The 115,343-nt window shown below is 54.7% G+C and carries 101 protein-coding genes, 1 tRNA gene and 1 riboswitch (2 of these 103 cut by a window edge); of the genes, 51 read left to right on the forward strand and 51 right to left on the reverse strand.

Annotated elements, in window-relative coordinates; genetic code table 11:
- A protein-coding gene (gene ddlA / locus C1N60_RS02460; RefSeq protein WP_104188233.1) for a D-alanine--D-alanine ligase crosses the window boundary here: on the reverse strand, nucleotides 1–492 show its start. Its footprint begins 603 nt before the window's first position; only the first 492 of its 1,095 coding nucleotides appear in the window; it begins with the start codon at nucleotides 490–492; the stop codon falls past the left edge of the window.
- 269 nt (nucleotides 493–761) lie between these two features.
- Between ddlA and C1N60_RS02465 the strand changes: the two genes are divergently transcribed.
- The 3 genes from C1N60_RS02465 to C1N60_RS02475 are packed head-to-tail and all read left to right on the forward strand — an operon-like array spanning nucleotide 762 to nucleotide 6,159.
- On the forward strand, nucleotides 762–3,074 hold the full coding sequence (locus tag C1N60_RS02465; RefSeq protein WP_021509682.1) for a type I secretion system permease/ATPase: 2,313 nt from the start codon (nucleotides 762–764) through the stop codon (nucleotides 3,072–3,074).
- Nucleotides 3,071–4,312 carry an HlyD family type I secretion periplasmic adaptor subunit gene (locus tag C1N60_RS02470; RefSeq protein WP_021509681.1) on the forward strand — a complete coding sequence of 414 codons (1,242 nt, stop codon included), beginning with the start codon at nucleotides 3,071–3,073 and terminating at the stop codon, nucleotides 4,310–4,312. The genes C1N60_RS02465 and C1N60_RS02470 overlap by 4 nt, the downstream gene beginning before the upstream one ends.
- 5 nt (nucleotides 4,313–4,317) lie before the next feature.
- Complete coding sequence (locus C1N60_RS02475) at nucleotides 4,318–6,159, forward strand: TolC family protein (protein WP_394521329.1); 1,842 nt, start codon at nucleotides 4,318–4,320, stop codon at nucleotides 6,157–6,159.
- Here C1N60_RS02475 and C1N60_RS02480 read toward each other — a convergent pair.
- From C1N60_RS02480 to yjjJ, 3 genes are all read right to left on the reverse strand, one after another.
- A complete protein-coding gene (locus C1N60_RS02480) occupies nucleotides 6,156–7,301 on the reverse strand; it encodes an MFS transporter (protein WP_394521330.1) in 1,146 nt (381 codons plus the stop codon). The two genes, C1N60_RS02475 and C1N60_RS02480, sit on opposite strands and share 4 nt — an antisense overlap.
- Nucleotides 7,298–7,831 (reverse strand): TetR/AcrR family transcriptional regulator, encoded by a 534-nt coding sequence (locus C1N60_RS02485; RefSeq protein ID WP_394521331.1) that lies wholly within the window; start codon nucleotides 7,829–7,831, stop codon nucleotides 7,298–7,300. Before C1N60_RS02485 ends, C1N60_RS02480 begins: the two co-directional genes overlap by 4 nt.
- Nucleotides 7,832–7,958: 127 nt before the next feature.
- The gene (gene yjjJ, locus C1N60_RS02490; protein WP_394521332.1) at nucleotides 7,959–9,263 is read right to left on the reverse strand and encodes a type II toxin-antitoxin system HipA family toxin YjjJ; all 1,305 of its coding nucleotides are present in this window, start codon (nucleotides 9,261–9,263) and stop codon (nucleotides 7,959–7,961) included.
- 616 nt (nucleotides 9,264–9,879) lie between these two features.
- On the opposite strand from yjjJ, the gene C1N60_RS02495 reads away from it, so the two are divergent.
- The 3 genes from C1N60_RS02495 (at nucleotide 9,880) to C1N60_RS02505 (ending at nucleotide 12,249) form a co-directional block, all read left to right on the forward strand.
- The gene (locus C1N60_RS02495) at nucleotides 9,880–11,301 is read left to right on the forward strand and encodes an integrase arm-type DNA-binding domain-containing protein (RefSeq protein ID WP_394521333.1); all 1,422 of its coding nucleotides are present in this window, start codon (nucleotides 9,880–9,882) and stop codon (nucleotides 11,299–11,301) included.
- A complete protein-coding gene (locus C1N60_RS02500) occupies nucleotides 11,298–11,918 on the forward strand; it encodes a hypothetical protein (protein WP_394521334.1) in 621 nt (206 codons plus the stop codon). Before C1N60_RS02495 ends, C1N60_RS02500 begins: the two co-directional genes overlap by 4 nt.
- 121 nt (nucleotides 11,919–12,039) lie before the next feature.
- On the forward strand, nucleotides 12,040–12,249 hold the full coding sequence (locus C1N60_RS02505; RefSeq protein WP_136548013.1) for a helix-turn-helix domain-containing protein: 210 nt from the start codon (nucleotides 12,040–12,042) through the stop codon (nucleotides 12,247–12,249).
- Nucleotides 12,250–12,349: 100 nt separating this feature from the next.
- Here C1N60_RS02505 and C1N60_RS02510 read toward each other — a convergent pair whose 3' ends face one another.
- Both C1N60_RS02510 and C1N60_RS02515 read right to left on the reverse strand, forming a co-directional pair.
- Nucleotides 12,350–12,532 carry a YlcI/YnfO family protein gene (locus C1N60_RS02510; RefSeq protein ID WP_136548011.1) on the reverse strand — a complete coding sequence of 61 codons (183 nt, stop codon included), beginning with the start codon at nucleotides 12,530–12,532 and terminating at the stop codon, nucleotides 12,350–12,352.
- Between the two features lie 6 nt (nucleotides 12,533–12,538).
- Nucleotides 12,539–12,712: a hypothetical protein gene (locus C1N60_RS02515; protein WP_168926293.1), complete on the reverse strand. Its 174-nt coding sequence runs from the start codon at nucleotides 12,710–12,712 to the stop codon at nucleotides 12,539–12,541.
- Between the two features lie 311 nt (nucleotides 12,713–13,023).
- On the opposite strand from C1N60_RS02515, the gene C1N60_RS02520 reads away from it, so the two are divergent.
- From C1N60_RS02520 to C1N60_RS02530, 3 genes are read left to right on the forward strand one after another with little or no spacing between them, the layout of a single operon-like run.
- Nucleotides 13,024–13,218, forward strand: coding sequence for a hypothetical protein (locus C1N60_RS02520; protein WP_021509672.1), 195 nt, complete (start codon nucleotides 13,024–13,026; stop codon nucleotides 13,216–13,218).
- Nucleotides 13,208–13,576 carry a hypothetical protein gene (locus C1N60_RS02525; protein ID WP_058759818.1) on the forward strand — a complete coding sequence of 123 codons (369 nt, stop codon included), beginning with the start codon at nucleotides 13,208–13,210 and terminating at the stop codon, nucleotides 13,574–13,576. Before C1N60_RS02520 ends, C1N60_RS02525 begins: the two co-directional genes overlap by 11 nt.
- Complete coding sequence (locus C1N60_RS02530) at nucleotides 13,573–15,312, forward strand: DNA primase family protein (protein ID WP_394521335.1); 1,740 nt, start codon at nucleotides 13,573–13,575, stop codon at nucleotides 15,310–15,312. Before C1N60_RS02525 ends, C1N60_RS02530 begins: the two co-directional genes overlap by 4 nt.
- Before the next feature lie 663 nt (nucleotides 15,313–15,975).
- Here the strand turns inward: C1N60_RS02530 and C1N60_RS02535 are convergent.
- The 7 genes from C1N60_RS02535 to C1N60_RS02565 all read right to left on the reverse strand — a co-directional run bounded on the left by C1N60_RS02535 (nucleotide 15,976) and on the right by C1N60_RS02565 (nucleotide 22,595).
- Complete coding sequence (locus C1N60_RS02535; RefSeq protein ID WP_394521336.1) at nucleotides 15,976–16,605, reverse strand: LuxR C-terminal-related transcriptional regulator; 630 nt, start codon at nucleotides 16,603–16,605, stop codon at nucleotides 15,976–15,978.
- Nucleotides 16,606–16,867: 262 nt separating this feature from the next.
- Complete coding sequence (locus C1N60_RS02540) at nucleotides 16,868–17,809, reverse strand: fimbrial protein (RefSeq protein WP_394521337.1); 942 nt, start codon at nucleotides 17,807–17,809, stop codon at nucleotides 16,868–16,870.
- 194 nt (nucleotides 17,810–18,003) lie between these two features.
- Complete coding sequence (locus tag C1N60_RS02545) at nucleotides 18,004–18,279, reverse strand: FimD/PapC C-terminal domain-containing protein (protein WP_394521338.1); 276 nt, start codon at nucleotides 18,277–18,279, stop codon at nucleotides 18,004–18,006.
- Entirely contained in the window at nucleotides 18,279–20,528 is a 2,250-nt protein-coding gene (locus C1N60_RS02550) for a fimbria/pilus outer membrane usher protein (protein WP_394521339.1), read from the reverse strand. The genes C1N60_RS02545 and C1N60_RS02550 overlap by 1 nt, the downstream gene beginning before the upstream one ends.
- Nucleotides 20,529–20,592: 64 nt before the next feature.
- Nucleotides 20,593–21,228 (reverse strand): fimbrial biogenesis chaperone, encoded by a 636-nt coding sequence (locus tag C1N60_RS02555; protein WP_394521340.1) that lies wholly within the window; start codon nucleotides 21,226–21,228, stop codon nucleotides 20,593–20,595.
- Between the two features lie 51 nt (nucleotides 21,229–21,279).
- Nucleotides 21,280–21,798, reverse strand: a complete 519-nt coding sequence (locus C1N60_RS02560; RefSeq protein ID WP_394521341.1) for a fimbrial protein — start codon at nucleotides 21,796–21,798, stop codon at nucleotides 21,280–21,282.
- A 293-nt stretch (nucleotides 21,799–22,091) separates the two neighbouring features.
- Nucleotides 22,092–22,595, reverse strand: a complete 504-nt coding sequence (locus C1N60_RS02565) for a fimbrial protein (protein WP_394521342.1) — start codon at nucleotides 22,593–22,595, stop codon at nucleotides 22,092–22,094.
- Nucleotides 22,596–22,981: 386 nt separating this feature from the next.
- On the opposite strand from C1N60_RS02565, the gene C1N60_RS02570 reads away from it, so the two are divergent.
- The 3 genes from C1N60_RS02570 to C1N60_RS02580 all read left to right on the forward strand — a co-directional run bounded on the left by C1N60_RS02570 (nucleotide 22,982) and on the right by C1N60_RS02580 (nucleotide 25,099).
- On the forward strand, nucleotides 22,982–23,839 hold the full coding sequence (locus tag C1N60_RS02570) for a winged helix-turn-helix domain-containing protein (protein WP_394521343.1): 858 nt from the start codon (nucleotides 22,982–22,984) through the stop codon (nucleotides 23,837–23,839).
- Nucleotides 23,811–24,320 (forward strand): hypothetical protein, encoded by a 510-nt coding sequence (locus C1N60_RS02575; protein ID WP_394521344.1) that lies wholly within the window; start codon nucleotides 23,811–23,813, stop codon nucleotides 24,318–24,320. The genes C1N60_RS02570 and C1N60_RS02575 overlap by 29 nt, the downstream gene beginning before the upstream one ends.
- A gap of 437 nt (nucleotides 24,321–24,757) precedes the next feature.
- The gene (locus C1N60_RS02580) at nucleotides 24,758–25,099 is read left to right on the forward strand and encodes an integrase core domain-containing protein (protein ID WP_394521727.1); all 342 of its coding nucleotides are present in this window, start codon (nucleotides 24,758–24,760) and stop codon (nucleotides 25,097–25,099) included.
- Nucleotides 25,100–26,855: 1,756 nt separating this feature from the next.
- On the opposite strand, the gene C1N60_RS02585 is transcribed toward C1N60_RS02580, so the two are convergent.
- Complete coding sequence (locus C1N60_RS02585; protein WP_325924670.1) at nucleotides 26,856–27,449, reverse strand: TetR/AcrR family transcriptional regulator; 594 nt, start codon at nucleotides 27,447–27,449, stop codon at nucleotides 26,856–26,858.
- 102 nt (nucleotides 27,450–27,551) lie between these two features.
- On the opposite strand from C1N60_RS02585, the gene C1N60_RS02590 reads away from it, so the two are divergent.
- The 6 genes from C1N60_RS02590 to C1N60_RS02615 all read left to right on the forward strand — a co-directional run bounded on the left by C1N60_RS02590 (nucleotide 27,552) and on the right by C1N60_RS02615 (nucleotide 33,417).
- Nucleotides 27,552–27,851: a putative quinol monooxygenase gene (locus C1N60_RS02590; protein WP_394521345.1), complete on the forward strand. Its 300-nt coding sequence runs from the start codon at nucleotides 27,552–27,554 to the stop codon at nucleotides 27,849–27,851.
- Complete coding sequence (gene grxB, locus C1N60_RS02595; RefSeq protein WP_394521346.1) at nucleotides 27,848–28,480, forward strand: glutaredoxin 2; 633 nt, start codon at nucleotides 27,848–27,850, stop codon at nucleotides 28,478–28,480. Before C1N60_RS02590 ends, grxB begins: the two co-directional genes overlap by 4 nt.
- Nucleotides 28,481–28,491: 11 nt before the next feature.
- Nucleotides 28,492–28,911: a cupin domain-containing protein gene (locus tag C1N60_RS02600; protein WP_325924673.1), complete on the forward strand. Its 420-nt coding sequence runs from the start codon at nucleotides 28,492–28,494 to the stop codon at nucleotides 28,909–28,911.
- Nucleotides 28,912–29,872: 961 nt separating this feature from the next.
- Nucleotides 29,873–31,543 carry an outer membrane protein assembly factor BamB family protein gene (locus C1N60_RS02605; RefSeq protein ID WP_394521347.1) on the forward strand — a complete coding sequence of 557 codons (1,671 nt, stop codon included), beginning with the start codon at nucleotides 29,873–29,875 and terminating at the stop codon, nucleotides 31,541–31,543.
- Nucleotides 31,525–32,322, forward strand: a complete 798-nt coding sequence (locus tag C1N60_RS02610) for an outer membrane protein assembly factor BamB family protein (RefSeq protein WP_394521348.1) — start codon at nucleotides 31,525–31,527, stop codon at nucleotides 32,320–32,322. The genes C1N60_RS02605 and C1N60_RS02610 overlap by 19 nt, the downstream gene beginning before the upstream one ends.
- A gap of 390 nt (nucleotides 32,323–32,712) precedes the next feature.
- Nucleotides 32,713–33,417: a FadR/GntR family transcriptional regulator gene (locus C1N60_RS02615; RefSeq protein WP_394517442.1), complete on the forward strand. Its 705-nt coding sequence runs from the start codon at nucleotides 32,713–32,715 to the stop codon at nucleotides 33,415–33,417.
- 36 nt (nucleotides 33,418–33,453) lie between these two features.
- On the opposite strand, the gene C1N60_RS02620 is transcribed toward C1N60_RS02615, so the two are convergent.
- The 3 genes from C1N60_RS02620 to C1N60_RS02630 all read right to left on the reverse strand — a co-directional run bounded on the left by C1N60_RS02620 (nucleotide 33,454) and on the right by C1N60_RS02630 (nucleotide 36,740).
- On the reverse strand, nucleotides 33,454–34,791 hold the full coding sequence (locus tag C1N60_RS02620; RefSeq protein ID WP_325924675.1) for an MFS transporter: 1,338 nt from the start codon (nucleotides 34,789–34,791) through the stop codon (nucleotides 33,454–33,456).
- 91 nt (nucleotides 34,792–34,882) lie between these two features.
- Entirely contained in the window at nucleotides 34,883–35,875 is a 993-nt protein-coding gene (locus tag C1N60_RS02625) for a transketolase family protein (RefSeq protein WP_325924676.1), read from the reverse strand.
- A gap of 28 nt (nucleotides 35,876–35,903) precedes the next feature.
- A complete protein-coding gene (locus C1N60_RS02630; RefSeq protein ID WP_325924677.1) occupies nucleotides 35,904–36,740 on the reverse strand; it encodes a transketolase in 837 nt (278 codons plus the stop codon).
- Nucleotides 36,741–36,931: 191 nt separating this feature from the next.
- On the opposite strand from C1N60_RS02630, the gene C1N60_RS02635 reads away from it, so the two are divergent.
- A complete protein-coding gene (locus C1N60_RS02635) occupies nucleotides 36,932–37,852 on the forward strand; it encodes a LysR substrate-binding domain-containing protein (protein ID WP_325924971.1) in 921 nt (306 codons plus the stop codon).
- Nucleotides 37,853–39,203: 1,351 nt separating this feature from the next.
- Here the strand turns inward: C1N60_RS02635 and C1N60_RS02640 are convergent.
- Entirely contained in the window at nucleotides 39,204–39,473 is a 270-nt protein-coding gene (locus tag C1N60_RS02640) for a DUF3658 domain-containing protein (protein WP_394521349.1), read from the reverse strand.
- An 809-nt stretch (nucleotides 39,474–40,282) separates the two neighbouring features.
- On the opposite strand from C1N60_RS02640, the gene C1N60_RS02645 reads away from it, so the two are divergent.
- On the forward strand, nucleotides 40,283–40,603 hold the full coding sequence (locus C1N60_RS02645; RefSeq protein ID WP_394521350.1) for a hypothetical protein: 321 nt from the start codon (nucleotides 40,283–40,285) through the stop codon (nucleotides 40,601–40,603).
- Nucleotides 40,604–41,150: 547 nt separating this feature from the next.
- Entirely contained in the window at nucleotides 41,151–41,897 is a 747-nt protein-coding gene (locus tag C1N60_RS02650; RefSeq protein ID WP_394521351.1) for a hypothetical protein, read from the forward strand.
- Nucleotides 41,898–42,954: 1,057 nt separating this feature from the next.
- On the opposite strand, the gene C1N60_RS02655 is transcribed toward C1N60_RS02650, so the two are convergent.
- Together C1N60_RS02655 and C1N60_RS02660 are read right to left on the reverse strand one after the other, a co-directional pair.
- On the reverse strand, nucleotides 42,955–43,227 hold the full coding sequence (locus C1N60_RS02655) for a DUF3658 domain-containing protein (RefSeq protein ID WP_159377965.1): 273 nt from the start codon (nucleotides 43,225–43,227) through the stop codon (nucleotides 42,955–42,957).
- A gap of 1,340 nt (nucleotides 43,228–44,567) precedes the next feature.
- A complete protein-coding gene (locus C1N60_RS02660; protein WP_159377964.1) occupies nucleotides 44,568–45,356 on the reverse strand; it encodes a sulfite exporter TauE/SafE family protein in 789 nt (262 codons plus the stop codon).
- Nucleotides 45,357–45,463: 107 nt separating this feature from the next.
- Here C1N60_RS02660 and C1N60_RS02665 point away from each other — a divergent pair, with 107 nt between their 5' ends.
- A complete protein-coding gene (locus tag C1N60_RS02665) occupies nucleotides 45,464–46,231 on the forward strand; it encodes an AraC family transcriptional regulator (RefSeq protein WP_394521352.1) in 768 nt (255 codons plus the stop codon).
- A 199-nt stretch (nucleotides 46,232–46,430) separates the two neighbouring features.
- Here the strand turns inward: C1N60_RS02665 and C1N60_RS02670 are convergent, their stop codons facing one another.
- On the reverse strand, nucleotides 46,431–47,327 hold the full coding sequence (locus C1N60_RS02670; RefSeq protein ID WP_394521353.1) for a LysR family transcriptional regulator: 897 nt from the start codon (nucleotides 47,325–47,327) through the stop codon (nucleotides 46,431–46,433).
- 109 nt (nucleotides 47,328–47,436) lie between these two features.
- Between C1N60_RS02670 and C1N60_RS02675 the strand changes: the two genes are divergently transcribed.
- The gene (locus C1N60_RS02675; protein WP_021508981.1) at nucleotides 47,437–48,600 is read left to right on the forward strand and encodes an alpha/beta fold hydrolase; all 1,164 of its coding nucleotides are present in this window, start codon (nucleotides 47,437–47,439) and stop codon (nucleotides 48,598–48,600) included.
- Nucleotides 48,601–48,826: 226 nt separating this feature from the next.
- Here C1N60_RS02675 and C1N60_RS02680 read toward each other — a convergent pair.
- Nucleotides 48,827–48,902 (reverse strand) — tRNA-Ile (locus C1N60_RS02680).
- 199 nt (nucleotides 48,903–49,101) lie between these two features.
- On the reverse strand, nucleotides 49,102–49,884 hold the full coding sequence (locus tag C1N60_RS02685) for an SDR family NAD(P)-dependent oxidoreductase (RefSeq protein WP_394521354.1): 783 nt from the start codon (nucleotides 49,882–49,884) through the stop codon (nucleotides 49,102–49,104).
- A 136-nt stretch (nucleotides 49,885–50,020) separates the two neighbouring features.
- On the opposite strand from C1N60_RS02685, the gene C1N60_RS02690 reads away from it, so the two are divergent.
- The 3 genes from C1N60_RS02690 (at nucleotide 50,021) to C1N60_RS02700 (ending at nucleotide 51,970) form a co-directional block, all read left to right on the forward strand.
- Nucleotides 50,021–50,608, forward strand: coding sequence for a TetR/AcrR family transcriptional regulator (locus C1N60_RS02690; RefSeq protein ID WP_394521355.1), 588 nt, complete (start codon nucleotides 50,021–50,023; stop codon nucleotides 50,606–50,608).
- On the forward strand, nucleotides 50,605–51,120 hold the full coding sequence (mug, locus tag C1N60_RS02695; protein ID WP_394521356.1) for a G/U mismatch-specific DNA glycosylase: 516 nt from the start codon (nucleotides 50,605–50,607) through the stop codon (nucleotides 51,118–51,120). Before C1N60_RS02690 ends, mug begins: the two co-directional genes overlap by 4 nt.
- A gap of 88 nt (nucleotides 51,121–51,208) precedes the next feature.
- Complete coding sequence (locus C1N60_RS02700; protein WP_394521357.1) at nucleotides 51,209–51,970, forward strand: substrate-binding domain-containing protein; 762 nt, start codon at nucleotides 51,209–51,211, stop codon at nucleotides 51,968–51,970.
- Nucleotides 51,971–52,018: 48 nt separating this feature from the next.
- On the opposite strand, the gene rpoD is transcribed toward C1N60_RS02700, so the two are convergent.
- The 3 genes from rpoD to rpsU form a co-directional block, all read right to left on the reverse strand.
- Nucleotides 52,019–53,863, reverse strand: coding sequence for an RNA polymerase sigma factor RpoD (rpoD, locus tag C1N60_RS02705; RefSeq protein ID WP_058759769.1), 1,845 nt, complete (start codon nucleotides 53,861–53,863; stop codon nucleotides 52,019–52,021).
- A 378-nt stretch (nucleotides 53,864–54,241) separates the two neighbouring features.
- Nucleotides 54,242–55,987: a DNA primase gene (gene dnaG / locus C1N60_RS02710; protein WP_021509629.1), complete on the reverse strand. Its 1,746-nt coding sequence runs from the start codon at nucleotides 55,985–55,987 to the stop codon at nucleotides 54,242–54,244.
- A gap of 119 nt (nucleotides 55,988–56,106) precedes the next feature.
- Nucleotides 56,107–56,322, reverse strand: a complete 216-nt coding sequence (gene rpsU / locus C1N60_RS02715; RefSeq protein WP_001144069.1) for a 30S ribosomal protein S21 — start codon at nucleotides 56,320–56,322, stop codon at nucleotides 56,107–56,109.
- A 281-nt stretch (nucleotides 56,323–56,603) separates the two neighbouring features.
- Between rpsU and tsaD the strand changes: the two genes are divergently transcribed.
- The gene (gene tsaD, locus C1N60_RS02720) at nucleotides 56,604–57,617 is read left to right on the forward strand and encodes a tRNA (adenosine(37)-N6)-threonylcarbamoyltransferase complex transferase subunit TsaD (RefSeq protein WP_031280133.1); all 1,014 of its coding nucleotides are present in this window, start codon (nucleotides 56,604–56,606) and stop codon (nucleotides 57,615–57,617) included.
- 30 nt (nucleotides 57,618–57,647) lie between these two features.
- On the opposite strand, the gene plsY is transcribed toward tsaD, so the two are convergent.
- Complete coding sequence (gene plsY / locus C1N60_RS02725; RefSeq protein WP_021509626.1) at nucleotides 57,648–58,247, reverse strand: glycerol-3-phosphate 1-O-acyltransferase PlsY; 600 nt, start codon at nucleotides 58,245–58,247, stop codon at nucleotides 57,648–57,650.
- 107 nt (nucleotides 58,248–58,354) lie between these two features.
- On the opposite strand from plsY, the gene folB reads away from it, so the two are divergent.
- The gene (gene folB, locus C1N60_RS02730) at nucleotides 58,355–58,714 is read left to right on the forward strand and encodes a bifunctional dihydroneopterin aldolase/7,8-dihydroneopterin epimerase (RefSeq protein WP_394521358.1); all 360 of its coding nucleotides are present in this window, start codon (nucleotides 58,355–58,357) and stop codon (nucleotides 58,712–58,714) included.
- A gap of 191 nt (nucleotides 58,715–58,905) precedes the next feature.
- Complete coding sequence (gene bacA, locus C1N60_RS02735) at nucleotides 58,906–59,724, forward strand: undecaprenyl-diphosphate phosphatase (RefSeq protein ID WP_031280132.1); 819 nt, start codon at nucleotides 58,906–58,908, stop codon at nucleotides 59,722–59,724.
- 18 nt (nucleotides 59,725–59,742) lie between these two features.
- On the opposite strand, the gene C1N60_RS02740 is transcribed toward bacA, so the two are convergent.
- On the reverse strand, nucleotides 59,743–60,975 hold the full coding sequence (locus C1N60_RS02740; protein ID WP_021509623.1) for a multifunctional CCA addition/repair protein: 1,233 nt from the start codon (nucleotides 60,973–60,975) through the stop codon (nucleotides 59,743–59,745).
- A 141-nt stretch (nucleotides 60,976–61,116) separates the two neighbouring features.
- On the reverse strand, nucleotides 61,117–61,740 hold the full coding sequence (locus C1N60_RS02745) for a TIGR04211 family SH3 domain-containing protein (RefSeq protein WP_010618709.1): 624 nt from the start codon (nucleotides 61,738–61,740) through the stop codon (nucleotides 61,117–61,119).
- A 205-nt stretch (nucleotides 61,741–61,945) separates the two neighbouring features.
- Here C1N60_RS02745 and C1N60_RS02750 point away from each other — a divergent pair, with 205 nt between their 5' ends.
- From C1N60_RS02750 to hldE, 3 genes are all read left to right on the forward strand, one after another.
- Nucleotides 61,946–63,256, forward strand: a complete 1,311-nt coding sequence (locus C1N60_RS02750; RefSeq protein WP_058759772.1) for a CYTH domain-containing protein — start codon at nucleotides 61,946–61,948, stop codon at nucleotides 63,254–63,256.
- Between the two features lie 33 nt (nucleotides 63,257–63,289).
- Nucleotides 63,290–66,148, forward strand: a complete 2,859-nt coding sequence (gene glnE, locus C1N60_RS02755; protein WP_394521359.1) for a bifunctional [glutamate--ammonia ligase]-adenylyl-L-tyrosine phosphorylase/[glutamate--ammonia-ligase] adenylyltransferase — start codon at nucleotides 63,290–63,292, stop codon at nucleotides 66,146–66,148.
- Between the two features lie 67 nt (nucleotides 66,149–66,215).
- The gene (gene hldE, locus C1N60_RS02760; RefSeq protein ID WP_021509620.1) at nucleotides 66,216–67,640 is read left to right on the forward strand and encodes a bifunctional D-glycero-beta-D-manno-heptose-7-phosphate kinase/D-glycero-beta-D-manno-heptose 1-phosphate adenylyltransferase HldE; all 1,425 of its coding nucleotides are present in this window, start codon (nucleotides 66,216–66,218) and stop codon (nucleotides 67,638–67,640) included.
- Nucleotides 67,641–67,679: 39 nt separating this feature from the next.
- Here the strand turns inward: hldE and C1N60_RS02765 are convergent, their stop codons facing one another.
- Nucleotides 67,680–67,985 carry a ubiquinone biosynthesis accessory factor UbiK gene (locus C1N60_RS02765; protein ID WP_010618705.1) on the reverse strand — a complete coding sequence of 102 codons (306 nt, stop codon included), beginning with the start codon at nucleotides 67,983–67,985 and terminating at the stop codon, nucleotides 67,680–67,682.
- Between the two features lie 171 nt (nucleotides 67,986–68,156).
- A riboswitch (FMN riboswitch) is annotated at nucleotides 68,157–68,306 on the forward strand.
- A 109-nt stretch (nucleotides 68,307–68,415) separates the two neighbouring features.
- Between C1N60_RS02765 and ribB the strand changes: the two genes are divergently transcribed.
- The gene (ribB, locus tag C1N60_RS02770) at nucleotides 68,416–69,072 is read left to right on the forward strand and encodes a 3,4-dihydroxy-2-butanone-4-phosphate synthase (protein WP_010618704.1); all 657 of its coding nucleotides are present in this window, start codon (nucleotides 68,416–68,418) and stop codon (nucleotides 69,070–69,072) included.
- A 52-nt stretch (nucleotides 69,073–69,124) separates the two neighbouring features.
- Here the strand turns inward: ribB and C1N60_RS02775 are convergent, their stop codons facing one another.
- Nucleotides 69,125–69,508, reverse strand: a complete 384-nt coding sequence (locus C1N60_RS02775) for a cell wall hydrolase (protein ID WP_021509619.1) — start codon at nucleotides 69,506–69,508, stop codon at nucleotides 69,125–69,127.
- 144 nt (nucleotides 69,509–69,652) lie between these two features.
- Nucleotides 69,653–70,420 (reverse strand): zinc transporter ZupT, encoded by a 768-nt coding sequence (gene zupT, locus C1N60_RS02780; RefSeq protein ID WP_021509618.1) that lies wholly within the window; start codon nucleotides 70,418–70,420, stop codon nucleotides 69,653–69,655.
- 210 nt (nucleotides 70,421–70,630) lie between these two features.
- On the opposite strand from zupT, the gene ygiD reads away from it, so the two are divergent.
- Entirely contained in the window at nucleotides 70,631–71,401 is a 771-nt protein-coding gene (gene ygiD / locus C1N60_RS02785) for a 4,5-DOPA-extradiol-dioxygenase (RefSeq protein WP_394521728.1), read from the forward strand.
- 35 nt (nucleotides 71,402–71,436) lie between these two features.
- Here ygiD and C1N60_RS02790 read toward each other — a convergent pair whose 3' ends face one another.
- From C1N60_RS02790 to tolC, 3 genes are all read right to left on the reverse strand, one after another.
- A complete protein-coding gene (locus C1N60_RS02790) occupies nucleotides 71,437–72,600 on the reverse strand; it encodes a glutathionylspermidine synthase family protein (protein WP_394521360.1) in 1,164 nt (387 codons plus the stop codon).
- A gap of 8 nt (nucleotides 72,601–72,608) precedes the next feature.
- Nucleotides 72,609–73,283, reverse strand: a complete 675-nt coding sequence (locus tag C1N60_RS02795; protein ID WP_058771367.1) for a DUF1190 family protein — start codon at nucleotides 73,281–73,283, stop codon at nucleotides 72,609–72,611.
- A 140-nt stretch (nucleotides 73,284–73,423) separates the two neighbouring features.
- Nucleotides 73,424–74,896 carry an outer membrane channel protein TolC gene (tolC, locus tag C1N60_RS02800; protein ID WP_021509613.1) on the reverse strand — a complete coding sequence of 491 codons (1,473 nt, stop codon included), beginning with the start codon at nucleotides 74,894–74,896 and terminating at the stop codon, nucleotides 73,424–73,426.
- A 213-nt stretch (nucleotides 74,897–75,109) separates the two neighbouring features.
- Between tolC and nudF the strand changes: the two genes are divergently transcribed.
- From nudF to C1N60_RS02845, 9 genes are all read left to right on the forward strand, one after another.
- Nucleotides 75,110–75,745, forward strand: coding sequence for an ADP-ribose diphosphatase (gene nudF / locus C1N60_RS02805; RefSeq protein ID WP_058776538.1), 636 nt, complete (start codon nucleotides 75,110–75,112; stop codon nucleotides 75,743–75,745).
- Entirely contained in the window at nucleotides 75,742–76,167 is a 426-nt protein-coding gene (locus C1N60_RS02810; RefSeq protein ID WP_021509611.1) for a DUF1249 family protein, read from the forward strand. Before nudF ends, C1N60_RS02810 begins: the two co-directional genes overlap by 4 nt.
- Nucleotides 76,168–76,231: 64 nt before the next feature.
- Nucleotides 76,232–77,059: a 3',5'-cyclic-AMP phosphodiesterase gene (gene cpdA / locus C1N60_RS02815; protein WP_031280131.1), complete on the forward strand. Its 828-nt coding sequence runs from the start codon at nucleotides 76,232–76,234 to the stop codon at nucleotides 77,057–77,059.
- 3 nt (nucleotides 77,060–77,062) lie between these two features.
- Nucleotides 77,063–77,644, forward strand: a complete 582-nt coding sequence (gene yqiA, locus C1N60_RS02820) for an esterase YqiA (protein ID WP_058771368.1) — start codon at nucleotides 77,063–77,065, stop codon at nucleotides 77,642–77,644.
- A 46-nt stretch (nucleotides 77,645–77,690) separates the two neighbouring features.
- The gene (gene parE, locus C1N60_RS02825; protein WP_021509608.1) at nucleotides 77,691–79,586 is read left to right on the forward strand and encodes a DNA topoisomerase IV subunit B; all 1,896 of its coding nucleotides are present in this window, start codon (nucleotides 77,691–77,693) and stop codon (nucleotides 79,584–79,586) included.
- A gap of 271 nt (nucleotides 79,587–79,857) precedes the next feature.
- Entirely contained in the window at nucleotides 79,858–80,757 is a 900-nt protein-coding gene (locus C1N60_RS02830; RefSeq protein ID WP_058776526.1) for a LysR substrate-binding domain-containing protein, read from the forward strand.
- A gap of 258 nt (nucleotides 80,758–81,015) precedes the next feature.
- Nucleotides 81,016–83,139 carry an Ig-like domain-containing protein gene (locus C1N60_RS02835; RefSeq protein WP_394521361.1) on the forward strand — a complete coding sequence of 708 codons (2,124 nt, stop codon included), beginning with the start codon at nucleotides 81,016–81,018 and terminating at the stop codon, nucleotides 83,137–83,139.
- Between the two features lie 47 nt (nucleotides 83,140–83,186).
- Entirely contained in the window at nucleotides 83,187–84,065 is an 879-nt protein-coding gene (locus C1N60_RS02840; RefSeq protein ID WP_394521362.1) for an OmpA family protein, read from the forward strand.
- Between the two features lie 205 nt (nucleotides 84,066–84,270).
- Complete coding sequence (locus C1N60_RS02845; protein ID WP_394521363.1) at nucleotides 84,271–87,399, forward strand: Ig-like domain-containing protein; 3,129 nt, start codon at nucleotides 84,271–84,273, stop codon at nucleotides 87,397–87,399.
- Nucleotides 87,400–87,470: 71 nt separating this feature from the next.
- Here the strand turns inward: C1N60_RS02845 and C1N60_RS02850 are convergent, their stop codons facing one another.
- Nucleotides 87,471–87,779, reverse strand: coding sequence for a putative quinol monooxygenase (locus C1N60_RS02850; protein ID WP_021509602.1), 309 nt, complete (start codon nucleotides 87,777–87,779; stop codon nucleotides 87,471–87,473).
- Nucleotides 87,780–87,815: 36 nt separating this feature from the next.
- Nucleotides 87,816–88,397, reverse strand: a complete 582-nt coding sequence (locus tag C1N60_RS02855) for an NAD(P)H-dependent oxidoreductase (protein ID WP_125310314.1) — start codon at nucleotides 88,395–88,397, stop codon at nucleotides 87,816–87,818.
- A gap of 162 nt (nucleotides 88,398–88,559) precedes the next feature.
- Here C1N60_RS02855 and C1N60_RS02860 point away from each other — a divergent pair, with 162 nt between their 5' ends.
- Complete coding sequence (locus C1N60_RS02860; RefSeq protein ID WP_394521364.1) at nucleotides 88,560–89,324, forward strand: transporter substrate-binding domain-containing protein; 765 nt, start codon at nucleotides 88,560–88,562, stop codon at nucleotides 89,322–89,324.
- A 169-nt stretch (nucleotides 89,325–89,493) separates the two neighbouring features.
- Here C1N60_RS02860 and C1N60_RS02865 read toward each other — a convergent pair whose 3' ends face one another.
- The 6 genes from C1N60_RS02865 to C1N60_RS02890 form a co-directional block, all read right to left on the reverse strand.
- Nucleotides 89,494–90,357, reverse strand: coding sequence for a ketose-bisphosphate aldolase (locus C1N60_RS02865; RefSeq protein WP_021509600.1), 864 nt, complete (start codon nucleotides 90,355–90,357; stop codon nucleotides 89,494–89,496).
- A gap of 103 nt (nucleotides 90,358–90,460) precedes the next feature.
- A complete protein-coding gene (locus C1N60_RS02870; RefSeq protein ID WP_394521365.1) occupies nucleotides 90,461–91,312 on the reverse strand; it encodes a class II fructose-bisphosphate aldolase in 852 nt (283 codons plus the stop codon).
- A 9-nt stretch (nucleotides 91,313–91,321) separates the two neighbouring features.
- On the reverse strand, nucleotides 91,322–92,413 hold the full coding sequence (locus tag C1N60_RS02875; protein ID WP_394521366.1) for a PTS fructose transporter subunit IIC: 1,092 nt from the start codon (nucleotides 92,411–92,413) through the stop codon (nucleotides 91,322–91,324).
- Nucleotides 92,414–92,424: 11 nt separating this feature from the next.
- A complete protein-coding gene (locus tag C1N60_RS02880) occupies nucleotides 92,425–92,739 on the reverse strand; it encodes a PTS fructose transporter subunit IIB (RefSeq protein WP_021313325.1) in 315 nt (104 codons plus the stop codon).
- 23 nt (nucleotides 92,740–92,762) lie between these two features.
- A complete protein-coding gene (locus tag C1N60_RS02885; protein WP_010618474.1) occupies nucleotides 92,763–93,233 on the reverse strand; it encodes a PTS sugar transporter subunit IIA in 471 nt (156 codons plus the stop codon).
- Between the two features lie 17 nt (nucleotides 93,234–93,250).
- Complete coding sequence (locus C1N60_RS02890; protein WP_058776535.1) at nucleotides 93,251–94,810, reverse strand: BglG family transcription antiterminator; 1,560 nt, start codon at nucleotides 94,808–94,810, stop codon at nucleotides 93,251–93,253.
- 408 nt (nucleotides 94,811–95,218) lie between these two features.
- On the opposite strand from C1N60_RS02890, the gene parC reads away from it, so the two are divergent.
- From parC to ftsP, 3 genes are all read left to right on the forward strand, one after another.
- Nucleotides 95,219–97,492, forward strand: coding sequence for a DNA topoisomerase IV subunit A (gene parC / locus C1N60_RS02895; protein WP_021509596.1), 2,274 nt, complete (start codon nucleotides 95,219–95,221; stop codon nucleotides 97,490–97,492).
- A 38-nt stretch (nucleotides 97,493–97,530) separates the two neighbouring features.
- Nucleotides 97,531–98,268, forward strand: a complete 738-nt coding sequence (locus tag C1N60_RS02900) for a 1-acylglycerol-3-phosphate O-acyltransferase (protein ID WP_021509595.1) — start codon at nucleotides 97,531–97,533, stop codon at nucleotides 98,266–98,268.
- 229 nt (nucleotides 98,269–98,497) lie between these two features.
- Nucleotides 98,498–99,925 carry a cell division protein FtsP gene (gene ftsP / locus C1N60_RS02905; RefSeq protein WP_394521367.1) on the forward strand — a complete coding sequence of 476 codons (1,428 nt, stop codon included), beginning with the start codon at nucleotides 98,498–98,500 and terminating at the stop codon, nucleotides 99,923–99,925.
- A 183-nt stretch (nucleotides 99,926–100,108) separates the two neighbouring features.
- On the opposite strand, the gene dkgA is transcribed toward ftsP, so the two are convergent.
- A complete protein-coding gene (dkgA, locus tag C1N60_RS02910; protein ID WP_141496431.1) occupies nucleotides 100,109–100,936 on the reverse strand; it encodes a 2,5-didehydrogluconate reductase DkgA in 828 nt (275 codons plus the stop codon).
- A 205-nt stretch (nucleotides 100,937–101,141) separates the two neighbouring features.
- On the opposite strand from dkgA, the gene C1N60_RS02915 reads away from it, so the two are divergent.
- Nucleotides 101,142–102,059 (forward strand): AraC family transcriptional regulator, encoded by a 918-nt coding sequence (locus tag C1N60_RS02915; protein WP_058759789.1) that lies wholly within the window; start codon nucleotides 101,142–101,144, stop codon nucleotides 102,057–102,059.
- A 21-nt stretch (nucleotides 102,060–102,080) separates the two neighbouring features.
- Here C1N60_RS02915 and C1N60_RS02920 read toward each other — a convergent pair whose 3' ends face one another.
- Both C1N60_RS02920 and metC read right to left on the reverse strand, forming a co-directional pair.
- A complete protein-coding gene (locus tag C1N60_RS02920; RefSeq protein WP_021509591.1) occupies nucleotides 102,081–102,740 on the reverse strand; it encodes a DedA family protein in 660 nt (219 codons plus the stop codon).
- 105 nt (nucleotides 102,741–102,845) lie between these two features.
- Entirely contained in the window at nucleotides 102,846–104,036 is a 1,191-nt protein-coding gene (metC, locus tag C1N60_RS02925) for a cystathionine beta-lyase (protein ID WP_021509590.1), read from the reverse strand.
- A gap of 117 nt (nucleotides 104,037–104,153) precedes the next feature.
- Between metC and C1N60_RS02930 the strand changes: the two genes are divergently transcribed.
- The 3 genes from C1N60_RS02930 to exbD all read left to right on the forward strand — a co-directional run bounded on the left by C1N60_RS02930 (nucleotide 104,154) and on the right by exbD (nucleotide 105,659).
- Entirely contained in the window at nucleotides 104,154–104,396 is a 243-nt protein-coding gene (locus C1N60_RS02930) for a hypothetical protein (protein WP_394521368.1), read from the forward strand.
- A gap of 106 nt (nucleotides 104,397–104,502) precedes the next feature.
- Nucleotides 104,503–105,231, forward strand: a complete 729-nt coding sequence (gene exbB, locus C1N60_RS02935) for a tol-pal system-associated acyl-CoA thioesterase (RefSeq protein WP_031280126.1) — start codon at nucleotides 104,503–104,505, stop codon at nucleotides 105,229–105,231.
- Between the two features lie 5 nt (nucleotides 105,232–105,236).
- Nucleotides 105,237–105,659, forward strand: a complete 423-nt coding sequence (exbD, locus tag C1N60_RS02940; RefSeq protein WP_021509588.1) for a TonB system transport protein ExbD — start codon at nucleotides 105,237–105,239, stop codon at nucleotides 105,657–105,659.
- A 110-nt stretch (nucleotides 105,660–105,769) separates the two neighbouring features.
- Here the strand turns inward: exbD and C1N60_RS02945 are convergent, their stop codons facing one another.
- From C1N60_RS02945 to C1N60_RS02965, 5 genes are all read right to left on the reverse strand, one after another.
- On the reverse strand, nucleotides 105,770–108,127 hold the full coding sequence (locus C1N60_RS02945) for an Ig-like domain-containing protein (protein ID WP_394521369.1): 2,358 nt from the start codon (nucleotides 108,125–108,127) through the stop codon (nucleotides 105,770–105,772).
- Between the two features lie 196 nt (nucleotides 108,128–108,323).
- Nucleotides 108,324–110,129, reverse strand: coding sequence for an Ig-like domain-containing protein (locus C1N60_RS02950; RefSeq protein ID WP_394521370.1), 1,806 nt, complete (start codon nucleotides 110,127–110,129; stop codon nucleotides 108,324–108,326).
- A 12-nt stretch (nucleotides 110,130–110,141) separates the two neighbouring features.
- Nucleotides 110,142–112,499, reverse strand: a complete 2,358-nt coding sequence (locus C1N60_RS02955) for an Ig-like domain-containing protein (RefSeq protein ID WP_394521371.1) — start codon at nucleotides 112,497–112,499, stop codon at nucleotides 110,142–110,144.
- 196 nt (nucleotides 112,500–112,695) lie between these two features.
- Nucleotides 112,696–114,501 carry an Ig-like domain-containing protein gene (locus tag C1N60_RS02960; RefSeq protein ID WP_394521372.1) on the reverse strand — a complete coding sequence of 602 codons (1,806 nt, stop codon included), beginning with the start codon at nucleotides 114,499–114,501 and terminating at the stop codon, nucleotides 112,696–112,698.
- 12 nt (nucleotides 114,502–114,513) lie between these two features.
- A protein-coding gene (locus C1N60_RS02965; RefSeq protein WP_394521373.1) for an Ig-like domain-containing protein crosses the window boundary here: on the reverse strand, nucleotides 114,514–115,343 show its 3' portion. The gene runs 2,590 nt beyond the window's last position; the window shows 830 of its 3,420 coding nt (coding positions 2,591–3,420); the start codon falls outside the window, past its right edge; it ends in the stop codon at nucleotides 114,514–114,516.

The following is a 115,343-nucleotide window of genomic DNA, read 5'->3' on the forward strand; positions in this document are numbered from 1 at the left end:
CGTCTGGGTGACGCTCAGCCACGGCGCCACTTTCAGGCCGGCATCGCGCAGCAGGCGTTTGGTGAAATCTTTGTCCATGCTGACCGCGGAACCCAGCACATCCGACCCGACAAACGGCAGATTGGCCATGCGCAGCAGTCCCTGCAGCGAGCCATCTTCGCCCAGCGTGCCGTGCACAATCGGGAAGATGACATCCAGCTGCGACAGCGGCTGCGCCTGCTGCCGCGTAATCAGCTGTTCCGCGCGGCTGCCGGGCACCAGCGCCACGTTTTCACCGGAGCGGTTCAGGGCAATCAGCGCCGGATTGTCGGCGTTGAGCAGAAAGCCTGAAGCGTCATTCAGATGCCACTCGCCCTGTTTGTCGATCCCCAGCAGCACCACGTCGTATTTGTTTTTATCGATCGCCTCAAGAATATTTTTGGCCGACTGTAACGACACTTCATGTTCGGCCGACTTGCCGCCAAATACGATACCTACCCGCTGTTTTGCCATTGCTCTTTGTCCGGTTGCAGTAAAGCGAGCAGCTAAGATAACACGCCCAGGACAGCGCTCAACAGCGCCGCGATTATTCTGCAGTTGATCGGTCGCCAGACCGCATTCAATCGGGCTTTGCCCACTTTATTCATAAATATTCTCCACCGTTTGAGACAAGTCTTGGACGGCCTGAAAGCTGCCTTCTGTCAGAATTTTCCCAATTCAAAGAAAAGTCTGCGGTGGACGATGCGTCCACCGTTTTTTGTCAGGTTTACAGGAGTCGGGAAATGATGGACCAGAAGCAGAATGCCGTGGAGCAGGATGCGCGTTCTGTTGCTCGTATCGAAACCACCGTGGATGACACGCTGTTAAAAAGCGTGGCGTGGATTTGCAAACACTACAAACGCGAGAAGAGTGAAGAGGCGCTGGTCGCCGGCCTGCCGAAAGCGACGCTGCTGTCGCCGTCGCAGGCGATGACCGCTCTGGAGAACGCTGGCATTACCGGCGGCATGGTTGAACGCCGCCTGCAGGATCTGCCGGAGCAGCTGATGCCGATGATACTGCTGCGGCAGAACGGCGGCGGCTGCATTGTGCTGTCGCGGCGCATTCACACCAATGAGGAGAATCAACGCGAGCTGCGTTTCCAGCTGATCATGCCGGAGGTGAGTGATAAAGCGGTGGAGATGAGCCTGGCGGAGCTCAACGAGATTTACGCCGGCTTTGCGGTGATGGCGAAACCGGCGGCGGTACTGGATGAGCGCGCCAGCGAAATGCTGCCGGAGGTCAAAGGCCACTGGCTGTTCAGCACCCTGTGGCGCTACCGCCGTTACTACCGCAGCGCCGCCATCGCCGCCGTGCTGATCAACGTACTGGCACTTTCCAGCATCTTCTTCACCATGAACGTCTACGATCGCGTGGTGCCGAACCAGGCGTTTGTTACGCTGTGGTCGCTGGCGATTGGCGTCACCATCGCCATGATCTTCGAAGCTATTACCCGCTTTGTGCGGGCACATCTGCTGGACATGGCGGGCAAAAAGGCCGACCTGGTGCTGGGCAGCATGCTGTTCCGTCAGGCGCTGTCGATCCAGATGGAGCACAAACCGGCCTCATCAGGCACTTTCGCCAACCAGATCCGTGAATACGAATCGGTGCGCGATTTTGTTGCCTCGGCGACGCTGGCGGCGATTTCGGATCTGCCGTTTATCCTGATGTTCGTCGGCGTGATCTTCTTTATCAGCGGTCCGCTGGCGATTATTCCGTTGATGATGATCCCGCTGATCATCATCGTCAGCGCCGCGATCCAGTGGCCGCTGGCGCGCATCATGAAGGAGAACCTGCGCGATGCGTCGCTGAAACAGGGCGTGCTGATCGAGTCGGTTGAAGGCATGGAAACGCTGAAAGCCGTGGGCGGTGAAGCGCATATGCAGCGCCGCTGGGAGAACTTCAGCGCGCTGCAGTCGGCTAACTCAATGAAGTCAAAACGCTATTCGACGCTGGCAACCGGCGTGGTGACCTTTCTGCAGCAGTTTCAGACCGTGATGCTGGTGGTGGCCGGGGTTTATCTGATCAACGCCGGCACCTTCACCATGGGTGCGATGATAGCCACCGTGATGCTGGCCAGCCGCGCCACCGGCCCGCTGGGTCAGGTGATTGGTCTGGCGGTGCGTTATCAGCAGGCCAAAGCGGCGCTGACCTCGCTGAATAAGCTGATGGAGATGCCGGTCGATCGCGACAGCAGCAAAACTTATCTGACCGATCCGCCGCTGACCGGCGAGATCTCGCTGAGCAACGTCAGCTTCTCTTATCCGGCACCGCCGATGAAGCCCAATCCGGAAATCCTCAAAGACATTTCGCTGACCATCAAGGCCGGTGAGCGCGTGGCGATTCTTGGCCGCATCGGCAGCGGTAAATCGACGCTGTTACGCGTGATGGCGCGTCTGTATCAGCCGGTGAAAGGGCAGATCTCCGCCGACGGACTCGATGTTAACCAGATCGATCCGGCCGACTGGCGCAAAGCAGTGGGCTTCGTCAGCCAGGATGCGCGCCTGTTCTACGGCACGCTGCGCGAGAACGTGATGATTGGCCGGCCGGATGCCACCGCGAATGAACTGCTGCGTGTGCTGAATCTGACCGGTCTCGATCACGTGGCGGCGCGCCATCCGAGCGGCATCAACCTGTCGGTCGGTGAGGGCGGTGAAGGGCTGTCGGGCGGTCAGCGTCAGTTAGTGTCGCTGGCGCGAACCCTGCTGACGCGGCCCAAAGTGCTGCTGATGGATGAACCGACCAGCGCCATGGACAGCATGACCGAAAGCCAGTTCCTTGCGCATCTGCGTCGCGCCAGCGAAGGCCACACGCTGATCGTCGTGACGCATCGTCCGTCAATTCTGGCGCTGGTCGACCGCATCATCGTGGTTGAGGAAGGAAAAATTGTCGCGGATGGCCCGAAAGAGCAGGTGCTGGCCGCGCTGGAAGGTAAAGGTAAAACCCGCCAGCCGCCGCGTCAGGCGGTAGAGCAGGCGGCGCGCGCACCCGCGCCGGCTAACGATGCTTCGGCAACGTCAGAGCCCGCCGTCGCCGCGGCAGAGGAGGCCGCAGTATGATCAAGTTAATGCCATGGCGCAGCCGCAGCAAAAATCTCTCAGCTGCGGATGCCGAATTCATGAATGACGTGCAGGCGTCCCTGCTGTCGCAAACCACGCCGGGATCGAAACTGGTGATGTGGATCATTATCGCGGTGATTGGCATCGGTCTCACCTGGGCAAACTATGCGCGGGTAGAGGAGATCACCAAAGGCGACGGAAAAGTGATTTCCCGCAGCCGCGAGCAGGTGATTCAGAGTCTGGAAGGTGGCATTCTCGCCGAAATGAACGTGCGTGAAGGCACGGTGGTCAACCGGGGCGACGTCCTGCTGAAAATCGATCCGACGCGTGCGCAATCAAGCTATCGTGAGGCGCTGAGCAAGGTGATTGGCCTGAAGGGCAGCATTGCGCGTCTGCGTGCCGAAGCCTACGCGCAGCCGCTGACGTTTGACGAGCAAGTGCAGAGCGATCCCGCCGTGGTTGCGCAGGAGACCAAAGCCTATGAATCACGCAAGCGCGCGCTGAACGACAGCATTAACTCACTGCAGCGCAGCTATGCCCTGTCGATGCGTGAAATTCGCCTGGCGGAGCCGCTGGCGGCGAAAGGATTGCTGTCTGAGGTCGAGCTGCTGCGTATGCAGCGCCAGGCGAACGACATCCAGGCGCAGATTGTTGAGCGGCGTAACCGTTACCAGTCTGATGCCAACACCGAACTGGCGCGGCTGGAGCTGGAACTCAGCCAGGTAAGCGAAAACCTGATTGGCCGCGCGGACGTGGTCGAGCGCACCACCATTACCGCACCGGTGCGCGGCACGGTGAAAAACGTGCGCGTTAATACCATCGGCGGCGTGATTCAGCCCGGTGAGCACATCCTGGAAATCGTGCCGCTGGAAGAGCAACTGCTGGTGGAGGGCAAAATCCGTCCTTCTGATGTCGCCTTCCTGCGTCCGGGGCTGCCGGCCAAAGTGAAAATCACCGCCTACGACTTCGCCATCTACGGTGGACTGGATGGCCATGTGGAATACATCAGTCCGGATACGCTGAAAGACGATCAGAAAGCCGCTTCCGGCCGACCGGATGACACCTATTACCGCGTGTTGATCCTCACCGATAAAAGTACGCTGCACGCAGGCAACAAAGATCTGCCGATCATTCCCGGCATGGTGGCCACGGTGGAAATCCGCACCGGCGAGAAAACCATCCTTGATTACCTGCTGAAGCCGGTACTTAAGGCGAAAGAAGCCTTCCGCGAGCGTTAATAACCATGAAAAATAATAATATGCACCGTCGCGCAGCGGCGCGGCGCCTCTCTTTGCTTGCCGGTTGCATTACGGTCATGATGGCTCCGGCCATCAGCGTAATGGCCGATTCGACCAGTGAACTGATGATGTTTGCCGAGATGAGCGGACATCGCCCGGCCGCCCCCGCTGCGGCACCGGTACGCAGCGTGCCGGTACAGCGCGTGCCCGTTGCGCCGGCCCAGCGCTTTGCAACCGCGCCGGCACCGCAAGCGATGTTTACGCAACCTCAGGTCGCGCCGGTTGCGCCACCGGTGGCCACGCCACGCGCTCAGCCGGCACCTACACCGACACCTTCACCGGCAGCGCCAATTGCACCACCGCCAGTGCAGCCGGTACAGGGCGGCGGTTTTCTGACGGAGGAGCAGCGCCAGCCGGAACCCAGGCAGACGAATCCGCTGCTGAAATCGGTACGCACTTTCAACCCGCAGCAGCCTGCGCCGGTGCCGGTGAATGAAGCAGAAGTAAAAGCACAGAGCGAGTTCAGCTATGTCAGTCCGCCGGTAGCGGAAACCCGAACCACTGCCGCCGATGCCGCCGTGGCGCGTTCACCGGTCAGCCTGAGCGGCGCGGTGGATGAAACCGTGGCTGAATCCGAGCTGCGGCAGAAATTCCTCTCGGCCGCGCGCATCACCTGGCGCATCAGCCCGGCGCTGAAATCATCCGTGGCGCAGACCGATGCCGCCGCTGCCAGCGTGGATGAGGCGAAAGGGCAGCGCTGGCCACAGCTGGATGTCAGCGCCAGTTCGGCGACCAAAGAGTTTGGTGGCGGGGTAAAAAGCGACGGTAGTCAGAGCAACGTGCCGGCGCTCGGCGTGTCGATGGCGACCAACCTGATTGATTTCGGTCAGACCAGCCGCACCATCGAGAGCCGCGAAGAGCGCGTGACCTCGGCGCAGCAGGCGGCGCAGGCGCAGCGTGAAGAGCTGGCGATGCAGGTCAGCAACGCGCTGATTGAGTGGAACAAGCAGCAGCGGATCATTGCCATCAGCCAGCAGTACGTGGCGCGCATGACCGAACTGACCACCATGCTGAGCGGCATTGTGCAGTCAGATACCGGTCGTCGCAGCGAGCTGACGCAGGCCAAAGGCCGATTGCTGCAGGCGCAGAGTTATCTGGAGAATGCCGAGTCGCGCGCGCGCGATGTCGAAATCACGCTAAACCGCCTGATGGGCAATAGTCGCGTGACGCTGCCAGCCAGCGATCGCTGGGCGATGAATTTTGGCGATCTCAATCGTCAGCTGGCCAGCCTGGATTATCATCCGCTGATCCTGCGCGCCAATGCGGAAACGCGAGCGGGGTTTAAAGAAGCGGAGGCGATTAAAGCTTCCGGCCTGCCAAAACTCAACTGGACGGTAACCAAAAGCACGCGTGAGGATCAGCTCGGTCGCCAGCAGGCGTGGCAAACCGGAATCAACGTTAGCTGGGGCCTGTTCCGCGGTGGTTCAACCAACGCGCAGGAGATTGCGGCGATTAAACGCGCCGAAGCCAGCCGTCAGCAGGTACAGGAGCAGCGACGTGATCTGGAAAATCGCGTGCGCGCTGCCAGCCAGGATGCACACTCCATGGCCGATCGCGCCGCGCTGTATAAGAGTCTGATCGTCGAGTCTGACCGCATCCGCAAAGACTTTTTCGATCAGTGGTATCACCTCGGACGCCGCTCGCTGCTGGATGTCCTGAGCGCCGAGAGCGATCTGTATAACAACCAGGTGAGCGAAGTGAGCAATCGCTTTGACAGCTACGCGGCGATCATTCGCGGCTACTCCAGTGCCGGCATCCTCAGCCGCTGGCTCACCACCGGACGTTAAGCGTCAGCGCACTGTGGCGGGTTAGCCGGTATCAGAAACAGCAGCGCAACCGGGATGGCAGCGAACGGCAGCAGGGCTGTGGCGGCGCTGCTGCTGTAGATCTGCGCAAAGAGTATCGCCCCGACAATTTGCCCAATCGCCAGCGTCAGAAACGCCGCCGCCACGCCAGAGGCCGCATTCTGTGGCGTGGCGGCGGCACCTGCAACCAGCAGAATACCCGACAGCGTGACGTATCCCGCGCCGCACAGTGCCGCCGCCGGTACCAGCCAGTAGCTAAAGTGGGTGAGCGCCGCCAGCAACAGCAGTGGTGCGGCCATCGCCAGCTGCGCCAGCCAGTACACCTGACGCATACCGATGCAGCGTGCCAGCGGGCCGGTCAGCGCGCCGAGAATGCCGGCCGCGCCGCTAACCAGCCACAGCATACTGGCGTGGCCCTCGTTCAGGTGGCTGTGCTGGCGTAACACATCCGGTCCAAAACACCACCACGCCGCGCTGGCGACACCGCTAAGGAAAGCGATGATGATCACCCGCTGCAGCGCGCAGTTGTGCAACCGATCGCGCCAGCCAACCGGCGATCCCGATGGATCGGCGCGCCCGGCGGGCAGGCAATAGCGTGCCAGCAGCAGGCTGATTAACGCCAGCGCGGCAAAACAGCAGCAGGCCGCGCGCCAGCCGCCGGGCATCAGCATAAAAATGGGCACTGACACAATAATGCCCGCGCCGGTGCCGGCGTTAATGAACGTGTTAGCGGCGGTTTGCCGCGACGCGTCAATTTGCCGGCTCACGGCACTGGCGAGCGCCGGGGAAGCCAGTCCGGCACCGAGACCGGCGATAAACAGCCCACCGGCAATCAGCCATGCGCTGCCGGCAGCGGCCAGCAGCAGTAAGCCGAGCATGGCCGTCAGTGCTGCCAGCATGGCGGTGCTGCGCACGCCCCAGCGCGCCAGCAGCAGTGTGGCGCCGGGCGTGGCCAGGCAGTAAGCCAGATAGCTGCAGGCGGCCAGCATGCCCGATGCGCGCGGGCTGAAGCTGATCTGTTGCGCCACCTGCGGCATCATCATTCCCCAGGCAAAACGCGCCAGTCCGTAGGTCACGGCGATCAGCATAAAGCCGCTTAGCGTCAGGCGGAGTGACGTTTTCATGACGCACTCGCCATCAGTTGCTCAGCCGCCAGACGTGCATTGACCGCGGCCTGCGGACCGTCAATCAAGCCGGCCATAATCGCCCCTTCAAACAGTATCCAGATGGCATCGGCCAGCGCTGACGGCGAAGTCCTGTGCGAGTGCGCCACGCAGGCACGGATGTAGCCGCGCTGCCAGTAGCGATAATCCAGCGCCTGCGCCGCCAGCTCAGCATCCTGTTCCGCGTACTCGCCGTACGCTTTGGCAAAAAAGCAGCCGAGCGATCCTTCCGCCTGCATCCACTGTTCCAGCACCGAAAACAGCTGGCTGATGGCCGCTGGATCGTCTGGCTGTGACAATAAATCGGCAAAGCGCTGCCGGCGCGCGGTCATCACCGCGGCGGTTAACCGCTCGCGCGACGGAAAGTGCTGATAGAGCGTACGCGTGGAGACCTTCGCCTCACGGCAAATGTAATCGGTGCTGGTGGCATGAAAACCGTTGTTGTAGAACAGCCGCTCGGCAGCGTTCAGGATGTGTTGTTTTTTACGCATACCTTAAAAAGTAAACCGATCGTTTTACTTTTGCAAAGTTGCGGGAGCGAAAAACGGGTGCGAGGCGGTTAATCACCGCCTGTTTCGAGGATGCAGCTTTGAAGAAATTATCAATCAGGAAACGCGCTTAGCCCAGTCGGGCGATGCGCGATCGGGCCTCATCCAGATGCTGTTGTAACGCGGCTAGGCAGGGCACAAAATGATCGGAGAAGCCATCGCAACTGTTCGCCAGAGACAAAAATTCCTCCGCCAAAGCCAGCGCTTCCCGCCATGTATCGCTGCTGACCACTTCCGGCAGGGACGCAGGCCGCAGCGTATTCACGATGGCGCCGCCCGCTCTGGGCGCAAAGCCCATCGGCAGAATGTCATAAGCCGGCGCGAGGTGGTATGGACGGCCATGGCGACTGATGAATGACAGGTTACCGGCGTGCATGTCGGTATTGCCGATCAGCATGCCGAATGCCCAAAGCCTTGCCGTGCTATTAGCGGCCTCAGAATGGACACACTTTTCCGCCACAAGCTGGTTGACGAGGACCGGCCAGCTTGCGCTGGCATTGCCGACGAACTCCGCATCAAGCGCCCGCAGCGAAAACACGCCGATACGGCCCATTTTGCCCACCCGATCAAAGCGGGGGATTTCGAGGAAGCGCTGCCCTGCAATATCAAACACGTCGGTCTCAACATCCAGTACTTTCAGGGCCAGATGTTCAGCCATCAGCAGATCGCGCCAGCGTTCGCTGACTGGGTTGTCATCTGCTGCGGTGAATTTCACCAGCACATGACCGCGTTCGGTATAGGTGCAGAATTTTGGCTGCTCGCCACCCGCAGATGAGCCCGGCACCTCACCAGCGCCCGCGGCCCGCGCCAGCTCGGGATACGCCGTCTCGCGCTCCACGGGAGTCGGTTCGGGCATTTCCAGGAAACGGCTGCGCGCCTGCTCGCCGATCAGCAGGTTGCCGATCGCATCATGACCTTGCGCCAGCAGCGCTCTGACCACCTCTGCGTCCGCCCATTGTTCGGGATTCGCCGGCAGACCGAGCCCGCTGGCATAAGTTGAGGCATACGCTCTGCCGAGATAGCCCTGTGGTCGCATGTCAAACAGCCACCACGGCAGCCCGTCACTGTGAAAGCTTTTGTGGTCCGCCTGCACCATCACAAATCCTTCCGGACGAACCGGAATCAGCTCACCAAGAGGTTTAATTTGCCCCTCATCGGTAACACGGTAAATCGGGGCCGAGCGGAATCCGCGAAACGTATCCCGCAGGGCATATTGAATAGATGGACCCGCCCCGATTTTGACGATGTCATTACCCAGTTCTCTAATCGCACGGGAAAGCGTAGGCTGGCTTATACCCATTTTTTCAATGAGTTGCCTTCCTGTCATCGGCCCGCTATGGAGAAGCTGACGTAGGGTTTCCGGATGCGTGGACATGGTGCTGAATCACTTTATAAATAGATAGGTGAATGGGTTTTTGAATAGATAATCTAGCAGGTAAGCGGCTGGCAGTCACTGGGATGTGCTGTGACTGGTGTGCAAAATGTGTGGTTCTGTGGGGTGTTGAGGCTGTATGCGGGCTTAACGGGGTAGATTCTCGCGTCGTTGTTTGTAAGAGGCGGTTGTTAACACAATTACAGCGTGAGGCAGTATGAGCCGGAAAGGCTGGCAAGACAGGTGATTTCAGGTTGAAAACGGGAAGGGGGCTGAGCATTGGAGTTTTAACTGTATCAGCAAAAAACGCAGGCCTTGCAACGCTATTGTTCAAATCTAAATAACAAAGCTATCTGTTTAAGGGTGGCTTAAGTAAATCAGATGAACAAGTGATTGGCGGCCCTCGCTAAGTTCGAACAACCGATCAAGCGATTATGAGTGTAAAATCAATAACTTACGTCAATATCCCCCTCTATACTTTTCAATACCTTCCCAATATAATAACCGCTGTATAAATAACCAGAAGTCATCCCAAATACGCGCTTGGGGAATCCTATAGGTATCCTGGCTGGACCATGCGATTCGCAGGATACCCTGATCGTGTGGTCGAGGAGGTTGGATGGAAACGTTCAAATTCACGAAAACCAGGCTGGAAGAGCTGCCTCCTGCTGCCAGGGGACAGGTGGAATATGGCGACACGGTCGTAAACGGGCTACGGATCCGTGTCGGCGTCAGCGGCACGAAAAGTTTCTGTGTATCCCGCAAGAAAAACGGCAAGTTTTTCCGGGCTACGCTGGGGCGTTTTCCTGCGCTTTCGGTGGAGAATGCCCGGGCGAAAGCCCTGGAGGTCATGGGCAGCATGGCTCTCAGCGGTCAGAACCCCAATATTCAGAAGCGCACGCACGAACGGGCAGCCGTCACCCTGCAGGATGCCCTGAACACCTATATTCTCAGCCGCGAGCATCGCCTGAAGCCGGCCACCGCAAAACAATACCGGAGCATTCTGGGCAACTATTCAGGGGACTGGCTCTCACAGCCTCTGGCTTATATCACCCGCGATCGCGTTGAAGCCCGTCATAAAGCCATCACGCATGGCACGGTCTGGTATGGTGCGGATAAGCGTTCCCTGCGACGGGGTACAGGGCAGGGTAGCCACGCCCAGGCGGATTTATGGGCCCGCGCACTGAGGGCGGTTTACCGTTTCGCACACGATCACTACCGGGATGAGGAAGGGCGAACCCTGCTTCCCGATCCACCCACACTGGTGCTCAGCACTAAGCGGAAATGGCATGGCACGGTCAGGAAAAGCGACCGCATCCGCACCCATGATCTTGGCCGCTGGTTATCTGCGATAGAGACGGTGAGGGAGCAGGCGGAGCGTGAACGTGATGATTTCGCAGCGACTGTGTGTGATGCCGTGGAGATGGCCACGTTCACGGGCCTGCGGAAGTCCGAAATATTCGGTCTCGCCTGGTCCTGCGTTAACCTGGGAGGCCGCTACTTCTGGATAGATACGACAAAAAACGGCGACCCGCTTGAACTGCCCATCACCCGTACCTTGCTGTTGTTGTTCCGCCGACGCGCTGCGGCGCGGCGCGGAGATCATCCTCTGGTCTTCCCAGGCATAAAGACCACCATCAAAGAATACCGCCACGTCACCGGGCGCATAAGCCGGTCAACGGTTCCTGAACCCAATCCGGACAATCTGCAGCCCATCCCGTTCAAGTGGCATGACGCGAGGCGAACTTACGGTACCGTGGCGGAGCTGGCCGGGGTAGGAAGCTATATCCTTAAGCGGCTGATGAATCACAGAACGCTGCGCAGTGCCGATGTGACCCAGGGGTATCTGCACTTTGGTGCAGATGAACTGCAGGCACCGGCAGCAAAAATTGAGCATGCCATCCTGGGCTACAGCGGGAGAGCGGATAAGCCCGAAGGCCTGGATGCCCGGCTGAAAGAAGCGCTGGAGCACCTCAGTGATGATGAGAAACGAAGACTGCTTTTTTCACTCTCGGAAAAGGTCAATGAGGTCAGAAAATGATTGATGAAATCAAAGCGGAAATGACAAAAAAGCTGGAAGAGCTGGCTATGGCAGAGCCGGTGACAGGTTATATCAATATATTTTACCAGGCGTTGTCCTTCAATGATGCAGACCGCAGGACGTTTATCACCGAAATTTCAGATCCGCTCTGGTGTATGGACCTCGCGAAAGGCAGCTATGACCGTGCCCGGCTGGCCCTGCTTAAATCCTATCTGCTGCTTCTGCTTGAACAGCACTACCACACAGCCATTTCACTCCTTCCTGTTCTGAAGTCTTTCGACATCCTGGGACAGACCGATACCGCAACGTTTATTGATGTCGCCATGAATAAGCTGCGTCAGTCTGAAGAATTCCGTCGGGAAGTGTATAGCGGCCATAACAGCAGGAATGCGTCAGGACGGCGTAATAAACATGCAGATGAAGTGATCGCGATAATGTCTGAAACCTGGCGCCAATATCCGCACACCCCTAAAAATGCCATGATCAAAAAAGTATATGGCCATTTGAAAGGACAGGTCAGTGAAGAAACGCTGGCACGCTGGATTAAAGAGGAGAAACTCGGGCCAGCTTCCAAAGTTCGCCCGTATCCGCCTTTTCGGCTGGTCATACCCTCATAGCGCGTTATGATCCCCTTATAGCGCGTTGTGATCCGATCACAGCGCGTTCTGAGACTACAAACAGTATCTCCGGCGATAGATATTCACCATCAGTCTATAACTGATATTGATGGTGATACTCATGCAATTCCCTCTCAGCCTGAAAACACCCCGCCGTCTGACCCGGTCAGAGGCAGCGCACTATCTGGGGGTTACGCCCCAGACCCTGGCTAACTGGGCCAGCACCGGTAAGGTGCAAATTCCGCATTACAAAGTCGGTCGCAAGGTTATTTATTTTCAGTCAGATTTGGACGCGTATCTGGTGTCCACGCGTCGTACGCAGACCATGTGAGGCTACCCATGCTGACTCAGCGAACCTTCACATGCTTCTGGCGGGATGAGTTTGATATGGCATCCGGAATTTATGCACTTGCTGATGTTCTGTATGGTGATCAGCCTTTGGGTTCGATTTCCTGGCGCTCTAGTTTTTCTCGGCATGCTTCTTTAACCCAGGAGCTGAACTTACCAGATCCTGCGGCAGTATCGATTTGCTCCAAAAGCTCATCTTCGAACCGAATGTTTTTAGCAGTGCTATTCAAACGATCAAAATTGCGCTTAGTTCTTTTCTCTTGCATCAATAGTCAGCCTTTAGGTTCGATGCCTCTGGACTGGAGTTCTTTGCGAAGTACCCGCTTAATCCAGGTCGCAAGCGTATTATCACCATCTTGTTTAGCAACTTCTTCTAATTGTTGCCTGAAGTCCTCATGCAAACGCATTTGGTATTGGGGAGAACGCTTCTCACTTTGTGTTGACATGGTAATTACCATTTCCTATATTTTATTACATGGTAACGACCATGTTAGTTTTCGTTTCCATACAAAGCAACGCCCCGCAGTGCTCGCAACACATACGGGGCGTCTTACCAAACCGTTAGTTGAGGTAACAGTTATGGCTGTGAACAAGCATACCCAAACTCGCCCTAAATATCAGTATCGCTTCCTAGCCGTTTCGCGTCAGGACCGGTCTGTACCCCCGCTCCGTCTCTGCACCGGCGCCGGCTCAGAGCAGGCTGTCCGCTGCCTTGCCCTCTCTCCCGCGGACCCGCTGCCCGTTCAGGAGGTCCAAAATGCGTGAGCCCATGGATTTAGATCAGGCTGAATTCCAGGCCGAGATGGCCACCTCGCTGTTTGAGGTGATTATGGACAAGGCCTGCCAGGAGTGTTCCCCCCAGCTGCGGCACCTCATCAGCCTGGCCTGCGACATCAACTTTGAGATCTACCGCGCGCTCAGGGCTGACGGAGGAAAGCACCATGATCAGTAACGTGAAGTTTAACGAGCTGGCCAGCCGGGTAGAGGCGCTCACTGCGCGCGTCGGGGACCTGGAGGCCAGCCTGAACGCGCTGGTGGATTCACAGGGCGGTACCATTCCGCCCGGCATGGCGCCGGTCAGCACGCTGGCGGCGGAGTTTGGCATCTCGACCAAAAAGGCGGAGGAGCTGGCAAAAAACGCCGGCGTGATGCTGGTGCGGCACAGGGCCGGAGGCTATCTGGTGCCGGACGAAAAATTCCGTGAGGCGGCCCGTCTGGTGCTGCGTGCGGCCAAACGGAAGTACGGCTCGGCGTACTGGTACCACCCGCTGATTGGCAAATTCCAGATGAGCGGAGGGATACCGAAATGAGCGTGACGGAAACGGAGACGGAAACCCTGTCTGACGCGCTGTTCACCTGCATCTACCTGTGGGTGAATGGTCATCCCGTTGATAAAAAAGCGGCCCGTGAGGCCGCTTCACGGCACCGCGATAAACATTCCTGCTACGGCCGGCTGGCACAGAAAATGAAGGACTTTGTGCCGGGCAGCGGCATGAGCTATGAAGCCCTGTGTGAGGCAGGCTTCTGCCAGACAGACGCAAAGAAGCAGCGCCAGACGCGGATGAACCTGATTGCCGGTTACACGGGCGGGGAGGCCGTTAAGGCGCTGCTGTGTGATGCAGAACGTATCAACCGCCTTTTTCCCGCCGGTAAAGAGCAGCCGGCAGCTCCCCGCCAGGCGGGGCTGTCCCTTTCCCAGATGGGGCCCAGCCAGCGCGGCGGGGTGCTTCTTGAGCATTACAGCGGGCAGCTGGCGCTGGATGCTGATTCAGACGTGGTGCATCACTATAACGGCATCGTCTGGCAGCCGCTGAGCGACCGGGCGCTGGCGCGCCAGATGGCGGCCATTTTTATTGACAGCGAAACGGCCTACTCCATGCCCGCCATGAAGAATGCCGTCGACGCCATGAAGCTGAGCCTGCCGGTGATGGGCGTGACGTCCCGCCATCTTGTCGGTTTCCGTAACGGGGTGTTCGACACCCGGCAGGGGATTTTCCGTCCGCACGACCCCGGTGACTGGCTGCTTATCGCCAGCGACGTCACCTTCACGGCGGCGGTGCAGAACGAGACGCTGGCCGGGCACGCGCCTGTTTTTCAGCAGTGGCTGAACGGGTGCGCCGGGCATCATCCGCGCAAGGCCGACCGGATACTGGCCGCCCTCTATATGGTGATGGCCAACCGCTACGACTGGCAGCTGTTCCTTGAGGTCACGGGGGCGGGAGGAAGCGGGAAAAGCGTGATGGCCGAAATCTGCACCATGCTGGCGGGTAAGGGCAACACCGTCTCAGCCAGCATGGCCGCGCTGGAGAACCCGCGCGAGCGCGCGCTCATCGTGGGGTACTCGCTCATCATCATGCCGGACATGACCCGCTATGCCGGTGACGGTGCCGGCATCAAGGCCATTACCGGCGGGGACAAGGTGGCGATCGATCCCAAGCATAAGCCACCGTACTCCACGCGCATCCCGGCCGTCATTCTGGCCGTCAACAATAACGCCATGACCTTCAGCGATCGCAGCGGGGGCATATCGCGGCGCCGGGTCATTTTTAACTTTTCACGGGTCATCCCGGAAGACGAACGCGATCCGCTGATGACGGCAAAGATAGAGGCTGAGCTGCCGGTCATTATCCGCCACCTTCTTACCCGCTTTACGGACCAGCAGGAGGCGCGTCAGCTGCTGTCTGAACAGCAGACGTCTGAGGAGGCCCTGACCATCAAGCGCGAGTGCGATTCGCTGGTGGATTTCTGCGGTTACCTGACGGCTTCACCGCAGTGTGACGGCATGTTTATCGGCAACGCAGAAATTGTTCCGTTCAGCCCGCGTCGCTATCTCTATCACGCCTACATGGCTTACATGCGGGCGAACGGACTGAGCAAGCCGGTATCGCTGACGCGCTTCGGTACGGACATGCCCGGGGCCATGGCTGAGTATGGTAAAGCGTATCTTCGCAGGAAAAGTACCAGGGGCCATATGCGCTCTAACCTCACGCTCAGCCAGGATGCTGAAGCGTGGTTGCCTTTTGCTGCCGGAGAACAGGAAAAATAAATAAATTAAAAAAGTGTCCACTACTCTCCACTTTGGTTAATTTTTATTTTTATAACAATAAGTTAATGGGTGGACAGTTAATTATTAACTCTCCACCCATTATTTATATATTTATTTTAAAACAAAGGGTTAATGGGTGGAGAGTCAGAGTGGATAGTATCCACCTTCCATCTAAAATGCAGAAAGAACAGGTGGAGAGTCTGAGGAATGGGTGGATAGTAGTGGACACTTGAATATCAACTCTCCACCCATTAACATTATGAAAATAAAGTAAAAAACGCAAAAAGTGGAGAGGTGGAGAGTTAAAGTACTATTCTTTTTTTTCGTGCGTTCAAAACAGAATTACTGTTCTTTTTAAGTTCGAAAATAAACAGGGTTAGCAAATCGCCCTGATACTGACCTGCACGAAAATGAAGGATGCTAAGGAGCCGAAGCGCCGGGCGTACATGCGGTTTGGCACAGACACGCCCGGAGCCATGGCAGAGTGTGGTAAAGTCTATCTGCATAGGGAAAATAGCAAGGGCCATATTCGCTCTAACCTCACCCTCACCCTGGATGCTGAAACGTGGTTACCTTTCGCTGCTGAAGAACAGGAAAAATAAATTAAAAAAGTGTCCACTACTTTCCACTGAAAGACTATGTTAGCTGCCTGAACTCAGAAAACTAAATGTCCTGCAGGTTAAGGCCGTAAATTTCCTTTTCGTGAGTTATACCGAGCTTACGCATTGCATTGCGCTTTTGTGAGCTGACCGTTTTCACGCTCCGGTGAGTTCGCTGTGCCGTCTGAGTTACGCTGAAGCCGGCCTGTAAGTATTCGATTATTTTTTTCTCCTTACATGATAAATTCTGATGCGCACAGCTTTTTTGGGTTATCCCTGCTGATGCGCCATAAATCTTACCTGAATTTCCATCATTCACTTTTCGGCAGGCGGCTTTAAGGACTTTTAAATATACCCGCGGTGGAAGTGATTTGCAGAGATAGGTATACAGTAATTGTTTCACCTGTGCTGCCGACTGCCTGTGCGGTAAACTCTCACCCACGGCAATCAATAAAATATGCGGATAATGTTCATGCAGCTCATTTATAAGACTTATAATCTGCATATCATCACTGGGGCGTGAGAAGTCAATCAGCGCAATATCTGCAGGATTCAGGCTCAATGAAAGAAGCATTTCACTCGCGCTGATGCAGGTATCAGTAATAATGATATCCGGATCCTCACTGATGAGGTGCCTCAGTCCGGACAGAAAGACAGGATGATCGTCAAGAATTATAACTTTGAATTTTCGCACAAGTAAGTCCTTCTGCAGAGTTACAGAGCCAGTCTCAGGCATGTGACAATGCAATCTGAGTATAAGCTAAAAAATAAATGATGAGATGGATGCGGATGCCTGTTATTAATTAACGTACAATATAAAATTGACATCCCCCGAAATAAATCAACCAGTTCAAGAGTTATGCCGGTTTTGATGATCCAAAAAAACATTAACAACCTTATTAAAGATGCGACTTCTTCCGGGCATGGCATATTTTTCATGCCCGGATGCTATTATTCTAGTGATAGGTCAGCGTAAAAGTCGCGTTACTGTCAGCCTTACCAGCGGTAACTTTTTCACCAATCTGGAGATAACGCGCCTTGAAAGGGATACCATTATTTCCGACGACCACTGAGCCGGCATCAAAAGCCTTTCCAAGCTCAACCGGCTTACCGTCATAGAGAACCTGAATACCAACGCCGCTGGCAACACCTTCACCTCCTGAGTCCTGTAGCGCCAGAATGCCCTGCGAGGGATCTATTGCGCCTGCAGAGCCAGTTTCGATGTTAACGCTAACCGCATTCTCGGTAGCGCAGTTTAATTGAACATCAAAAGCAGACTCGGAGGAAGCTGAACCCTGGCCGCGAAAATCGCCCGTATTAGTTGCCGGCATCGCAACGTTGATATTCTTGTTGGTCACCTCGCAAGTGCTTACAATATTAACTTCGTTGATCAGATTAACAAAAAATGCCGTATGCGCGCCCTCATATCCATAAGACGCAAGCGTTCCGGGAGTAATTTTTCCGCTAGTTATGCTGTCCGCTTGTGTCGCAAAGTTTATCTCAATATGTTCTGAAGGTATGAATATATCAGTAGCTGAACTCTTGCCATAAGACGGAGTGAGTAGTCTTATGTATCGTTTAATGAACCACACACTCATACGTACCCCCTCCGCAGGTGTATTCATCCAACTTTCATTCACTCGCCATGGACGAGTGTAATTAACCACAGGCCTGGTTTCAGGTGAACATTCAACCAGATTCTCTTCGACACTCACTATCGAAAATTCACCATGGTAAAGATTACCTTTCTGCCCTGGCGTAACAGTAATTACATCAGGAAGTCTTACATTGATATTTTTATTAACCCAATCATTAAGTGGCGTGCACGCTGCTAAAGCATGACTGACGCCAGATAAAATAAGACACACAAACAGCATGTACGGTATGAATTTTCTCATATTATAACCCCCTCAATGCCAGGTGAATCTTTTTCTGGTATTGAAATTATTAATAACCGATGGGATGAGTTGCAATTTTAATGAAATTATTGATTCCAGTGTTTTCTCGCAACTATTCCGGTAGATAGTAAAAAATTATATGTTTTACTTAAGATTACTTTTTTAGTGACAGAGTTAAGGAAGAGTAAGGCAGCTTATCTGCATCTCACTTCTGCTACGTTCAGGCCATGCTCAATATTTTTGAGGTCATATGAAGCTCTGCACTGTCGATCAGCCGTTTTTCCCCAGCTGACTGATAATGTACCTTTGAGGGACAGGCCCGACAGAAATACTTCGCCACTGTCGCCGACAATGGCGCTGTGTTTATCTTCCGTGGTCACCGAGGCGCCAAAAGGCACTGGACGTCCGTCGGCACGGATCAGGGTGATGAAGGCGCGTTGTCCAACCCGCGTTTTGTACTCCGCTCGCACTATCGCCCCCGGGTTGGCACAACGCCAGTGATAGCCTTTTCTACCTCGACGTCATCGGCAAATGAGCCGGTATCCAGCGCTAGCGAATTGTTCCGATATGGCGAAGTGTAGGGCACCACAGCATAGCCTCTCCAGTCGGTGCGGACGCCGTTGTAGTTCTGTAACAGCGCGCCGGCGGCGCCCGGCGCCTTGATCAGTCCCGCGGTCTCACTGGTTTTCTGGCCAAAGGTCACGCCATCCTCGTGAATAACCAGAGCGCCTTCAGCACCTGCGCTGATGCTTTGAGCTGCCGGGGTATAGCTGAGCGCTCCGTTCACTTCACCATAGGTCCCGCGATAACTGGCGCGTCCGGCACCTGAAGCCTCCTGCCCGCGGCTTCTGTACCCCTGCGAGACGCTCCAGTTTAACGCGTTGCCTTCAAGCGCCGTGCCGCTGAGGGTTGCCGTATGCATTGTCGAATCGTTAATGCGGGAGCTCATATTATAGCCAGCCCAGGTATTACTGCCGCGTAAGGGGACACTCAGGTTAAGCGACACTATCTGATCGCCGCTGGCCGTTTTCCCGCTGAAGCCAGAAGTGTTGCGGTTATAGGCGTAATTGAGCCCGTAGCTGACGCCTTTAAAACTGTTACTGTATCCGAGAGACCAGGAATTCAAACGACGCCCGCTTCCCCAGTAATCCTCCCGCAGCGCTGTAGCTGATAGGTAGCCGAAGTCGTCGCCGAGACGCTGCGTAAGCGTAATCTCCGCACGGTTACGGCGCCGCTCCGTCGACCTATAGGCACTATAGGGAGCGTAGCTGTTGAGCACTTCATGCAGGGTATAGAAGCCGCTGGTTGAATAACGGTAGCCGGCAATGGACACGTTAGTACCGGTCGTTGCCAGGCTTTTACTGTAGCGCAGCCGTACCGATTGACCGGACGTGGGATCAGCGCCCTCTGACTGCCCTGATGAATGGGTAACATCTGCAGATATAGCGCCAAGCCCCGCCATGTTTTTACCCAATCCGGCCGCGATCGCCTTGAAATGATCCGCAGCCTGAAAGCCAGCATAGCCGGTAAGCCCAAGGCCAAAACCGTAAATAGCTGTTGCCTGAGCTATCCGGGCATCATCCACACCGCGCCAGCCCGGCCGGTATTCTCCGAGCGTAATGCTATACCGAAGACGACCTTCACGCTGCATGACCGGGAGGGCAGCGAAGGGAACAAGCTGTCGCTGTACGCTGCCGTCAGTTTCGGTGATAGTCACTTCCAGGTCGCCGCTACCGCCCGTTGCATACAAATCACTGATTTCGAAGGGGCCGGCGGGCACGGAGCTCTGGTAGATAACGAAACCGTTCTGGCGAATCGTCACCTCGGCGTTGGCACCGCGGGCGATGCCGCGCACGACAGGTGCGTAACCACGCTGGCTCTCGGGCAGCATTTCATCATCGGAGGCCAGTTGCATGCCACGAAATGGCACGCTGTCAAAAATATCCGATGGTGATGCACTGTCGCCCAGCGTGAGCTGGCCTTCAAGCGCATTAATACCGCGCTGTGCATAGGTATAAGCGCTTTCCCAGCGGCCCTCGCCAGCCCGGCTACGCTGCCAGGTGCTATAATTTCTGAAACGCCATGCGCCCAGGTTCACCCCGGGGCGGAGGTTAATATACTGGCTCTGGCTGTTTCTTCCCTGACCGGTTCGGTCAAAGTTGTTTGTTGTACTAAGACTGTAATTGATGATTGCAGCGGTCAACCCGTCATCCCATTTATCAGGAGAAACGTAGCTCCTTACACCTGAAGAGACCGCCGCCTGCGGCAGGCTTAGCTTGAGGTTCTGATTTGTGAAATCAAAATCAGCGAGTGCCTGCGGAACAGCGCTCAGATCTGCGCATGAAGCGTCCCCGGCCTGAAGTTGAGGGTAACGATCTGTTCTGACACCCCATTCTTTGAGATCGGATACGCTCAGGCAGGGCTGCAATTTAGGTCCCTCAGCCGTCTCTGCGAGCCGGAAGTCCACCATACGACTATCCACTTCGATACCGTTCAGTAACACGGTAACCTGATAGGTCCCGGGAGGTTGATGCCCGTTTCCGAACGCCGTCAGGTCGGGCGTGTCAGTCTCTTTACTGTCGAGCTTTTCCAGCAGCGCCGGATTGAATGTCTCTCCGGCGGCCTGACCCATAGTCATCACCGGAATAAGCATCGCGCACAGCAGCGCCAGCGGCGTGGGGCGCAACACGAAGGGTAGAGTTTTCTCTGGAAGTCTCATAAATACTGACGGCCCGAATGTTAAAGTGAAATCTGATGTGCTTTATCCGGTGCGCCGTAATCGTTTAGCACCTTCCATTCAATCTGACTGCCCCGTGTACCCGCAGGCAGGGTAATACTGAGCTCTCCGCGCGGGTAACAAAACCGGGGTGTTCAACGGTTTTTCCATCCACACTGACGGAATAAAAATTCATGTAATACGGCGTAGGGTTTGACACGCGGACCTGATTACCGTTGCGCTGCCAGGTGAGCTTGCCGGCCTGCTGCGTGGCTGAGCTCTCTTTCAGAGGCGCGGGGCGATAAATCAGCTTCAGTCGCGTCTTAACCGCCAGCTGCAGCGTGTTTTTACCCTTATCGGGTGTTCCTGACGGTATGGCCTTAATGTTCAGCCAGTAGAGACTTTCACGATCCTGGGGTAGCGCCTGACCATTGTGAATAACGCGTAAGGTATTACTCTGCTTGCCATCCAGACGGAACAGCGGCGGCGTTACAACAAAGGTTTTGTCCTTCTGTTCGGTGGTAGTTTCAACCCACGACTGGATCAGATAAGGACTGGTTTCATTATTTTGTACCTGAATGGATGATTCTTTTTTTGCTGCGTCGTAAATTAAGCGGGTCCCTCCCACGGTGACGCCAGAAAAAGCCTGTGCAGAATAAATCGCAACGCCTGTCAATACAAACGAAGCCAGCAGCGCTTTCATATATTTCTCCGGGAATAAAGGGCTGCGCTGAATTAACAGCGCAGCAAAAAATCAGTTATAAACAATATCGAAGGAGGCAGTTGCGTTCGCATCACCCGCTGTGATGTCTTCTGCATCTGCCGTTGAAATATATACCGCACGGAACTTGGCATCAGCCGCACCACTGGTAATAGGAACGGCTTTTGAGTTGCTCAGCAGCTTGATTGGCGTACCGTCAACTTCCTGGATCTGCAGGCCAATTCCCGTTGCGGCATTAGCACCGGAAGTCAGGTCGATAATGCTATTATCGCCTGCGTTGGCGGTGCCATCGAATTTAACTGAAACCGAAGGTACGCCCGGGCATGATTTGAGACTGATCGAAAACTCGGTTGGCAGTGCGGTATCGCCTTTTGCTTTAAACTGATCTGCGCCAATGTTGCCCATAGTTACGGCGATTGGAGCACCGGTGCCTGCATCAATGTCACAGGTTTGATCGGTAATTTTACCTGTAAAGTTGATGGTGCCATCCGCCGCCTGAACACCAGTTGAAATAAGTGCAAAAAGAGACAGTGCAATAATATTACGTTTCATTTTTCTACCTTTAAATGACAGTGGTTGATCTATAAATTAACAGCAAAAAATAAACTAGTTGATGAGACGAGTTATCTTTGTTTGTTTTGCATGATTACTAAGCGAGAGTATTATTAAAAAAGATGAATGAACACCGCAACCCGCCATGGTTAACTTTAATTTATTTTTATATTCATTAAGCATTTAATTTATTAAAAGCCAATAAAATCAATAAATTAAAAATTATTATTCAATATAAACTTTATTAAGAAAGACTGAGGGAAATAGTCTCGCCGGCCGGTTTAGCGAAGAAGTCAGTTATAGAAGACGTTAAATGTTGCCGTCGCGTTGGCATTGCCTGGCCCTACAGAGTCTGCTGTAGAAATATATACAGCGTCAAACGTCGCTTCGGCAGCATTTGAAGTTACAGTTACCGGCTTGGAGTCTGACAGGAGCGGAATAGGAGTACCGTCCTTTTCACGGATCTGTACGCCTACACCTGTTGCAGTTTCGCCACTCGTGGTAAGCGCAATAATACTGTTATCGCCATCAGCAGGTGTTCCGTCAAATCTGACTGATACCGTATTTACGCCAGCCGCACAGGCAGCAAGAGTGATTTTAAACTCAGCGGGCTGCGAAACGGAGCCTTTTCCCGGAAACTGAACATGACTGAGATTCGCCATTGTGACGTCACCAGTGGTAGTGATATTACAGGTTTTATCTGTAACTGTTCCAGTGAAATTCAGGGTGCCATCTGCAGCCTGAGCACTGGCAACCAGTAATGTAATGAGTGCAACTGCTACATGTTTAAGCTTCATGAGGACCTTACTTTTTAATGATAAGAATTAAGCGTTATATTTACGAAAACATCGCTGCTACTTTGGGTGTTTGTTTCTGACAAGGTATTGTCAGGATATAACCGCAGAAAATATTATACCGCAACGATATTCACTGCTTGCAGAGTATGCCTCTTTATTTGTTTGCATATCAAAGGAAATTATTCGTCTTAATAAATTTTAATAGAGGAATAATGCTTAATAATATTAAATGCTGTGTTAAAGAATGCTTTTCACATGGAAGTCCCCTAGGTTAAGGGATCCGGTTCATGGCCATAATGAAAAAAAGCATTTTCTGGTTAATAATATTAAAATCTTCTGTCGCGACCTGACGCCAGACCAGCTCTTAACTTGATAGACGAGACACCATGGGTAACACACCAGAACGAGACGCTTCATCAGGCGTTGTCCTTTTTATCGGAAACGTCGCCCGGCTGGACCTGACTTCCAGAAGTCTGATAAGGCTGGATAATAGCAATGTCGCATCCTTGTCGGCATCGGCATCACGCTGCCTTTGCAGTTTTGTGGATTCGGTACATCAGGTTCTTTCTCCGGAAAGGCTGATAGAGGATGGCTGGCGCAGCCAGGGACTTGAAGCAACAGAAAACAGCGTTCGCGTGATGATAAGCCAGCTGAGGCGAGCCATTGCTTCCCTGAACCTACAGCATGAGATAACCATCCAGACCGTCTCAGGTGAAGGTTATATGATGCTGATCAGGCAAAAGGAGGCCGGGGCGCAGCCTGGTGTCCCTCTATCTGAAACTGAACCACAAAAAGCAACGCCATCCCCAGCCGGTGCTCAAATGAGTTTGTCCAAATCCTCAACGCCCAATCCTTCTCATTTTCAGGCACCTGACAGGCCTCATACGCTTCGTTTCTGGTATCCACGCGGCATGGCGCTGTTTGCTGGCGCGCTGATTGGGATCGGATGTGCGAAATGGATTGTTTCGTCTTTTCTTTTTATGCCTGCAAGCTATTACTACACAGAGTGGCAAGGGACTGCCCCACCTGGAAAATCCGTTTGGATCGCGGGTGGTAATCTTTCTGACGACCTTGTAAGCGAAACCCTCAGCATTTTTAGTCAGTACGCCTCAGACGATAGTAGTCGCCCTTATCTGTATATTAATGATGGCTTTAAAGAACAGTATTTGAGCCTTTTTGCCTGCCGGAAACCTGTCACAGAATCGGAGAATGGTTGTGAAGCCTTTTTTTTCAGGAAAAGTTAATCCCCTGATCGGATGGTTTATGTCAGCAATGGCAGCGGGCCTGGTACTTGGGTCTGTCCAGGAAGGTGTTGTTCTGGAGAATGTGTCACGTTGTGATACACCTGCTTCGGTTTATCACCTGTATGACAACGGTGACTGGAATGCAGCAAAAGGCATCTACCGTTTTTACCGGGATGGTTTTCATTCAGGCCACGTTGTCTATTCGGGCAACATTGTTAAGGCCATCAAAGGCAGCAGAAAAATCATACCTGTGCACCGTGAGGTTTTTTTTGAGTCTACTCTAAAAGGCAACACGGTGCGGTCAGTACAGACAACGTCAGCCAGACGCCTGGGAGACCGGAGTGAGGATAAGGACGTGCTGGAATTTATTTTTCCTGCACTGACTGCGGGCTCTGTATCAACCAGCTACTTATACCTGATTGACGGATCGGTGCTGGCTTACGGGACGGAAACGATGCCCAGGTTTATGTGCAGGACATGACACGTTTGAAAAGCGGTCCTGGTTTTTGCGATTCCCTCAGCGAATATCCGGTAAAAGCATGCCGGCGCCACGTGCGGGTTATGTCGAAAATGGTCTCAAACCGGGTAAGTTCGTTATGCAGTTGGCCGTCCGGAGAAGTAAGTGTAAACCGATTATGTGAGCATCCTGTCAGACCGGACTCGCGATCATTATTGAGGCTGGTTTAAGATGTCCGGCCCTCTGGGCGGACATCTGAATTTAGCCGTTACAAACCTGGTATCGGTCGTCGGCTTCGCCTGCTGACTGTAATCGAGCTCTGCACGCGCGAATGTATGGGGATCTGAGTAGAGCAGAACCCGCGCTCTTCAGAAGTGGCTGAGATGCTGAATATCATCGCGTTGAGACGTGTGTTACCGCAGATCCTGAAAATCGATAATGGCTCTGAGTTTGCGGGAAAAATGCTGGATAAGTGGGTGTACAAACGTGATCTCCGGATTGACTTCTCTCGGCCAGGTAGGCCTACGGATAATATCACGGAGGAATCATTCAACGGCAGGTCGCGTCAGGAGTGCCTGAACAGGAACGGGTTTATGTTCATTAAGGATGCCCGGTGCAAATTCGAGGCCTGGCGCATACACTATAACCATAGTCATCCCCCTTCTGCGCCGGGCTTGATGACTCCATCCGAATTCGCCGAGAAATCTGCCAATTGCCAGAATAAGCAATCAATCTCAAGCCGGTTATTCCTGGTTATGCATGGATCATGCTCGGGGTCAGGGTCAATACAGTGGTCAAAGTGACGGCGAATGGAAAATCAATGATTTAAGTTCCAGTTGAGCGTTAAGCAAAATGATAGGTAATGCCGCTGTCTGGGTTTTGCACTTTTAGGGTAAAACCTCATTCAGAAAAAAATCATCCCCTGAGCAGCCAGCCAGATGATGGCTGAGCGTGCTGACTTGAGCGAAGTATCAAACATTCCCCGACGCCATAAAAAACGAAATCTTAGACATAATGGCCTTTATCCTTAAAGTGAGAATCGATAATACAAACAACAGCTCACAGATTTATACCTGGCCGAAGAGCAGGGCTATCGTCAAACGAGGGGGCTGGATTAAGCGTCAGGACGCGGGTGGTCACTGTGACCACTCGTAATAAAATCAGGGGGTTATTGATTAATCATCTGACTTCCAGCTCTCCTAAGGCAGACAAAGTGACGGTCGCAGAAAAAAACCAAAGGCTTAGGCTGTGTTGGAGTGTTCGCCCTTTCTGAGGAGTCATTGCAACAACCTGAAGGTTTTGCACTATTTGGGCAAAACCCTTTCGGGCCTGACTTTCATTTTCTTAACCGACCACCAGCCTGTTGATTAGCAATTACTGTGGCCGGCAGGACGTGGAAAAATGCGCGGGTCCTCCCGGCGGGGTACCCTGTCCACGAGGCGGCGGCCCCGCGGAAAACAGCTGATTTTTGCATTTTCATGGTGGCGGCGGCAGGTCCCTTAACTTATTGATAATAATAAATAATATTTAAGATTACCTGTACACTTTTTTTTCAGGGGTGTCATTAGACCAGTTGATAAGGTTTTGAAATTATTGAATAAAATTGGGCTTCACCTGCCAGGTTGAGCTGCCTGGTCGAATTCAAACCACTTGTGGTGCCTTTCACTGGCGCATTTTTGAGATCGCAGAGGAGATGGGATTTTATAACACCACCAAAAGTAGACAGATGAAGTTGAAGAATTAAGGGGGGCAGCGCCTTTGGGCTGCGCTGGACGCAGAGTTTCTGGTGAAGCGTCTGGGGGGTACATTTCCGTGATACTGGCTGGCCAGCGTCAGGATTATACCGACGCGAGCAAAGCCTCTTACCAGTATTAAGCCTGAGCGGCGATATGCATTTGCTGAGCCTGAAGCTTGCCATCTTTGCGCGCAGCCAGAATTGCATCGCAAATACCAGCCAATATAGTGGTCGAGTAAGCAGACCCAACGAAATTTCTTGAAGGGTATATGAAGCGGATAGGGGGTTGGCGCTGACCTATTAACTCACTGTTTAAAGAGGGCTTTGATCGTTCGCTGGTCACTAAATTAACAAGTCGCGCTGATGCGCTTACAGGATAAAAAACCTAACCCCATACCAGCTGTACTTGCTTTTATAATTCGCGTCATATCTGCGTCATCCAGCACATAACACTCCAGCTCAACGCCACCAATTTCCAGGAGAGTATCTGACAATTCGTAGAAGACTTCAGGTAAAGCCGCTAATTCTTTAATTTCTGTCGCTGCTTAAAGTGCTGAAGCTCTGCGTGGCTCAGGTGTGAGTTTTGCAGCTCTTGCTTTACCACCGACAACTGAGCGTGTTTATTATCAAATATTTTTTCAAATTGAATATGACGATGCTATGTAAAACGTCCGCTTTACGCCAGCTGCGGATAATAATTAATAAAATAAGACATTATCGGGGTTCACTCAGCAGCTCACGAGATTAGGTGGGGAGGAATAGCACCACTGGATGTCAAAATAAGCAAAGAGCCATCAAGAATTTCTTATTGTAAATTATTAGTCTTAATTCAGGCTTTTAGCGGCAAGCGCGTCACAGAAAAGAGTGGCACAAATGCCAGCGAATTCATTTACGTCGTGTTCAGAATCGATAATACGAGACATCTGGTCGAGCAGGCCCATGACGAATCTTGCCTGGCAGCGTACAGAAATATCATCACGCAAGATACCTGCTCGCTGCTCACGCTCCATGTTCATCGTAATCCATGCGATCATCTGTTCTTTAGTTGTTTCACCGCTTGCGGGCTGGAAAAAACCAATTTCCGTCAGGTCGCGATCCCTTTGCAGAACGGTTAGAAAGCGAACGAAACTTTGACGGAGATCTTCATATAACTCTTCAGCGCTGAGTCCGGGAGAAATTAGGCACTGACGGGTTGCTTCGTACAATTCACTGCGAAATTCACTGACCAAAGTCTCAAACAGCACTTCTTTGCTGTCATGGTAAAGGTAAAATGCGGGCTGGCTCACCCCTGCCTCTGCCACGATGTCACTGATTTTAGTCTCATGGAAACCTTTTCGTGCAAAGACGCTTATAGCCGCTTCACGAAGTTTTGCCTGTGTATGAGCGGCGCGCTCAGCCCTTTTTGACATTTTGCTCATCCTCTCTCTTCTGAAGCAGAAAGATAACAAAAAAGTTGCGACATGTCAGCTCATTGGTTACTTTTAAGTAAGTTATTCATGAGTAACTTAAGAGGATAGATCATGACTGTTCCCGTAATTGCTATTTTTCAGGTAACTCCTGGTACCGAATCCACTGTTGAAAAGCTGTTCCGATCGGTTATTGATGCAACGCTTGCTGAAAAGGGCTGCATTAGCTACCAGCTCAATGTTGATGCAAAGAACGCAAGTCGCTTTATCTGGACAGAAGAGTGGGAGAGTCAGGTATTGCTGGATGAACATTTGAATGCCCCGCACATTCAGGCATTGTTTGCTGAGCTTCCTCAATATATTGAGACATCAGAAATCATCGCCCTTAAACCGCTTGCCGGTGGCAAAGCATGAAGCTTTACATATACGACCATTGCCCTTTCTGTACTCGGGTGCGCATGGCGTTTGCTATTAAGAAAGAGCCCATAACACTTTCCATTATCATGGAGGGAGATGAGGACACGCCATTACGACTTGTCGGTAAAAAAGTCGTCCCCATTCTGGAAAAAGAGGATGGATCGCACATGGCAGAAAGCCTGGATATTGTGCGCTATATGGACGGAGCCCACACTCCCGCGTTTTCTGGTCAGATTGATCAGAAGATAGAGTCCTGGATTAACGATGTGTGGTCAGTTGCTCTCAAGCTTTTCATTCCGCGCTTTACAGAGGCTGACTTTCCTGAATTGTCTACGCCTGGGGCCCGTGAGGCTTATCGCCGGCGTGAGGAAAAAGCCTTTGGTGACCTGACTGCGTTGACAGCCCGCACCTCTGCTCTCTGTAATGAAATGCTGACAAAGCTATATGATCTGGTGCCGCTGGTGGAATCACGTCATCACATCGATATCAGCGATATTGTTTTGTGGCCACTGCTGCGCTGCCTGTCTATTGTTAAAACACTTTACTTTCCACCTGCTGTTCGGGACTACGCTCTAAGGCTTGAATCCCGAACGGGAATTCCTTTGCTGTTTAACCAGGCAATATAAAGGAGAATGAGATGCCAGAAAAAACGCGTTCTGCACGGTTCATTCCAACCGAAATCGCCCGTCGCTTGCCAGAATACTCTGATAGCATGCTGGCTGATGAGTACCTTACAGACAGACCTGAAGCGAGTTGCCGTGTTTTTCGAGCCTATCATGGCGTAAAGCCGCATTATCATCAGCAGTGTGATGAATATCTTTATGTTCTTTCCGGACGGGGCACGTTCTGGATGGAGGACCCCAGCGATGAGGCTGAATTTGCTCCGGGTCACCTGCTTTTCTTCGAACGTAATGTTGTACATGCACTACCGAAGCTGCTGGAAGAGCCGGTGATTTTTCTGTCATTAGACAGTCCGCGTCGCAGTCCTGATGATATTATCTTCGTTGACCCGAATGATGGTGATGCAGGAAATTTCATGGCCCGAAATAATAAATAGAGATAATTATAGTGTTAACATTACACCGCTCATAGCGGACTTTTAATCCGCTATGAGTGGTGTGTTTTTTTTGCTAAATCAGGAAGCTGCCAATGCTTATTGATGTTTTTGAAAAAATATAAATTATTTCCTGTTTTGTGGGGTTTTATTTATCTATTGACAGCATTTTTATTCACAAATGAATTTCGTCGACTTTTACAGCCATCTCTCAGCGAACGGTCCTTGAAGACACTACGTTAATGATAAAACGGATAGTTCACATTTACTAATTGTGAAGGCCCAGGCTAAGTTGCTCATCTGCTTTCTGCTGGTTTGAGCGACTGAAACAGGCTCTGTCCGAGATCGCTTTAACATTATGCGAGTCAGCAAAATTCGATGTGCTGATTCTTATGAGTTATTATGATATTTTCTTAAGAGGGATAAAATATTAATAATTTTCAGTGCCACCCTAACCAAGGGGGGCGTCCAGGTCATAAAAGTTGCAGGACAGTACTTAACCATGAGTCGATTAAAAACTGACTTCATGAATCGAGGTTCTCGTCGAGTTTACCTGCTACAAAGTCAGCCATGGTTGAATCCGAAATGTAATTATAGTTCAGATTTGCAGGAAATAAATTATTTCCAGTATCAATGGTTGGTGAAAGGATCTTCAATTATTTTTTGACTTTTCAATTTGCCTGCAATGTGACGGATTCAAAATAATAATTACCGTCTATTTTGGTTATGGCTTTTTTGTTTCAGTATTATGAATGTTAGCTAATTCCTAAAAAAATGGCTGCAAAGCTTAATCTGAGTTCTATTGATATTCTTAAGTGATGAGTTTTTTTTCAACCCCTCATGAATAAAATGGGAATTGAATGTTTTGTGCTTAATTTGAATATGAAGTGTGACAAATTACTCACATCATGATAACAATCTGCCGCTTTATTTAATTTTTAGTTAAAACAGGCAAGGTATTATTGTGAATCAACGTTCAAAACTAAAAAGTCAGCCCGGATGGGCTGGCAGGTTACTTGCAGCTATTCTGCTATTGCTCGGACTCTATTTACTGGCTGGCGGTATATGGCTTATCTCGCTCGGCGGAAACTGGTATTACGGGATTGCTGGTATTCTTAGCATACTCTCCGGTTACACGTTGTGGCGGGGAAAGGCCAGTGCAGTGCTCTGGTTCAGCCTGCTGTTCTTCGGTACACTTTTCTGGACGATTGCTGAATCCGGAACCGATTTCTGGCGATGGGTGCCTCGTTTCGCACTGATTTTAGCCCTGGCGATTGCGTTTTCTTTCCATCTTTCCACGCTGCTGCCGCGTATGAAGCGCAAGCACAGCGGGGCAATCACTGGCGCACTAGCGCTGACGTTTATCGGGGCTGGTGGCCTGGCATTTCTGCCATCACATACCACTGAAGCAAACGGCTTTCCCCAACCTGATGGCAAAAATTTTACGGCAGATACTGGCACGGGTATGACCTCCCAAGAGGTCAAAAATGACTGGCCTGCTTATGGTGGCAACCTTTCTGCGGCACGCTATTCATCCGCCGCGCAAATCACGCCAGCCAATGTCAGTAAGCTGAAAGTTGCCTGGCAGTCACATGCGGGGGATTTACCACCGGGCGCGCGCTGGGGTACGGAAAATACTCCGTTGAAAGTGGGTGACTTCCTCTACGTCTGCACCGCGGCTAATAACATCGTTGCCTTTGATCCTGCAACCGGCAAGCAGAAATGGCGCTTTGATGCACAGATTAACCGTGACGCTCTGCCCTATACGCCAGCGTGTCGCTCACTTGCTTACTTTGATGCGACTCAGTACCCGTCTCAACCTGTACCAGTACAGGCCGAAAATCAGCCTGGGCAGCACTGCGACCGTCGCATCATTCTGGGTACTCTTGACGACCGTGTGATTGAAGTCGATGCGCAGGATGGAAAACGCTGTACTGATTTTGGTAACAATGGCGAAGTTTCCATCCTTGAAGATATGGGAGAGACCTATACAGGATATGTATCTATTACTTCAGGCCCGGTAGTGGTACGCGACACCATTGTAGTGGGTCATCAGGTCATCGACGGACAGCGAGTGTTTGGTCCACCAGGCGTAATCAAAGCTTTTGACGTGAGGACGGGTAAACTCAAGTGGGCCTGGGATGCGGCTAATCCTGACGACGCTACGCCTAAGCATGGCCCTGATGCTTACAAACGTGGCAGCCCTAACGTATGGACAACCTTCACCGGTGACGAAAAACTGGGACTTGTCTACCTGCCGGTAGCCAACCCGTCTGGGGATTACTGGAGTGCGCCTCGTACGGCCGCTGAACTGAAATACGGTGATTCGCTGGTTGCACTGGATATTAATACCGGCTTGCCACGCTGGAATTTCCAGACCACACATCATGACATCTGGGATTATGATCTGGGCTCACCTCCAACTCTGGTAGATTACCCCCAGCCTGATGGCAGTAAAGTGCCGGCCATCATTCTTCCGACCAAGAACGCTGAGCTCTATGTCCTCAATCGTGAAACCGGTAAGCCACTCTTTGATGTGATTGAAAAACCTGCGCCGCAGGGGGAACCGATCCCGCAATGCGCTCCCCTACGCAGCCGTATTCGACCTTCAACAGTATGCGTAAGCCTGATCTGACGCCGGAAAGCACCTGGGGACTGACTCCGCTGGACCAGCTCTACTGCCGTATCAAATTCCATCAGGCAGATTACCGGGGTGCTTACACACCGGGCTCGATAGGTAAACCGTTTATCTCTTATCCGGGTTACAATGGCGGCAGCGACTGGGGTGGCGTATCGGTCGATCCGGTAAACGGTCTGGTGATTGCTAACTACAACAATACGGTCAACTACACTGAGTTTGTGGCAAGAAGCGTGGCCGATAAGCTCAATGTGCATCCGTCAGACAAAATTGGCTATAACCTGGATACGCACGCCAGCCCGCTTACACCGCAGAGCGGCGCACCTTTTGCACTGAACATTAATCCAGGCTGGCAGAATGGCTTTACCGGCATGCTGTGTAATGAGCCATCCTATGGTGGTATTCGCGCAATTGACCTCCGCACCGGGCATACCGTATGGGATCGTCCCTTAGGCACCGCACGTAATAACGGTCCTTTTGGCATTCCCACAGGTTTGCCGATTAACATTGGCACCCCAAATAACGGCGGCTCAGCCGTGACTAAGGGTGGTCTGGTATTCATCGCAGCCGCTACCGATGACCTGATTCGGGCGATTGACATCAGAACCGGAAAAACGGTCTGGTCTGCACCATTACCCGCAGGCGGCCAGGCGAACCCAATGGTTTATGAGCAGAACGGCAAAGAGTATGTCGTTATTGAAGCCACCGGCCATCACTTCATGCGCACGGGCAAAGGCGACTATGTCATTGCTTACGCACTGCCTGATACGAATTAATCTTTCCAGTAAACATTACTGGGCCTGAATCCAGGGCTGCCGTTTTTATGATGGCAGCCCTTTTTTTCGTTTAGAGCAGACCCTTAAACCTGCAGATAAAACGGCTGTCGCCGGACTGGCTGCATCGGCAAGAATATTTCTCACTGATTAACTCGGCCGGTATCAGAGAAATTGGTAATGACATTGCATCTGTTTAGACAATCCGTGATCGAACAGGCCGCCACAGCGTCCATCCCCCTTGAGCCGGGTGTAATCAGTCATTCTGGCTCATCACTTACAAAAGCCCGACTTATCAGTTTCTGATGTTATTGCAGTTGCCAGGGGCAAAGGCAGGCGTTAGGATGGCCTCAGCATCAGATGTTTTATCTGTGATTACCTTGCGTGACAAAAATGACCGGAATACCCGTAGAAAGTCAGACTTTAATCAAAAGCATTCTTGCCACCGCTGCAATCGATAAGAACGGTATTTATAAATTACCGCCTGAACGCGTGCTGGCGGAGCAAATGGGTGTTCAGCGATCCATTATCCGTAATGCGCTATCTTCACTTGAGTTCTTTGGTTTTATTGAACGTAATCAGGGGAGTGGTACTTATATCCGGATGCCTCGTTTTTCTTTTGCAAATCTCTACTTTGATATCGCCACACAGCTTGGTTATATTTCCCTTGATACCATAGAAGATGCTCGGGAAATGTTTGAGAGAATGCTGGCGGAAGAAGCGGCTACTCATGCTACAGAAGAGGAAATAACGGAGCTCAGGCACCAGAGTGAACGCATGGTAGAAGCTGAGACTTTTGAAGAGAAAGTGGAAGCTGATTATCAGTTTCATCTTATCCTGGCAGGGATGACGCATAATCCGGTCATCATGCTTTTCTATCAAAGCATCGCTTCTTTTATTTCGGATCTGTTGCGAAAAAGACGCAGCATAATGAAAGATATGGATGAGTCAAAAACCCGCATAAACAGTAATCACAAGGATATTGTTCAGGCAATTGCTGTACGGGATCCTGAAGCAGCACGAGCCGCCATGAGAGCACATTTTTCGCTTTGGGAGCGGGAAAATATGCTTATAAGCTTGCTGATGAAGCAGCGCTAACTGGCAGTTGCGCTACTTCTAAAGGAAACTGCGCCGTTAATCTATTTTCGCACCGGCTGGTAATGGTTCACGAATGGTCAGAACCACAGTGAAGCACAGTGCAGCTGCAACCCCCAGCGTAATGAACACGGCATTCCAGCTATAGTGATCAAGCAGAACGCCCACAATCATAGGCATACACACTGCTCCAAGTTGACCGCCCATATTAATAATTGCATAGGCAACCGGATAGGTTTCTCGGGAAGCCCTCGCCATGGCATAGACTGAGTAAGCGGAATAACCCAGTGCTATCAGGAATCCAAGTAGGAACAGCAGCACGCCGAGTAAATACGGATTTTGGGGCGCAATGGTCATGAGACCGGTCATGACAATTGTGGAGACGGCGCTAAACATCATCAACGGCTTACGACGTTTCGCTAAGAGGTTGTCAGAAATCCACCCACCGCACAGATTACCCACTACGTTGCCCGCAAAGGGCGTGGCAGCGAGTGTTGCCGATGATACCAGAGTAAGATGATGTTCCTGCAGGAGATATTTGGGTAGCCAGGACATTATGACGCCATCAACTATACCGACCATACACATGTAACCTATTGCCGCACCGATAATATCCCAGGACCTGAAAACCTGCCGGGAAGATTCCAACGGACTGAGTTTTTCAGTTCTTATCAGGCGATCAATCCAGCTGTAGCGAAACGCCCGGCCAGAAGAACTTAACTTACGGCCCGACGGAATGCCCTCATCCATTTCTGCGATATATTCCGCTTCCTGCTGGCTGACGAAGCGGCTTTCAGAAGGCGTATCCCTCACAAGGACATACCACACCAGGGCCAGTACCACGCCGGGAATGGAGAAGAAAAGAAAAATGTGGCGCCAGTCGTAATTAATCAAGATCCACGCGCAAATGGGTGGCACTAACAGTGGCCCGAATTTGGAACCTGCTAAAAAAATACCGGTAGCTGTGCCTTTTTCGCTGGTTGGGAACCAGTTATTGATTGTAGCTGTAGAGCTGATCACAACTGGCGCTTCGCTAATTCCTACCAGCGTGCGCAGAATTTTCAGGTGGAGAACAGAATCAACTTTTCCCATCATGAAAGTAAATAAAGACGTCAATAACATGCCTGCAGCATACGAGAAACGGATCCCTTTACGTTTGACAAAAAAACCTGCTGGTATCTGACATAATCCATAGCCCGCAAAAAAAAGACTGATAATCATCCCGATTTCCGTGTTTGTCAGATTATATTCTTTCTGAATGAACGGGATGGCAAAACCAATATTAGCGCGATCAGCCTGTGCAACCATAAAAAGAACGAAAATTAGTGCGATGACAAACCATCGATAGTGGCTCGTCTTTTTCGATTTATTTATCATGTTAATCCCTTCAGGGTTCAGAAAGATGAATCATCTGAAATTTTTCAATATTTACACCCAGGCTTGCGCCTGGGAATAAATATAAATTTCATTATTTCTTTATCCAGGTAGCGATATTTGATGCCAGCGAACGGGCCGAGATTTCATAGCGGTCATGCAGTGTGGGTAACGCACCTGCATCAAGGAACGCATCGGGTAAGCCAACCTGCCTGAATGGCCTCGAAATCCCGTTACGCATCAACGCAGAAGCAACAGCTTCACCCAGCCCGCCAATAACAGTATGATTTTCTGCGGTAATCACCAGACAGTTACGCTTCGCCGCTTCGCGACAAATCGTTTCTTCATCCAATGGTTTAATTGTCGGCGAGTGCAGAATAGCCACGCTGATCCCCTGTTGCGCCAGCAAATCGCGAGCCTGAACAGCTCTCATTGTCATTAATCCTGAAGAGATGATCAGCACATCCTGCCCTTCAGTCAGCAGCCTGGCTTTTCCTATTTCGAATGTGTAATCGGGGAAGCGGTCCAGAATCACCGGCACTTTCCCTCGCAGCAGCCGCATATAGACGGGTCCGTCATGTTCATAAATGGCCGGCACAGCCTGCTGAATATCAATGGCATCACAGGGGTCAATGATAGTCATATTTGGCATTCCCCTGAAGATCGCAATATCCTCGGTTGCCTGGTGGCTGGGCCCATAGCCTGTTGTCAGCCCGGGCAGTGCGCAAATGATTTTTACATTGAGCTTCTCTTCCGCGATTGCCATGCAGATAAAATCATAGGCACGGCGTGCAGCAAATACCGCATAGGTCGTGACGAACGGTGTGGCACCTTCACGAGCCAGTCCAGCAGCGGCACTCATCAGTAACTGCTCCGCCATACCCATCTGATAAAAACGCGATGGGTATTCGCGCGAAAAGATGTGCAGATCGGTATAGGCTGCCAAATCGGCTGACATGCCGACAATATCCTCATGGTGTTTTGCCAGTTCCACCAGAGCATGGCCAAAGGGCGCAGGAATTGTTGCTTGGCCCTCTTCAGCTATGGACGCAATCATGGCGGAGGTTTTCAGTTTACGGGTAGTCATAATGACCTCATAAAGTCTTAAGGGGAATTCAGATATGACGCTGCAGCATGTCAAGCGCCTGCTGCCATTCGGCATCCGCTACGCGAATAAAATGGTTCTTATCCCGCTCTTCCAGGAAAGGCACACCTTTGCCCATAAGCGTATCAAGAATAATGACGCGTGGCTGACAGCCCGGGTGATGTCTGGCTGTATCGAACGCAGAGACCAGTGCCTGCAAATCATGGCCGTTCACGCGCTGCGTAAACCATCCGAAAGCCTCGAACTTTTTATCCACCGGCTCCGTCGCAAGTACTTCCTGGCTGTTGCCATCTGCCTGCTGACGGTTGACGTCAACCAGCGCGATTAGGTTATCCAGCTTCCAGTGGCTTGCTGAAAGTGCGGCTTCCCAAGTAGAACCCTCATTCAGTTCCCCGTCTGACAGAAGGTTGTAGACAGCGGCCGGGTTACCTTTTCTTTTCAGTCCCAGCGCCATTCCAACCGCAATACCCAGCCCGTGCCCCAGTGACCCACCAGTAATTTCCATGCCAGGGGTATACGCTGCCATTCCGGACATCGGCAAGATGCTGTTATCGCTGCCATAATTTTCGATCTCATCTTCGGCGATGATCTTCGCCTCTATCAGTGCCGCGTACAAACCGATAGCGTAGTGACCAATCGATAATAAAAAACGATCGCGACCTTCCCATTCCGGTTCATCTGCACGGAATGACATGGCATGGAAGTACGCCACTGTCAGTGCATCGGCTATGCCGAGCGCCTGTCCGATGTAGCCCTGGCCCTGCACTTCACCCATACGAAGGGCGTGCCGACGTATCGCCCAGGCATGCCCGGAAAGCTTGTCTAGTTTCTGCTGCAACTCTGACATACTGGATTCTCCTCAGATAGGTCACATTAATGGTTAACCAATTAACAACGGAGGAGGGTTGGTTGTCTACAAAGCACGCTATGATTGATAATGAACTGTGATTGTGATCGCTATAATGGTTTACCATTTATCAAGGTCACTGTGTAATCAGGTTTCTCAAACTGGTAAAATGTGGGCCGGATACATCTTTGATGAGTTCAATAATGAGAAAATATGCAGACATTCCTTCGCTGAAGTGCCTTCAGGTTTTTGAACAAATCGCACGTGCAGGCAATGTCCTTCGTGCGGCAGAAACATTAGGAATTACCGCTTCTGCAGCAAGTCATCAGCTGGCGAAGCTGGAAAAAAGCCTGGGGTGTCAGTTATTTGACCGTAACGCAGCGGGAGTAAAACTTAACTCCAAAGGTGAAGCCTATCTGGCCATGATCGGTGTTCATCTGCAGGGGCTGATGCAGGCATCAGAGGAGATGAAAGATTCAGATAAACTTAACAGAATTCGCATTCACAGTTCACCGACATTTGGATATATGTGGCTTTTACCAAGGCTTGAGTCGTTTCAGGATCAGTGTCCTGGCATTGAAGTTACACTGGCTTGTTCATATGAGGAAATAGACTTTTCTCGTGGAGAAGTTGATATCGCAATCAGGCATGGCCTTCCAGTCTGGGAGGGGTGTGAAATAATCTCTGTCAGAGATGAACATATCATGCCAATGGCATCACCTGAATATCTGGCACAAGCGCCGGTTAAGTCCCTCTATGATTTGATGACAAGACGGCTGATTTACTCTGAATCAACGCTCCTGCGCTGGCCCGAATGGTTTCGGATGCATCATCTTAATCAGCCTGCTCAGCCATGGCTATTGCGGTTTGATCGTTCCTATATGAGCATTGAAGCAGCGGTAATGGGACATGGAATTGTTCTTGAGAGCGACTTGCTTGCCGGCAGGTTTTTAGAAGAAGGTAAACTTGTGCGCGTATTACCAGATAATTTCACTCATGCTGTTAACGCACATCATATTGTGACCCCAGTGGGATACAGAAACAGGCCAGTTATTCAGCAATTTTTGAGTTGGACTGAAATGAGCTTGAGAGGCGAAATTGTTAGGCCATAATTCTATACAGGCTAAATGAGCCAGCCAACTAGAAATAAAATTAATAAGATTTGAATCTTCATAGGTACCTGGATTAGCTGTTACCTGATGTTACATACAGCATACCATTAGTCATACCCCCTCATTGCGGGTATGAGGCCTGAACTAGAATAAATTAGTTTTCTTTGAAATATTAATTGGTAAGGCTTACCTGTTGAGAAAAAATCCTAATCCTGCTGTGTTGAGGATAATCGATTTCTGGCTGGTGGTCATTCTTAAAATGAGGGCTTATATTTCTTTCAACTGGTTAAGAGTCAATCGTAATTGTTAAAATCTGAAACAGGCTTAATAACTGGATCATCTTCGAACTGGGTACTCGACAATGATTTAGGGCGAGAGGTTGCTGGTACCCTCGATACTGAAATCAGAGTGTTGTTAATCGAGTATTCCGAGAGGGGCCAAAATGACGATGAATTCATAAATCAAGACTTAAATTCTAGTTGAGCGTTAGCAAAATGAGAGGTAATACCGCAGATCGGGGTTTTGCACTTTTCGGGTAAAACCTTATTCAGACAAATTTATCGACTTCTGAGCAGATAACCAGCCTGATGATGGCTGAGTGCACAAGCGCTGGTAAAATATTGACATCCACAATCGCCACAGAGATAAATTCATTGAGGGGATGGCCTGTATCCTCAAAGTGAGGACGGATGAAATAAACAATAGCTTACGTGTTTTGTGCTTGGCCGAAGAGCCGAGTGGTCCTTAAACGAGGGACCGAATTAAGCGTCAGGACGCGGGTGGTCACTGTGACCACCCGTAGTGAAATCAGGAAGTTACTTACTAAGCATCTGTCTGTCGGACCTCGTAAGTCAGACAAATTGACGGTCCCCAACAAATCAAAGGTTTAGGCTGTGGCCGAATATTTGTCCTTATTGAGAAGTCATTGCGACTGCCTTGGAGTTTTGTTCTGCAGACATGGCTTTCACTTCTGGCCAACCAGCCGGCCAGATGATGGTCGATCATTATGGCAGTGTCAGGGCAGGGAATAATGAGCGGGTCCTCCCGGAGGGGTACCCCGTCCACGAGGCGGCGGCCCCGCGGAAAGCTGAAAATTTTTCACTATTCATCAGTGCAGCAGTAGATAGTTAACTATATGAAATAAAATAATAAAGTTCATCGACATTGCACGGGCGTCTGTGCAGCAGAGCCGCAGTTAAAGTGCGAGGAGAAGCCGGTCATTATGATACTAACCGGCACCAGGATGAAGGACACCGAGTAGCCTAAACGCCGAGCATACGAAAAGTAAGCTGAAGAACTGCCAGCTAAACCTAATTTTGAGGGCATCACTGGCAGCGATGATAGTTCATGGTTACTTTGTTCTGTATGCTTTTGAAAGCCTGACGTTGTAACGCCCGTAACGCTGGCTAGGATCATCTATCTCAATCAGGCCGATAGAGGCGAGATATTTCAATCTTTCCTCTAAAGCGAGATCACCTTCCATTTTTCCGAATCTTTCCTGAGTCTCTGACATAACCTCACCAACAACACGTGTAACAATAGTCCATTCATAAGTACATTCCTTCAGTATCATCTCCTGACAGGTTGCTTCATCAATATCAATGGAAGTTTTGAAGTTCATTATTTCCCTCCTTATTTGTGAAAAGGTAAGGTGGGCCAGGCCAGACCCCTTGAGCATTGCAATAGTCTTTCCATGCGCCACATTGTGTCATGCTTGGGCCTGCCTTCCTGCTGCCATGATAGTGGATACATCTTTCGTATTTTGCCTGGCAATATGAATGATACTTTGACGCTGTGAGCCTAGCAGCAGAAAAGTCTGGTATTGCTTTGAGCCAGTCCAGCTGACAGGCAGCTAGAGCAGCAGCTGGCTTTAGCTGGAGATTGTATTGTTCTGATAGCTTGTCACTTGCTGCGGTGATGTTGATTATCAGTGCTGTCAGGACAGCTATGAATGTTTTATTAACCACGTTTTCCCCCTCCGCCTGCGTTTACTGCGTCCGAATTAAAGACGGCTATCCTTGTACGCCTGTAATTATTCAGATCCACTTTTAATCTCAGTTTTTTAGATGCATGGCACATTTTTTACACACTGCAGTAGAGCGAGTTTCCTTAGACGATGAAAATAACGTTATTCACTCTCAGAGGAATGCGGGGCAAAGTGGGGGCAGTGGGTGCGATACCCCTTTCGCCTCCACTTTTTCCCTGTATACACACAGAAAGTGGGATCCATGCTCAAACCCGCGAATTTACTGGACTGAGAGGGAATTCTCAAGAAACAGCTGGGGGCGTGGCGGGGGCATATAAAAGTGGGAGCATGGTGGGAGCCGGAAAGGAAAGCAATTGTATGGAAAACCTGAATGTGGCCAGGTTAAAGTCTCTAAATTGAAAGGACTACTATTCTGGTTCGTTGTGTGAAAACTAAGGTATGGTATGAAAAATTTTCTGTCTAATTACTGCAAAATCTCAAATGAAACGTCTGGCCTGATAGCGCTGGGAATATTGCAGTCAGTAGTGATGGCCGCAGTTCTGAGGCAACGGGAAATGAAAGGCTTAGACTGGCATCCGATCCTATTCTGGAGTCTTTTGGTGGCTTCAACGTTGGGCATGGTATTGACCGCATTCAGCACAGGTAATGCCATCCTGTCACAACCTGGCTTGGGGAAATTCGAAAGGCTACTGCTGCTGGTACTTTTCGAGCTGGTCTTCATCGGTGTTCTTCTCTCCGCTGTTATCACCGTCAAATCTTTATAGTTTTGTTCATTATTATGGTTAGAGATTCTCTTTTACTCTCTTATCATGTGCGATTAATATCAGTCGTAAGCTGCCATACTCTATGCGTATCCCGGCTGTGATTCTGGTCGTAGACAGTAACGTCATGTCGTTCAGAACTATCAGATGCGGCATATCACTGTGTCGGGGCATTTTTAGCTTTACTTGTGTCACTCCAAAGAGCTGACATGATCCCTAATAACGATAAAAATTGAGAGACGTAAGATTTATTCTTGACTGTTCACGAAGTGTTTTCCTGATGACTCTCAAAAGCCTTCAGGGTTACCATAAGATTGAACAGTAGTGAACACTTTCATTTAAAGTGATCATTATGTAACCCTTTGATGGTAATCATAAAAATTCAGGGGAAAATAGGTAGCAAGATTCTTACTTTTTATGCGTTTTAAAAACAGAGTCACTGCTCTTTATCTGTCTGAGAAATTAGAATCTTTCATGCATAGCCGATCGGCAGTAAGCCGATCTAGAATCAGTAGGCGAAACTATTTTAGGCGATTAAAAGAAGGTGAGTATGAACAGAAATAACAAAAGGATAGAATTTTTCATCAAGTTTTTCAAGGAGGAGGTATATGCTAATGATTTTTTGAATGGTCATGTTTACATGAATAGACTCTCCTATTTTAGAGAAAACTATGCAGGAGAAAAAACAAATGCGGAAAATAATGTATCAGATAAGTATGAAGGTACCGATGGTTGGGTACAGCCTGAGCATGTAACTATTACTCTACAAGATACAGGGGAGATCATTACCCCTATAAGTCCGGTGCAGTATTTCAACCGAGGTTGGGATTTTTATAATCTATTTTGTGTTTTCAGCATATATTTAGAACCTGATAAAGATTCCTTTTTTAGTTTAGAAGACGCCTGCCGAGAATTACTTCCAAGTAGTGAAACATCCGCACTTGGAGAATATTGCGTAATTATAAAAGCAACAGAGTTTACAAAACTATTCGAGAAGGCTTGCGCTACATTATCTCTCAAGCTTTCTCATGATCTCGTTAATTATTTCGATAAGGCTAGTTTTAGTGGCCACTTTGAAGAGGGTCGTTCAATTTTTAATAAGGTTGATTCATTCAAGCACCAAAAAGAATATCGTTTTTGTATAGCTCCAGTTGACTATGGAAAAGATGCAAAAACTTTGTCATTAGGAGACATAAGTCATATTGCGCAAATATGTGATTTTAAGGATCTCAAAAAATATATACCGCTAGTTTTTCGAAGACTTGAACATTTTGATGGGAAAACTACATGGAGTTAAGTGATACCAAACAACCTTTATCAGATAACAGACTTCTTTTGCAGAGGACTTTTTTATAGTCAGTAAAAAATGCTCAGAGCTCATTTGTGTTTATGATGATGGACGTAAAGCTGGTGGATATCCTCTCTATGAGGGCTTGTATTCCTTTCAACTGGTTATGAGTCACGGTAATGATTTAAGCCTGAGGCAGGAGCCATAGTTGGCTGATTTTCAAACGATGGGCACGACAGTAAGTTAAAGCGGGAGGTCACTGTGATCCCCGGGACTAAAATCAGTGTGTTATTTATCGAGTATTTCGTCGACACCTTCCTGGACGGGGGGCCAAAGTGACGGTGAATGGGAAAATCAACGGCTTAAGCTCTAGTTGAGCATTAACAAATTGAGAGGTTATTCCGCTGCCTGGGGTTTTGCACTTTATGGGTAAAACCTTATTTAGACAAAATTATCGACTTCTGAGGAGATAACCAGCCAGATGATGCCCATCGCTGTGGTAGTGCCTGGGCAGGGAATAATGAGCGGGTCCTCCCGGAGGGGTATCCTGTCCACGAGGCGGCGGCCCCGCGGAAAAAGGCTGATTTTTGCATTTTCATGGTGGCGGCGGCAGGTCAATTAAGTTATTGATAAAAAAGGTTAATATTCAAGATCACCTGTACACTTTTTTCGTGGGGGTGTCATTAGACCAGTTTGTAAGATTATGAAATAATTAAATAAAAATGGTTTTCACCTGCCAGGCTGAGCTGCCTGGTCAAATTTAAACCACTTGTGGTGCCTTTCACTCATGCATTTTTAAAATCGCCGAGGAGAGGGGAATTTTATAACACCACCAGAACTGGACAGGTGAAATCGAAGAATCACAGGGCGTCAGCGCCTTTGGGCTGCTAGGTGAGCAGAGTTTCAGGTGAAGCGTTGAGGGGAATACATTTCCCTGATACTGGCTGGCCTGCGTCAGGAGGAGGGATAGTGAGCAGCCAGAACCCGTGCATTCGAACATCCAGGTGAAAAACTGCCAGTTACACCTGATATTGAGGGCATCATTGGCAATGAAGAGCATACATGGCTACTTTGTTCTGTATGTTTTTGAGAGCCTTACGTTGTACCGCCCGTAGCGCTGGCTTGGATCATCTATCTCAATCATACCGATTGAGGCGAGATATTTCAGCCTTTCTTCTATAGCCAGATCGCCTTCCATTTTCCCGAATTTTTCCCGGGTCTCTGTCATTACGTCGGCAACAACATAAGTGACAATCGTCCATTCGGAATTGCATTCCTTCAGGATCAGCTCCTGGCAGGTCGCTTCATCGATATTAATGGCAGTTTTGAAGTTCATCATTTTTATCCTTATCTTTGAAAAGGTATGGTGGGCCTGGCCAGACGCCCTGGGCATCACAATAATCTCTCCATGAGCCACATTGTGTCATGCTTGGTCCGATCTTTTTGCTGCCATGATAGGTGATACATCGGATGTATTTTGCGCGGCAATATGGATGATGCTTTGACGCTGTGAGCCCGGCAGCAGATAAATTTGGTATTGCTTTGAGCCAGTACAGCTGACAGGTAGTTGGAGCGGCGGCTGGCTTTAACTGTAGGTCGTATTGTTCTGATAGCTGGTCACTTGCTGCTGTTGCGTTAATTATCAGTGTCGTGAGAACAGCTATGTATGTTTTATTTATCACGTTCTCTCTCCGCCCGAGTTTGCTGCGCCTGAATCAAAGGCGGCTAACCTTGTACACCTCTAATTAACCAGATCCACTTTTATTCTCAGGTTATTAGATGCATGGCACATTTTTTAATCTTCAGAAAGGTGCGCTTCTTTAGACGGCGAAAATATTGTCATTCACTCTCAGAGGAATATGGGGCAAAAAGTGGGGGCCAAGTGGGGGAGTGGGGCCAATATCCCTTTCGCCACAATTTTTTCCTGCTTACATACTGAAAATGGGGCCCATGCTCAAACCCCAAATTTACCGGACTGAGAGGCGATTCTTAAAAACAAGCGTGGGCGTGATGGGGGCTCATGAATGCATACATGCTTTCTGATTGCCAATGGCTACACAATATGAATTTGCAAAGAACATCCGTGACCATCTCAGCGCACATCTGTGAATGCGTCGCTGAAAAAAGCCCCGTAAGGGGCTAATGGAGTGATAGCGAGATTGTTTTATTTATGCAGACATACCCATCCTGGCACACTAGACCATCCTCACAAGCGTAAGCGCGAAACTTTTCAAAACTGCCGAAAAAGGTAACGGTTAACCAGGCTGTAATTTACTGCAAGGCCACCTAACAGGTTCTCATGGCAGACTTGATGGAAATGATGTGTTGAACGTGAACTGTTTTGGCAAGTAACCACTGTTTCAACGAAACTCAGTTTGATTACTTTGCTGCATGCCCGCGACCATAGTGCCACTGGTATGAAACACATTGAGCTGCACGTAACCCGGGCATTTGCGCAGAGCCGCTCCGCAGAGAATATCTACCCGATTAACGCGAAAGCCGCGAGGAGTAAGAAAGGAAGACGAGTGAGGGAAAGATAGCTAATTCACTCACATGTTACTGGCTTGACAGCATGGCTTGCCAGGGAAACTTATTTGAATGTCCGCTTTGGGCCAGTAACGGATGTTCATACAATTATTGCTTCTGTAACAGCAGCCAAATCAGCAAAACAAGGTTTGCCTAAAGCACTATTACTACCAGAACCATGCACAGCAGCATCACGTAGATTCGCGCGTGCCAGACATCGGGGACGGCGGGGATAGCCCGGCGGCTGAACACAATACCCGCCCAGCCGGTCACCAGGAGCAAGCCCAAGATTTTCAGGCTGATAAATCCCAAAAATCCGCCTGCCTGAATTTTATGCCAGCCGCTTATCGCATATGTCATCGCACCGCACAGCGCTACCGGCAGGGAAAGCGGGTTGGCCGCACTAATACACGCGCGCATTGCATGGCCGTGTCGTCGTAACAGTGGCACCGTCATTACGCTGCCGCCAACGCCCAGCAGTGCAGCAATCATGCCGATTAGCATACCGCCACCGGTAACCGTCATAAGTGATAAACGACGCGGCGCGCTGCCGCTGAAGAAGCCTTTGCGTAACAGACAATCCCCAATCGTCGCCAGCATATAAAGGATAAAAAGCGCGCGAATCAGCGCCTCGCTTATCATTCCCGCTAACCACGAACCGACTACCGCGCCTGTGGCGATAAACCACAGCAGCGGAAACAAGACGGTTGAAGAAAGCCTGCCCGCTTGCCAGTTTTGGTAACTAACCCAGCCTGCGTTGAAAATCATCACCGCTGTCGAGGTGGCCACGGCAATATGCATCGCATTTCCTGCCAGCAGCGGCTGCCGCATCAGCAACTGATAAATAAATGGCACGACAACAAAGCCGCCGCCGAAGCCAAAAAGGACCGTGGTTATGCCGGTAGTAAAGCCGGCAAGTACTATTATCAGCAATTCGTTCAAGGAGGTGTCCCGTTTACAAGTGAGGCAGCAGCATATCGCGCCAGCGGCCCGCTTCCCATTTGCGCAGCGCTCAATTACCCTTGCAAACTGGTCAGATGGGGACGGATATGCGAAACGAGAAAATTGACGGCTTTGATCGGCTGAATCGCGATGTTGTGGCGCTCGGCAACGACTATGCGCAGGGATTTTTCCTGCCGCAACATCAGCACCGCCGTGCGCAGCTTCTGTATGGCGCAACCGGCCTGATGCACGTTTCAACCCGGGACGGGGAATGGGTGGTGCCGCCCCAGCATGCGGTATGGATCCCCCCCGAAATCCTGCATGCCGTCAAGTTCACAGGCGTAACGACGCGTAGCCTGTATATCGAACCCGCATGCGCGTCCAGATTGCGTAACATCAGCCGCTGCGAAGTGATTGCCGTATCGCCGCTGTTGCGGCAGCTACTACTGGAGGCGGTTGATTTGCCGCCGTGCTATGACAGCGTACGCGATCGGGCGCTGATAGATTTAATGCTGCTTGAAGTGGCGGCAATGCCAGTGCGCGCGCTCGAGATCCCTTTGCCGAAGCGGCCCGCGCTGTTGAGGCTATGTCAGGCTTTTTTACTTGCGCCAGCCATTCACGATCCGGCAGAACGCTGGGCCAGCGCGCTGTTTATGAGCGGCAGCACATTTCGTCGCCATTTTCAGCAGCAAACCGGCATGTCGTTTTCAGCCTGGCGTCAGCGAGCCTGTGTGGTCAGCGCGCTGGCAATGCTGCTAACGGGAACACCGGTAAACGAAGTCGCGTTGTCGCTCGGCTATGACAATGGTTCTTCCTTCGCGACGATGTTCCGTCGGGTTACCGGCCAGCCACCTTCATTTTATCACCCGACTTAACAGGGGGGCTTTGTCCACTGCTACCAGCTCAGGTCTGATAGCTTTCCTGCGCCATTGACTGAACAGACGCATGGCAGTTGCTGTTTTGAAGGTAGAATAAGCTTTGTAAAGCCAAGGTAAAGACGTAATGCTGGAACAATAACGTTCGCGTTGTGCTAAAAGCGGGCATCATTCTATGTTTGTTCAAGTACCCGCACTCTTAAAGCGGCTTCGCTTTCAAAGCATCAGCAATAAAATCAACGAAAGTGCGAACCTTAAATGGAATGCGCATCGCACTCGGGTACACTGCCTGAATGGTAAGCTCTGATGTCCGGTAATCTGGCAGCAGCTCAATAAGTTGGCCCTGCCTTATGTGCTCTCGAAAAACAAAACAGGGGCCATATACAATCCCTGTACCGCCCAAGGCCGCTTCCATTAACAAGTGGATATTGTTTGATGTGAGCCGGCAACGGCTTTCGATAGTGTGTGGCCTGTTATCTGTGTCATAGATTGTCCAGTCTCCGGCAGAAATTGCCTGGCTGAAAGCCAGGCGCGGCATACGCGAGAGATCATCTGGCGTTTCAGGCATGCCGTATTTTTTCAGAAAGTCTGTTGATGCGCATAAAACCATTTTACAGGGTGCCAGACGTCGGGTGACAAGCGTCGGATCGTCCAGATGTCCTATGCGTATGGCTACATCTATCCGTTCCTCAAGCAAATCAATATAATTATCCTCAAGGACAACACCTGCACTGACTTCCGGAAATTGCTCAAGGTAGCGTGACACAATCTTCCCCAGATGCATTTCGCCGAAGGCAAGAGGGGCGGCGATGCGTAACAATCCCCGGGGAGTGGCCTGAATGTCACTGGCTTCCCTGTCTGCGTCATCCAGAGCCTCGATAATCACTTTGCAGCGGTCATAATATCGCTGACCAACATCCGTAAGGCTCAGTCGGCGTGTAGAGCGCTGAATAAGCCGCACGTGTAAATCGGATTCTAAAGCACTGACATGTTTTCCTGCCATGGATGATGAAAGTTTAAAACGTCTTGCGGCCGCAGCAAAACTGCCTTCCTCAACTGCCGCAATAAAAATTCGCATACTGGTAAACTTGTCCATTACGCACACCATTCGATAATATGGTTATCGACTGTAAACACTATTCAGCCAATTATCATTTATAAGAACTGTAATTAACATTGTTTTAAACCATGAGGAGAATGAAATAATGAAAATTACAGTGAACAATACAGGTATTAATGTACAGCAACATGGTCGCGGTGAGCTTGCACTGGTGTTCCTGCATTACTATGGCGGATCATCCCGAACGTGGCAGAGCGTGATATCACAGTTACCTGATCACTATCGCACGGTAGCTATCGATCACCGTGGCTGGGGATTATCAGATGCGCCGAAGTCCGGATACCGGATTGCGGACCTTGCAAGTGATGCTGAAGGCGTCATTGCCGCGCTCAAGCTAAAGCGATATATCCTGATTGGCCACTCAATGGGAGGAAAAGTTGCCCAATTGATGGCATCCCGTCGGCCTCAAGGCCTTGAAGGGCTAATGCTGATTGCACCCTCTCCTCCTTCGCCCATGATGCTTTCTAAAGAAGATCGCGACAGGCTTACCAGTGCATATAGCAGCCGTGAATCAGTCGAGTTTGTTATCGACAATGTTCTGACGTCGAGGCCGCTTAGCCCGGCGCTCCGTGAGCAGGTCATTGAAGACAGTCTGAGCGCCGGAACTGAAGCGAAGGCTGCCTGGCCCGACATCGCCATGCGAGAAGACATTACAAGTGCAGTTGCCTCCATTAATGTTCCCGTAAGAGTCATATCAGGAGAGCTGGACCGGGTCGATACCCCGGAAACGTTGCAAAGAGAGCTGCTGCCTCGCATTCCTCACGCAGCAATGATGATTGTTCATGGCACAGGACATCTTTCGCCGCTGGAATCACCTCAAGAAATTGCAGGATACATTTCCAATTTCGCAGCTTCGGTTGAGAGGAGCGATACTGTCCATCGATCGCCAGCTGAAACCATTGCTGCATTTGATGAAGCATTTAATGCCGGAAATATTGACGCATTGATGTCTGTTTTCAGTAACCGTGCCTCGATGAGAATGCCCAGCAATGTTGTCATCGAAACTGATCCTTATGCATTGCGTATGGCTTTTACCACGTTGATAGCATCAAGGCCAATTATCAGAAACCAGATCCATACTCTTATCCCTTCAGGTGACCTTATTCTTGCCATCATTAAATGGTCGCTGACTACGACATTAGAAGACGGCACTCAAAGAGATGATTGCGGCGTCGCCACACAGGTGATGGAACAAGGGGCGGATAAGGGCTGGCGGATACGCATTTCAAACCCGACGGGAATTAACTGACTGGTCAATGTCCGCTTTTGCTCAAAGCGGACATTGCGCTTGCTGAAGAGCTTTATGCCACAGATGGCCTGAGCGTTAAGTAGCCTTAGGGTGAAATTAGCTTAAAGCAAAATTGACTGAATATAGGGTGGGTGAATCACTACTTTGCTCTACTTCAGGCCGGTATCCTATAAGTATCCTGGAAAACCAGCTTAATGGTAGCTTTTGAGGTAAGTCATTGATAATTTGGTGGCCCCTGCTGGGTTTGAACCAGCGACCAAGCGATTATGAGTCGCCTGCTCTAACCACTGAGCTAAGGGGCCAGCGGAGCGGGGATTATAAAGTATCTCGGTGGGGCGATCCAGCGTTGCGCAATCGGTTGGTGAAAATTCCCGCAATCACTGAGTCCTTGATCTCACAGCAAAAAATCCCGCAACCCTGGCAGATGCGGGCAATTAGCGCTCAGCGTTGGCGTGTTTTTGAGACAAGGCTTGCTGCTGCCTTGTCTCAGGATGCGCAGGTTCAGCGATAGCGCGTGGCGGGCTTATTCAGCGAGATAAATGGCAGGATGGCGCCGCGCGCCTGCTCAAAGCTTTGCCACAGGCCCATATCTTCCACCGAAGGGATAGTGATCGCTTCGCCGTCATCCAGACCGCGCAGCGCGGCGGCGACTAAATCGTCTACCTCCATCACCATCTCTGCCGGCAGGTCATCCACCGAGCGCCCGGTGCGCTGAAAGATCTCGGTGCGCGTCAGGCCCGGCAGCAGCGCCTGTACGCGTACGTTGTGGCCCGCCAGCTCACGCTGCATATTCCGCGTCAGCGAGAGCACAAAAGCTTTCGTCGCATTGTAGGCCCCGTTTGCCTGTTCGTTGACCAGCGCCAGTACCGACGCCACGTTCACGATGGTGCCCGCATTGCGGCTGCGGAAAACCTGCGCAGCCGTGTGAGAGAGCTGCGTCAGCGCCACCACGTTCAGTGCCAGCATGGTTTGCGTCTGGTCGATGCTGGCGTCGATAAACTCGCCTTCCACCGTCATGCCCGCATTGTTGATCAGCGTGGTAATACGCGTATTGTTCTGCAGCTCGCTATCAATACGCGCCAGATCCTCATGGCGCGTCAGGTCCGCGGCCAGCACGCTGACTTCCACGCCGTGCGCTTCGTGCAGCGACTGCGCCAGTGCGCTCAGACGTGCAGCATCGCGCGCCACCAGAATCAGGTCGTTGCCGCGTGCGGCCAGCTGTTTAGCGTAAGTTGCGCCGATACCGCTGGAAGCGCCGGTGATTAAAGCCAGTTGGTGTGACATGGAAAAGCCCTCTGTATGATGGTCGTCATATTGGTGTGCTGATAATATGACGACCATCATATCCATCGTCAAGCTGGAATATGACGATCGTAATAATTACACTGATTGCCATCAACGATGAGCAGGGTAATAACCGATGGAAAAGCTAAGCCATAAGGCGCGCACCCGGCAGCGCATTCTGGAAGAAGCGGCGGTAGTGATGCGCGAATGCGGCACTGAAGGCATTGGCGTGGCAGCGCTGATGAAGCGCGTTGGCCTGACGCACGGCGGGTTTTATGCGCACTTTGCCTCGCGTGAAGCGCTGGTCGAAGCGGTGATTAGCGAGATGTTTGCCGACTCGGCGCAGCGTTTTGCCGCCGTGCTGGCGATTGAGGATCCGGCTGAACGGCTGAACCAGTGGATCGATCGCTATCTGTCGGACCAGCACTGTGGCGCGCCGGGCGAGGGCTGTCCGATACCGGCGCTGGTCAGTGAAGTGGCGCATTTACCGCCGGATGCGCGGGCGCTGTTTTCGGCGAAGCGCGAAGCGGTGCGGCGTCAGCTGGTACAGGCGCTGCAGCAGCTGGGACACGCGCAGGCGGAGAGCATCGCCAGCAGCATGCAGGCCGAAATGGTCGGTGCGCTGGCGCTGGCGCGCGCCTGCACTGACGAGGCGGAAGCGCGCCAGATGCTGGAGGTGACGCGTCAGGGAGTCAAACTGCGTGCCGGGCTGGTGACAGCATGAGCGATCACGATATCCGCGACATCATCGCGCCCGATTTGCAGGTGCTGTTTTGCGGCATTAATCCGGGCAAATCTTCGGCGCATACCGGCTTTCACTTTGCGCATCCCGGCAACCGCTTCTGGAAGGTGATCCATCAGGCCGGGTTCACCCGCGAGCAGCTGCTGCCGGAGCAGGAACAGCGGCTGCTGGAGACCGGCTGCGGCATCACCATGCTGGTGGAGCGCCCCACCATTCAGGCCAGCGAGCTGGCGAGCGCGGAGCTGCGCGACGGCGGCGCGCGTCTGCAGGAAAAGGTGCTGCGCTTACAGCCGCGTGCGCTGGCGGTGCTGGGTAAGGATGCGTTTCAGAAGGCGTTTCGTCAGCGCAACGTGGCGTGGGGCGAGCAGCCGCAGCTGCTGGGCGAAACCCGCTTATGGGTGCTGCCTAATCCCAGCGGATTAAACCGCGCTTCGCTGGAGGAGATGGTCGCCGCTTATCGCCAGCTTCATGATTGGTTACAGAATAAGGCGTGAGCTGGCTCTGTTTCACAAAGTAATAACGTTGTTCATCGTTTTGTTTCTGGCTACACCGGATGCTCCACGCAAAAAAAGGAGCAGGGAGATGAAGCAACGCACCATGGTTCTGGCGGCACTGCTGCTGGCGGCGCAACCGGGCGTCCAGGCCGCAACGCTGAAGGTATTCAGTTCCGGCGGTATGTACCCGGTGATTGAAAGCCTGAAGCAGGATTATCAGCAGCAGAGCGGTGACAGCATTGAGCTGGAAGCGGCGCCGTCGATGGGTGACACGCCGCAGGCAATTCCGAATCGCCTCAAACGCCATGAAAGCGCGGATGTGCTGGTGATGGTGGATTACGCCATCAAGCCGCTGGAGCAGGCGAAATGGGTGGATAGCGCCAGCCATCAGGTGCTGGCGCACTCGTACATTGCCATGGCGGTGAAACAGGGCACCACGCCGCCGGATATCAGTACCGTCGCGAAGTTCAAACAGGTGCTGACCTCCGCCTCAAGCATCGCCGTGTCTGACAGCGCCAGCGGCAAATATATTCAGAGCAAGATGCTGGATAAGCTGCAGCTGGGCCCAAAAACGGCGGCGAAGATCACCGTGATTCCGGCCACGCCGGTGGGTGAGGCGGTCGCGCAGGGCAAAGCCGGGCTGGGCTTCCAGCAGAACAGCGAGCTGAAGGCGGTGAAAGGAATTACTGTCGTGGGACTGATTCCGCCGGCGGCACAGCAGGATACGCTGTACGGTGCGGTCATCACGCGCAGCAGCCAGCAGCAGCAGGCCGCGGCGAAGTTCGTGAAATACCTGCAGAGCGACAAGGCGCGCAGCGTGATGCAGGAGAAAGGGCTGACGCCATACTGAAGACAATAAAAAACCCCGGCTAGCCGGGGTTTTTACTGACCAGGACGATTAATCGTCGAGGAAGCTACGCAGCACTTCCGAGCGGCTCGGGTGGCGCAGTTTACGCAGCGCTTTGGCTTCAATCTGACGGATACGCTCACGCGTTACGTCAAACTGTTTGCCCACCTCTTCCAGCGTGTGGTCGGTATTCATATCGATACCGAAACGCATACGCAGGACTTTGGCTTCACGCGCGGTCAGGCCAGCCAGCACATCGTGGGTGGCAGAACGCAGGCTTTCCGAGGTCGCGGAATCCAGCGGCAGCTCCAGCGTGGTGTCTTCGATAAAGTCGCCCAGATGCGAATCTTCATCATCACCAATCGGCGTCTCCATGGAGATCGGCTCTTTAGCGATTTTCAGCACCTTACGGATTTTATCTTCCGGCATCAGCATGCGCTCAGCCAGCTCTTCCGGCGTTGGCTCGCGGCCCATCTCCTGCAGCATCTGGCGCGAAATACGGTTGAGTTTGTTAATGGTCTCAATCATATGCACCGGAATACGGATGGTACGCGCCTGGTCGGCGATGGAACGGGTGATAGCCTGACGGATCCACCAGGTGGCGTAAGTTGAGAACTTATAGCCACGGCGATATTCAAACTTATCCACCGCTTTCATCAGACCGATGTTGCCTTCCTGAATCAGGTCGAGGAACTGCAGGCCACGGTTGGTGTACTTCTTGGCGATGGAGATCACCAGACGCAGGTTAGCCTCAACCATCTCTTTCTTCGCACGACGCGCTTTGGCTTCGCCGATCGACATACGACGGTTGATGTCTTTCACCTGCTCAATGGTCAGGCCGGTCTCTTCTTCGATCTGCAGCAGTTTCTGCAGCGAACGCATGACGTCTTCTTCCACTTCCTGCAGTTTTTCTGACCACGGTTTGTTCATGGCCAGTGCCGCTTTGAACCAGCTCTCACTGGTTTCATTACCGGTAAACAGGGTGATGAAGTTTTTCTTCGGCATTTTGCACAGTTCAACACACAGCTTCATGATCAGGCGCTCTTGCGTGCGCACGCGCTCCATCATTTCACGCATGTTGTTCACCAGGTAATCGAACTGCTTCGGTACCAGGCGGAACTGTTTAAACACTTCAGAGAGATTGTTAATCTCGGCCACGGCGTCCGCATGGCTGCGGCCTTTGGCTTTGATCACGTTGCGCGTGGTTTCGTACTGCGTACGCAGGTCGTTAAACTTCTCGCGCGCCAGTTCCGGATCGATAGAGTTATCGTCGTCGGAGCTGTCGTCGTCGCTCTCTTCGTCTTCCTCTTCGTCGTCGTCGCGGTCTTCTTCCGATAGCTCAGAACCAACGTGGGTCGCGGTTGGTGCCAGATCTTCCTCGGCGTTCGGATCGACGAAACCGGTGATCAGGTCAGACAGGCGTGACTCGCCCGCTTCAACGCGATCGTACTGATCGAGCAGGTAGGTGATTGCTTCCGGGTATTCGGCGACAGAGCATTGCACCTGGTTGATACCGTCTTCGATACGCTTGGCGATGTCGATTTCGCCTTCGCGCGTCAGCAGCTCAACGGTACCCATTTCACGCATGTACATGCGTACCGGGTCGGTGGTACGGCCAATTTCAGATTCAACGCTGGATAATACCTGAGCGGCAGCTTCCGCGGCATCTTCGTCAGTATCGGTGCTGTTTTCATTCAGCATCAGATCATCGGCATCCGGGGCTTCTTCCACCACCTGAATACCCATATCGTTGATCATTTGGATGATGTCTTCGATCTGATCGGAGTCGACGATATCTTCCGGCAGATGGTCATTGACCTCAGCATAGGTCAGATAGCCCTGCTCCTTACCACGGGTGACAAGCAGCTTAAGCTGTGACTGCGGGTTTTGCTCCATAAGACGGTATCCACACTTCTGTTAATTAGATTGGTGTCGGTCGGCAGCGAGCCAACTATAACAGTGAAGGCGTTGTATTTTTGCCGCTGCCTTCAACGCGGCCAGGGCTTTGGCCCATCGTAAATCGGCACTTAAGCCGCTTAATATTCTGTCCGGCGCTAACTCACTTGCCATTTTCAATGCTGGCAGTGCTTCCAATCCTCACGTACGCCAGTACGCTCCGGTTGCTGCGCGCTGGCAGCCTTGAAACTGACAGCGACGTTAACGCCTATGGTATGTATGCATTGCTTCCGGCTTCGCTTACAGCGTCCATAAACCAGAAACATCAGGCAAGAAGGGCGGCGTTATCAGCCTTCATCATTCTGACCCGGTAAAATCTTATTTTTTGGCTAATGCCTGGCTTAATGCCCAGAATTCACGGCGTTCGGCGGCGCTCAGGCCTTCAGTCCGGTCGCGCGCAATCAGTGCTTCGAGGCGCTGCTCCAGCGCAGCATCATAGATGCTTGCCAGCGAGTCCTGGAACACTTCTTCCGCTTCGTCATCTACGATCATGTGGTTCCAGGTGGCCAGTGTTTCAAGGGGCTGGCTAAATTCTGTCCCGCGATATAACTCTAGTAGCTGTCCGGTGGTCAGGCCAGGATTCTCAGTACAACGGCGGACTAACTCCACAAACAGTGGCAATCCCGCTAATTTAGACTGCTCCAGCCCGTCCAGCGCAGGCACGATGGCGGCAAATTGCGGATTCTGCACCAGCAACGCAATCAGCACGCGCATGGTGGTGCGTTTCATCGGTGGTGCCACCGGTGCGGTACCGCTTTCCGCCTGCTTCGGCATCAGCTTGTCTAACTGGTTATCGTCCAGAATGCCGAGTTTATTACCCAGCGTCTGACGCATATAAATCCGCAGCGTTTCACCCGGAATCTGGCTAATCAGCGGCAGCGCCAGCGTCGCCAGCTTGGTACGGCCGTCGCGCGTACTCAGATCCACCTGCGGCATCAGGCTGTCGAACAGAAACGTGGAGAGCGGCATGGCCTGCTCCATCCGCGCTTCGAACGCTGCTTTGCCCTCTTTACGCACCAGGGTATCCGGGTCTTCGCCGTCGGGCAAAAACATAAAGCGTAGCTGACGACCGTCATTCATGTAAGGCAATGCGGTTTCCAGCGCACGCCATGCAGCTTCACGACCGGCACGGTCGCCGTCGTAGCAGCAGATCACGTTATCGGTCGAGCGGAACAAAAGCTGGATATGTTCCGCTGTGGTCGAGGTGCCCAGCGAGGCGACAGCATAATCAATGCCGAACTGCGCCAGCGCAACCACGTCCATATAGCCTTCCACCACCAGCAGACGCGCCGGTTGCGGATGATTTTTTTGCGCTTCATACAGGCCGTACAGCTGGCGGCCTTTATGGAAAATCGGTGTTTCCGGTGAGTTCAGGTACTTGGGCGTATCGTTGCCCAGCACGCGGCCCCCAAAACCAATCACGCGTCCGCGCTTGTCGCGAATCGGAAACATCACGCGATCGCGGAAACGATCGTAGGTGCGGCCGCTGTCATTGCTGACCAGCATGCCCGCTTCCATCAGCGATTCACGATCTTCTTTCTGCTGACCGAAACGCTTCAGTACGTTGTCCCAGCCGGCTGGCGCATAGCCAATGGCAAAGTGATCGATCACCTGCTGGCTCAGCCCGCGTGTGGCAAGATACTGTTGTGCTGATTTTGCCTGCGGATTGCGCAGGCTCTGCTGATAAAAGCTGTCTAAACCTTCCAGCAGCTGATACAGGCTCTGGCGCTGATGGCGCTCCATCGGGCTCGGACCATTGCCCGCTTCGTACGGCACTTCTAAGCCGTGCTGCGTGGCAAGCTCCTCAACGCTCTCGACGAAATCCAGACGATCGTGATTCATCAGGAAGTCGATGGCGTTGCCTTTGGCACCACAGCCAAAGCAGTAGTAGAACTGCTTTTCACCGCTTACGGTGAAAGAGGGGGTTTTTTCGTTATGGAAAGGACAGCACGCGTGATAGTTCTTACCCTGCTTTTTCAGCTTAACGCGGGCATCGATAAGATCCACGATGTCCGTGCGGGCAAGTAAATCATTGATAAATACGCGTGGAATTCGTCCAGCCATAAGCCCCGGTTTTTCAGCTCATAAACGGCAACAAGCCGCGCTTCCTTTCGGAAAGCACGGCCTCTTACTTGACTCTGTCTGCGTTTAACACGCGGCGGAAGCGAACTTCCGAAAAGAAATTAGTACAGACGAGTGCGGCGTGCGTTTTCGCGAGCCAGTTTCTTGGCGTGACGCTTAACAGCAGACGCTTTAGCGCGCTTACGTTCAGTCGTTGGTTTTTCATAGAACTCACGACGACGAACTTCAGCCAGAACGCCTGCTTTCTCGCAGGAACGCTTGAAGCGACGCAGTGCTACGTCGAATGGCTCGTTTTCACGTACTTTAATTACCGGCATGTAACTCTCACCTCGATAAAATTCGGTTTTTGCTGCTGACTGCGGCGCCAGCACTTTTCAAAATGGTGCAGCATTTTACTCCAGGCGCGGCTGGCTTGTAAAGCACCATGGACAATTTAGAACCAACAGGAGCGTTTGCCTGTGCGGCTGCCGGTTTTTTCAGGCCGTGGAGTATAGCGCACTCTTTGCGCGACAGAAAAACACTTTTTCGCGTGCGGAAGGGGGCAGGCGTCAGCCGGCCTGTGCTACACTGCGCGCCGCAAGAAGAGGGTGATAAAGCTATGCGAGTTCTGGGTATTGAAACGTCCTGCGATGAAACCGGCATCGCGATTTATGACGATGCGTCCGGTCTGCTGGCGAATCAATTATATAGCCAGGTAAAATTACATGCCGATTACGGCGGCGTGGTGCCGGAACTGGCCTCGCGCGATCACGTGCGGAAAACCGTGCCGCTGATCCAGGCCGCGCTGAAACAGGCGGGCTTGCAGGCCGGAGAGATTGACGCCGTGGCGTACACCGCCGGTCCCGGACTGGTCGGTGCGCTGCTGGTTGGCGCCACCATTGGCCGCGCGCTGGCGTTCGCCTGGAACGTGCCGGCAGTGCCGGTGCATCACATGGAAGGCCATCTGCTGGCGCCGATGCTGGAAGACAACCCACCGGCATTCCCGTTCGTGGCACTGCTGGTCTCCGGCGGCCACACGCAGCTGATCAGCGTCACCGGTATTGGTGAATATACGCTGCTGGGCGAGTCGATTGACGATGCCGCCGGGGAAGCGTTCGATAAAACCGCCAAGCTGCTGGGGCTGGATTATCCGGGCGGCCCGATGCTGTCGCGCATGGCGCAGCAGGGCACGCCGGATCGCTTTAAGTTCCCGCGTCCGATGACCGATCGTCCGGGACTGGACTTCAGCTTCTCCGGCCTGAAAACCTTTGCGGCGAATACCATTCGCGAACATGACGGTGACGAACAGGCGCGCGCCGATATCGCCCGCGCCTTTGAAGATGCGGTAGTGGATACGCTGATGATCAAATGCAAGCGTGCGCTGGAGCAGACCGGCTTCAAACGCCTGGTGATTGCCGGCGGCGTGAGCGCCAACCGCACGCTGCGTGAACGCATGGCAACCATGATGAGCGCGCGCGGCGGCGAGGTGTTTTATGCCCGTCCGGAGTTCTGCACCGACAACGGCGCGATGATTGCCTATGCCGGCATGGTGCGGCTGAAAGGCGGCACGCGCGGTGAGCTGGGTGTCAGCGTGCGGCCACGCTGGCCACTGGCGGAATTACCGGCCATCTGATAATAAAAAACCGGCTGCGCGCCGGTTTTTTTATTTCTTCTTTTTACGCTTCCACACGCGGTTTTCCTGACCGCGCCACAGGCGCTGAATATTGTCGTGATGGCGCAGCAAAATCAGGCATGACAGCATCGACACCGGAAAGGTGAACTGCGGCTTAAACCACCAGACGTAAAACGGGGCAATCAACGCGCTGACGATCGCGCCCAGCGATGAGTAGCCGCTGAGCAGCACCGTCAGCAGCCAGGTGCCGGTCATCAGGCCGGTCAGGTCCCAGCCAATCGGCGCGATGGCTCCAAACGCGGTGGCCACACCTTTACCGCCGCGAAAGCGGAAAAACACCGGATAGATATGGCCGAGGCAGGCGGCGATGGCCGTGAGACCAAGATACATCGGCGTGACGTGCAGCCACCAGGCGATCCATACCGGCACCATTCCCTTCGCCACGTCGAAAATCAGTACCGCGGCAGCGGCGGCTTTACCGCCAATACGTAACACGTTGGTGGCGCCTGGATTGCCAGAGCCTGCGCTGCGGGGATCGGGTAAACCAGCGAGTTTACAAACCAGGATCGCACTGGAAATCGAGCCGCAAAGATACGCGAAAATAATCATACCAAGCGCGATAGCACTCATAGCTTCGTACCGTTCCTTTTGGGTCGTTTTGTTCTCGATAAGCGTGGATAATACGCATAATCCGCCGGAAGTGGTATCCGGCTAAGCCAAAAACAGAGAGTGACATCATGGATATCGTATTTATAGAACAACTCACCGTGTTCACCACCATTGGCGTTTACGACTGGGAACAGGGCATGCAGCAGAAGCTGGTGCTCGATGTCGAAATGGCGTGGGACAACCGTCAGGCGGCGGTGAGCGACGATGTGAACCACTGTCTGAGCTACGCCGATGTCACCGAAGCGATCCTCAGTCATCTGCAGGGGCAGCGTTTTGCGCTGGTCGAACGGGTGGCGGAAGAAATCGCCGATCTGTTGATGAATCGTTTCAAAATGCCCGGAGTACGCGTGAAGGTAGGTAAACCGGGGGCTGTCGCCCAGGCGGCGAGCGTGGGCGTGAGAATTGAGCGCGGGACTATTCCTAAATAAATCCTGCGTGATTGCCATCACAATGAAACCAAACCAAATTATGGTGTGTCTCAGTGGAGGCCGCTGCGCTGATGAAGGGGAAGTGACCGAAATCCTTAAGGTTTCCTTCAGCAAGGTGCAGGCATAATTTCAGGCGGTAGCGGTGCGCGACCGCCTTTTTACTGTTTAAAACGGATAGAGGGTAAAATTTGATGGCAGACATTCATCAGCTATGGGTAGCTGCAATCCTGGGGGTTGTGGAAGGCCTTACGGAGTTCCTGCCGGTCTCATCCACAGGACACATGATTATTGTTGGCCATTTGCTGGGGTTCGAGGGTGAGAAGGCGGAAACCTTTGAAGTGGTGATCCAGCTGGGCTCAATCCTCGCCGTAGTCGTGATGTTCTGGCGCCGGCTGTTTGGCCTGATCGGCATTCACTTCGGCCAGGAGCGCCACGAAGGCGTCGGCAGCGGAAAACTGACGCTGATTCACATCCTGCTGGGTATGGTGCCGGCGGTGGTGATTGGCCTGGTGCTGCATGACCAGATTAAAACCCTGTTTAACCCGATCAACGTGATGTACGCGCTGGTGGTGGGCGGTGTGCTGCTGCTGGCGGCGGAATATCTCAAGCCAAAGCAGCCGAAAGCGGTGGGCATTGATGACATCACCTATCGCCAGGCATTTATGATTGGCTGCTTCCAGTGTCTGGCGCTGTGGCCGGGCTTCTCGCGTTCCGGCGCCACCATCTCCGGCGGTATGCTGATGGGCGTCAGCCGCTATGCGGCGTCCGAGTTTTCCTTCATCCTCGCGGTACCGATGATGATCGGTGCTACCGGACTCGATCTCTACAAGAGCATGGGCTTCCTGACGATGCAGGATTTCCCGATGTTTGCCGTGGGCTTCGTGACCGCCTTTATTGTCGCGCTGCTGGCGATCAAAGTGTTCCTTGAGCTGATCAAACGTATCTCGTTTGTGTCGTTTGCCATCTACCGCTTTATCGTCGCGGCAGCGGTTTACGCCATCTTTATGTAATGCGCGAGGCGCGGCCGGTTACGCTGGCCGCGCGTCGATTAACCCTTCCTGCAACGCCAGCACGCGCCGACGCGTCAGCTCTTCCCGCACCGCCGCGCCTGTGAAACCGGCCTCGACCACCGCTTTGGTGGGCACCGCCTGCGCCAGCGCAAACGCGCGCCGCAGATAATCGCCCTGCGGATAAGCCATGCTCTCCAGCGTCGTGCGCCCGCGTGCATCGGCTTCGCTGGTCAGTGCCATCTTTTCCACGCGATCGGGCTTGCGCCAGGCGTCGATGCGGTCAAACAGCGCCACCAGCGCGTCAGCCGGCTGGCGTTCAATGGTGTGCACCACATCGTGAAACTCCGTCACCACCAGGGCCAGATCGCGCACCTGGTTCGGCACGCGCAGCCGCTGGCACAGCGCTTCAACAATCGGTACACCGGCCGGGCCGTGACCATGATGGCTCGGCCACTTCTCTGGCGGCGTCAGCGCTTTACCCACATCGTGGAACAGCGTGGCGAAGCGCACGTCAAGCTGGTCGGAGAGCGCTGCGGCCATGGTCAGCGTCATCAGCGCGTGGACGCCGGTGTCGATCTCCGGATGCCACTTAACGGGGGCCGGAATGCCGTACAGGTTGTCGATTTCCGGGAACAGCACCTGTAATGCATCGCAGTCGCGCAGCAGCTGGAAATAGACCTGAGGATTGCGCGTCAGCAGCGCTTTTTCCGTCTCTTTCCACACCCGCTCTGCGGTGAGGTGCGCCAGTTCACCGCTGTGCGCCATCTCGCGCATCAGCGCCTGGGTTTCAGGTGCCACGCGGAAATTGAGGTGGGCGAAACGGGCAGCAAAACGCGCCACGCGCAGCACGCGCAGCGGATCTTCATTAAAAGCTGCCGACACGTGACGCAGGGTGCGCTGCTGCAAATCCTGCTGGCCGTGATAAGGGTCGATCAGCGTGCCGTCAGCGGCCTGCGCGATGGCATTGATGGTCAGATCCCGACGCTGTAAATCCTGCTCCAGCGTCACGTCCGGCGCGAACTGGGTCACGAAGCCGGTATAACCGTTGCCGCTTTTGCGCTCGGTGCGCGCCAGCGCATACTCTTCGCGGCTTTCAGGGTGTAAAAAAACCGGAAAATCCCGGCCCACCTGCTGATAGCCCTGCGCCAGCATGCTGTCGGGCGTTGCGCCCACCACCACCCAATCTCTATCTTTTACCGGCAAACGCAGTAAGGCATCACGCACTGCGCCACCGACCAGAAACGTCTTCACTCAACCACTCCAGAGGCAATCCACTTTTGCGTGCCGCGCACGCTTGTTACGTTATTGTTGCATACTTTGGCGAAAAAGCGGGCATGCCAAAAGGGGCATCTTACGATCCCCTCCAGGCAAACCACAAATGGCGTGGCGGCTTTAATTCATCCAGCGATCGTTTTTCTTGCGGCGCGGCACCATGTGCGGCAGCAGCAGACCGAGCAGCAGACCCACGCCGAGCACGCCGCCGCCATACATAAACCACTGCATGATGATGGTGCGCTGTTTGTCATCCAGCTGAACGTTAGCGGCGCTGACTTTCTTCTGCGCCACAATCAGCTCGTTGCGCAGCTTCTGATTCTCTTCTTTCAGGCCGTTGATGGTGCCGTCGCTGTTGGCCACCTTGTTCTGCATCTCTGACGTACGCTGATTCCAGCTGTTATCAATGTTCGCCAGTTTGTCGGTCAGCTCTTTGACCTGCTGCTCCAGCTGCGGCACGCGGGTGCGCAGGCTGGGGGAGGCGCTGAGCTGCGACAGCGGGATCCAGTTAGTTTTGCCTTCTGCATCGCGGATTTGCGCGTACTGCGAGTCATTATTGGTTTGCAGCAGCGTGACTTCTTCCCCGGCATTCAGCTTGCCAACCAGGCGATACTGATCGCCAGGGCCGCTGCGTACCCAGGTGGATAATTCGTCGGAGATGTAACGTTTTTCATCGGCCGCGTGGGCCGGTGCGATGGCGCTGAAAGCCAGCAAAGAGAGAGCGGCAAGTGTGATTTTTTTCATTCGATATCGTTTTTTCATGATGGGCGTAAATTTACCGGCACAGTCTGGAGTCGCTTCGCATAAATCTGAATGAGAACTATCCTGGTCTCAATGCGGTGCGAAAAGGGTCGTAAAAGCACAAGAAAGCAGAGACAGCAGGCTTGCGGTGCATTACTCTTCGCCAGATTAAACTCGTAAGTGCCAGCAGCGTATTGAATAAAAAATTATGACCATCGAAATCGAATTAAAGTTCATTGCCACCCCGCAAGCCGCCGAAAAACTGGCGCAGACGCTTGCCGCCTGGCCACATCAGCACCACGCCGCGCGTGAGCTGACCAACATCTATTACGAAACCGATGACAACCAGCTGCGCCGCTGGGATATGGGCCTGCGGATTCGCGGCGTGGATCAGCGCTATGAAATGACGCTGAAAACCGCCGGCAAAACGCTGGGCGGCCTGCATCAGCGTCCGGAATACAACGTCGACCTCAGCGAGCCGCAGCTGGACATTGCCCGCCTGCCGGCAGAGATCTGGCCGCAGGGGACCGATGTCGCCGCGCTGCAGCCGCGTTTGCAGCCGCTGTTCAGCACCCATTTCCAGCGTGAAACCTGGCTGGTGAGCGTTGGCGACAGCGAAATTGAAGTGGCTTTCGATTGCGGCAGCGTTGCCGCAGGGGAGCTGAGCGAGCCGCTGTATGAAGTGGAGCTGGAGCTTAAGCGTGGAGCGCGCAGCGATATGCTGACCTTCGCCAGTGCGCTGATCGCCACGGGCGGCCTGCGCCTCGGCAGCCTGAGCAAAGCGGCACGCGGTTATCAGCTGGCGCAGGGCAACGCGCCGCGACCATTGCGCGCGCTGCCGCTGCAGAAAATTGCCCCTAAAGCCACGGTGGAGCAGGGCATGGTTCACGCCATGAGCGCGGCGCTCGGCCACTGGCAGTACCATGAAGAAGTCTGGTTGCGCGGTAACGAAGACGCTCGGGCACGGGTAATTGAAGCGCTGGAAACGCTGCGTCAGGCGTTTTCCCTGTTTGGCACGCTGGTGCCGCGCAAGGCCAATAGCGAACTGCGTCAGAAGCTGACCCGGCTGGAAGAGCTGCTGGCGGACAGCGAGGCCAGCGCAGAAACCGTCTGCTTCTCACCGACCTCGGTCGAAGCTCAGTTAGCACTTACTCACTGGCTGGTGGAGTCGCAGTGGCAGCCGTGGCTGGACGAGAAGAACAAAAGCAAGCTACAGGGCTCGTTTAAACGCTTCAGCGACATCATGCTGGGGCGCATCGGCGCGGATCTGCGTGAAACCTTCGTCGACGTGCAGCTGTTCAATGAATTTCAGGACAAAGCTACGCGCCTGAACCGCCAGTTGCTGGCGGTGCATCTGCTGGCGGGGGCGTATCCGGCTGAAGAAGTCAGCCAGTGGCTGGCGGGCTGGCAGGAGTTGCAGCACGCCATTCGTGAAAAACAGGAGCGCGGTCTGATTCAGCTGGTCAATCTGGCGATCCGTCAACCGCCGTTCTGGCTGAATAACGGTGCGAAACGCTAAGGCTACGGCACCATCAATCATCAGGGAGGGAAGATGTCGTTACCGTTACCGACGCTGATGCAGGCGCAGCTCGCCAGCGTGGCAGAACGTCTGGGCCTGCCGCTGACGGCCATCACGCCGCAGCAGGCTGGCGCACTGACCTTTAGTGACTTTATCGTAGACAACCTGCAGCAGCATCCGGCGTGGTGGCAACAGCTGCAGCAGCAACCGCCGCAGCCCGAAGAGTGGCAGCACTATGCGGCCTGGCTGGCAGCGGCGCTGCAGCCGGTGGATAACGAAGCCTCCCTGATGCGCGAACTGCGCCTGTTCCGCCGTCATATGCTGGTGCGCATCGCGTGGATGCAGGCGCTGGAGCAGGCCAGCACCGGGCAGAGCCTGACGCAGCTCAGCACGCTGGCGGAAGTGCTGATTACCGCCGCGCGCGACTGGGTGTGGCAGGATTGCTGCCGCGATTTCGGCACGCCGTGCAACGCCGCCGGTGAAGCGCAGCCGATGCTGATTCTGGGTATGGGCAAGCTGGGCGGCGGTGAACTCAACTTCTCTTCCGATATTGACCTGATCTTTGCCTGGCCGGAAAACGGCGTCACCCACGGCGGCCGGCGCGAGCTCGACAACGCCCAGTTCTTCACCCGCATGGGGCAGCGCCTGATCAAGGTGCTGGATCAACCTACCGTCGATGGCTTTGTTTATCGCGTGGATATGCGCCTGCGCCCGTTCGGCGACAGCGGTCCACTGGTGCTGAGCTTTGCCGCGCTGGAAGATTACTACCAGGAGCAGGGCCGTGACTGGGAGCGCTACGCGATGGTGAAAGCGCGCCTGATGGGCGACGATGGCGGCCACTGGAGCCAGGAGCTGCAGCAGATGTTGCGCCCGTTCGTCTATCGCCGCTACATCGATTTCAGCGTGATCCAGTCGCTGCGTAACATGAAAGGCATGATTGCCCGCGAAGTACGGCGGCGCGGCCTGAAGGACAACATCAAACTCGGCGCTGGCGGCATTCGCGAAACCGAATTCATCGTCCAGGTGTTTCAGCTGATTCGAGGTGGACGTGAGCGCTCACTTCAGCTGCGCTCGCTGCTGCCGACGCTGCAGGCCATCGGTGAGCTGGCGCTGTTAACACCGGAGCAGGTTGATCATCTGCGCGCCGCCTACCTGTTTTTACGCCGGCTGGAGAATCTGCTGCAGAGCATCAACGATGAGCAGACGCAGACGCTGCCGGAAAATCCCCTCGACCGCCAGCGCCTGGCCTGGGCGATGGGCATGGCGGACTGGGCGACGCTGCTGGCACAGCTGGAGCAGCACATGGCCGGCGTGCGCCACATTTTCGACGAGCTGATAGGCGATGATGCGCCGGATGTCGACGATCAGCCGCAGCTGGCGGAGTTCGCCAGCCTGTGGCAGGACGCGCTGGAAGAGAGCGATTTGCTGCCGGTGGTACCGCAGCTGCAGGCGGAACAGCGCCATGCGCTGTATCGGGCGCTGAATGATTTCCGTCAGGATGTCAGTCGCCGCACCATCGGTCCGCGCGGCCGGCTGGCGCTCGATCAATTAATGCCGCGCCTGCTAAGCGAAGTGTGCGCACGTGACGACGCCGATGTGGTGCTGGCACGCCTGACGCCGCTGCTGCTTGGCGTATTAACGCGCAGCACCTATCTCGAGTTGCTGACCGAGTATCACGGCGCGCTGCGCCACCTGATTCGCCTGTGTGGCGCTTCGCCGATGATTGCCAGCCAGCTGGCGCGCTATCCGCTGCTGCTGGATGAACTGCTCGATCCGGCCACGCTGTATCAGCCCACCGCCACCGACGCTTATCGTGACGAACTGCGCCAGTATCTGCTGCGCATTCCCACCGATGATGAAGAGCAGCAGCTGGAAGCGCTGCGCCAGTTCAAGCAGGCACAGCATCTGCGTATCGCCGCCGCCGACATCGCCGGAACCCTGCCGGTGATGAAAGTGAGCGATCACTTAACCTGGCTGGCGGAAGCGATCATTGAATCGGTGGTGCAGCAGGCGTGGCAGATGATGGTGCAGCGCTATGGCCGCCCTTCGCACCTCACCAGCGACAGCGAGCGCGGCTTTGCCGTGGTCGGCTACGGCAAACTGGGCGGCTGGGAACTGGGTTACAGTTCGGATCTCGATCTGGTGTTTCTGCATGACTGTCCGGACGATGCCGAAACCGACGGTGAACGCGTTATCGACGGGCGCCAGTTTTACCTGCGTCTCGCTCAGCGCGTCATGCATCTGTTCAGCACCCGCACCTCGTCCGGCATTTTGTATGAGGTGGACGCGCGCCTGCGCCCTTCTGGCGCGGCCGGCATGCTGGTCAGCACCTTTGCCGCCTTTGACGACTATCAGCGCCATGAAGCCTGGACGTGGGAACATCAGGCGCTGGTGCGCGCGCGCATCGTGTTTGGCGAACCGGCGCTGTGTGAGCGCTTCGATGCGATCCGGCGCGGTATTCTCTGCCTGCCGCGTGAAGGCGCGAAGCTGCAAACTGAAGTGCGGGAGATGCGTGAGAAAATGCGCGCGCACCTCAGTAACAAGCACAAAGGTCGCTGGGAGATTAAAACCGATGAGGGCGGTATCACTGATATTGAATTCATCGCGCAGTATCTGGTCTTAGGTTACGCCGCCAGCCAGCCGGCGCTGACGCGCTGGTCGGATAACGTGCGCATTTTCGAACTGATGGCGCGCCACGGCATCATGGCTGATGAGGAAGCGCAGGCGCTGACGCACGCTTACGTCACGCTGCGCGATGCGCTGCACTATCTGGCGCTGCAGGAACTGCCGGGTCATGTCGATCCGGCATCGTTCGCTGACGAACGCGCCGTGGTGCACGCCAGCTGGCAGCGCTGGCTGGCCGCGAGCGATGCGGATGACACGGAGCAGTGAGCCTGGCGGCTTCTATGCTATTATCCGCGCATTATTTTGACTGAACGTTGAAGTCTGGAGTCTCTGCATGAAAGTAACACTGCCCGCGTTTGGCAAGGCCGCTGTGCTGGTTGTCGGCGATGTGATGTTAGACCGCTACTGGTACGGCCCGACCAGCCGGATCTCACCGGAAGCCCCGGTGCCGGTGGTTAAAGTGGATACCATTGAAGAGCGTCCGGGCGGCGCGGCCAACGTGGCGATGAATATCGCTGCACTCGGTGCGGACTCGCGCCTTATCGGTCTGACCGGTGCAGATGACGCTGCGCGCGTGCTGCGCGAAACGCTGGCGCAGGTGAAGGTTGAGTGCGATTTCGTCGCCCTCGATAGCCATCCGACCATCACCAAACTGCGCGTGCTGTCGCGTAACCAGCAGCTGATTCGCCTCGACTTTGAAGAGGGCTTTGAGCAGGTCGATCCGCAGCCGATTCACGATCGACTGCGTCAGTCGCTGGCACAGGCGGGCGCGCTGGTGCTGTCTGATTATGCTAAAGGCGCGCTGAGCAGCGTGCAGACCATGATTCAGCTGGCGCGTGCGGCGCAGGTGCCGGTACTGATCGACCCGAAAGGCACCGATTTTGAACGCTATCGCGGCGCGACGCTGCTGACGCCCAATCTGTCCGAGTTCGAAGCGGTGGTGGGCAAGTGCAAAAGCGAAGAGGAGATTGTCAGCCGCGGTATGCAGTTGATTGCCGATTACGATCTCTCCGCGCTGCTGGTGACGCGTTCGGAAAACGGAATGACGCTGCTGCAGCCGGGCAAAGCGCCGCTGCATCTGCCCACTCAGGCGCAGGAAGTGTATGACGTGACCGGTGCCGGCGATACGGTGATCGGCGTGCTGGCCGCAGTGCTGGCTGCCGGTGAAAGTCTGGAGGATGCCTGCTTCCTCGCCAATGCTGCGGCTGGCGTGGTGGTCGGCAAGCTCGGGACTTCAACCGTCAGTACCGTGGAGCTGGAGAATGCGATCCACGCGCGGCCGGACAGCGGTTTTGGCGTGATGACCGAAGCCGAGCTAAAAGTGGCGGTGGCGCAGGCGCGCCAGCGCGGTGAGAAAGTGGTGATGACCAACGGCGTGTTCGACATTCTGCACGCCGGCCATGTCTCTTATCTGGCCAACGCGCGCAAACTGGGCGATCGTCTGATCGTGGCGGTCAACAGCGATGCTTCCACCAAACGTCTTAAGGGCGAAACCCGCCCGGTGAACCCGCAGGAAAACCGCATGATCGTGCTGGGTGCGCTGGAGGCCGTAGACTGGGTGGTACTGTTTGAAGAGGATACGCCACAGCGGCTGATTGCCGAAGTGCTGCCGGATCTGCTGGTGAAAGGCGGTGATTATAAGCCGGAAGATATCGCGGGCAGTAAAGAGGTGTGGGCCAACGGCGGTGACGTGCGCGTGCTCAACTTTGAAGACGGCATCTCCACCACCAACATCATCAAAACCATTCGCAATCAGTAAACACGTAGCCGGCGGGAGCGAACTCCCGCCGCGTAAACCTTACTGAGGCGTATCGATTTTTCCTGCCGGATCTGGCGTGATCACTGCCGGAGCCGGGGCCGCCGGACTTTCGCTCTCCAGCTTCGCCAGACGTTGCTCCAGCGCTGCCAGTTTTTCACGCGTGCGCAGCAGCACCTGGGTCTGCACGTCAAACTCTTCACGATTAACCAGATCCATGCGGGTTAACTGCGCCTGCAATACCTGACGAATTTTCTTTTCCACATCGTCGCCAAAGTCGCGAATACCTTTTGGCATCGCTTCGTGCACCTGGCGCGCCAGTTGTTCAATTTTTTTCGTGTCGATCATGGTTGTTTCCTGGTTACGGTGGCTGATAACAGCGCGTGTTCCGACTCATCAAGCATTAAGTGTAATGCCAGAAACGAAAAGGTTAAACCCGAAATCCGCAACGCATGAAGTGCAAAAGCATTTGCACTTTTGTTGATTGCCCGACCAGGTGATTGGCGCTATAGTAATTTCGCTTATTCTCAGGGCGGGGCGAAATTCCCCACCGGCGGTAAATCAGCTTCGGCTGAAAGCCCGCGAGCGCTTTCGCTGTAAAGTGAAAGGTCAGCAGATCCGGTGTAATTCCGGGGCCGACGGTTAAAGTCCGGATGGGAGAGGGTAACGACATCAGCCGGGCTGCGCCCGCGTCACGTTATTGCCATGTGTTTTCTACGCACTCCTAAGCTCGCCCTGGTTCTGGTAACTCATATTTTATTAATAAGGTTTTTTTACCATGAATCAGACGCTTCTTTCTGAATTTGGCACGCCGGAACAGCGTGTAGAACGCGCCATTGATGCGCTGCGCAACGGGCGCGGCGTGATGGTGCTGGACGATGAAAATCGCGAAAACGAAGGCGATATGATCTTCGCCGCCGAAACCATGACCGTTGAACAGATGGCGCTGAGCATTCGTCATGGCAGCGGCATTGTCTGCCTGTGCATTAACGAAGCGCGCCGCCAGCAGCTGGATCTGCCGATGATGGTAGAGAACAACACCAGCTCTTACGGCACCGGTTTCACCGTGACTATTGAAGCGGCCAGCGGCGTGACGACCGGCGTATCGGCCTCCGACCGTATTACCACCATCCGCGCGGCGATTGCCGATGACGCTAAACCGTCCGATCTGAATCGTCCCGGCCACGTATTCCCGCTGCGCGCGCGCGACGGCGGCGTGCTGGCGCGCGGCGGCCACACCGAAGCGACGCTCGATCTGGTGACGCTGGCGGGCTTCAAACCTGCGGGTGTGCTGTGCGAACTGACCAATGATGACGGCAGCATGGCGCACGCGCCGGAAGTGATTGCGTTTGCGAAGCAGCACGCCATGCCGGTGGTGACCATTGAAGACCTGGTGGCCTGGCGCCGCCAGCATGAAACCCGTCAGGCCAGCTAAGCCGACGTGAAATAAATAAGGCCGGATGTGATGCATCCGGCCTTTTTTATGATTAACGGCTGGCGTAAAAAACGTGATTACCTATCACCACGGTACGCTGGAAGGCGTGGCGCCACGCCGGTCTGGCGCTGTGCGCATGAAAGAAGGTCGCGCCCTTTGTCACATCCGCCAGCTTACCCTCGACAATCCGCTGGGCCAGGCGCTGCGCGCGCTGCCAGCTTTTGTCATGCTGCGGCGGATGGCGATGGGGATGTTTGTGCAGAGACGTCCAGGAGAACTGTTTGGGTGCGTACACCACCGGACAGATCTCTTTGACGTCCCAGTTAGCCCGGTTCATGGTGACAGTGCCGACGGCAATCTGCCCCTTTACCGGTTCGCCGCGCGCTTCATGATAGATATTCATCGCCAGGCATAAAATGGCTCCCTGAATTAACATAACACTCCACTGCTTTCTAAGAGTCGCGTGGAGTGTAATGAGCCCGCCGTCGGGTGTTAACAAGACCCGTCTCGACTACGCCTTAACAAGACTAACTCGTTGATAGTTAAGGTCTAAGTGGTGATAAATGAGACGAATCTCGCGTCAGCCTACCCCGCTGGTTTGCAGCAACGTCAGGCTCAGGCCCATCACCGTCATGCCGCACAGCACGCCGTAGCTGGGATTGTTATGCGGATCGATTTCGCGCGCCAGCGGCATCAGTTCATCCACGGACAGCGCCACCATAATGCCCGCCACCGCCGCCATGATGGCCGCAATCATCACCGGTGAGACCGCCGGCCCCAGCAGCAGAAAGGCGATGATGCCACCAAGAATCTCCGCCATGCCGGACAGGCAGGCCCAGAACAGCGCTTTGGCTTTCGAGCCGGTGGCGGCGTACATCGGTCCGGCCACCGCCAGCCCTTCCGGAATATTGTGGATCGCGACGGCCAGCGCGATGCCCAGCCCCAGTTCCATATCGCTGCTGGCGGTGACAAAGGTGGCAATGCCTTCGGGAAAGTTATGCAGGCTGATACCGAGCGTCAGCAGGATCGCGGTACGTTTCAGGTTGGTGGGGCGGCGATTGACCGCCATCAGATCCTGCGGATGCTGGTGCGGTAGCAGGCGATCCATGGCGAAATAACCCAGTAAGCCGAGCATGAACATGCCGTAGCCAAGCACCGGCGACATGCCTTCCGCATGCAGCGCGGCGGGCAGCATTTCCATCAGGGAAATCAGCAGCATGATGCCAGCGGCAAAGCCGAGCGCAAAGGCCAGTACGCGGTTCGACGGCTTTTGACCGAGCACGCCAAAAATCGCGCCGACGAAAGTGGCACCGCCAGCCAGGATGGTTAGCAGCAAAGGTACTGACATGATGGGCTCCTTAATGATAATGATTACCAGTTACAATATAGTTAACCCCATAAAATATCGAGTTATTTAGCGTAAAGTTATGTCGGCAAAATCTTGTTCAAATTTGCTGATAAACATCATCACGCTTATCAGCGTTTTTCCCCTGGCGAAAGCGCGTATCGTGACAGTCATTAACGCGATCCCGACGCCAGAGGATGAATAATGACCCGCATGCCCGCTCTGTTTCTCGGCCACGGCAGCCCGATGAACGTATTAGAAGACAACCGCTATACCCGCGTATGGCAGCAGCTGGGCGAAACCCTGCCGCGTCCGCGCGCTATTCTCGCCATCTCGGCGCACTGGTACACGCGCGGTACGGCGGTGACGGCGATGAGCAATCCGCGCACCATCCATGATTTTGGTGGCTTCCCGCAGGCGCTGTTCGACGTGCGCTATCCGGCGCAAGGTTCGCCAGCGCTGGCACAGCGCGTTATCGATCTGCTGGCGCCGGTGGCGGTGCAGGCCGATCAGCAGTGGGGCTTTGATCACGGCTCGTGGGGCGTGCTGGCGAAGATGTATCCACAGGCGGACATTCCGCTGATTCAGCTCAGTATTGATGGCACCCAGCCGGCGGCGTGGCATTTTGCGCTGGGACGTAAACTGGCGGCGCTGCGTGACGAAGGCGTGATGCTGGTGGCCAGTGGCAACGTGGTGCATAACCTGCGCATGATTCGCTGGCAGGGCGCGGAAAGCGCTTATCCGTGGGCGGAGAGCTTCAACCAGTTTGTGCGCGATAATCTGGACTACGAAGGCGAGGCGGTGCAGCATCCGCTGGTGAATTATCAGCAGCATGAAGGCGCGCAGCTGGCTAACCCGACGCCGGAGCACTATCTGCCGCTGCTGTATATTCTCGGCGCGCGTGCTGAAGGTGAGGCGGTGAGCATCCCGGTGGAAGGCATGGAGATGGGTTCGATCAGTATGCTGTCAGTGCAGGTTGGCTGACACCTGTGCCGCCCGCAGACCGGGCGGCACGTGCATTACTCAATAAATGTGTGCGGATAGAAACGCGACAGATCCTGGGTGATCAGCGCACGATCTTCGCGCAGACCGATACCGGCAGGCTGATCGTCAATCAGCCAGCTGCCAATCAGCGTGTAGCTGTCGCCAAATTTCGGCAGCGGCCAGAACTGCTGGACGATCATGCCCTCTTCGCCATAGGGGCCGTCGGCGCGCGCGATTTCCTGACCGTTTTCCACGATGGTGATATTGGCACCTTCGCGGGAAAACAGCGGTTTCACCACATATTTTTCCATCTGCGGCGCGCTGGCATCATCGGCAAACCAGGCGGGCAGCAGGTTAGGATGGTTGGGGAACATCTCCCACAGCAGCGGTAACAGCGCTTTGTTGGAGAGAATGCTTTTCCACGCCGGCTCCAGCCAGCGCACGCCGGCATCGGCCAGCTTGGTCGAAAACATCTCGCGCAGCATGAATTCCCACGGATAGAGCTTGAACAGGTTGCTGATCACCTGATCGTGCTGATCGGTAAACTGACCTTTTTCGCCCAGCCCGATCTCATCAATGTAGAGAAATTCACTTGGCAGACCGGCTTCAGTGGCGCAATCCTGCAGATACTGTACCGTGGCGCGATCCTCTTCCGTATCGCGACAGCAGGCAAAGTGCAGCCAGTTAAAACCGTGCTGCTGGTGCAGCGTGGCGAAGCGCTCAATCAACTGCTCCTGCAGGCTGTTGAATTGATCGCTGCCCTGCGGCAGGTTGCCGGCGTTGAGCTGATCCTCCAGCCAGATCCACTGGAAAAACGCCGCTTCGTACAGCGAGGTTGGCGTATCGGCGTTGTTCTCCAGCAGCTTGATCTCGCCTGTGCCATCCCACGCCAGATCGAGGCGTGAATAGAGCGACGGCTGACGCTGCTGCCAGGATTCGCGCACAAAATCCCAGGTGTGTTTCGGAATGCAGAAACGGGTGAGCAGCGCTTCGCTGTTCACCACTTTTTCTACCGCCTGCAGGCACATCTGGTGCAGTTCAGCGGTGGCGGCTTCCAGCTGTTCAATTTGCGCCAGCGTGAACTGGTAATAAGCGTCTTCGCACCAGTAGGGTTCGTCATACATGGTGTGAAACTGAAAACCGTACTCGGTCGCTTTTTCGCGCCAGTTCGGGCGTTCGCTGATAGCAATACGTTGCATGCGCGCGCTTAGCCTCCCAGCGAGCGGCTGCCGGTGCTGGTGGCACTGCTGCGCTGCATGGTGTTCTGTTTGGCTACCGTCTCACCAAAGCCGCCACGGGTGATGGTGGACGTAGTGGCCGGTTTTGGCGCCAGCGCGGTTTTCGGTACGTTCATCGTGCGGCCGGAGGTGGCAGCACCGTAGTTTTTACCGGAAGCATCAACAAACTGGCCGTTAGCCGGGCTGTTCGGGGTTTTTGGCGAGAACAGCGGTTGCTGTGCAAAACCGGCGCCGCCGCCCATCAGACGACCCATCATGTAGCCGGCCATCAATGGCATCCAGAAGCTGCCGCTCTGCTGCGCTTCAGCGTTGTTCGCCGTGGTACCGACGCCCGCCTGTGCCGGGGTTTGCTGACACTGATTTTCGCCGAATTCCGCGACGCAATCTTCACGCGTGGCGTATTTTGGCGCGGTGCGCTCAGCCTCTTTCAGCGCGTTGTTGTAAGCGGTGGTGCACTGAGCGCTCTGGCCCGGATTGGCTTTCGCACAATCATCGGCGTTCTGGTACATCGAAACCGTTTCATCGCTCTGTTCGCAGCCTGCCAGCATAAACACGGCGGTGACCGCCAGTGCGACCGGCGTTAAATGGCGTGCCTGCCAGCTTTTACGGAAAGCGGCATGACGAATATTTTTTGTCCGTTTCATTATCTTCATCCTGTGCCCAAAGGTGGGGCTTAGGATAGGTGATGAGTGGTGGAAAATGAAGCGGGAAGCCGGGTGGCAAGGGGATCTTTACGTTGTTATACGTTTGAATGCGAAAGGGCCGCAAGCGGCCCCTTGAAGGCTTAATTAGCGAAAGGATTGGCGCTGTTACGTGCCGCGGCCGGACGGGCCTGAGCGGCGGCGGACGCGGAGGTCGCTTTCGGGCCGTTATCCACGCGCGCGGCCTGCTGGCTGTTTTCCGGCGCGACCACTTCTGGTGAGGTCGTCACTTCTTTGCCCAGCGTGCTGTTCAGCTGCTGCAGATCCTGCTCGTTCAGCGTGCCCAGCGCATATTTGATGTTCAGCTGGTTAATCAGGTAGCTGTAACGCGCATTCGACAGCTGCTGTTTAGCGTTAAACAGCGTGGTGGTCGCGTCTAACACATCAACGATGGTACGCGTACCCACCTGATAACCGGCTTCCGAAGCATCTAATGAGCTCTGCGCCGAGATTACCGACTGTTTGTAAGCGTCGATGCTGCTGATCGAAGCGTTCACGTTGTTGAACGAAGAACGGACGGTCTGAATCGCGCTACGGTGCGCGCCTTCAAGCTGCTCGCTGGCGGCGACGAAGTTATACTGCGCCTGTTTCACCTGCGAGGTCACTGAACCGCCGCTGTACAGAGGCAGTGAGAAGCTCAGGCCAACCTGGTTGGAGCCGGTGATCGAGTCGGTGGTACCGGCGCTCTGATTAGCGCGGCTGCCGCCGTATTTGCTGTTTGACAGACCGGTAGAGGCGGTCAGATCCAGCGTCGGCATGTGGCCGGACTCGGCGGAGCGAATCTGCTCACGCGCCAGATCCTGGCTCAGACGAGCAGACAGCAGGTTGAGGTTACGGCTCTCAGCCTGTTTCAGCAAATTGGATACCGCTTCCGGACGCGCCGTTTTGAAACGATCGATATTCAGTGACGCCAGCGACAGATAATCCATGCCGGTGATCTGACGCAGCGATTCCACCGCGTTATCCAGGTCGTTACGCGCGGTTACTTCGTTGGCCAGCACGCTATCGTATTGAGCACGGGCGTTCTGCACATCGGTGATGGCCACCAGACCGACGTTAAAACGCTGGGTGGTCTGATCCAGCTCGCGGTAGATCGACTGTTTCTGCGCTTCAGTGTAAGAAAGCGTATCAATGGCCTTCAGCACGTTGAAATAGGCGGTTGCGGTGTTCAGGATCAGATCCTGCTGCGCTACCTGATAAGTAACGTCCTGAATGCCGGCCGTTTTTTCCTGCAGCGTCAGCGCACGCCATTTCGACATGTCGAAAATCGTCTGCGTTAATTGCAGCGAGGCGCTGGTCGTGTTGGAATGGAGACCGCTGTTGTCGCGATAGCCGCTGTTATAGGTATAATCTGCACCCAGACCCAGCTGCGGCAGCAACGGGCTACGCGCTTCGTTAATTTTCTCAAAAGCAGCGTCGCGATCGGCGGCTGAAGCACGCAGATCCGGGTTGCTGAGGCGCGCCTGCTGGTAGACCTGCAACAGGTTTTCTGCCTGGCTGGCAAGGCTGAAACCGCCCAGGCTCAGTCCAATAAAAAGTGGGAGCAGTTTTTTCATTTGCATTCCTTGTGTTGCAGCAAATGCACAGAGAGTGTGCTGCAGGTAAGCCAAAAAATAATCGCCGATTCTACAGAGGCGGCGTCAGAGATAAGTTGGCTGAACGTGCCTTCTCCCCCTAATTTACGTAAATAATTCAGAAAGAACCACTCGGACGGAGCACAAGGGTTGGCTTTTCTTCGCTCCATCCCAATCTGCATAAGGAACCAGATGATGGCGGGTGAAAAAAAATCCCCTGTGACTTTCACAAAAAACGATGTAGAAATTATTGCACGCGATACTCGCTACGATGGTTTTTTTTCCATCGTCAGCTACCGCTTCCGCCATCGCCGCTTTAACGGCGAGATGAGCGGTGAAGTGGTGCGCGAAGTTTTTGAGCGCGGACACGCTGCCGTGCTGCTACCCTATGATCCCCTGCGCGACGAAGTAGTGCTGATCGAACAGATCCGCATCCCGGCCTATGATTCCAGCGCCACGCCCTGGCTGCTGGAGATGGTGGCCGGCATTATTGAACCGGGCGAAACGCCGGAAGATGTGGTGCGTCGTGAAGCGGTCGAAGAGGCTGGCCTCAAGGTTGGCCGCGTCAAACCGATAGTGAATTACTTAGCCAGCCCCGGCGGAACCTCTGAGCGTTTGTCGGTGCTGGTGGGCGAAGTGGATGCCAGCCAGGCAGAGGGAAATCACGGGCTGGAGGAAGAGAATGAGGATATTCTTGTGCATGTGGTAAGCCGCGAACAGGCTTATCGCTGGGTGGAAGAGGGGATTATTGATAACGCGGCATCTGTCATCGCTCTGCAATGGCTGGCGTTGCACCATGAGAAACTAAGAGAAGAGTGGAAGCCAACATGAAACAGCGCTATACCCCTGATTTCCCCGAAATGATGCGTCTGTGCGAAACCAATTTCGCTCAGCTGCGCCGCCTGCTGCCGCGCAGTGACGAGGCAGGTGCGTCGGTGATGTATCAGGTGAACGGCGCCAGTTATCAGCTGACTATTGAAGAGTCGACGCGCTACACCACGCTGGTGGAGATCCGCCAGGTGGCACCCGCAGTGAGCTACTGGAGCCTGCCGTCCATGTCGGTGCGGCTCTACCATGATGCGATGGTGGCTGAAGTGTGTTCCACTCAGCAGATCTATCGCTTCAAAGCGCGCTATGATTATCCTAATAAAAAATTGCATCAGCGCGATGAAAAACATCAGATTAACCAGTTCCTTGCCGACTGGTTGCGGTACTGCCTGGCGCACGGCGCGATGGCCGTGCCGGTGTGCTGATAGCGATACCCTGAATCCGCACGGGTATATAACGCAACGATAGCGTGGAGAGAAAGGAAACGCTTTGGATAGCCTGCTAACTCTTCCTGCGGCAAATGGGTCCGATATCAGGATTTTACAAATTACGGATACCCATCTTTTCGCGGGAAAACATCAATCGCTGCTTGGAGTGAATACCTGGTCGAGTTTTGATGCGGTGCTGGACGCCATCGCGGCTCAACAGCGCGATTACGATCTGATTATCGCCACTGGCGATCTCGCCCAGGATCACACCGTCGAAGCTTATCAGCATTTTGTTGCGGGCATTGCGCGTCTGCCGAAGCCGTGCGTCTGGCTGCCGGGCAATCACGATTTTCAGCCAGCGATGGTGGATACGCTGGCGCAGGCCGGCATCGCCGCGGACAAGCATGTGCTGCTCGGCGAGCACTGGCAACTGGTGCTGCTGGACAGCCAGGTTTTTGGCGTGCCGCACGGCATGCTGAGCGACTATCAGCTGGAGTGGCTGGACCGCACGCTGCGTCAGTTCCCCGATCGCTACACGCTGGTGCTGCTGCACCATCATCCGCTGGCCTCTGGCTGTACCTGGCTTGACCAGCACAGCCTGCGCAATCCGCATCAGCTGGATGCAGTGCTGCAAAACTTCCCGCTGGCGCGCCACCTGGTGTGCGGCCACATTCATCAGGAGCTGGATCTCGACTGGCACGGCCGCCGCGTACTGGCGTCGCCTTCGACCTGCGTCCAGTTCAAACCGCACTGCACCAACTTCACCATTGATACCGTGGCACCCGGCTGGCGCTGGCTGACGCTGCAGGCGGATGGCACGCTGCACACCGAAGTGAATCGTCTGCAGAGCGATCTGTTCCGTCCGGATCTGGATTCAGAGGGCTACTAAACCATGGCGGCGCTGATTTATCTGCACGGATTCAACAGCTCACCGCAGTCGGCTAAAGCGACGCAGTTACAGCAGTGGTGTCAGGCGCAGCATCCGCACATTGAGGTGCTGGTGCCGCAGCTGCCGACTTTTCCCGCTGAGGCTGCTGCGCTGCTGGAAGAGTTAGTGATGCAGTATGCCGGGGAACCGCTCGGGCTGGTGGGGTCATCGCTCGGTGGCTATTTTGCCACCTGGCTGTCGCAGTGTTTCATGCTGCCGGCGGTGGTGGTGAATCCGGCGGTGCGGCCGTTTGAACTGCTGGTGGATTATCTGGGTGAAAACCGGAATCCCTACACCGGCCAGCAATATGTGTTAGAGTCTCGCCACATTTACGATCTGAAAGTGATGCAGATTGACCCTCTGGAAGCGCCCGATCTACTCTGGCTGCTGCAACAAACCGGCGATGAAGTGCTCGACTATCGCCAGGCGCTGGATTACTACAGCGCGTGCCGTCAGACGGTAGAAGAGGGCGGCAATCATGCCTATATCGGATTCGAACGCCATTTTGCGCAGATGATTGATTTTCTGGGACTGAATACTCCCTGATGCTGCGGGATGGGCCCATTTTCCTATTGCTAATCAGACTGTTACGATGAGCCAATCTAGCTATAATGCTGACGCCATTGAGGTTTTAACCGGCCTCGAACCGGTACGTCGCCGTCCGGGCATGTACACCGATACCACACGCCCTAACCATCTGGGCCAGGAAGTGATCGATAACAGCGTCGATGAGGCGCTGGCTGGTCACGCCAAACGCGTGGAAGTCATCCTGCACGCCGATCAGTCGCTGGAAGTGATCGATGATGGCCGTGGTATGCCCGTCGATATCCACCCGGAAGAGGGCGTGCCAGCGGTCGAACTGATTCTCTGTCGCCTGCACGCCGGCGGTAAATTCTCCAACAAAAACTACCAGTTCTCCGGCGGCCTGCACGGCGTGGGGATTTCGGTGGTCAACGCCCTGTCGAAGCGTGTGGAAGTCACGGTGCGCCGCAACGGTGAGATTTACCAGATCGCCTTCGAAAACGGCGATAAAGTGCAGGATCTGGCGGTGATTGGTACGGTAGGCAAACGTAACACCGGCACCAGCGTTCACTTCTGGCCAGACGAAAGCTTCTTCGACAGCCCGCGCTTCTCGGTCTCCCGCCTCAAGCATCTGCTGAAAGCCAAAGCGGTGCTGTGCCCGGGTGTCGAAATTGTCTTTAAAGACAAGGTGAACGATACCGAGCAAACCTGGCTGTATCAGGATGGCCTGACGGATTACCTGAGCGAAGCGGTGAATGGCCTGCCAACGCTGCCGGAAAAACCGTTTGTTGGCAGCTTTGCCGGCGATGTGGAGGCAGTCGACTGGGCGCTGCTGTGGCTGCCGGAGGGCGGCGAGCTGCTGACCGAAAGCTACGTCAACCTGATCCCGACCATGCAGGGCGGAACGCACGTTAACGGCCTGCGTCAGGGCTTGCTCGACGCGATGCGCGAATTCTGTGAATACCGCAATATTCTGCCGCGCGGCGTGAAGCTGTCGGCGGAGGATATCTGGGATCGCTGCGCCTATGTGCTGTCGGTCAAAATGCAGGATCCGCAGTTTGCCGGACAGACCAAAGAGCGTCTCTCCTCACGCCAGTGCGCGGCGTTTGTCTCGGCGGTAGTGAAAGATGCCTTCAGCCTGTGGCTCAACCAGAACGTGCAGGCCGCCGAAATGCTGGCCGAGCTGGCGATCTCCAGCGCACAGCGTCGTATGCGCGCGGCGAAAAAGGTGGTGCGTAAAAAGCTGACCAGCGGACCGGCGCTGCCGGGCAAGCTGGCCGATTGTACCGCGCAGGATCTGAATAAAACCGAGCTGTTCCTGGTGGAAGGGGATTCTGCGGGCGGCTCCGCCAAGCAGGCGCGCGACCGCGAATATCAGGCGATCATGCCGCTGAAAGGCAAGATCCTTAACACCTGGGAAGTGTCGTCGGACGAAGTGCTGGCGTCGCAGGAAGTGCATGATATTTCGGTGGCGATCGGTATCGATCCGGACAGTGAAGATCTCAGCCAGCTGCGCTACGGTAAAATCTGTATCCTCGCCGATGCGGACTCCGACGGCCTGCACATTGCCACGCTGCTGTGCGCGCTGTTTGTGAGGCACTTCCGCTCGCTGGTGCAGCAGGGCCACGTCTATGTGGCGATGCCGCCGCTTTACCGCATCGACCTCGGTAAAGAGGTGTATTACGCGCTCGATGAAGACGAAAAAGAGGGCGTGCTGGAGCAGCTGAAGCGGAAAAAAGGCAAGCCGAACGTGCAGCGCTTTAAAGGTCTGGGTGAGATGAACCCGCTGCAGCTGCGCGAAACCACGCTCGATCCCAACACCCGTCGTCTGGTGCAACTGACGGTCGACGAAGAAGACGTCGAGCAGACGTTACGGATGATGGACATGCTGCTGGCGAAGAAACGCTCGGAAGACCGCCGCAACTGGCTGCAGGAAAAAGGCGACCTCGCCGACCTCGAAGTGTGATGCAAACGGGACGCTGCGGCGTCCCTTTTTTATGCCGGCAACGCGTGCCATTGCTGCCCGTCCCGAACTGTCCCATCGCCGCATGCCCGTTAATAAAACCGCGCTGTGCGCGGCACAACCAGGCCGCCCGCTGCCCCGGGCCAGCGATAATCCCTGCGTTTTGCTGCATTGTGGTATCCTGCCGCTGCTGAACGTGGAGCAATCTACCTCAGCAGCCGTGAGAACGAGGCTAAGACCGGTCTCGAAGTAGCAATGCGCTGAGGTAGGAAGAGTGAAAATCACACTGGAAGAGTTACGCGCCTGGGTCGCGGTGGTGGACACCGGTTCGATTACCGCCGCAGCGGAACAGCTGGATCAAACCAGCTCCGGCATCAGCCGGGCGCTGAGCCGCCTCGAAAGCAAACTGCAAACCACACTGCTGCACCGCACCACGCGTCGCCTGGCGCTGACCGAAGAGGGGCTGATTTTTCTCGATCACGCGCGGCAAATCCTCGCGTCGGTGGAGCAGGCCGAAGAGCATATCGCGCAGCGGCGCGACATTCCTTCCGGACGGCTGCGCGTCAACGCCAATACGCCGTTTACCCTGCATGTTATCGTGCCGCTGGTTGCCGAATTCTGCGCGCGCTATCCGCAAATTCAGCTGGAGCTGAACACCGATGACATTGTCATCGACCTGCTTGAGCAGCAAACCGATATCGCTATTCGCATTGGTGAACTGCGCGACTCCACGCTGCGCGCCCGCGTGCTGGGCAGCAGCGCGATTCGCCTGCTGGCCAGTCCGGCCTATCTGGAAAAAGCCGGCGCGCCACAGAGCGTGGAAGATCTGCTGACGCACCAGCTGCTGGGATTCAGCCAGCTGGACGCGCACAATGTCTGGCCGGTATGGCAGCGTGAAGGCGAGTTTTTGCGCATCAAACCCACGCTGTGCGCGTCGAGCGGCGAAACCCTGCGCCAGCTGGCGCTGGCCGGCCAGGGCATTGTGCGGCTATCGGATTTTGTCAGCCGCGAGGATCGCGCCAGCGGCCGGCTGGTGCAGGTGCTGGAAAATGACACGCGCGAACTGCGCCTGCCGATTCACGCGGTGTACTATCGCAACCAGTCGCTCAGTTCCCGCATCACCTGTTTTCTGGATTTTTTACGGGAAAAAATTCAGGAAAATCATCTGTTATAGTCCTGTTCTGTTTGAATAACCTTTCCTGTTATGTTCTGCCCTCATCGATAAAAACGCTTTAATTCAATCGGTTAATGATTTAGCTATCTTTCGGTCGCCCATTTAAGAATTTTTTCCTAACGGGACATTTCTTATGTCTCGGATTTATCTCTTTCCGGATTATGTCGCAACTTTGAGCCCACCCGTGGGCAGAGCCAGGGAGATTGCGGCGCTTGCCTGCAAACGCGCAGTCAAAATTAATCGACGGAAGGAAGAATCATGAACGTTTCACCCGTAAGTGTGGCGGTTATCGATAAGAAAACCATAACCAAAGCGGAAGTGCTGCGCGCCGGTAAAGACGGCAAAGCAGTGAAGATTCAGGCAATTACCAACGGAAAATATCTGCTGACGCAGAACCAGGACGGCACCGCGCCTGAAAACATCACCGTTAAACGCGCAGGGAAAAACCTGCTGGTGATGCTGGAAGGCTCAGACGCCAGCAAGCCGGATCTGATTATCGAAGATTTCTTCGCTAAATCCGGCACCTTAGTGGGTAAAGCGGAAGACGGCGAAATGCACGCTTACGTCGCGACGGACGGCAATGCCGACCACGAAGCGGCCGCGCTGGCCGACGGCGAAACCACCGCGCTGGCGCTGGGTGAAGGCAGCGTTGATGATAATTCCGGTTACGCGCTGGCCAGCGGCTTTGAATGGTCGCCGGCGCTGATTGCACTGGGTGGCCTGGCGGCTATCGCGGCAGCGGCAGGCCTCGGCTATGTCGCGGCGAAACACCACTACGACAATAACGACGGCAGCCACAGCGGCAAAGGTGAAGGCGGCGGTGGCAGCGGCGGCGGCGATATCAGCAAGCCCACCATCAGCGATGTGATTGATGATATCGGCGACGTAACCGGTTCGGTAGCAAATGGCGGCCGTACCGACGACACCATGCCCACCTTCAACGGCACCGGTACGCCGGGCAATACCATTGAAATATGGGATGGTGAGACGCTGCTGGGTGAAGTGCTGGTGGATGACGAGGGTAACTGGACCTTTACGCCGGAAAAACCGCTGGCGGCTGGCAATCACAGCATCGTTACCGCCGAGCGTAACGCCGAAGGCGTGGTGGGTGAAGAGAGCGATCCGTGGGAATTCATCATCGATTTGACGGCGCCAGCCAAAGGCACCATCGGCAGCGTGATGGACGATATGCAGGATCCGCCGGTGCTGATCGAAAAAGGCGGCGTGACGAAAGACAATACGCCAACGCTGACCGGTAAAGCTGAAGCGGGCTCGACGGTAGAAATCTGGAACGACGGCGTGAAGCTGGGCACCGCAAAGGTGGACGCCGAAGGCAACTGGACCTTTACGGCTCCGGCGCTGCAGGATGGGCGACACGAGCTGAGCATCGTGGTGGTCGATCAGGTGGGTAACAAATCTCTGCCATCCGATCCGTTCATCGTTGATGTGGACACCGTGGCGCCGGAAAATCCGGGCATTGGCGTGATCAAAGATAGCGAAGGTAATCCGCTGGAAGACGGTTCCACCACAAAAGATCTGCGTCCGACGCTGGAAGGCACCGGTGAAGATGGCGATATCGTGGTGATTATCGACAACGGCAAGCCCATTGGTTCGGTGATTGTAGAAGACGGCAAGTGGACCTTCACGCCAGAAAACAATCTGAAACCGGGCGAGCACGAGCTGGAAATCGTGGTGCGCGATCCGGCCGGTAACGAATCGCCGGCCTCTGAAAAGGTCACGATTGGGTTTGAAGGCGACACGCAAGTGCCGGGCGATCCTGATCCTGTCGACGGCCTGCCCGATCCGGACGTTCCGGTTTCTGGCATGATTGAGCATATCTTTAAAGACAACAACGACGCCGGCGTGCGTACGCCAATCGAAAACGGCGGCGCGATGAACGATCCGAGCATCATTGTCGCCGGTAAAGGCGTGCCGGGCGAGCTGGTAACCATCTACATTGTCGGTCTTGAGAACAGCTACAGCTTCACTACCACGATTGGGGCTGACGGCAAATGGGAGCTGACGACGCCGGATCTGGCGGACGATGTTTATCAGCTGCGCGGCGTGTTCTCCAGCGATGGCGAAGTGACCGGCAAAACGGACATTTATGAAGTGGAAGTCGACACCATTCCACCGCCGCCGCCGGAGATTAATGCGCTTGAGCTGGCCGGTCTTGATATTTCCGCTCTGCTTTCGCTGGACAATCATGAACTGTTCAATGAGGCCGACGATCAGCCGCAGCCGATTAATGCGGAATTACTGCAGCTTAATAACGATGCGTTTAATGACTGGAATAATCAGGAAAGCCAGAGTGGTGTGATAGCTGAAAATAATTCCCAATCAGATGCGCTGTTCTTACAAAACGAAATCGAACAATTCTAATTTATCTGGAGCATACAGGTGCAATTTATTGCACCTGTGAAACTTAAATGAAAATTGCAAAAAAATTACTTTTAGCTTCACTGGTGTGTGCGCCAGTATTCACGACTTTTTCAACCCAGGCGCAAAATTCATTTGGTGCCGCATGGCGTAGTTTATCGCCGGTATCGGCAGAGCAGGCGCGGGTGGTTTATTATCGTCCGGCTTCATTAACCGGGGAAAAACCGGCGAATATTTATGTCGACGGTGAATTTCAGACGTCGTTACTGGCCGGTGGCTATACGGTGTTTTGTGTTGCGCCGGGAACGCATTCGCTGGGCAGTTATGTCAACGATGCGCCAGATTATCAGGGTAAACGCGCGCAATCGTGGAGTGATAAACTGGCTGCCGGTAAAACCTACTACATTCGCGCTAACCTCGATGACAGCGGTCGTCCACTGGTGGTCAGCCAGCAGCAGGCACAGCAGGAATTACTGAGCACCAAACGTCAGGCTCATCTGCTGTCGCGCGCATCGTCGGTGCAGCGCTGTCAGGAAGGAACGACTGAAGCTTATGATAACTATGCGTTTTCATCTGACCTGCTGTTCCGTTTCGGCAGCGCCAACAGCAACGACATCTCCGCACAGGGGCGCGAAGCACTCAGCAGTTTTGCCAGCATGCTGAAAAAGGAAAATGCTGCTCAACGCCACATCATCGTCACCGGCTTTACCGATCCGATTGGCAGCGACAGCAGCAATATGGCGCTGGGCCAGCGTCGCGCTGAGGCGGTGAAAGCACTGCTGATTGCTCAGGGAATGAATGCGACCAATATCACCGCGCAGAGCATGGGTGAGTCTCAGGTTGATACTAACTGTTCAGGCAGCCTGCAGGCGCAGAAAGCATGCTATGCCAGCGAGCGCCGGGTTATTATCAGTGTAGAAAATAAGTGATCTGATTTAATTATTTTAGCAGCGCATTCTCACATCTCATATTGATGAGGTGTGAGGCACTGTGCCTCGATAAAGTTATTAGAGGTTTATATAACTTAATCGATTAAGACGTTTCTCGTATTGTCTGCAGGCATAAAAAGCGAAATTAAACCTGTACTCGGCTGGAAATCCCGAAACATTATTTAACGTAAAAGGAATACACATCATGGCTAATATTACAGCAGCAGATAACGCGACCGTTATCTCGACCAAAGACCAGTTTTATAAATGGATTGATAAGAGCGTAGCAGGTGCCAACGGCGGCAAGCTGGAGATCACAGTCGATGGTAAAGTGCACATGGTTGATATCAGCGAGGACGGCAAATGGTCATTCGATCCAAAAACCAGCTGGTTAGACGGCACCCATGTCATTCAGCTGGTATCGATTGATAAAGCGACTAACCCGAGCCCACCGCGTATCTTCATTCTTGATATGGATACGACGCCTCCGGCAAAACCGGAAATCTGGCGCGTGATTGATGACGCTGCGGCGGAAGACCACTACCTGACGCCGGGTGACGCCACCAGCGATAAAACGCCGGCGCTGTCTGGTGTGGCAGAGCCTGGCACCATTGTTACCCTGTACGATAACGGTAAAGAGATCGGTTCAGTGGTAGCAGACAAAATGGGCGCATGGAGCATCACGCCGGAGCTGGCAGATGGCGAGCACCAACTGACCGTGATGGCGAAGGATACGGTTGGTCATGAAAGCCCGATCTCTGATGCTTTCAACCTGACGATTGCTGACGGTGTGGTCACTCAGGCGGTGAACGAAGCGGTATCTGTAACGCCAGCAGAATCAACCACTATGGACGCGGATCCGTTTCCGGGTAAAGCCATTAAAACCATCAATAAAAACATTATCTCGTTAAGTGCTGATAATGCTGAACCCAATGCATTAGTACAGATCGTTATTGATGATACAGTTTACACTACCCGTGCTGATGCCAGCGGCAAATGGCAGTTTGACTCGCCGGAAATGAAAGAGGGTTTGCACGTTGCTGGCATTCGTTATCTGGACCGTGCGGGTAACTGGGGACCATCAACTCAGCTTATCCGCAATATCGACACCTCTGCACCAGAAGCGCCGCAGATTATGCGCGTGATCGATAATGAAGGCAGCGCGGATAGCTATCTGACGCCAGGCAACTACACCAATGACAAAACCCCAACTTTGTACGGTGTTGCTCAGCCGGACAGCCTGGTAAAAATCTACGATATTCGCTCCAATGTGATTGGCAGCGTAAAAGCCGGTGCCGATGGCCGCTGGAGCTTCACGCCGGAACTGACCACCGATGGCACCCACGTGTTTAGCGCCAGCTACACTGACCGCTTCGGCGCCGAGAGCCCGCGTTCTGACAACTTCGCGCTGACGCTGGATACCTCTGTGCCTGGCACGCCATCACTGAGTGAGGTGTTGGATGACGAAGGACGCGTTACCGGACCGCTGAAGTCAGGTGACATCACCGATGACAAAACCCCAACCCTGTCGGGTAAAGCAGATGCTGGCGTGATTGTGCGCGTATGGGACGGCGACAAACTGATCGGTTCTACCAAGGCGGACAATCGCGGTGAGTGGAAACTGGACGTTGAGCTGGGTGAAGGTGAGCACTCGCTGGTTGTGGATTCCATCAGCAAAGGCGGCACCGTTTCTGAGAAAACCGATCCGTTCAAACTGGTTATCGACAGCAATATCCTGCCGGCACCGGTAGTGGATGAGATGGTCGCCAACAACGGTGATGAAGAGCGCGTGCTGCAGCCAGGCGATTCAACTAACGACACCACGCCAGTGCTGCGCGGTGAAGGCAACGACGGCGACATCATTTACGTGATTGTTGACGGCGAAAAAGAGCCGGTGGCTTCAACTGTCGTTAAAGATGGTAAATGGGAAATTGAATTGCCGGAGCTGGCGGAAGGTTCACACGATATTGAACTGATCGCTAAAGATCCGGCCACCGGCAAAGAGTCACCGACCTCAGATCCAATCAACGTGATTATCGATATTACGCCTCCGGATCAGCCGCAACCACCAACGATTGTCGATAACGAAGGTGACAACACCGGTCCGGTTGAACCAGGTAAGCCCATTGATGACAACCGTCCAGGTTTCGGCGGCGAAGGTGGTACCCCGGGCGACAAAGTGGAAGTCATCATTGATGACGGTAAAGGTAATCCGGTGGTGATTGGTACCGGTATCGTGGGCGAAGACGGCAAGTGGGAAGTGAAACCTGAGAACCCAATCGATGACGGTAACTATCAGGTTATCATCGAGATCACCGATCCGGCCGGCAACGAATCGCAGCCATCCGATCCTATCGATCTGATCATCGACACCAAAAAGCCTGGCTCAATGGAAGGTTCGTACATACTGGAGGATAACGTCGGTCCTATCCAGGGTGAGATCGAAAATGGCACGGTCACCGATGACAAACAGCCAACGCTGAAGGGCACGTCACCGGATCTGTCGCAGGTCATCATCTACATCGACGATCTGGAGCCGATCGTGGTTGACGTCGTAAACGGCGAGTGGAGCTATGAGCTGCCAGCGCTGGGCGAGGGTAACCACAAAGTTGAAGTTCAGCCGGTGAGCAAATCCGGTGTGAAAGGTGATAAAGAGGCCGCCATTAACTTCGAGGTTGATACCACCATTCCTGAGCCGGTTGAAGGTGGCGCAGGTGCTAACTTTGAAGGCGTGTTTGCAGATAAAACCGGCACTGAAATCCCGGTGCGGCCGGACACCAACGATGACACCCTGATCTTCAAAGGTAAGGGCTCAGAAGACGGTACTATCGTGATGATTTGGGGCGACGAAGCGCGTACCCAGCTGATCGGTTCTACCGTGGTAGAAAACGGCGAGTGGCGCTATGAGTCAGACAAACTGGCAGAAGGCGATTATGCCTTTAACGTCACGGTTCGCGATGCAGCCGGCAACGAACTGGTCATCGACCATACCGTTAAGACCAACGTCGACGTCACCCCGCCGCCGCCGCCAGAAATCAACTCGATCTTCGCTGCGGGTGCTACGGATGTAGAAGGGCTGATGAGCATGTCGCTGAACGACATCATGACGCAGGGTCAGGATTCACTGTTTATCGACAACGGCAAGTCACAGCTGGTAGTGAACGCTAAACAGGGCGAGGCGCTGACGCTGGAAGACATCCTGCCAGCCGGTGAAGATGCCAGCTCCTGGCAGCAGGCGACCGGTACCGTCACCGTCGGCGGCACCGAGTACAACGTCTACAGCAACGGTGATGCGGAACTGCTGGTGCAGAACCTGCACAACGAACAGCACTGATCATTGATTAGCTGCTAAACAAAAGCCCCGGTCGCAAAACCGGGGCTTTTTTTATGCCTGCAGCGGAAAAATCAGGCGGTCGGTTCCAGCACCAGAATTTTCACGTCCACCACGTCATCTTTGATGGTGGCGCGGTGCGCATCCATGTGCGGCATCTGCTGATGCTGCTCCAGATGGCGCAGCGATTCCCACTGCTCAAGCATAAAGATCGAGTCTGGCGAGTTCTGCTTCCACGGCACCTGCGCCTGATGATCGACCAGCGCATCGTACTGATGGCAACCCTCTTCTTCCAGCACCACAGGGATCAGTTTATTAATCGCCTCCAGTACCTGCTGACGGCGGCCCGGCTTAACGCAAATTTCTGCAACCACAGTTAACATAACGCTTCCTTCTGTTTTTTCCCGGTGTGCTTACAGTTAAGCAAAGATCTGACTGAGATGAGTCCGATAACGTGCGATATCGCGCGGCACGTCCGGCTGTTTAATCACGTCGTTACAGATAAAGGTCGGCAGACTTTCCATACCGAGGAACTGATTGGCTTTATGGAAGTGCAGGTACAGGCCGTCCACGCCGACGCCTTCAAAGAACTGGTCGGCATCGGTAAAGGCTTCCAGCGGGGCATTCCAGGTCAGCGACAGCATGTATTTTTTGCCCTGAATCAGGCCGCCGGAACCGTATTTTTTGCTGGCATCGCTGCGCGAACGGCCATCGCTGGCGTACAGCGCGCCGTGGCCCAGAGTAAACACCTCATCGATGTACTTTTTCACCGTCCACGGCTCGCCCATCCACCAGCCCGGCATCTGATAAATCACCACGTCGCTGTCGAGGTATTTCTGCACTTCGTCCGCCACGTTGTAGTCGCTATCAGCAACGGTCACCTGAACCTCATGGCCCAGATCGCGCAGCTGGCTGGCCGCCACTTCGGTCAGGGTATGGTTCAGCTCGCCTTTGGAATGGGCAAAGGTCTTGCCGCCGTCGATAATCAAAATATTGCTCATGGATAATTCGCTCCGTTTCTCATAGATGCCGCCCACTCTACGCGCGCGCGCGGGGCAAAAAAATGCGTGATTGATCACAAGACTTTTGCTCTTAAAGCAATAATGCCGTCACTTATGCAACAATCCGCACGCAAACCAACATCCACTTAAAAAGAACACACCATGAAAACTGTGATACTGAGTGCTTTACTACTGATGGCCGGCGCGGCTCAGGCGCAATCCCACCTTGATAACGTTCGCCAGAGCAAAATCCTGAAGGTCTGCACCACCGGCGATTACAAGCCTTACACCTTTTTGCGCAGCGACGGCCAGTATGAAGGGCTGGACATCAGCATGGCGCAGTCGCTGGCCGCCAGCCTCGGCGCAAAAGTAGAGTGGGTACCAACCACGTGGAAAACCCTGAGCGAGGATTTCGTGGTGAAACAGTGTGATATCGCGCTGGGCGGTGTCTCCGTGACGCTAAAACGTCAGCAGATCGCCTGGTTCGCCCAGCCGCTGGGCGTCGATGGCAAGATTCCGCTGGTGCGCTGCGCGGATAAAGCGAAGTACCAGACGGTTGAGCAGATCAACCAGCCGCAGGTGCGGGTAATCGAGCCGGCCGGTGGCACCAACGAAGCGTTTGTGCACAGTCATCTGCCGCAGGCCAGCCTGCAACTGGCGGAGAACACCGGCATTTTCCAGCAGCTGGTGGATAACAAAGCCGACGTAATGATTACCGATGCTTCCGAAGCGCTGTTCCAGCAGCAGCACTATCCGTCGCTGTGTGCCATCAATCCGCAACAGCCGATGCAATATGGCGAGAAGGCTTACATGATTCCGCGTGATGATATGAGCTGGAAGCTGTATGTCGATCAGTGGCTGCACCTCAGCACCGCCACCGGCGAATATGCGCAGATCGCCAGACAGTGGCTGGGCGTGGTGAAGTAATCGTTAGCGATAAAGGGTATTACGACAGGCGTTACCGTCCTGTCGCGGCGCAATTTATTGCGCAATCAGCAGCAGTGAGGCGGGTGAATACGTGTGATCAATCGCGCCGCTACGGCATGTGCAACTGACATCCTGCACTTGCGTAGCGGCCCTATTTATTGTTTTGAAATCAACGATACAATCCGGCTTTACCCAGCCCGCCAAACAGATTCATCTTGTAGCGAATCACCGCTTTCGCGGCGGCGATGGCGTCCGGATAAATCACATTCGGATCCCACCAGCTCTCCCGCGCGAGGATCTCGCGCAGTCGGGCGAAATAGGCAAACTTCATGTCGCTGGAGATATTGATCTTGCCCACGCCCAGCGTCACCGCCTCGGCAATCTCCGCGTCCGGATTGGCCGAACCGCCGTGCAGCACCAGCGGAATATCTACGCGCTGAGAGATATCCTTCAGAATGTGCATCTGCAGTTCGGGTTTCATATCTTTGGGATAGATACCGTGCGCGGTGCCAATCGCCACCGCCAGCGTATCGACGCCGGTGCGCTGCACAAAATCTTCCGCCTGCGCCGGTTCGGTATAAATCACCTTGCTCACGCCGCCTTCCACCGTAGTGCCGGTATCGCCGATGGTGCCGAGTTCGCCTTCCACCGACACACCCACCGCGTGCGCCAGCTTCACCACCTCTTTGGTCAGCGCCACATTCTCTTCGTACGGCAGCAGCGAGCCGTCAATCATCACCGAGGTAAAGCCGCACTGAATAGCGCGCAGCACCTGCGCAATTGAAGCGCCGTGATCGAGGTGAATGGTAAACGGCACGCGGCTTTTCAGAGTGCGTTCGCGCACGTAGCCAAAAAATTCATCGGTGACAAATTCCAGTTCGCTCGGATGGATAGAAATAATGGCGGGCGTATTGGTGGCTTCGGCTTCTTCCACCACGGCCCGGATAAAGCAGCTGTCAGCGACGTTAAATGCGCCGATGGCGAAGCGATGTTCACGGGTCGGGGCCAGCATCTCTTTCATTGAAATCAACATGTTTATATTTCCTTAGCGTGAGTTTTACCAGAGCCGGCGCACGCGCCGACCCGATGAGGGAAAAAAAGGTGGTGATTGCGCCGCGATACGGGCGGGCGCGCCGTCAGTAGCGGTTTGCTGACCCTGACCAGCTCAGATATTCAATAACCACTTCGCGACAGGCGGACTCCATCAGCGCCAGCACATCGGCCAGCTCAGCCTGCGGATGCTGGCGCAGCGCCTGCTGCACCGCGTGCTTACCGGCGTCGAACACCGCAGCGCCGACGTTGATCTTGGCGACGCCACAGGCGCTGACGCGGCGTATATCCTCCGCCGGGGTGCCCGAGCCGCCGTGCAGCGCCAGCGGCCGCGTCGTCACCGCGTGCAGCTGCTGCAGCCGTTCGAAGTCGATCTTCGGCTTTACGCCTGGCGGATAAAGCCCGTGCGCGGTACCGACCGAAATCGCCAGCAGGTCGATGCCGGTCTGCTCAATAAACGGCAGCACGTCTTCCACCCGCGTCATCTTAACGGCGGCATCGGCCAGTTCATATGTGGGCGCATCGGCGATATGCCCCAGCTCGCCTTCAACGCACACGTCAGCGGTATGCGCCATCTTCACTACCGCTGCGGTCTGACGAATATTGTCCGCCAGCGGCTCGGCCGATGCGTCAATCATCAGACCGGTAAAGCCGGCGCGAAACGCCTGACCAATCAGCGGAAAAGCTTTGCCGTGGTCAAGCGCCAGCGCCACCGGCACCGCGGCCTGAGCGGCCAGCGCCTGTACCAGCGGCGCCGCCACCGCTGGCGGAAAATGCGCGCTGTGTCCCTGATACACGTTGAGGATCAGCGGCGCGCGCTGCTGTTCAGCCGCCTGAATCGCCGCGCGGGCGGTTTCGAGGTTAAAGCAGTTGATTGCCAGCACTGCGTACTTGTGCTGGAAGGCGGCCTGAATCAGGTCATTCATCATGGCAAACATGCGGGCTCCTTATTCCAGAGTGAATTTGATCTCTTCATCGCGGACGCCGGGTGCTTCCACGTCATCGAACTCTTCATCCTGCTGCGTGACCGGTTTTTTCATCACCGACAGCATCACGCCGCACACCACGGTGCCAATGCCGAGCGCCAGGCAGAACAGCCACGGTTTGGTGAACAGCGGCACCACGAACATGCCACCGTGCGGCACCGGCGCTTCCACGCCCCACACCATAATCAGTCCGCCGGCCAGCGCTGAGGCCACCACGCAGCTGGCCACCACACGCAGCAGGTCGCGTGCCGCAATCGGAATCACGCCTTCGGTAATCATGCAGATGCCCATCGGGAAGGCGGCTTTCAGCGCCTCTTTCTCTGCTTTGGTGTATTTGTGGCGCGTCAGCAGATACGAGAGGGTGATGCCGAACGGCGGAATGATGGAGCCGACAAACTTCACCGCTTCCGGACCGTAAATGCCGTCGACCAGCATGCCGTCGGCGAACAGCGACATGGTCTTATTGATCGGCCCGCCAAAGTCGAAGGTAGCCATCGCGCCGAGGATGGCGCCCATCACGAACTTTGAGCCGCCCTGCATGGAATCCAGCAGATGAATCAGCGTCTTTTGCAGCCAGACGATCGGCTGGCCGATAAAGGTCATCATCAGCAGCCCGGCGATGATGGTGCTGAGCAGCGGCAGCACCATGATCGGCATCAGCCCCTGCATCGACTGCGGCAGCCTGATCACCCGGCGCAGCAGCAGCACGGTGTAGCCAACGAGGAAACCTCCCAGAATGCCGCCGATAAAGCCGGTGCCGATCTGGCCGCAGATGAAGCCGACGATCAGGCCGGGCGCAAAGCCGGGACGATCGGCAATCGAGTAGGCGATGGCGGCGCTGATCAGCGGCACAATCAGCCCCATGCCCCAGCCGCCGATCTGGTTCAGCATCCACGCAATGCTGCCGGTCTGCTTGCCGACGTCCGGTCCGCCAATCACCTGGCCGAGCGCGATGCAGATGCCGGCGGCAACGATCAGCGGGATCATCCATGAGATGCCGGTGAGCAGATGGCCTTTGATCTCCTTGCCGTACTGACGTTTGTGATCGCTCATGATCGATCTCCTCAGGCGCGCGCCAGTGAATCCGCCACTTTTTCGAGGAATTTCACCGGTGACTTGATCACCACTTCGGTTTTCACTCGCACGATGGGTTTGCCCTGAAAGCGCTCTTCGCCGTTGATCTTGACGTCAACCGCAAGGATCACCACGTCAGCGGCGTCGATCTGCTCACGCGTCAGCGGCGTTTCAGTGCCGATGGTGCCCTGGGTTTCAACGTGGATGGTGTGGCCCAGCGCGTGAGCCCCCTTAATCAGTTTTTCGCGCGCAATGTAGGTATGCGCGATGCCTGCGGTGCAGGCCGCTACACAGACGATATTCATGTGGCACCTCAAGGTGTTGGGTGTTAACAGAGGTCGGTTTCGGCGTACTGACTAAACAGCCGGATGATATTGCCGGGATCATTCTCCGCCAGCAGTCGGGCTATCACCTCATCATCGGCCAGCGCGCTGGCCACCTGCGACAACAGGCGAATATGGGTAGTGTTCTGATCTTCCAGCCGCACGGCGAACAGGATGATGCAGCGCACCTGGCTGCCATCCAGCGTTTCCCACGGAATGTCCTGCTGGGTGCGGCCGATGGCGAGCGTGGTTTGTTTGACCGCCGACGATTTGCCGTGCGGAATCGCGATATGGTTTTCGAAGCCGGTCGAGCCTTCCGCTTCACGCAGCCAGACATCGGCAATAAACGCGGCGCGATCGCTGATGGCGCCGTCACTCACCAGCAGATCGGTGAGTTCGTTGATCGCCTCTTCTTTACTGGTGGCGCTAAGCGCCAGGTTAACGCGGCGCGGCGTCAGAATGCGGGAAATGTCCATGGTTGCTCCTCATTCAATCAGTGTGCGGCCAACGCGCAGGGCGTGCCGTTGGGCAGCTGGCTGCCAATCATGGCGTCAGTGACCCGCCGGATATCGTCATCATTAAAAAAGGCGCTGACATACACGGCCGGAATGGCACCGGCGTCGAGGTGGATGGTGGTAATCACCAAATCCACCGCGTGGTGCTGACAAAACGCCGCCTGATTGCTGGCTGACACCACGCCGGCAATTTCCCAGTCCGGAAAAGCGCGTAATATGCGGCTCTTTAGCAGGTGCGAGGTACCCACGCCGCTGGAGCACACCACCAGGATGCGTTTGTGGGCGATCTGCCGCTCCAGTGCCGCCTGGAAATGGACGCACAGATAACCAATTTCATCCTCAGCCACCGGCGACAGGGCGAAGGTGCGCGCGGTCAGCTGCATTGCCTGCTGGGTCAGAGAAAATATCTCTTTCATTTCCTGTTTAATATCATCCAGCAGCGGATTGCGAATATGAATGTGATATTTAAGCCGGTTTAATAATGGCTTTATATGCACCAGCAAACCGTCAAATAATAAACGGTCCTGAGATAAGTCCTGCTGAATAAACGCCGAGAAACGATCAATTAATTCGCAGGTTATTTTAACCGACTCGGCAGTGGAAAATTGATTATGCAGCGTCACCTGATCGCCACGCTCTTCCACCACAATGCCGGAGGAGACGATATATTGATAAATAAAACCGACTTCATCGGCCGGCAATGCACAGCCGATGCGCTGCTCAATGCGCGCCACCATCTGCCGGGCAATGGTGAGAATCGACTGATCCAGATCGTGCGCGGTGGTGAGAATGTCCAGCGCCAGCGCGTTGCCCTGCGCCATGCGGTGCATCATGATCAGGATGTGCGTGCACAGATTGAGATACCAGGCATCGCCCAGCGGATAACTCAGCTGCTGCTCCATCTGTTGCAGCAGCGTCTGCACAAAAGCCACATCCTCTTCGCCAAAATAGTGCACCAGCGCCTGCTGGCTGCCGGGATCGAGCCGCGGCAGCAGTGGCGTACCGGCGACCTGTTGCTGCATCACATCGTTGATCAGCGACACCATCGCCTGACGCAGCGCCTGTTCATGGCCCTCTATGTGCGTGCCGCCCGGGCCGCGCTGCAGCGTTAATCCCAGCGGCTGCAGCCACTCTTCAATCACTTTCAGGTCATTCACAATCGAGGCGTGGCTGATAAAGTAGCGCTCGGACAGCTTGCTGATTGACGTGGCGCGCGGTGCATCGCTCAGGAGCTGGGAGGCGATTTTTATCCGCCGGCTGTTATGACTGAGCGCGTCGCCGGCCTCGTCGCCGTTCAGCTGCTGCTCCAGCTGCAAACGCTGCTGCATATCCTCAACCCGCAGCCGCACACCGCGGCCAGGGGTTTTCTCCAGCGTCAGCGCCCAGTTGCTGAGCCAGCTCTCCAGCCACTGCAGGTCGCGCTGAATGGTCTTTCCGGAGACACCGAGCTGTAACGCCAGCTGACCAATCGGCTGCGGCGCCGCCTGTTGCAACAGCAATTTCACTAACCGGTGTTGTCGCGAAGTCAGTATTTGCATTCGGTCACCCTTTATTTTGGTAAAACCTAATGGGATTTTTCCTTGTGGCATTTATTTCATTGCCAGCAAGCCGTCGCGAAAAAGGTGTGTCTTATGGAGTATGAATTTAGGAAAGGATGGCGGCAGCAACAATACTAAATGTTGTCCCGTCAGGCGGACAGCATTAATACACCGCGATGACGGGAAATTAAATGCGAGTTTGCTCACACAATAACGCGCTAAATAAGTGTGATGATGCTCCCAATCCTTTTTATTTTTCCAACCGGCGTCACGTTATTTAAAGCCGGGAGATTCTTTCTGTCCTCAACGGCTTCCCTGTGACTAAATCCCGCGAATAAGGTACTATCCTCGCCAAATGACCGCCGGATGACCCGCCGTTGCGGGCCACGAAGTGAGGATGCCAGCTTAATGAGTGAAATGACACAGGATGGCGCAGAGCGTCTTGCCCTGCACAAGTTTACTGAAAACGCGTACCTGAACTACTCCATGTACGTGATCATGGACCGTGCGCTGCCGTACATCGGTGACGGTCTCAAGCCGGTGCAGCGCCGCATTGTTTATGCCATGTCCGAGCTGGGGCTTAACGCCAGCGCAAAATTCAAGAAATCAGCGCGTACCGTCGGTGACGTGCTGGGTAAATACCATCCACACGGCGACAGCGCCTGCTATGAAGCCATGGTGCTGATGGCGCAGCCGTTCTCCTACCGTTATCCGCTGGTGGATGGTCAGGGCAACTGGGGTGCGCCGGACGATCCAAAATCCTTTGCGGCGATGCGTTATACCGAATCGCGCCTGTCGAAATATGCCGAAGTGCTGCTCAGCGAGCTGGGGCAGGGCACGGTGGATTACATCCCGAACTTCGACGGCACGCTGCAGGAGCCGAAAATGCTGCCGGCGCGCCTGCCGAACATCCTGCTCAACGGCACCACCGGCATCGCCGTGGGTATGGCGACCGATATTCCGCCGCACAACCTGCGCGAAGTGGCCGAAGCCGCGGTGCGCCTGATCGACAAGCCCAACACCACGCTGGATGAGCTGCTGGAAATCGTGCAGGGGCCGGACTTCCCGACCGAAGCCGAGATCATCACGCCGCGCGACGAGATCCGCAAGATCTACCAGAACGGCCGTGGTTCAATCCGCCAGCGTGCGGTGTGGAAAAAAGAGGACGGCGAAGTGGTGATCACCGCGCTGCCGCATCAGGTGTCGGGCGCGCGCGTGCTGGAGCAGATCGCCAGCCAGATGCGCAATAAAAAGCTGCCTATGGTGGAGGATCTGCGCGATGAATCGGATCACGAAAACCCGACGCGGCTGGTGATTGTGCCGCGCTCCAATCGGGTGGATCTCGATCAGGTAATGAACCACCTGTTTGCCACCACCGATCTGGAGAAGAGCTACCGCGTTAACCTCAACATGATCGGGCTGGATAACCGTCCGGCGGTGAAAAACCTGCTGGAGATCCTCTCGGAATGGCTGGTGTACCGCCGCGATACCGTGACGCGCCGCCTCAATCATCGCCTGGAACGCGTGCTGCGTCGTCTGCATATCCTCGAAGGTTTACTGGTGGCGTTCCTCAATATTGATGAGGTGATTCACATCATCCGCAGCGAGGATGAGCCGAAGCCGGTACTGATGTCGCGCTTTGACATCAGCGAAACCCAGGCCGAAGCGATTCTGGAACTGAAACTGCGCCATCTCGCCAAACTGGAAGAGATGAAGATTCGCGGTGAACAGGCCGAGCTGGAAAAAGAGCGCGATCAGCTGCAGGCGATCCTCGCCTCAGATCGCAAAATGAGTAACCTGCTGAAGAAAGAACTGCTGGCCGATAGCCAGACCTACGGCGACGATCGCCGCTCGCCGCTGCATGAACGTGAAGAAGCGAAAGCGCTGAGCGAGAACGAGCTGGTGAGCGCTGAGCCGGTCACCATTGTGCTGTCGCAGATGGGCTGGGTGCGCAGCGCCAAAGGTCACGATATCGATCCGGCAGGATTAAGCTACAAAGCGGGCGACAGCTACCGTGCCGCCGCGCGCGGCAAGAGCAACCAGCCGGTGGCGTTTATTGACTCCACCGGCCGCAGCTATACGCTGGATCCGACCTCGCTGCCGTCGGCACGCGGGCAGGGCGAGCCGCTCACCGGCAAGCTGACGCCACCGCCAGGTGCGGTGATTGAGCAGGTGCTGATGGAAGCGGACGATCAGAAGCTGCTGATGGCCTCCGATGCCGGCTACGGCTTCATCTGTACCTTTGCCGATCTGGTGTCGCGCAACCGCGCCGGTAAAGCGCTGCTGACGCTGCCGGAAAACGCCAAAGTGATGACGCCGCTGGCGGTGCACTCTGGCGACGACATGCTGCTGGCCATCACCCAGGCGGGGCGGATGCTGATGTTCCCGGTGGCCGATCTGCCGCAGATGTCGAAAGGCAAGGGCAACAAGATTATCTCGATTCCGTCCGCGGACGCCGCCGCGGGCGTGGACAAGCTGCAGTGGCTGCTGATTCTGCCGCCGGGCAGTTCCATCACTATCTACGTCGGCAAGCGTAAGCTGATCATGCGTGATGAAGATCTGCAGAAAGTGCGTGCTGAGCGCGGCCGTCGCGGTAGTGTATCGCGCGGACTGCAGCGGATCGATAGCGTGGAAGTGAATGCGCCAGCGCGGCCAAAAAGTGACGCGAATAGCGAAGAGTAAGACTGAAAAGGCGAAGGACTGCCACATTTGAGGAAGCTATGTTACTAATTTTACGCACGTTGATCGTTGTGATTTATTCGATTCTGGTTTGTATATTTGGCAGCATCTGGTGTCTGTTTTCACCGCGTAATCCGCGCCACGTGGCGACCTTTGGTCACATGTTTGGTCGTCTGTCGACGGTGTTTGGCGTCAAAGTCGAACTGCGTAAACCGGCGGATGCCGAAAGCTACGGTAACGCGATTTACATCGCTAACCATCAGAACAACTACGACATGATTACCGCCGCCAATATCGTGCAGCCGACCACGGTCACGGTGGGCAAGAAAAGCCTGCTGTGGATCCCGTTCTTCGGCCAGCTTTACTGGCTGACCGGTAACCTGCTGATTGACCGCGATAACCGCGCCAAAGCGCACGGCACCATCGGCGAGTTGGTGGCGCAGTTTAAAAAGAAGAAAATTTCCTTCTGGATGTTCCCGGAAGGGACGCGCAGCCGCGGACGCGGTCTGCTGCCGTTCAAGACCGGCGCGTTCCATGCGGCGGTGGCGGCGGGCGTGCCGATCATCCCGGTGGTGGTCTCTAACACCCACGGCAAAATCAAACTGAATCGCTGGAACAATGGCTTAGTGATCGTAGAAATGCTGCCGCCAGTGGATACCACGCAGTTTGAAACCACGTCGGTACGCAAACTGGCGACCCACTGCCGTGAATTAATGTCTGCTAAGCTGGAAGAGTTGAACGCTGAAGTCGCCGAACGCGAAAAAAACGGTAAAATCTAGCCGGCAAAAAATGGCTCACCCGCAGCGCGCAATGGCTCGATCTGTCGGGTGCATTGAGGCGCACCGGGCCCCGCCGCTTGTAGGGTGCGCATTCATGCGCACCGGGTCCCGGATGCGCATTGACCTAACCCGGACACACAGCCGCGCCGGTCGGGCGCTTCACAACACGATTAAAAATAACAACATGGACACGGCGTCTTCACGCCACGCTCAAAAGGTCTGAAGTTTTATGTCTTGCAGCAGACGTCAGTTTATTCAGCTTTCTGCCGGTATGGCGCTGGCTTCCAGCGTTATGCCTTACGCCGCCCGCGCCGCCGCGCCATTGGGCGATGTACCTTTGCCGGTGCCGCCGCTGATTGAATCACGCCGCGGTCAGCCGCTGTTCCTTACGTTGCAGCGCAGCCACTGGTCTTTTAACGGCAACAGCAACAAAGTGCCGGTATGGGGCATTAACGGCCTGTACCTTGGCCCGACGGTGCGCGTTTACAGCGGCGATGATGTCAAACTGATCTACAGCAACCGCCTCAATGAACCGGTGGCGATGACCGTCAGCGGTTTGCAGGTGCCGGGCGCGCTGATGGGCGGTGCGCCGCGCATGATGTCCGGCGGCGTAGACTGGGCGCCGGTGCTGCCGATTCGTCAGGGCGCGGCCACGCTGTGGTATCACGCCAACACGCCAAATCGCATGGCGCCGCACGTTTATAACGGCCTGGCGGGCATGTGGCTGATCGAAGATGACGTCAGCAAAGCGCTGCCGCTGCCGAAGCATTACGGCGTCGATGATTTCCCGCTGATTATTCAGGACAAGCGCCTCGATAACTTTGCCACGCCGGTTTATAACCCACCGTCGGACGGCGGGTTTCTCGGCGATACGCTGCTGGTTAACGGCGTGCAAAATCCGTATGTCGAAGTGTCGCGCGGCTGGGTGCGTTTGCGCCTGCTGAATGCGGCCAATGCGCGCCGTTTCGATCTCAGCTTTAGCGACAACCGGCCGTTTACGGTGATTGCCAGCGATCAGGGCTTCCTGCCCGCGCCGGTAGCGGTGCAGACGCTGTCGCTCGCACCGGGCGAACGCCGCGAAGTGCTGGTGGACATGTCGCAGGGCGATGAAGTGTCGATCACCGCAGGCACGGCGGCAGGCATTATGGATCGTCTGCGCGGGCTGTTTGAGCCGTCATCGATTCTGACCAATACGCTGGTGCTGACGCTGCGCCCGACTGGCCTGCTGCCGCTGGTGACCGACAATCTGCCGATGCGCCTGCTGGCGGATCAGATTCTTGATGGCGTGGCGGTGCGCACGCGCGAATTCCGCCTCGGCGATGGTACGCCGGGCATTAACGGTGTGCTGTGGGACATGAATCGCATCGATACTACGGTGCAGCAGGGCACCTTTGAGCGCTGGATCATTCACGCCGACCGTCCGCAGTCGCTGCATATTCAGGGCGTGATGTTCCTGATTAAGAGCGTCAACGGCGCGCAGTCGATGGGAGAAGATCGCGGCTGGAAAGATACGGTCTGGGTGGACGGTGATGTCGAACTGCTGGTGAGTTTCCCGCAGAGTTCGTCAGAGCATTTCCCGTTTGTCTATTACAGCCAGACGCTGGAGCTCGCCGACCGCGGCACGGCAGGGCAGATGGTGGTTAATCCGGTCGGGTGAGGTGCGTTTCTTTTCCCTCACCCTAACCCTCTCCCGCCAGCGGGAGAGGGAACCGTTTTGAGCGGTATGACTCACAGGCACACCGCTTCAGATTTGCGCGGACATCTCCCTCTCCCGCATGCGGGAGAGGGCCGGGGTGAGGGGGCAAACCGCACCTTTCACCCATCGCATCCTTAACCCACGTCACCCATTAAACTCTTCCGGATCCGGTCCCAGCCGCTTGCCTTTATCCAGCTTCGCGATCTCGCTCACTTCTGACTTATCCAGCCGGAAATCAAACACCTGGAAGTTCTCCTGAATGCGTGCCGGCGTTACCGACTTCGGAATCACCACCAGGCCGCTGTCCAGATGCCAGCGAATCACAATCTGCGCCGGCGTCTTACTGTACTTTTTCGCCAGCTCGCGAATGATCTCCTGATCAAACACGCCTTCACCGCCCTGCGCCAGTGGGCTCCACGACTCGGTCTGAATCTGATGCAGCGCATTCCACGCATGCAGCGTGCGCTGTTGAAGCATCGGATGCAGTTCAATCTGATTCACCACCGGCGACACGCCGGTTTCATCAATCAGCCGCTTGAGGTGCGCTTCATGGAAGTTGCACACGCCGATGCTTTTCGCCAGGCCCTGCTGCTGCAGTGCCACCATTTTCTTCCACGCATCGACGTAGTGGTCTTTCTGCGGGCACGGCCAGTGCATCAGATAGAGATCCACCTGCTCCAGCTGCAGCTTTTTCAGGCTGGTCTCCATCGCCTGCTCAACGTTCTGCTGGTCATCATTCCACAGTTTGGTGGTGATAAAGATCTCATCGCGCGCCACATCGGTTTCCTGCAGCGCCTGGCCAATCGCCTCTTCATTTTTATACGCGGCGGCGGTATCGATGGAACGATAGCCGACCTTCAGTGCTTCCAGCACCGCGTTGCGCGCTTCATCAATGCTGGCCTGCCAGACGCCAAGGCCGAGTTGCGGCATCATGTTGCCGTCGTGCAGTTTAATCCGGGGTTGCTCTGCCATAGTGACTCCTTATCGGTTGCAGTGACTTACCGTAGAAACGATGTGCTTAAGTCTAGTCAACAAACCTGACCTGAGGATCATTGTGGCAACCGAACGGCACTTTCGCCCGGTGCAATCCTGCAAAAATCTTGCCTGATTCTCCAGCCATCTGGAGCTTTATGCAGCAATGCGGCACACTGCGTTTTTTGCTGCCCGAGAGAGTGCCATGCCGAACGATGCCCTTTGCCGCCAGCTGGCGCAGCGCGTGATCGCGCTGATGCGCGAGCCACAAAAGCCGCTGTGTGCGGTGGAAAACGTACGGTTGATCTACGCTGAGGAACCGCTGCCGCGTACGCCGATGTTGTATCCGGCGGGCATCGTGATCCTGTTTCAGGGACACAAAACCGGCTACCTCGGCAGCACGGTGTTTCGCTACGACGCCACCAAATATCTGATGCTCACGGTCACGCTGCCGGTGGAGTGCGAAACCGACGCCACGCCGCAGCAGCCGCTGGCTGGTATGAGCCTCACCGTGGATCCGGCCAGTTTGCAGGATCTGCTGTTAAGCATTGGCGATGACGAGCAGTTTCAGCCGCAGCCGCAAACCTCCGGCATTCACTCCGCGTTTCTTAGCGAGGAGATGCTGTGCGCCGCGGAACGGCTGCTGGATGTGATGGATAAACCGCGTGACGCCCGCGTGCTCGGCCCGCAGCTGGTGCGTGAAATCATCTATTACGTACTGACCGGGCCGATTGGCGGCGCGCTGCTGTCGCTGGTCAATCGCCAGACGCAGTTCAGCCAGGTGGCCCGGGCGCTGCGCCGCATCGAGAACCACTTTGCTGAAAGCCTGAGCGTGGAAATGCTGGCGGCGGAGGTCAACATGAGCGTCTCGGCGTTTCACCATAACTTTAAGGCGGTGACCCAGACGTCGCCGCTGCAGTATCTCAAGCGTTACCGGCTGCATCAGGCGCGGTTAATGATGCTGCAGGATGGGCTGAAGGCCAGCGCCGCCGCCGTGCGCGTCGGCTATGAAAGCCCGTCACAGTTTTCGCGGGAGTTTAAACGGTACTTTGGCGTGACGCCGGGAGAAGAGGCGAGCCGCGCGCGCCAGACCGGGGCGCTGCAGCCGTTTGACGCCGCCTGAAACGGCGGCGCTTTACAGAGGTCAGGCTTTCTGGCGCCGCTTTTTCCAGATCACCACAATGCTGCCGCCGAGGCCGAGAAACAGCAGCACAATAGGCAGCACCATCAGGATCGCCATCACCTGATCTTCGTGGCGCTTGATAAACGGCACCTGGCTGATGCCATAGCCCATCGCCACCACAATCCCGACCCACAGCGCGCCGCTCAGCCAGTTGAAGAACTGAAAACGCCCGTTCTGCAAACCCGAAATGCCCGCCATGGTGGGCAGCAGCGTACGCACAAAGGCCAGAAAGCGGCCAACCAGCAGTGCCATCAGGCCGTGGCGGTTGAACAGGTGCCAGGCGCGCTGATGGTACTGCGCTGGCAAATGCATCAGCCAGCTTTTGACGATTTTAGTGTTACCAAGCCAGCGCCCCTGCAGATAGCTCAGCCAGCAGCCGAGGCTGGCAGCGGTGGTCAGAATCACCATGGTCGGCACAAAATCCATCACGCCTTTGGCGATCATCGCACCTGCCAGCAGCAGCAGGCTGTCGCCGGGCAGGAACGAGGCAGGCAGCAAACCGTTTTCCAGGAACAGCGTCAGAAACATCACGCCGTAGACAATCCACACTACATCCGGATTGGCCAGCGCGGCAAAATCCTGATGCCACAGCGCCTGGACAATCTCATGTAAAACACCCATCAGCTATCCCATCGAGTCACAAGGCTTGTATTTTAACCGTCCGGGACGGCGTAATCGTTGATCTCCGCTACGCCGCACCGGATGGTTTAAGTTTGGTTTATCTTTTTACGCTTTCAGGCGGGCAAAACCGGCTTTCAGGTCATCCAGCAGATCGTCAACGTGCTCGAGCCCGATATGCAGACGCACCAGTGTGCCGTCAAAATCCACGCCGCCCGCCGGACGAATTGCCGCCAGCTCTTCCGGCTGGTTCGCCAGAATCAGCGATTCAAAGCCGCCCCACGAGTAGGCCATACTGAAATGGTGGAAGCGATCGAGATAATTTGCCAGCTGCGCCGGGGTGAGTTTTTCATGCAGGATGAATGAGAACAGCCCGCTGCTGCCGCTGAAGTCGCGCCGCCAGAATTCGTGGCCTTTGCACTGCGCCAGCGCCGGATGGTTGACGCGCGCCACTTCCGGCTGTGCCGCCAGCCATTCGGCCACGCGCAGGCCGCTCTCTTCGTGCTGACGCAGACGCGTCGCCAGTGTGCGCAGGCCGCGGCTGGCCATGTACGCGGTGTCTGCATCCACCATCTGGCCCATCAGGTAGGAGTTTTCGCGCAGCTGCGCCCAGCAGCGCTCGTTGGCCACCGCAGTACCGATCATCGCATCGCTGTGGCCGATGATGTATTTGGTGCCGGCCTGAATCGAAATGTCGATGCCATGCTCCAGCGCGTTAAACAGCACGCCCGCCGCCCAGGTATTATCAATCATGATCACCGCGTCTGGTGCTTTGGCGCGCACCGCCGCGACAATTGCCGGAATATCCTGCACTTCCATGGTGATGGACGCCGGTGATTCGAGGAACACCACGCGGGTGTTCGGCTGCACCAGTTCGCCGATTTCACTGCCGATGCAGTGATCGAACCAGGTGGTGGTGACGTTAAGCTTCGCGAGAATTTTGGTGCAGAAATCCTGAGTGGGTTCGTACACCGCGCCGCTGACCAGAATATGATCGCCGCTGGTGACAAACGCGAGGATGGCATTGGCGACTGCGGCCGCACCGCACGGATAGAGCACGCAGCCGGCGCCGCCTTCCAGTTCGGTCATCGCATCCTGGAAGGAGAAATGGGTGAGGGTGCCGCGCCGGCCATAAAACAGTTCACCGCTGGCGCGTCCGGCGGTGGCGCGTTGTTTGTCCGCGACGGAGTCAAAAACCAGTGAGGATGCGCGCTGAATGACGCTGTTAACCGAGCCCTGAGTGTAACGTTTGCTGCGTCCCGCGGTGACAAGCCGGGTATCAATTTTTTTCGTTGCCATCACTGCCTTTCCTGACACGTCTCACAAAGCATCCAACTTACCACGAATCGCGGCGCGGGGTTGAGCCCGTTTGCCGAATATCAGAGTGACGCCAGCACAATCGCGGAAAGAGGCTGGATGTGGCTTTTATTACGCGGCGGAAAAGCAAAGCGCAATAAATTGCGCCGCTACGACCCGTGCGGGATGTTCGTCCGCGCCAGTTGCACCATTTCACAAACCGCACCCAACCGTAGCGACGCGATTTATCGCGCAACCGTGCCTGTTGCTCTATTCCGCAAACCGCACCCAACCGTAGCGGCGCGATTTATCGCGCTAAACATTGCGCCGTATCAATTCAGCGGGTTGCAGCTTTGTAAATAGTAATGAGAACCACTATCACTTCGGTCGGTTTTTTTGCTATGATCCGCGCTTCAATCGTGAACGGTGCAACAGAAGTCGGAGACGCAGCGTGGTAGCCAGTGACTTGATGCAAACGGACCTCTCCGTTTGGGGCATGTATCAGCATGCCGATATCGTGGTAAAAATTGTGATGATCGGCCTGTTGCTGGCCTCGGTCGTTACCTGGGCGATTTTCTTTGGCAAATACGCGGAGCTGAGCGGGGCGAAACGTCGCCTGAAGCGTGAACAGCTGGCGCTGGGCGAAGCGCGCTCACTGAATGACGCGTATCGCGCTGCCGAAAACTTCAAAGCCAACAGCCACAGTGCTGTGCTGCTCGCCGACACGCGTAACGAACTGGAACTATCTGCCGGCAGCGAAGACCTCGACGGCATTAAAGAGCGCACCAGCTTCCGCCTTGAGCGTCGCGTCGCAGGCTTCAGCCGCCACGCCGGTCGCGGTAACGGCTTCCTCGCCACCATCGGTTCCGTCGCGCCGTTTATCGGTCTGTTCGGCACCGTGTGGGGCATCATGAACAGCTTTATCGGTATCGCGAAAACCCAGACCACTAATCTCGCGGTGGTGGCACCGGGCATCGCGGAAGCGCTGCTGGCGACAGCGATTGGCCTGGTGGCGGCAATCCCGGCGGTGGTGATCTACAACGTCTTCGCCCGCATGATCGCCAGCTACAAAGCGTCGCTCGGCGACGTGGCGGCGCAGGTGCTGCTGCTGCAGAGCCGCGATCTGGACCTCGGCAACGTCGATACCGCAAAAGAAGTTAACCGTCCGGCGGCGGCCCAGAAACTGCGCGTAGGATAAGTATTATGGCGATGCGTTTAAATGATGATGCGGTCGGCGATGGCGAAATGCACGAAATCAACGTGACGCCGTTTATCGACGTCATGCTGGTGCTGCTGATCATCTTCATGGTCGCCGCGCCGCTCGCCACGGTGGATGTGCGCGTCAATCTGCCTGCTTCCACCAGCGCGCCGCAGCCGCGACCGGAGAAGCCAGTTTATCTGTCGATCAAAGCGGATAAGCAGATCTACATCGGTAACGATGCGGTGACCAAAGAGACGCTGGTGAATGCGCTCACTGCGCAAACCGAAGGCAACAAAGAGACCACCATCTTCTTCCAGGCGGACAAATCAGTCGATTATGAAACGCTGATGTCGGTAATGGATCAGCTGCGTGAAGCGGGTTATCTGAAGATTGGTTTGATGGGCATGGAGACGGTGAAGAAATAGTTTCACCGGCGTAATACCAGCACCATATCTGTAGGTCGTCATTCATGACGACCTTTTTTATTATGGCGGCCAGAGCGGGCCGCCATGTCACGAGCGGTGCCGAACTGCGGTTAAATCAGATTCACCGTTACGCCGTCCTGCACCAGCAGTTCCGCGTCGCCGTGGCTGAACACATGGTACTGGTTGCCAGCGATGGTCACGGTGCCGGTTTGCTGCGTCCAGCCGCTGACCGCTTCGCCTTCCGGCAGGATGTCGCTAAGCTGCACTGTTTCGCAGGCATGATTATCAATCATTAACTGCGTCTTACCATCATCGATAAACTGATCCTGTTGTCCTTGCTCAAGGATTTCATCTGGATCAATTTGTAATAAACTATTGATGGCATCGTCATGTTGTTCATCAATCTGATTAATCGTTGTATTAACAATCGGAACGGCTTTTTGCCATATAAAATTATCTAAATACAATCCTCCTAAGTCACGCACCTCAATATCAAACTTAGTAAATAACCCTTCATCGATAGAGAACTTATGGTGCAATACCCCTTCTGGTACGGAAACTTTTTCTGAATGTATGATGTTATTATCTTTGTCATAAAAATTTATTATGTAATAGCCTTTATTTCCACCTATAACGTTCAATTCTAAAATTTTCGATGTTGGGACAGTGAACTCTGCTTTAGAGTTTTCTCTCATTATAAGATTATTTCCCGTGTAAGCTTGATTGCCGACATAATAATAGTGGTTTGATAGTTGTACAACTCCGGCTAAAGGCTTCATAGCAAAATCACTTTTGAAATTATATTTGCTGTATAAGTTAAATTGACTGCCAACCCCTACACTAGGATAAGGTTTAGGTATGTGGCTTCCTAAAGATGATGGTAAACCCTCAAAATTACAACCGCTATTAACGTAATTGTATTGCTGTATATTTATAACATAGCTATCGCTGGTTTTATCGCTATCTATCGTCGAGACCGTAAACGCCCACGAGCCGAACTTAAGCGGTGGAGGGGTATAATTCCAGTCGCCTTTATCGTTTGAGAAGACAGAAACTGTAAATGTGTCCTTACCGTCTGTACATTTGATAACCACAGTACTATTTGCTTCCGCAACGCCAGAAAGAGTGGGAGTTCGATCATCGGTTTCCCCGCCATTACGGATTATGCCTGTTGATGTTCCCTCATCATCCCAAACAGATGTGATTTTCGGCACTATTGTGCCAGTTGTTATAATCTGCAATTCGAAAGTTTTACCAGAGGGAGTATATGTGGCGGAAGTCCCTGACTGGAATTCATAAAGGCCCTCTGTCAAATTTTTACTTTCATAAGTCCATGTTCCATCCGCTTCAGTTATTACGCTACCCAATAAGTCCCACATACCGGTTACGTTGCGATAGTGTATATAGACAATATTATTAGCTTCGGCACGGCCGTATAAAGTAGGAGTAGTATCGTCTGTAATCGCACCAGAACCGAGCATACCGGTAGACGGACCAAAATCGTCGTAAGCATGAGTAATCTCAGTGCGAGTAGATGCCGATAGATCAATATTAAGTATGAACTCTTCAGTCCAGCTGCTGCTGTCATTGGCTCGGAACTCCCAGTTACCGGCACTCAGCGCCGGATTCGGTGTCCAGCTCCAGCGGCTACCGTCCATCACTGCGTTGCCTGCATCGATCCATTCGCCTTTATCATTTCGATACTGGATTCTCACCGTGCTACCTGCTGGTGCGTTACCGCAAAGCTCTGGTGTGGTGTCATCAGTCAGCCCGCCGCTTTTCAATTCGCCAGTTGCATTGCCGACATTATCTATTGCGTGAGTGATTTCCAGGATGGCACCGGGATCGGGCGGGGTTGAGCCATCTTTTCCGATGATGATACTAAAAACATCCGAAACCTCACCCTCGCGCACCTTACCGGCAAAGGTTTCATTCGCCACCAGCGCCAAATCATGCTGACCGTCGGTAAGGTCAACCTCCGGCTCGATCTTCCACATCCCGGTATTTTCATCCGCCTTCGCGCTGCCGATAACCGTATTGCCTTCTTTCAGATAAACAATCACGCCTTTTTCCGCGATACCGGTCAGGGTGGGGCGGCGGTCGTCGGTCATCTTGCCAGAATCGAAGCTGCCGGTGATGTCACCCTGATCGTCGTACATGTTCAGCAGCGTCGGCGCTGCCGGCGGCGTGGTATCAATAATCAGCGTACGCAGACTGGGCGTACTGACGTTGCCAGCCTTATCAACCGACTGAAAAGACATGTTGTAGTAACCATCATCCAGTGGCGTTGCAGGTGTCCAGCTCCAGTAGCCGTTGGCAGGGTCGATATCTACCGTAAAGGTCTCTTTGCCGACGGTAATCAGCATGGTGCCGCCCTTACCGATTTCTGAATTTGCATAGCCAAAAAACGTGGGGGTGTTGGTATCGCGCTCGAGGTATTTCACCTCTTCATAATTGAACAGTTCCATGGAGATTATTCCTGTGTTTTTTTACGTCGGGTCCACCGCAGCGAGGGCCGCTGCGCCTTGTTACAGAGAGCGCATTTTGTAATAGATGATGTAACACGCCGTATGAGATACGTCCCGAAGGGAGAAAAATCCGAACGGATTAAAAACAGAGGAAAAGGAGAAGATGATGCCGTGCTGCACGCACGGCATCGGGGGATTACACCAGCTCGATTTTCACGCCGTCCTGTACCAGCAACTCGGCGTCGCCGTGGCTGAACACGTGGTACTGGCTGCCGGCGATGGTGACGGTGCCCGCCTGCTGCGTCCAGCCGCTGACCGCTTCGCCTTCTGGCAGGATGTCGCTGAGCTGCACGCTGTCGCCGGCCTGGCCGCTGACGCGCAGCTGGGTTTTGCCGTCGTCAATGAACAGGCCCTGCTGACCGGCTTCCACCACGTCGCTGAGCGTCAGGCCGAGCGGGGCGAGCGCGTTGATTTCCACCTCGCCCGGCGGCGTGGCGTCCACGACGATGCTGTACGCCGGCAGGCCAGCGTCGTAAGCGCCGTAGCTGACGCTGAGGCTGTGCGAGTCATCGCTGAGCTCTGGCGTGATAAAGCGCCAGTTGCCGTCTGCGCCGACCTGCACGCTGCCGATCAGCGTGCTGCCGTCGTAGACGTTGAGCACGCTGTTGGCCTCGGCGACGCCGCTCAGCTCCGGCTGGCGGTCATTAGTGATGCCGCCGTTGCTGACTTCGCCGATATAAAGCGCCACGTCGTCATACACGCTGAGGATTTCTGGCGTGTGCTGGCCGCCCGGCATCAGGACCAGCTCAAACGTATCGCTCCACTGGCTGTCGCCCTGCGCCTGCGCGGCAAACGACCAGACGCCGTACTCCAGCGCCGGCGGCGTGAAGCTCCAGTTGCTGTCTGCTCCCACCGTTACCACCGCCGAATGGGTAAACTCGCCGAAGGCACCGTAGCGCACCACCACGGTGCTGTTGGCTTCGCCGCGCCCGCTAAGGGTTGGTGTGGTGTCATCGGTGAGCGCGCCGCTCAGCAGCGTGCCGGTGACCGGGCCGAAATCGTCGGTGGCGTGGGTCAGCGTGGCATGCAGCGCTTCACTGCCGGCGAAGGCGATGTCGAGCGTAAAGCTGTCGCTCCAGCTGCCTTCCTGACCGGCGCGGAACTCCCAGCTGCCCGCTTCCAGCTCAGCCGGTGGCGTCCAGCTCCAGCGGGTGCCGTCGATCTGCGCCGCGCCGCCGTCGACCCATTCGCCGCTGGCGTTACGGTACTGCACGAAAACCGTGCTGCCCGCCGGCGCGCTGCCGTGCAGCTGCGGCGTGGCGTCGTCGGTGAGCGCGCCGCTCAGCAGCGAACCGGTGACCGGGCCGGCATCATCCACCGCGTGGGAAATCACCGTGGCGGCAGACCCGTCGCGGCCAATCAGCAGTTCGAACGGCGCAGACGGTTCGCCCTCGCGCAGCTTGCCGTTAAAGGTTTCGACCGCCACCAGCGTCAGCTGATGGGTGCCGTCGCTCAGGTCGGCGTCCGGCTCCAGCGTCCAGATGCCGGTTTTGGCGTCGGCCTGCGCGCTGCCGATCACCGTGTCGCCCTCTTTGAGGTACACCACGGTGCCCTTTTCGGCTACGCCAGTCAGGGTCGGGCGGCGGTCATCGGTCATGCGCCCGGCGTCGAAGCTGCCGGTGATATCGCCCTGGTCATCGTACATATTGAGCAGGCGCGGCGCGTCCGGCGCCGTGTAGTCGACCACCTGAATGAACTGGGCGGGGTCACCGATGTTGCCGGCGGCGTCAATCATGCGCACCGACACGACGTGTTCGCCTGGCGTCCAGTCGGCGGGCGGCGTCCAGCTCCAGCGGCCGTCCGGGCCGACACTGACTGTGTACGGCTTGTTGCCGTCGATGACGATTTCCGCGAAGCCATTGCGCGCCTGCGGACTGGTGCCGCTGTAGCCGCGGCGCGGGTCGTCGGTGTAGCGGTAAGTGGCGTTAAGAATCTGGTTCATGATGGCTCTCCCTTACACCAGCTCGGTTTTCACGCCGTCCTGCACCAGCAGCTCAGCGTCGCCGTTGCTCCAGACGTGGTACTGGGTGCCGGCAATGGTCACGGTTCCAGCCTGCTCGGCCCAGCCGTTTTGCTCACTGCCCTCCGGCAGGATGTCTTCGAGGCGCACGGTATCGCCCTGATTGCCGTTGACCATCAGCTGGGTTTTGCTGTCGTCGATGAAGAGATCTTTCTGGCCTTTAGAGAGAATATCTTCAATAGAGATGACATCTAAAACGTTAATATTTTCAATATTGAGTTGATGTGATGATTTATCGAATATTTTATCTGAAGGAACATCGACGCCCCACTCAATATCATCCATATACAACAGGTCCCAATACGCCTTGCTATCTTTTATGTATTGACCGTTTTCAACGATCACTTTATGGATAAGTTCGTTTTCAGGTGCAGTAAATGTATGGTTGACCAGACCGTTATTACTACCATTAAAACTTTTAACAACCTCCTGTTCAATTAGCTTTCCATCTTTATCATAATATGACACTTTAACTTCAGAGTCTCTGTCAGTGTTAAACATGAACTTGAAGTATTTCGATTGCTCTATCAAGAATTCAATTTTTGAGGAAACATAGTTGTTGCTAGCAGGGTCAAATTTCCCTATGAATAACCTTCTATCAAGCTCGCTTTCATTTCCCCATTTAGTGTTACGAACAACTCCACTCAAAGTGTTAATTGTTAGGCCGGAGTTTAAGGTTTTAGATTGATATTGTATTAAGTTAAATAAACCACTTTCTGAAAATATTTCCTTCGACGATATGAAGTCACTTTCTTTGATTGTTAAGTTAAAAAGGTTTTTTTTTGAGTTTATAGAGTAGGCTTCAAACTTCCACTCGCCGTAAGATAAAGGTGGTGGGGTTAAAGACCAATCTCCGGAAGGGTTCGCTGTAACTGAATATAAGAAACTTTCAGAGCCGTTAGTGTATTCAATATAAACTACGCTATTTGATTCGGCCTTCCCCTTTATTTCGGGGGTGGTATCATCAGTAATATCTCCAGTTGATTTGTTACCCTGGCGTGGCCCTGTATTATCAAAGGCTGCTTCAATGGTTGGAGTAAAAGAATCAGGCGCAATGATTTGCATGCTGAAGGTTTTTCCATTTATATCTCGTGTTGGCGTACTGCTTGCCTGGAATTCATAACTCGCAACAGGTAGTCGATCGGTGTTATATTCCCAGTGGCCATCGGCATCTGTTATAACGGTATCAAGGTAATCCCAATCCCCTAGAATATTACGATAAAAAAGGTAAACTGTACTATTGGATTCCGCCCGACCATGTAACGTAGGGATGCGGTCATCAGTGATAGCACCATTACCTAGCATACCTGTCAATTTACCTGAGTCATCCCATGCATGAGTAATTTCTGTTAGCAGGGCGGGGTTGGAATCTATATTTAGTTTAAACTCATCACTCCAGCCGAAACCAGCATTTGCCCGGAACTCCCAATTGCCTGCCTGTAACGCTGGATTCGGTGTCCAGGTCCAGGTATCTCCTTCAATGCTAGCTTTGCCACCATCAATCCATTGTCCATTGTTATTACGGTACTGAATTAAGACATCATTACCTTCTGTTGAGGAACCATAAAGTTTTGGTGAGGTGTCATCGGTAATGCCGCCACTTTTTAATAAGCCGGTATTTTCTCCGTCGTCATCAATTGCATGTCTAATTTCTACATTGACACCTGGTTTTGGCTGATTGTCGCCATCCTTGCCAATCACGATAATAAACTCGTCCGACGGCTTACCCTCGCGCAGCTTATCCGCAAAGGTTTCCGCCGCCACCAGCGTCAGGTTATGACGGCCATCCGCCAGATCCACCGTCGGCTCCAGCGTCCACAGACCGGTTTTCTCGTCGGCTTTGGCGCTGCCGATCACGGTGTTGCCCTCTTTCAGATACACCACGGTGCCTTTCTCGGCGATACCGGTCAGGGTCGGGCGGCGGTCATCGGTCATTTTGCCGGCGTCAAAGCTGCCGGTGATGGCGCCCTGATCGTCGTACAGGTTAAGCAACGTCGGTGCGACCGGCGGCGTGGTGTCGACGACCAGCGTGTGGAGTGAAGAGCGGCTGGTATTACCTGCTTTGTCAATTGACTGAAAGGCGATGTTGTACGCTCCGTCGGCCAGCGCTTCGGGCGGTGTCCAGCTCCAGCTTCCGTCCGTTGGGTTAATATCCACGTAGTAACGCTTATCGCCGAGAGTGATCTCGATCTGGCCGCCTTTGCCTATTTCACTTTCAACTTTGCCGGTAAAGGTTGGGGTGTTGGTGTCGCGCTCGAGGTACTTAGCCTCTTTAAAATCGAACAGTTCCATGGAGATTATTCCTGTGTTTTTTACGTCGGGTCAACTGCAGCGGGAGGCGCTGCGCCTTGTGATAAAGGGCGTATTTTGTAATAGATGACGTAACACGCCCTATGAGACATGTCCCGAAGGGAGAAAAGTCCGAGCAGAGAAAAAACAGGGGTAAAGGGCAGGGATTATGCCGTGCTGCGCGCACGGCATCGGGGGATTACACCAGCTCGATTTTCACGCCGTCCTGCACCAGCAGTTCCGCGTCGCCGTGGCTGAACACGTGATACTGGTTGCCAGCGATGGTCACGGTGCCCGCCTGCTGCGTCCAGCCGCTGACCGCTTCGCCTTCCGGCAGAATGTCGCTGAGCTGCACGCTGTCGCCGGCCTGGCCGCTGACGCGCAGCTGGGTTTTGCCGTCGTCAATGAACAGGCCCTGCTGACCGGCTTCCACCACGTCGCTGAGCGTCAGGCCGAGCGGGGCGAGCGCGTTGATTTCCACCTCGCCCGGTGGCGTGGCGTCCACGACGATGCTGTACGCCGGCAGGCCAGCGTCGTAAGCGCCGTAGCTGACGCTGAGGCTGTGCGAGTCGTCGCTGAGCGCCGGCGTGATAAAGCGCCAGTTGCCGTCTGCGCCGACCTGCACGCTGCCGATCAGCGTGCTGCCGTCGTAGACGTTGAGCACGCTGTTGGCTTCAGCAACGCCGCTCAGCTCCGGCTGGCGGTCGTTAGTGATGCCGCCGTTGCTGATTTCGCCGATATACAGCGCCACGTCGTCGTACACGCTGAGGATCTCTGGCGTATGCTGGCCGCCCGGCATCAGGACCAGCTCGAAGGTATCGCTCCACTGGCTGTCGCCCTGCGCCTGCGCGGCAAACGACCAGACGCCGTACTCCAGCGCCGGCGGCGTGAAGCTCCAGTTGCTGTCCGCGCCTACGGTTACCACCGCCGAATGGGTGAACTCGCCAAAGGCACCGTAGCGCACCACCACGTTACTGTTGGCTTCGCCGCGCCCGCTCAGGGTTGGCGTGGTGTCATCGGTGAGCGCACCGCTTAGCAGCGTGCCGGTGACCGGGCCGAAATCGTCGGTGGCGTGGGTCAGCGTGGCGTGCAGCGCGTCGCTGCCGGCGAAGGCGATGTCGAGTGTAAAGCTGTCGCTCCAGCTGCCTTCCTGACCGGCGCGGAACTCCCAGCTGCCGGCCTCCAGCTCAGCCGGTGGCGTCCAGCTCCAGCGGGTACCGTCCAGCTGCGCTGCGCCGCCGTCAACCCATTCACCGCTGGCGTTACGGTACTGCACAAAAACCGTGCTACCCGCCGGGGCGCTGCCGTGCAGCTGCGGCGTGGCATCGTCGGTGAGCGCGCCGCTCAGCAGCGAGCCGGTGACCGGGCCGGCGTCATCCACCGCGTGGGAAATCACCGTGGCGGCAGACCCGTCGCGGCCAATCAGCAGTTCGAACGGCGCAGAAGGCTCGCCCTCGCGCAGCTTGCCGTTGAAGGTTTCAACCGCCACCAGCGTCAGCTGGTGGGTGCCGTCGCTCAGATCGGCGTCCGGCTCCAGCGTCCAGATACCGGTGGTGGCGTCGGCCTGCGCGCTGCCGATCACCGTATCGCCCTCTTTGAGGTACACCACAGTGCCCTTTTCGGCGACGCCGGTCAGGGTAGGGCGACGGTCGTCGGTCATGCGCCCGGCATCGAAGCTGCCGGTGATGTCGCCCTGGTCATCGTACATGTTGAGCAGGCGCGGCGCGTCCGGCGCCGTGTAGTCGACCACCTGAATGAACTGGGCGGGATTACCAATGTTGCCGGCGGCATCAATCATGCGCACCGACACGATGTGCTCGCCCGGCGTCCAGTCGGCGGGCGGCGTCCAGCTCCAGCGGCCCTCTGCGTCGACCTTGACGGTGTACGGCGGCTGGCCATCAATAGCGATTTCCGCGAAGCCGTTGCGCGCCTGCGGACTGGTGCCACTGTAGCCGCGGCGCGGATCGTCGGTGTAGCGGTAAGATGCATTAAGAATCTGGTTCATGATGGCTCTCCCTTACACCAGCTCGGTTTTCACGCCGTCCTGCACCAGCAGCTCAGCGTCGCCGTTGCTCCAGACGTGATACTGGGTGCCGGCGATGGTGACGGTGCCGGCCTGCTCGGCCCAGCCGTTCTGCTCGCTGCCCTCCGGCAGGATGTCTTCGAGGCGCACGGTGTCGCCCTGGTTGCCGTTGACGATGATTTGCTTAGTGGCATCATCAATCGCAAGGTTCTCACTGCCGTGCCTGAGCACATCCTGCAGGCTGAGCGTCAGCGCGTTATTGCCAGCATTGTCCATCTGAATCACGCTGGTTTTGCTGCCGTCCTCCACCTGGTCGGCAAAAATCACTGTCTGATCTTCGCTATTGACCAGCAGCTGGTAGAGCTGATTATCGGCGTCGAAAACCTGGATCGGATCATAGAGATCGTTTTCGTCAAACAGATACAGTTTGCCACCGTTGGTATTAACCTCCGGATGGACGTATTCGCCCCATTTGATGTCGTCTATTAAAAAACCGATATCACTGTCGTCCGTTGTGGTTTCCTGGCCCAGGACAAAATCGATGTAACCAATTTTTTTACCCGGCGGTGCGATAAACTGATAGGTGTCAGGAGCTGTATCAGTACGGTAACCTACGGGTGCAATCATTTCACGGTAGAGAATTTCGCCGGTAGTTGAATAAACAATAATCTCATGCTGATTGGCTGAGTGAACAGTGCTTAGCGCAAACTCGATCTTTTCTGTGCTGCCAAAGTCATACGTGTAAGTGGAGTTATCGCCTAATATAAATGCACGATGTTCACCATAGCCATTAAAAACTCTGGAGGCTCCTATATTTGAAGCTA

Source organism: Pantoea sp. SGAir0184 (assembly GCF_043544755.1).

Coding starts and splice junctions, on each gene's coding strand:
- C1N60_RS02465 (WP_021509682.1), top strand. CDS start 762: ATGATGGACCAGAAGCAGAATGCCGTGGAGCAGGATGCGCGTTCTGTT.
- C1N60_RS02470 (WP_021509681.1), top strand. CDS start 3,071: ATGATCAAGTTAATGCCATGGCGCAGCCGCAGCAAAAATCTCTCAGCT.
- C1N60_RS02475 (WP_394521329.1), top strand. CDS start 4,318: ATGAAAAATAATAATATGCACCGTCGCGCAGCGGCGCGGCGCCTCTCT.
- C1N60_RS02480 (WP_394521330.1), bottom strand. CDS start 7,301: ATGAAAACGTCACTCCGCCTGACGCTAAGCGGCTTTATGCTGATCGCC.
- C1N60_RS02485 (WP_394521331.1), bottom strand. CDS start 7,831: ATGCGTAAAAAACAACACATCCTGAACGCTGCCGAGCGGCTGTTCTAC.
- yjjJ (WP_394521332.1), bottom strand. CDS start 9,263: ATGTCCACGCATCCGGAAACCCTACGTCAGCTTCTCCATAGCGGGCCG.
- C1N60_RS02495 (WP_394521333.1), top strand. CDS start 9,880: ATGGAAACGTTCAAATTCACGAAAACCAGGCTGGAAGAGCTGCCTCCT.
- C1N60_RS02500 (WP_394521334.1), top strand. CDS start 11,298: ATGATTGATGAAATCAAAGCGGAAATGACAAAAAAGCTGGAAGAGCTG.
- C1N60_RS02505 (WP_136548013.1), top strand. CDS start 12,040: ATGCAATTCCCTCTCAGCCTGAAAACACCCCGCCGTCTGACCCGGTCA.
- C1N60_RS02510 (WP_136548011.1), bottom strand. CDS start 12,532: ATGCAAGAGAAAAGAACTAAGCGCAATTTTGATCGTTTGAATAGCACT.
- C1N60_RS02515 (WP_168926293.1), bottom strand. CDS start 12,712: ATGTCAACACAAAGTGAGAAGCGTTCTCCCCAATACCAAATGCGTTTG.
- C1N60_RS02520 (WP_021509672.1), top strand. CDS start 13,024: ATGCGTGAGCCCATGGATTTAGATCAGGCTGAATTCCAGGCCGAGATG.
- C1N60_RS02525 (WP_058759818.1), top strand. CDS start 13,208: ATGATCAGTAACGTGAAGTTTAACGAGCTGGCCAGCCGGGTAGAGGCG.
- C1N60_RS02530 (WP_394521335.1), top strand. CDS start 13,573: ATGAGCGTGACGGAAACGGAGACGGAAACCCTGTCTGACGCGCTGTTC.
- C1N60_RS02540 (WP_394521337.1), bottom strand. CDS start 17,809: ATGAGAAAATTCATACCGTACATGCTGTTTGTGTGTCTTATTTTATCT.
- C1N60_RS02550 (WP_394521339.1), bottom strand. CDS start 20,528: ATGAGACTTCCAGAGAAAACTCTACCCTTCGTGTTGCGCCCCACGCCG.
- C1N60_RS02555 (WP_394521340.1), bottom strand. CDS start 21,228: ATGAAAGCGCTGCTGGCTTCGTTTGTATTGACAGGCGTTGCGATTTAT.
- C1N60_RS02560 (WP_394521341.1), bottom strand. CDS start 21,798: ATGAAACGTAATATTATTGCACTGTCTCTTTTTGCACTTATTTCAACT.
- C1N60_RS02565 (WP_394521342.1), bottom strand. CDS start 22,595: ATGAAGCTTAAACATGTAGCAGTTGCACTCATTACATTACTGGTTGCC.
- C1N60_RS02570 (WP_394521343.1), top strand. CDS start 22,982: ATGGGTAACACACCAGAACGAGACGCTTCATCAGGCGTTGTCCTTTTT.
- C1N60_RS02580 (WP_394521727.1), top strand. CDS start 24,758: ATGCTGGATAAGTGGGTGTACAAACGTGATCTCCGGATTGACTTCTCT.
- C1N60_RS02585 (WP_325924670.1), bottom strand. CDS start 27,449: ATGAGCAAAATGTCAAAAAGGGCTGAGCGCGCCGCTCATACACAGGCA.
- C1N60_RS02590 (WP_394521345.1), top strand. CDS start 27,552: ATGACTGTTCCCGTAATTGCTATTTTTCAGGTAACTCCTGGTACCGAA.
- grxB (WP_394521346.1), top strand. CDS start 27,848: ATGAAGCTTTACATATACGACCATTGCCCTTTCTGTACTCGGGTGCGC.
- C1N60_RS02600 (WP_325924673.1), top strand. CDS start 28,492: ATGCCAGAAAAAACGCGTTCTGCACGGTTCATTCCAACCGAAATCGCC.
- C1N60_RS02610 (WP_394521348.1), top strand. CDS start 31,525: ATGCGTAAGCCTGATCTGACGCCGGAAAGCACCTGGGGACTGACTCCG.
- C1N60_RS02615 (WP_394517442.1), top strand. CDS start 32,713: ATGACCGGAATACCCGTAGAAAGTCAGACTTTAATCAAAAGCATTCTT.
- C1N60_RS02620 (WP_325924675.1), bottom strand. CDS start 34,791: ATGATAAATAAATCGAAAAAGACGAGCCACTATCGATGGTTTGTCATC.
- C1N60_RS02625 (WP_325924676.1), bottom strand. CDS start 35,875: ATGACTACCCGTAAACTGAAAACCTCCGCCATGATTGCGTCCATAGCT.
- C1N60_RS02630 (WP_325924677.1), bottom strand. CDS start 36,740: ATGTCAGAGTTGCAGCAGAAACTAGACAAGCTTTCCGGGCATGCCTGG.
- C1N60_RS02635 (WP_325924971.1), top strand. CDS start 36,932: ATGAGTTCAATAATGAGAAAATATGCAGACATTCCTTCGCTGAAGTGC.
- C1N60_RS02640 (WP_394521349.1), bottom strand. CDS start 39,473: ATGAACTTCAAAACTTCCATTGATATTGATGAAGCAACCTGTCAGGAG.
- C1N60_RS02645 (WP_394521350.1), top strand. CDS start 40,283: ATGAAAAATTTTCTGTCTAATTACTGCAAAATCTCAAATGAAACGTCT.
- C1N60_RS02650 (WP_394521351.1), top strand. CDS start 41,151: ATGAACAGAAATAACAAAAGGATAGAATTTTTCATCAAGTTTTTCAAG.
- C1N60_RS02655 (WP_159377965.1), bottom strand. CDS start 43,227: ATGATGAACTTCAAAACTGCCATTAATATCGATGAAGCGACCTGCCAG.
- C1N60_RS02665 (WP_394521352.1), top strand. CDS start 45,464: ATGCGAAACGAGAAAATTGACGGCTTTGATCGGCTGAATCGCGATGTT.
- C1N60_RS02670 (WP_394521353.1), bottom strand. CDS start 47,327: ATGGACAAGTTTACCAGTATGCGAATTTTTATTGCGGCAGTTGAGGAA.
- C1N60_RS02675 (WP_021508981.1), top strand. CDS start 47,437: ATGAAAATTACAGTGAACAATACAGGTATTAATGTACAGCAACATGGT.
- C1N60_RS02685 (WP_394521354.1), bottom strand. CDS start 49,884: ATGTCACACCAACTGGCTTTAATCACCGGCGCTTCCAGCGGTATCGGC.
- C1N60_RS02690 (WP_394521355.1), top strand. CDS start 50,021: ATGGAAAAGCTAAGCCATAAGGCGCGCACCCGGCAGCGCATTCTGGAA.
- mug (WP_394521356.1), top strand. CDS start 50,605: ATGAGCGATCACGATATCCGCGACATCATCGCGCCCGATTTGCAGGTG.
- C1N60_RS02700 (WP_394521357.1), top strand. CDS start 51,209: ATGAAGCAACGCACCATGGTTCTGGCGGCACTGCTGCTGGCGGCGCAA.
- rpoD (WP_058759769.1), bottom strand. CDS start 53,863: ATGGAGCAAAACCCGCAGTCACAGCTTAAGCTGCTTGTCACCCGTGGT.
- dnaG (WP_021509629.1), bottom strand. CDS start 55,987: ATGGCTGGACGAATTCCACGCGTATTTATCAATGATTTACTTGCCCGC.
- rpsU (WP_001144069.1), bottom strand. CDS start 56,322: ATGCCGGTAATTAAAGTACGTGAAAACGAGCCATTCGACGTAGCACTG.
- tsaD (WP_031280133.1), top strand. CDS start 56,604: ATGCGAGTTCTGGGTATTGAAACGTCCTGCGATGAAACCGGCATCGCG.
- plsY (WP_021509626.1), bottom strand. CDS start 58,247: ATGAGTGCTATCGCGCTTGGTATGATTATTTTCGCGTATCTTTGCGGC.
- folB (WP_394521358.1), top strand. CDS start 58,355: ATGGATATCGTATTTATAGAACAACTCACCGTGTTCACCACCATTGGC.
- bacA (WP_031280132.1), top strand. CDS start 58,906: ATGGCAGACATTCATCAGCTATGGGTAGCTGCAATCCTGGGGGTTGTG.
- C1N60_RS02745 (WP_010618709.1), bottom strand. CDS start 61,740: ATGAAAAAAATCACACTTGCCGCTCTCTCTTTGCTGGCTTTCAGCGCC.
- C1N60_RS02750 (WP_058759772.1), top strand. CDS start 61,946: ATGACCATCGAAATCGAATTAAAGTTCATTGCCACCCCGCAAGCCGCC.
- glnE (WP_394521359.1), top strand. CDS start 63,290: ATGTCGTTACCGTTACCGACGCTGATGCAGGCGCAGCTCGCCAGCGTG.
- hldE (WP_021509620.1), top strand. CDS start 66,216: ATGAAAGTAACACTGCCCGCGTTTGGCAAGGCCGCTGTGCTGGTTGTC.
- C1N60_RS02765 (WP_010618705.1), bottom strand. CDS start 67,985: ATGATCGACACGAAAAAAATTGAACAACTGGCGCGCCAGGTGCACGAA.
- ribB (WP_010618704.1), top strand. CDS start 68,416: ATGAATCAGACGCTTCTTTCTGAATTTGGCACGCCGGAACAGCGTGTA.
- C1N60_RS02775 (WP_021509619.1), bottom strand. CDS start 69,508: ATGTTAATTCAGGGAGCCATTTTATGCCTGGCGATGAATATCTATCAT.
- zupT (WP_021509618.1), bottom strand. CDS start 70,420: ATGTCAGTACCTTTGCTGCTAACCATCCTGGCTGGCGGTGCCACTTTC.
- ygiD (WP_394521728.1), top strand. CDS start 70,631: ATGCCCGCTCTGTTTCTCGGCCACGGCAGCCCGATGAACGTATTAGAA.
- C1N60_RS02790 (WP_394521360.1), bottom strand. CDS start 72,600: ATGCAACGTATTGCTATCAGCGAACGCCCGAACTGGCGCGAAAAAGCG.
- C1N60_RS02795 (WP_058771367.1), bottom strand. CDS start 73,283: ATGAAACGGACAAAAAATATTCGTCATGCCGCTTTCCGTAAAAGCTGG.
- tolC (WP_021509613.1), bottom strand. CDS start 74,896: ATGAAAAAACTGCTCCCACTTTTTATTGGACTGAGCCTGGGCGGTTTC.
- nudF (WP_058776538.1), top strand. CDS start 75,110: ATGGCGGGTGAAAAAAAATCCCCTGTGACTTTCACAAAAAACGATGTA.
- C1N60_RS02810 (WP_021509611.1), top strand. CDS start 75,742: ATGAAACAGCGCTATACCCCTGATTTCCCCGAAATGATGCGTCTGTGC.
- yqiA (WP_058771368.1), top strand. CDS start 77,063: ATGGCGGCGCTGATTTATCTGCACGGATTCAACAGCTCACCGCAGTCG.
- parE (WP_021509608.1), top strand. CDS start 77,691: ATGAGCCAATCTAGCTATAATGCTGACGCCATTGAGGTTTTAACCGGC.
- C1N60_RS02835 (WP_394521361.1), top strand. CDS start 81,016: ATGAACGTTTCACCCGTAAGTGTGGCGGTTATCGATAAGAAAACCATA.
- C1N60_RS02840 (WP_394521362.1), top strand. CDS start 83,187: ATGAAAATTGCAAAAAAATTACTTTTAGCTTCACTGGTGTGTGCGCCA.
- C1N60_RS02845 (WP_394521363.1), top strand. CDS start 84,271: ATGGCTAATATTACAGCAGCAGATAACGCGACCGTTATCTCGACCAAA.
- C1N60_RS02850 (WP_021509602.1), bottom strand. CDS start 87,779: ATGTTAACTGTGGTTGCAGAAATTTGCGTTAAGCCGGGCCGCCGTCAG.
- C1N60_RS02855 (WP_125310314.1), bottom strand. CDS start 88,397: ATGAGCAATATTTTGATTATCGACGGCGGCAAGACCTTTGCCCATTCC.
- C1N60_RS02860 (WP_394521364.1), top strand. CDS start 88,560: ATGAAAACTGTGATACTGAGTGCTTTACTACTGATGGCCGGCGCGGCT.
- C1N60_RS02865 (WP_021509600.1), bottom strand. CDS start 90,357: ATGTTGATTTCAATGAAAGAGATGCTGGCCCCGACCCGTGAACATCGC.
- C1N60_RS02870 (WP_394521365.1), bottom strand. CDS start 91,312: ATGTTTGCCATGATGAATGACCTGATTCAGGCCGCCTTCCAGCACAAG.
- C1N60_RS02875 (WP_394521366.1), bottom strand. CDS start 92,413: ATGAGCGATCACAAACGTCAGTACGGCAAGGAGATCAAAGGCCATCTG.
- C1N60_RS02880 (WP_021313325.1), bottom strand. CDS start 92,739: ATGAATATCGTCTGTGTAGCGGCCTGCACCGCAGGCATCGCGCATACC.
- C1N60_RS02885 (WP_010618474.1), bottom strand. CDS start 93,233: ATGGACATTTCCCGCATTCTGACGCCGCGCCGCGTTAACCTGGCGCTT.
- C1N60_RS02890 (WP_058776535.1), bottom strand. CDS start 94,810: ATGCAAATACTGACTTCGCGACAACACCGGTTAGTGAAATTGCTGTTG.
- parC (WP_021509596.1), top strand. CDS start 95,219: ATGAGTGAAATGACACAGGATGGCGCAGAGCGTCTTGCCCTGCACAAG.
- C1N60_RS02900 (WP_021509595.1), top strand. CDS start 97,531: ATGTTACTAATTTTACGCACGTTGATCGTTGTGATTTATTCGATTCTG.
- ftsP (WP_394521367.1), top strand. CDS start 98,498: ATGTCTTGCAGCAGACGTCAGTTTATTCAGCTTTCTGCCGGTATGGCG.
- dkgA (WP_141496431.1), bottom strand. CDS start 100,936: ATGGCAGAGCAACCCCGGATTAAACTGCACGACGGCAACATGATGCCG.
- C1N60_RS02915 (WP_058759789.1), top strand. CDS start 101,142: ATGCCGAACGATGCCCTTTGCCGCCAGCTGGCGCAGCGCGTGATCGCG.
- C1N60_RS02920 (WP_021509591.1), bottom strand. CDS start 102,740: ATGGGTGTTTTACATGAGATTGTCCAGGCGCTGTGGCATCAGGATTTT.
- metC (WP_021509590.1), bottom strand. CDS start 104,036: ATGGCAACGAAAAAAATTGATACCCGGCTTGTCACCGCGGGACGCAGC.
- C1N60_RS02930 (WP_394521368.1), top strand. CDS start 104,154: ATGTGGCTTTTATTACGCGGCGGAAAAGCAAAGCGCAATAAATTGCGC.
- exbB (WP_031280126.1), top strand. CDS start 104,503: ATGCAAACGGACCTCTCCGTTTGGGGCATGTATCAGCATGCCGATATC.
- exbD (WP_021509588.1), top strand. CDS start 105,237: ATGGCGATGCGTTTAAATGATGATGCGGTCGGCGATGGCGAAATGCAC.
- C1N60_RS02945 (WP_394521369.1), bottom strand. CDS start 108,127: ATGGAACTGTTCAATTATGAAGAGGTGAAATACCTCGAGCGCGATACC.
- C1N60_RS02950 (WP_394521370.1), bottom strand. CDS start 110,129: ATGAACCAGATTCTTAACGCCACTTACCGCTACACCGACGACCCGCGC.
- C1N60_RS02955 (WP_394521371.1), bottom strand. CDS start 112,499: ATGGAACTGTTCGATTTTAAAGAGGCTAAGTACCTCGAGCGCGACACC.
- C1N60_RS02960 (WP_394521372.1), bottom strand. CDS start 114,501: ATGAACCAGATTCTTAATGCATCTTACCGCTACACCGACGATCCGCGC.